An 82,185-nucleotide genomic window follows, 5' to 3' on the forward strand; every position below is an offset into this window, starting at 1 on the left:
ATCTGGATCGCCCAGCCGAGCCGCGTCATCGCGTCACGCCCGGAACACCACCGGCGTGCCCGCCTTCACCATCAGAGCCACGCGCGCCGCATCCCAGTTGGTCAGCCGCACGCAGCCGTTGGACTGGGCCCGGCCGATCTGCTGCGGCTCGCCGGTGCCATGGATGCCGTAATGCTCCTTCGACAGGTCGATCCACACCACGCCGACCGGGTTGTTCGGACCCGGCGGGATCAGCTGCGCAGCCTTGCTGTTGCTGACCGACTTCAGGATCTTCGGGTTCATCTTCCAGTCGGGGTTGGGCGAGACGTGGAGGACCTTCCAATTGCCCAGCGGCAGCGGATCGCGCGCCGACCCCATCGTGGCGGTGTAGAGCCCAAGCAGCTTGCCGTTCGGCCCCTCCACGCGCAGCACGCCCTCCGACTTGTCGACCACGATCCGCTCGGCCTGCGGCACCTTTGCTTCGACGTTGAGCGACGCCAGGGTCGCGCGCCACTCGGGAGTGGCGTCCTCCGGATAGGCGCGGGACGAGGGCAGCGAGTTGGGCACGGTGATCTTCGTTCCCGGCGTGATCTGCCGTACACCTGGGTTCAGCTCCGACAGCACCTCGGGCGTGGTGTGGAAGCGCTCGGCCAATTTCTCCAGGGGGCGGGTATAGGCCATCCGCTCTAGCTTGGCCTGATCGGCATAATCCTCCGGGATCGGGTTGACGAACGGGCCGGTGAACGCCTCGCGGTCAAGCTCCAGCGTCATCGTCGGCCGGGCGGCGCGATAGGGATATAGTGCGCGCAGCGTCGCGCGGTCGGGCTTGCCGGTGACCTTGAGCCCGCGGCTCTCCTGGAACCCCTTGAGCGCATTGACCAGCGACGGCCCGCCGCGCCCGTCGAGGATGCCGGGGCCGAAGCCGAGCTTGTCGAGGATTACCTGGACGTGGAGGATGCCGCGGTCGATCGGCGGCCTCGCCGAGGAGGCAGCGGGCGAAGCAGGCTGCGCGGTTGCCGCCACACCCGCCACAGCGAGGGCCGAGGCGGCGAAGGTGATCCGAAACATCTGGTCATCCCATACGGTTACGCTCGCCTGGAGAACGGATCAGGTCCTGCTTGTTTCCCCACCGGAACGAGCGAGCACCTCAGCGAAGGCGCGCACCGCCGCCGCCTCGTCGCCGCCCCACACCGCGCCCGACACCGCCAGGAAGTCCGCGCCCGCCGCGACCAAAGGCGCGGCATTGCCCGGCGTGATCCCGCCAATCGCAACGCAGGGCAGCTCGAACAGCGCCGACCACCAGGACAGGATCACCGGCTCGGGATGGTGGTGCACCGCCTTGGTGGTAGTGGGAAAGAAGCTGCCGAACGCGACATAGTCCGCGCCCGCCTCCCCGGCCGACATCGCCAGATGGCGGCTGTCGTGGCAGGTGACGCCGATCTGCACCGATGGCCCCAGCACCGCGCGCGCCTCGCGCGGGTCGCCGTCGTCCTGCCCCAGGTGGACGCCATCCGCGCCGATCCGCTTCGCCAGGCTGACGCTGTCGTTGACGATGAACGCCACCTCGCGATCGGCGCAGAGGCGCTGGAGCCGCTCTGCCAACCGCGCCGCCTCATGCTGGTCGACGTCCTTCACCCTGAACTGGAACGCCGCGACCGGCCCAGCGTCGAGCGCGCGGGCGAGCCGGTCGGGAAAGCCGCCGCCCACGTCCAGCGGCGAGATCAGGTAGAGCTGGCACGCCGGCCGCCGATCGTCGCGCACGAAGTGTGTCGCGAAATCGGGATCGAGCGGGCCGAGGGGATCGTCAAGGTCGGTCATCCCCGCGCCGGTAGCGCGGGGATGGGTCCGGGGAAAGGTCAGGCGGCCACCGCGCTCTTCTGCGTCGACGCCGCGTAGATCTCATCGATCGCCGCGCCCAGCGCCGCATCGAACGCCGCATCCGTCATGCCGTCGCGCAGGTCCTCCAGCAGCGCGCGGCTGAAGCTGGCGATGATGCCGTGGTTCTTCGCGAGCTCGACACACGCATCGGCGCGCGAATAGCCGCCCGACAGCGCCACCACCCGCAGCACGCGCGGATGCTCCACCAGCGGGCGGTGCAGGTCCGGCGTCTCGGGCAGCGACAGCTTGAGCATCACCTGCTCGTCCCCCGGCATGGCATCCAGCGCCGCGATCAGCGCGTCGCGCAGCAGCACGTCGGCCGCGCCGCGCTCGGCGCTCTTGATGTTGACCTCGGGCTCAAGGATCGGGACCAGTCCGTGCGCCAGCACCTGCTGCCCAACTTCGATCTGCTGCGCCACGATCGCGCGGATGCCCGCCTCATTGGCAAGGTTGACCACCGAACGCTCCTTGGTGCCGAACACGCCCAGTCCCCGCGCACGATCCAGCAGGCTGCCCAGCTCCGGCATCGGCTTCATCAGCTGGACGCCATCGGCCTCCGCCTCCAGCCCCTTGTCGATCTTGATGAAGGGCACGACGCCGCGGGCGTGGAGGACGCTGGGGATGGTCTCGCCATCGGCATAGCCGTCCATGGTCCGCTCGAACAGGATCGCGCCGATCACCTTGTCGCCGGTGAACGCGGGCGAGGTGATGATGCGGGTGCGCATCTGGTGGATCAGCGCAAACATCTCCTCGTCGCCCGAATAGCGATCCGCCTCGATGCCATAGCCCTTGAGCGCCTTGGGCGTGGACCCGCCGCTCTGGTCCAGTGCGGCGATGAACCCGCGGCCGTCGCGCATCTTGGCGGTCATCTCGTCGAACTGCATCGCATCCCCCTGTTTATCGCTCGTGTTGCGCTGCACCCTAACCATCCCGCCGTTTCGGCTCAACAGCCGGTTGCGGCCTTCGCGACATCGTGGCAGCTTCATTCCGGGAAAGATGGGGGTCGTCTTGAAGCTATGTTATCGTGCGGGTGCCGCGGCACTCGCGTTGCTGTCTGTGCCTGCCTCGGGGCAGAATGCCGCGATGACCGCCGACGGTGCTGCCAAGGCGTTCGGCACACGCGAACTGATCCAGCAGATCAGCCTGTCACCCGACGGAACTAAGGTGGCCATTGTCGCGCCGAACGGCGGCAAGGGCACGCTGGTGATGATCGCGGACCCGATCAAGGGCGGCGACCCGGTGACGATCCTGCGCACCGATGGCGAACCGGAGCGGGTCACCTCCTGCGGCTGGGTCACCGACGCCCGTCTGGCCTGCCAGATCTACTTCGTGTCGGCGGACCTCGATCTGAAGCTGGGCGTCACGAGGGTGATGTCGCTGAACATCGACGGGAGCGACGGCAAGCTGCTGAGCGGCAACACGTCCAGCCGCGCAATGGGCTTCGCGCAATATGGGGGCGGTATTCTCGATTGGGCGGCCGACGATAAGGGTGGCGTGCTGATGCAGCGCGTTCATGTGCCCGAGCGCACGATCGGCACGCGCCTCGCCAGCGATGCCGAAGGACTTGGCGTCGAACGGATCAACGCCGTCACTGGCCAGCGTTCGCCGGTGGAGCCGCCGCGCGAATATGCGGCCGAGTACATCAGCGACGGCCGCGGCGTGGTCCGCATGATGGGGTTGATGGCGCCGGCGCCAGGCGGCCAGATCAGCGACCAGATCGCCTATTCCTACCGCAAGAAGGGCGAGCGCTCCTGGCAGTTGCTCGGTTCGATCACGCGGGACACCGTCGGGTGGAACGGCTTCAATCCCGCTGCGGTCGATCCGGACCTGAACGTCGCCTACGGCTTCGATCGGCTGGACGGGCGCAAAGCGCTGTTCAAGATCGCGCTGGACGGCAGCGCCAGCCGCGAACTCGTTCTGGCGCACCCGGAGGTCGATGTCGATGGCGTCGTCAGCATCGGCAGGCAGCATCGCGTGGTCGGGGTAAGCTATGCCACGGAGGCGCGACGGACCGAGTTCTTCGACCCCGAGCTGCGCCGGTTGCGCGATATGCTGGGCAAGGCACTCAAGGCGCCGACATTGAGCTTTGTCGACGCCTCCACTGACGAAAAGACCCTGCTTCTTTATGCGGGCAGCGACACCGACCCGGGCCGCTACTACCTTTTCAACAAGGGGAGCCGCGAACTGACCGAGGTGCTGGCGGTCCGCCCGCAGCTGGCACAGGTGCGGCTCGGGACGATGCGCCCCATCCGCTATCCCGCTGCGGACGGCACGATGATCCCCGGGTACCTCACCCTGCCCACCGGCAGTCATGGCAAGGGGCTGCCCGCGATCGTCATGCCGCATGGCGGGCCGGGTGCGCGCGACGAATGGGGGTTCGACTGGCTGGTCCAGTTCTTCACCGCGCGCGGCTATGCCGTCCTCCAGCCCAACTACCGTGGCTCCACCGGCTATGGCGTGGCGTGGTTCCAGAAGAACGGATACCAGTCGTGGCGCACCGCCGTCGGCGATGTGAACGATGCCGGCCGCTGGCTGCAGGCGCAGGGCATCGCCGCTCCCGGAAAGCTTGCCATCGTCGGCTGGTCCTATGGCGGCTATGCCGCGCTCCAGACCTCGGTGCTCGACCCCGCGCTGTTCAAGGCGATCGTCGCCATCGCACCCGTGGTCGATCTCGGCATGCTGAAGGACGAATCGCAGCGCTTCACCAATCATGCGGTCATGACCCGTTACATCGGCAGCGGACCGCATATCCGCGAAGGCTCGCCGCTCCAGAACGTGGAAGCGATCAAGGCGCCGGTCCTCCTGTTCCACGGTGATCACGATCTCAACGTGAGCGTCGACCAATCCCGCGCCATGGAGAAGCGGCTGCGCAATGCCGGCAAGAAGGTCGGCTATGTCGAGTTCAAGAACCTCGACCACCAGCTGGACGATTCCACCGTGCGGACGCAGATGCTGGCGAAGTCGGATGCGTTCCTGAGCGCTTCGCTGGGGCTCGGCGCACCCTGACCTTGCACGCGCGCGCGCCTTCCGCTAAGGGCGCGCGCTTCCAGCGCATTTGTGATGGAATCCATGCGGGAGGGCGCTTCGGCGCCCGCTTGTACCGCTCGACTTGAACAGGGCCGGGCGCTGTTGCGCTCTGACCCCCTATAGAGTGACGTGACATGGCAAAGAAGATCACCGGCTATATCAAGCTGCAGGTGCCCGCCGGCGCCGCCAATCCCTCGCCGCCGATCGGCCCTGCTTTGGGTCAGCGCGGCGTGAACATCATGGAGTTCTGCAAGGCGTTCAACGCCCAGACGGGTGACATGGAGAAGGGCTCGCCCCTCCCCACCATCATCACCGTCTATGCGGACCGCTCGTTCACCTTCGAGACCAAGACCCCGCCTGCGACCTTCCTGATCAAGAAGGCGCTGAACCTGAAGTCGGGCTCCAAGGAGCCGGGCAAGGCCAGTGCCGGCAAGATCACCCGCACGCAGCTGTCCGAGATCGCCCAGGTCAAGATGAAGGACCTGAACGCGAACGACATCGCCGCGGCGACGAAGATCATCGAAGGTTCCGCCCGCGCGATGGGCCTCGAAGTGGTGGAGGGCTGAGGCCGTGGCGAAGATTTCCAAGAAGCAGAAGGCCTGGACCATCGACCGTGAGAAGCTGCACGGCGTCGATGAGGCGATCGGCCTCGCGAAGACCAACGCCACCTCCAAGTTCGACGAGACCATCGAGGTCGCGGTGAACCTGGGCGTCGATCCGCGCCACGCCGACCAGATGGTCCGCGGCGTCGTCAACCTGCCCAAGGGCACCGGCAAGACGGTGCGCGTCGCGGTGTTCGCGCGCGGCGCCAAGGCCGAGGAAGCCACGGCGGCAGGGGCGGACGTCGTCGGTGCCGAGGACCTGATGGAGACCATCCAGGGCGGCACCATCGACTTCGACCGCTGCATCGCGACGCCCGACATGATGGGCATCGTCGGCCGCCTCGGCAAGGTGCTGGGCCCCAAGGGCCTGATGCCGAACCCGAAGCTGGGCACGGTGACGATGAACGTCGCCCAGGCGGTCAAGGACGCCAAGGGCGGCCAGATCGAGTATCGCGTTGAAAAGGCCGGCATCATCCACTCCGGCATCGGCAAGGCGAGCTTCCCGGCCGAGGACCTGCGCGCGAACTTCGACGCGCTGGTCGACGCGCTGGTGAAGTCCAAGCCGTCGGGCGCGAAGGGCAAGTACGTCAAGAAGGTCGCGATCTCGAGCTCGATGGGCCCGGGGATCAAGGTCGACACCGCCGAGGTGGCGGGCGCGTAAGCCGAAGCGGCACACGGGCAGCCCTGCTGCCCGTGAGACCGCGCCCGGTCGGCCGACGCAGCGAAGCTGCGATCGACGGGATCGAATTCACTTCGATCCCGGCCTTGGAGCAGAATGACGGAAGGGTCGGGAGCGACCCCGGCTCTTTTCGTTTGTGTCGTTGAAGGTCGCCTGCTTGATTGCGGCGATCAGCTGCCTTCCGCCCAAACCGTCAGCCCGGCCCTGTGCCGGGATCCACCGCGTCCGGAAAACGATCGTCCGAACCGCTTGCCTGCTGCTCGCCCCACGTTGGTCCCCGGCACGAGACTGGGGGACAGGATCGCCGCAGTTAGGGGGGTTAGTTGCCGCTCAGCCTGACAGCACATCGACCTCTGATTGACGAACCCACCCCCGCTTACAGGTGGTTGCTTTCTGCACGTGTAAGCCTTTAGTGGTTCCCGGACAGGGATAATGAGTAGCTTCAAAGCGAACCTCAACCCAATCTTTTGTCTCATCGCAGACGTAGACTTTTGCACCAGTTTTCAGCGTCCTCACTCGCCGCGCGCCTGCGGTCGGGGCCGCGTAAGCGGTCACACTACGTTGCTGGCGAACCGGCCTGATCTTCGCGTAGTTGCAAGTATATGAAGGTGCCGGGGCGGACAATGCGAGGACGGTTACTAAGAACATCCAGCAAGTTTAGTGCAATAACGAAAGACCGCAACTGGGCGTCTGCGGACCGGCCGCTTTTGGCCCAACAGCAGCCGCTCCGCTCACGCGGCGCGCCAGTGCCCCGCAGGGTGATCCATTCCCCGCGAATCAGCGTTTGTCGCCTCCCCGGCGAACGCCGGGGCCCAGTTGGGAGCGGCCCGATGCTGGGCTCCGGCGTTCACCGGGGAGGACGCTTCATCCATGTTCCGGCATCCATCGTTGAATCGTAATCCGGCTGCCGCCGTTCAAAACAGCCGCCACATGCTCCGCGAGCAGACAGCGATATCCAGCCACAATCTCCAAACAAACGCTGTCCTACAAGCCGTAGCTCAGCTATAAGGACCACCGCTCTTTCGATCGTTCAACGTTCTGCATCCGCCGCGATTACACCTCGCCCGGCGCGTGAGATGGCGCATACTTCTCGGGTATGCCCGCACGTCAGAGAACCACGTCGACAGTGTCAAGTTAGTGTCAACTTCCAGATCGCGGCACCCCCCAGCCTCACCCGAAGAACAGCTCCAGCTGCCGCCGCGCATTGACCGCCAAGTCGAACTCCCGCTCCACATGCGTCCGCCCACGCCGCGCCATTGCCAGCGCCGCCGCCGGATCGCGATACACCCGCAGCAACGCCGCGCCCAAAGCCGCCGCATCCGCCTGCGGCACCAGCAGCCCGGTCACCCCGTCCTCGATCAGCTCGGGGATGCCCGAGATGGCGGTGGTGATCGCCGGGCGCTGATAGGCCAGCGCCTCGATCATCACATTGGGGATGCCCTCCTGCCGGCCGTTCGGGCCGATCACGCTGGGCGCCACGCAGACGCTGGCCTCGCCATAAGCCGCGGCGACCTGCTCGAAGGGCCTGGCGCCGTGGAAGGTGATCCGGTCGGCGAGGCCGAGCGCCACCGCCTTCGCCTGCAACGCCTCGGCGCTGGGCCCCTGCCCGATCGCGTCGAGCCGCCAGTCGCCGAGCTGCCCGCCCACCTGGGCCAGCGCGTCGAGCAGGTGCTCCACCCCCTTCTTCGGCTCCAGCGCGCCGACGTAGAGGATGCGGAACGGCTCGGTCGAGGGCACCGCCTCCACCGCCGCGATCCGCCCCACGTCGACGCTGGAGTGGATGACGTGCAGCTCACGGTCCGACATCCCCCGCACCCGCTCGCGCAGGAAGCGCGCGCCGAAGTCGCTGACCGTGCGCACCGCCTTCGCCTCGCCCAGCTTCTCGGCCAGCAGCGCCTGGGTGCGGAAAATGTCATGCGCCCGGCAGCTCACCGAATAGGGCAGCCCGCCCGCGCGCTGCCCCAGCCACGCCGCCGTCGCCGGGTGGCCGGCGAATTCGGCATGGACATGGGTGCAGCCCTGCGCCCGCGCATCCTCGGCGATCGCCAGGGCCTTGGGCAGCAGGGCCAGCGACTTGGCAAGCATCTTCGGGTGCCGCGCATAGGCCGCGGTCATCTGCGCCACCGCCCGGCCCAGCGACGCCGGCCGCCGCGCCATCGCCCGCGCCACCGCGCCCGGCTGGACGAAGCCCACCTCGCGCACCCAGCCCCGCGTCGGCGCGGCAAAACCGTGCAGCGGCTGATCGTGGCGGAAGGGCGCTAGATGGTAAAGCACCACTTCGCAGCCCATCTCGTGCCACGCCATCAAGTCGCGATAGATGAAGGTCTCGGTCGACTTGGGATATTCGGTGACGATCACCGCCAGCTTCATGCGCGCTCCCCAACCCTGATCTTTCCGGCCCTGATCCGGCCGCACTGGATCGCCAGCGCGATCAACAGCCACAGGTAGCGCATGTCCTTGTGCGGCATGAAGAAACACCCGACCAGCAGCGCGACCAGCGCCACGAGCACCGCAAAGGTGACCCGCGCCAGCTCCGGCGATCCCGCCAGCGCCCGGCGCAGCTGGAGGAAGCAATGGGTCAGCAGCGTCGCGAAGAGGGCAAAGCCGACCACGCCCAGCTCGGTCATCACGTCCAGGTACGTGTTGTGGAGCTCGCGCGGGAACGGGATGCGGCCGGGCATCCAGCGATACGGATCGGTGATGTAGTAAAGCGGGAAATTGCCCGGCCCCACCCCCCAGATCGGCGACTGGCCGATCAGGTCCGCGCCAATCCGCAGATAGCTGATCCGGCGGAACAGGGTCTGGTCCTTGCCGAAATCTCCGATCGCGGCGAACCGCTCCCACAGGGTCGGCGGCGCGAACATCAGCCCCACCGCACCGGCTATGCCCGTCGCCACCAGGATCAGCGGGAATGCCTTGTGTTTCCGGAGCGAGAGCAGCACGATCCCCGCGCCCGCCCCGAACCCCAGGATCGCGCTGCGCGCCGACATCAGCGCCAATGCCGCCGCGCCGACCAGCACCACGCCAGCGAGCACGAGGCGGAAGCGCTTCTCGCCCGAGAACAGCAGGCCCAGCGCGAGCGCGACGCTGGTCATCAGCATCTGCGCCGCAGTGGTGGGGTTCTGGTCCGACGCGCCGGCGGAGCGGGCGACGCCCTCGAAGTCCGCGGTCACCGCCGCCAGCGCGGTCGAGAAGATGCGCGTGCCCGAGCGCGATTCGAGGATCACCACCACCGAGGCGAACGCGCCCGCGAGGATCATCGCCCAGACGATCGCGAGCAGGTGGCCCGGCCGGTCCGCGACCAGCATCAGGCACAGCGCCGGCAGCACCGCGGTCGAGATTTTGACCAGATAGTCATAGCCTTCGGTCCGGTGCTCGCTCAGCGTCCAGCACACCACCATCCACAGCAGCAGCACCAGGATCAGCCGCGCGCCATCGGTCCCCCGCGCGCAAGACGGCAACCCGCCCGACAGCAGCAGCAAGAAGGCGCTGGCCGGCACCCCCGCGATCATCAGCGCCAATGGCGACGCCGGGCCGACGGCGAGACGGTTCGACACCGCATCGAGTTGCGTGAACAGCGCGAAGCCGCAGAGCAATACGACCGCGACCAGCCGCACCGTCTCCGCCGGCAGCGCGAGGGGGCGCGGGTCAGCCGCCGAGAGGGACGACATGCACCGGGCGCCCGGCGAAATTGGCCAGCCGCCGCGCCTCCGCCACCAGTGCGTCTTCCTCGTCGGCGGCGACCGCGACCAGGATCGGGCCGTCATTGTGCGCGAGGATGGTGCCCGCACCAAAGCCGCCGCCCGCGTAGATCAGCGGCTTGCCGGCGCCGCGGGGCAGCGCGCGCACGCCTTCGGACCAGTCGACGGTGCGCACCGGTGCGCCCAAAGCGGCGCGATAGGCGTGGATCAGCTGGTAGAGCCGCTGCGCGCCCTCGGCCTCGCCGGTCGCGGCGATGGTCAGCGGCCGGTCGGCGTCGAGCGCATCGCCAAGCCATTCCGCCACCTTCGCGCCGATGCCGCGGGCCTCGGCAGCGTTGTAATGACGGCCGTTGCGTGGCGGCGGCAGCAGATAGCCGAAGACGCGATCGTTGATGGGTGACTCTGGAACGAGGGTCAGCGGCGGGCGGGTCGGCTGCGGCTCCTCCTGCTCGGTTTCCAGCGCAGCAGCGGGAGCTTCGGGCTCCGGCGCAGGTTCGGCCATGTCGGGCTCGCGCGCGATCCCTGGCTGAGCTTCGACGGTCACTTCCGCATCCCGCGCCAGCGCGAGCGACCCGCTCGTGACGAAGCCGGGCGGCGGATAGGGCCGTGGCGTCTCCGCCATCCTCGTCGTGCCGGGGACGAAGTCGCTCCACCGCCGTCGCGGCGGCGCGCCGTCCACCGGTGCTGCCGGGGGCGCCGGCGCGGGTGCAGGTGCCGGCTCGGGCTCGACCGCCGCCTCTTCCTCGCGCACCCGCTCCGGCGCGGGGCCGAGCAGCAGCAGCGCGATGCCAGCGAGGGCACAGCCCGCGATAAAGCCCATCGCCAGGTTGAGCACCATTTTTGGGCTGGACCGGGTCAGTGGCGGCACCGCCCGCTCGATCAGCTGGATGCGCGGGGCGTTGGCGAGGTTTTCGGTCTGGCTGAAGCTCACTCGCTCGGTCAGTGCGGCGACCTCGGCGCGCAGCTGCTGGGCGCGATCGTCAAGGCTGCGGATCGTGTCCTCGGTCCGGCCAAGCGCGGCGATCTGCGCGCGGATCTGCGCCACGCGACTCTCGCGGATCGCGACGCCGCGAGCGAGGCCGGCGGCGCGCGGTGCCTCCACCGCGAGCGTCTGGTCGATCGCGGCCTGGGCGGTGGACATCTTGCCATTGGTCTGGCGCTTGAGGCCCGCGACCTGGCTCTGGCTGGCTTGAAGCGCGGCGCGATCGCTGGTCAGCTGCGATTGTTCGGCGATCTGCGCCTCCAGCAGCGACTGTTTCTGCTGGTCCACATCGACCACACCGGCGCGCTGCTTCATCCCGCGCGAGCGGGCGAGCACCGCCGCCAGCTCCGCCTGCTTCTCGGCGAGGCGTGTCTGCAGCGTGTCGGCGATCTGGGTGCCGGTCTTGCTGCTCATCCGCTCGGCCCGCGCGATGATCGCATCGGCCAGCGCATTGGCGAACCAGGCGGCAGATTTGGGATCGTCCCATTCCACCGTGATCCGCAGCAGATAGGTGCCCTCGACCGTGTCGATCGTGGTGCTCTCGATCAGCGAATCAACCACGTCCTCGCGCAGCGGCTTGGCCGGTGCCTCGCCATAGTTGAGGATCGTGTAGAGCCGGCGTGGCGAGAAGGACGGCGCAACGCTGTTGGCGCGCACCCAGGCGTCCTCGTTCTGCCCCGCCGCCTGCGCCTGCTCGGCGATCCAGCGATCGACGATGGGCGCGACCACCGGACGGGTATGCGCGAACTCGGCATAGGTCTGGAGCAGGGTCGAGCCGCCATCGAAGGTGGAGCCACGCACGAAGCGGTTGGCATAGCCGAGTTCCTCGCTGGTCGGCACGATGTTGAGCCGCGCCGCCGCGGTGAAGGTGGGCTTCTGCGCCAGGTACAAAGTCACGAGGAACGCCAGCAACGTGCAGCCGACCACCAGCGCCAGCACCAGGCGCCAGCGCGAGAGCACCAGCCGGATGTAGAAAAGCCCGAGCATCAGGGCTGAATCAAAGTCACGGCGGAGCCGACGTTGACGCCGTTGAAGCCGATGATCTGGCGGATCTGGCGTGAACGGTCGGCATCGCGCGCGATCGCGGTGGGCGGCACGATCAGGATCGAGAAGGGCGAAAGATAGCCGATCGGCTGCTGGCTGCCGCGCAGCGTGCTCTCCAGGTCGATCATCCGCGCGATCAGGCGGTTGCCGTCGGGCTGGATCAGGACGACGCGGCGCAGGTCCGCATCGCGGTTGCCCCCGCCCGCGCGCGCCAGCCCCTCGAACAGAGTGGTGCCCTCATGCCAGGGGAAGTTGCCCGGCCGCGCCACCTCGCCCATCACGAACACCTCGGGCAGCGGCGGCGGGCGGTTGTATGCGACCACCGACACCGAGACCGACGGTCGCTCCAGCTTGGCGCGGTACATCGCGTTCAGCTTGTCCTGGAGCTCCGCCACGCTGAGGCCTACCGCCTGGACCGGCGGCAGCAAGGGCGGGCTGATCTGGCCCGAAAGCTGGATGCGCTGGTCGCCGCCGATCAGCGGGTAATAAGGGAAACTCAGCCGGATGACGTCGTTGGGATGGAAGTCGCCGCTCAGTGCGAGGTGATCCTCCAGCTTGCGATTGATGTCCGCCGCCAGCGCCTGGCTGCCGCGGTCGAGCGGGATCTCGGGCGCGGGCGCGTACTTCACCGGCCCGGCGCAGGCCGAGAGCGCAAGAACGGACAGGGACAGCAGGCGGGCGAGCGTCATGGGGGTTCCGGACCAGTCTCCGAGACTTCTAGGCACGGCGCTGTAACTTTAGTCTTAAGCCGCCATTGACCGCGACGCGACACGCTCGACCAGCGTCTCGAAGGTACGGGTCGCCGCCGCGACGGTGTAGCGGGCGGCGACCTCGCGTGCCGGCGCCGCCACCCCATCGCGCGCGGGATCGGCGGCGATGCGCGCGATGGCAGCGGCGAGCGCAGGCGGGTCTTCAGATGGCACCAGCCAGCCGGTGACACCATCGTCGATCAGCCCGGCCGGACCGTCAGTGCCGGTGGCGAGCACCGGCAACCCCGCCGCCATCGCCTCGACGACCACGTTGCCGAACCCTTCCCGCCGCGAGGCGAGCACGAACAGGTCCGCCGCGGCCATGGGAGCAGCGAGGGCGCCATAGCCGGCGATCTCGATCCGCTCTGTCAGCCCGGCGGCGGCGATCTGCGCGCGCAGGTCGTCGCGCAGCACCCCTTCGCCGCGAATGTCGAGGCAGAAGTCGAGCCCCTGCGCCGCCAGCAGCGCCGCGGCGTCGATCAGCGTGTCGTATCCTTTCGCCGGCACCAGCCGGCCCGCGGAGAGGATGCGGAAGACGCCATCCTGCGCCACCCGGCGCGGCAGCGGCGCGCCAGCGATCACCGGATTGGGCAGCACCACCGTTGCCAGCGGCCGCGCCAGGGTGGTGCGCAGCTCCGCCGCGATCCGTTCGGTGGGCACCGCCACCGCATCGGCGCGCGGATAGAAGCGTCGCATCGCCAGCCTGCGCAGCAAGGGCAGCTTGGCTTCGGCCAGATAGGCGGCGGGCGAGGTGTGTTCGGAGACGATCCGGGCGGCCTTCGTGCGGGCGGCGAGCAGCGCCAGGTTCATCGCGTTGGTGGCACTGTAAGCGACGTCGATCCGTGCCGCCGCCAGCGCCGAGGCGATCGCGCCCGGCAGCCGCGCCGCGCGCGCACCGCCCAGCGCCACCGGAGTCACGTCGTCCGGCAGCAGATCGAGGAACGCGCCGTCCACGCGCTTTAGGAACAGGAACGGGCGGAACCGCGTCCGGTCGAGCGCGCCCAGCCAGTTGACCACGCAGCGCTCTGCCCCGCCCGGCCGCAGGTGCGGGAGCACGAAGCCGATACGGATCACTTGCCCCGCCGTTTGGCGAGCGCCGCCATCGCCACCGAACGCAACCGCTGCACCTCGGGCAGCCGCATCGCCAGCGCGGCGCCGCCATAGACCAGCACGATCGCCCCGCCGAGCACCAGTAGCTTGGCAAACTTGATCGCCAGATTGTCGAACCGGGGCGCAAGGTCGAGCAACAGCCATCCGCACCCCGCCGCCAGCCCACCGCACAAGGCGATCCGCGCGGTCTCCCGCCCGAACCCGGCGAAGCTTAGGTCCCGAAAGCGGTTGCGGGCGACAATCGTGGTCAGCACCGCCGTGGCGCAGGTCGCCGCCGCCGCGCCCCAGGCGATGCCCGCCGCCCCCGAGGCCGACGCGCCCAGGCCGATCGCCACCGCACGAAACGCTAGCCCGCCGACGGCGACGATCGACAGGTCGCGCAGGCAGGAGCGGCGCGGATCGGCGTAGATGGCGGAGGTCAGCACCGTCATCGGCGCGAGGAACAGCTGCGCCAGCGCATAGCCCGCGGTGGTGCCCGCCGCGAGGCGGATGCTCTCCTCGCCAAACGCGCCGCGGCCGAACAGGATATGCACCATCAGGTCCGCGCCCAGCATCATCCCGATCGAGACGGGCATCTGCGCGAAGATCACCATGCGCTGGAAACGGACCAGCACCCCCGGCTCGCGTTCCTTCGCCTGCATCGCGCGGATCAGCTCGGGCAGCATCACCGTTGACAGGCTGGACATCAGCAACCCTGGCACCAGGCTGACCAGCCGCGCGCCATATTCCAGCGCGGCAACACCGCCTTCGGGCACCAGCGACGCCACCGCGAAGTCGAGCAGGCTTGTCGCCTGGAGATACAGGTTGAGCACCAATGCCGCCGCCACGCCACCGCCCAGGCTCGGCTCGGCCGCGTCGGACGCCGGTGCAGCCTCGGCCTTGGGGGCCAGCAGCGCAGACGGATGCCGCCGCAGGATCGACCAGGAGCCCGCGACCAGTATCAGGAAGCCGACGATGCCCGCCACCAGCATCGTCCAAGCGCCTGCCACGATCCCGAGCGGCGGCACCGCAAAGGCGAGTACCGCCACCAGCATGCCTCGCTGGACGATGTTGTTCCCCTCGCTGACCAAATAGCGCCGATTGGCCTGGAGCACCGCGACCAGCAGCGAACCGATGACCGCGAGCGGAAGCAGCGGCATCATGATCGCCATCATCGTCGCGGTCAGGTCATGCCGCACGTCGGTGAAGCCGGGCGCGAACACGCTGACCAGCTCGCCCGGGATCAGCATGCCCGCCGCGGTCAGCGCGGCGAAGCCGGCGACGAACAGGTACATCCTCTTGGGCAGGCCGTGCACCGACAGCGGGTGCCCGCGATCGACTCGCGCGACGACGCTGGGCATCACCACCTGCACCACGAACTTGCGGATCATGTCCGCGAAGCCGACGGTGGTGCGGCGCGCGAGGAAGAAGGCGTCGAGCTGCGCGCCCGCGCCGAACCGGCCGGCGAGCAGCACCGAAACGAGGAAGCTCAGCCCGAAGTCGATCCCGCGGATCGCCACGACGACAAGTGTGGAACGGAACAGCGCCGCGCCGCGCCGTTGCGGCAGCGGCGCTCCAGCGCGGCTGGTCATCCGGTGCGGCCCGCGTTCGCGTACAGGCCCAGCTCGCCCTTATAGGGTCGCGTGAAGGTCCAGCGGGTGCGCAGCAGGTAAAGGTGGATCACCTCGATTCCTGCCTCGCGATAGTGAAAGCGCTTGTGGATCTGGTAGGATGGGCGGTTGACGCGATCGATCACGCCGAACTGCCGAGTGACGCCGCGCCGCTTCGCATAGGCAAAGACGTAGCGCATCATGTTCAACGCCGCATTGGACTTGCGCTTCTCGGGATCGAGCAGCCAGCAATAGTGATACACCTCGCCGGGCGCGACGGCATAGAACTCACGCGATTCCGGATCGCGATGGTCCTCGAACGACAGCCACAGGCAGGAGAAGGCGCCCTCCTCGTCCGAGACGAAGGCACCGACCTTGCGGTCCGCCAGCATCCGCTCGAAATCGCCGCGCCGGCGCGCGAGGAAGCGGCCGAGCGGCGGTACCGGCTGGCCAGGCTCGACCATCTCGTAGCGGAAACCGTCCGCCGGCTCGAACTCACGCCCGACGCCCCCGCCCCATTCGCGGCGATATTCCATGATCACGCTGCTGGAGCGGCGCCAGACATGATCCTCGAACAGCTTGCGCGCGGTTGCCGAAAGGCCTCGTTCGCGGGCGCGGGCGACCAGCCGGCCCAGCACTGCGGTGCTCATGCCGCCGCCCTCCGCCGGCGCTTCACCCCACGATAGACCTCGCGCGCGGCAAACAGCATGGCGTGCGCCACCGGCTTCACCGGCGCGACCTGCATTGGCAGCAGCATCCGCCGGGTCGGCGCGAACGCCTCCTTGAACTGCATCCGCTTCGCCTCCCCCTCGTCGCGCGCCACCTCCAGCGGCATGCCTGCAAGATCATATGCGATCAGTCCCATGTCGCGGGCGCGGCGCATCGCCGCCCACAGCAGCGGATAGGATCGGGGCAGGTCACCGAACCGCTCGGAGGTGGCCAGCGACAGCCAGATCGCCTCGTGCGCCTGGCGTACAAAGGCATGCGCGCCGATCGCCTCGCCGTCCTTCTCCGCCAGCAGCATCGCGCCGCCGCTCGCGGCGATCAGCGCGGCCTGTCCGCGCGCGTCGGGCAGGCCAGACATGTCATAGTCGCGCTTCGCCGCGCGGAACTCGTCCAGCAGCGCCTGATAGGTGGCGACATCCGCCTCACCTTCCGCCAGCCGCACGGTGACACCCGCCTTGTCCGCGGCGCGGACCTGCCGCCGCCCGCGCTGCCGGAAACCCGCGAACACCGCATCCTCGGGCTTGTCGAGCCAGACGATGCCGGTGGCGCGGTGGAGCGGCTGGCGGTCTTCGGCCAGCGGCGTGAAGCCGGTCGCGCGCAGCGCCTCCGCCATCACCGGCAGGTCGCGCCCACGCACCCGCGGGGCCAGCTGGACCGAGCAGGCGCCGTGCTGGCCCAGCGTGTAGATCAGCTTGGGCAGCACGCGCGCCAGCGCCGTCGCGTCGTGCACGATCGGGCCGCGCTGGATCGTCGCCAGCCAGTGCACGGGCGAAAGCCAGGTGCGCCGGATCACCGCCGCAGCCAGCGGCCGGCCGAACTCGCTGCACCGATAGAACAGGAAATCGTGCCGTTTGCTGGTGGGTGCCACCTGCGCCCAGGTGCGGGTCTGCTGATAGGCCGCGAACGGACTCTCGGCGAGGAAGGCGTCGAACGACCAGTTGCTGCCCGCATCGGCATCCGAGAAGATCGCATCGGTCAAGCTCACCGCGCTTCAAACCCTTCCCGTATTCACGCATTCTTTGCCACTCGGGCCCTAGGCGCCCCTACGTGACAGGCGTTGCGGAGAGATTAAGCCAGGACGCGGGGGCGCCGCCGGCATCCGACTTCATCGTCTCGCCCGCGTGGTTCGAGGCGTGGGATGCGGCGTACCTGGCGCCGGCGCGGCGCATCGACCTCGGGGGACTGGCACTGCTCGATATGCGTGCGACTGTGGGGCCGGTACCGTTCCGCCTCCGGCATGCGCGCACCAATCCGCACACCGCTTTGTTCGATACCGCCGCCCACCTCCCCGATGTGCAGACGCTGCTGCGCGGGGCCGACGTCGTTTCGCTTGATTACGTGCCGGAGGGCTCACCGCTGCTCACCGCGGCGCAGGAATGGTGCCGCACCCACCACGTACGGGTGGCGCCGCACGCACGCGTACCGGTGGTCGACTGTCGCCGGCCCTATTCCGACTGGCTCGCCGCCCGCAGCAAGCGGCTGCGCCAGCGCTGGCCGCGGCTGGAGCGCGAGGCCTTCGGCGAACACGGCCTCACCTACGAGCGGCTGTCCCGCTTCGACGACCTGCCCATGCTGCTCGCGCATCTGTTTGCGCTGGAACAGGCGGGGTGGAAGGGCCGCGAGAAGACCGCGATCGCCGACAGCGCGGCCGACACCTTGTTCTATACTCAGCTCGCCACCCGTGCCGCCGCCGCCGGTGCCCTGCGGATCGCGCTGCTGCGCGCGGGCGAGCGGATCGTGGCGTTCGAATATGCCGTGCTCGGTGGTGACCGGCTTTACGTCCTCAAGGTGTCCTACGACGAGACCTATGAGCACGCCTCGATCGGCCACGTTCTGGCCGCCCGCCACATCCGGGATTGCTGCGAGGACCCGGAAATCGCCTGGTACGACCAGCTCGGCAACGGCCTGACCCCGGCGCCCTACAAGCTCCGCTACGCCGACGTCGTCGAGGAGCGGTTCCGCATCACGCTCTATGCCTCCAACGCGCGTGGCAGCCTCGCCTGGGCCCGCGACGGCTTGCGCGCCCACGCCAAGCGGCTGCGGAACCGCTGGAAGGCCAAGCCGTGACCCGCAAGCAGGAGCGGATGCGCCGCATGCTGCAATGGCTCGGCATCCTCGCCGCCGGCGCGGTCGGCAGCATCGGCCTGGGCGGCTGGGTCGGCGCGGGCTTCTTCGCCGCGGCGCTCGCGCTCGGCCACCGGCGGATGATCGCCCCGCCCGGCGTCGCGATCCTCACCTATCATTCGGTCGCCGAGGATCCGCGCTGGCTGCCCTGGGCCTATGAGATCGCGGTCTCGCCACGCACGTTCGCCCGTCATGCGGACGTGCTGCGCAAGATGAACTGCACGGTGATGGGAACGCGCGACTATCTTGCCTTCCGCGCCGCGGGCGAAGCGCTGCCCTATCGTCCGGTCGTCCTACACTTCGACGACGGCTATCTCGACAATTGGCTCTTCGCCGTCCCCATCCTGCGCAGCCGCCGCCTCCCGGCCACCTTCTTCCCCTCGCTCGACTTCATCGAGCCGGGCGAGACGATCCGCCCGGTCACCGCCGAGACGAGCGGGTACATGAACTGGGCCGAGCTCCAAGCGCTGGAGGCCTATGCCGGCTTCGAGGTGGAGCCGCACGGCATCGACCATGGCCGCGTCCCGATCTCCGAACGCGGGGTGGGCGTGCTGACCGAGCGGAACTGGCGCCGCCACGCCTGGATGCAATGGGCCGCGACGCAGGGACCCAAGCACGACTGGTATCGCAGCGACAGCCCCGCCGCGGTGCCGCTGGGCAGCGCGGTGCCCGAATCGGGGCTGGCGCTCGCGACGCGCGGCTGGGTGAACGGGGAGCGCGAGAGCGAGGCGGCGTTCGAGGCGCGGGTGACCGAGCACCTGCTCACCTGCCGCGATACCTTCCTCCACCGTCTCGGCCGTGCGCCGCAGGTGTTCTGCTGGCCGGAGAACAAGACCGCCCCGGAGAGCCGCGCGATCGCCGCCGCGCTCGGCTATCGCGCCACCACCGGCGGCCGCCGCCGCAACACCGCCGGCGAGCCCGCCTCCGTGCTGTCGCGCATCCACATGGGAGACCGCGCATTGGGCTTCCGCTGGTTGTTCGCCGAAGGTCTGCACCTTCGTGCTGCGGTGCGGCTGGCGCAGGGCAACCTCTATTGGTATCTGGCGGTGGGACCGATGAACTGGACGCGGGCGATCGTGACGCGCCTGCGGTTGAGAGGTCGTGCATGACGCCGCCGAGGTCGGACGATTTCCTGACGGGGGGAGCGACCCCACTGCCCGAGCCGCGGCGCTATCCGCCGCCCGAGCGGCGCCAGGACATGGCGCGCCGCGTGCGCTTCGAATGCGACATGAAGGGCGTGCCGCTGCCGCTCGAGGTGCGTGGCCGTAGCTATGCCCAGCGGCTGAAGCCTTTCCTCGACTCGGTGCTGGCGCTGGGCGTGGTCCTGGTCTGCGCGCCGGTGTTCGTGGCGGTGGCGGTCGCAATCAAGCTGGACGACGGCGGCCGCATCCTCTTCATCCAGGACCGCACCGGCTATCTCGGCCGCCGCTTCCGCCTTTATAAATTTCGCACCATGGTCCCGGACGCGGAGGCGCTGAAGGAGGCGCTGCGCAAGCACAACGTCCACGGCGTCGACTCCCCCGACTTCAAGCTGGTCAACGATCCCCGCATCACCCGCGTCGGCCGCTTCCTACGCAAAACCAGCCTCGACGAGCTGCCCAACCTGTGGAACATCGTGCTGGGCCAGATGAGCTTCGTCGGCCCCCGCCCCACCTCGTTCGACGCCAGCACCTACGGCATGGCGCACCTACCCCGGCTGGCGGTGCGGCCGGGGCTGACCGGCCTGTGGCAGGTCTCCGGCCGCGCCAACGTCGGCTTCGACGAGCGCACCGCGATGGACATCGAATATATCCGCTCGATGTCCGCCAAGCGCGACCTGGAGCTGGTGCTCAAGACGGTGAGCGCGGTGCGCAAGGGCGATGGGGCGCATTGAGCGGGACGCACGCCCCGGACCCAAGCGCGGAAGTTGACACTAACTTTACACCGTCGATGCCTGCTTCCGCTTCCGACATGACGTGAACCAGGCACAGGGTTCCCGCGCGATAAGAGCCTATAATCATGTCAAAGAGCTGGCGCGACGATAGCATTGAAGACCGGCTGTAGGAAAGCTTCAAAGACGGCGGTGTTGACTTATTCCTCCCCCGGGAGGGGGAGGGGAACCGCCGAAGGCGGTGGAGGGGTAGTCGCCACAAGTGGAGGCCATGATGTGTCGAACCACTGCCTCCACGTCATGCAGAACCTCGCGGGCCGGTATGCGGATGGTGCGAACTCCTTGTCGTGAAATCCACGCATCGCGGATGGCATCAGCGTGAGGCCGGTCGCCTCGACTGTGCGCTTCCCCATCGACCTCGATCGCTAGCCGGCGACGGGGGCAGAAGAAATCGAGCACATACTCGCCCGCGGGATGCTGGTGCCGGAACTTCAGGCCGCCGGGGCGCTGGCGCAGGGCCTGCCACAGGAGGACTTCGGGCAGACTCATCTCGCGTCGGAGCTGGGCGGCGCGCTTCTGTGTCCGTTTCGGGCCGTGGAGCATGCGGCGACCTACCCCTCCACCGCCTTCGGCGGTCCCCCTCCCCCTCCGGGGGAGGATTGTGTTAGGATTGCTCTCACTCCATCCCCGGATAGGTCCGGAACTCCGGCAGTTCCACCATGCCCCTGGTCCAGCCGAGCCGGTCCTTGACCATGATCTGCGCGCCCGGCGGCAGCGCTTCGGGATCGTCGAGGGTGCAAGACTGGATGTCGATCAGCCCCGGCAGCGCCGTGGGGTTGCGATAGAACAGGCCGGTGCCGCACTCGCCGCAGAACTCCCGGCTGCCGGTGTTGCTGGACTTGTAGACCTTGGGGGTGCCGGTGACCGTCACCGCCTCGTCCCTCCACGCGATCCAGCCGACCGCTGGCGCGCCGGACCAGCGACGGCAATCCTCGCAGTGGCAGAGCGCGTGATGCTCGGGCGGGCCTTCCGCCGCATAGCTGATCGCGCCGCAGTGACACTTGCCGGTGGTGGCCCCGACTTCGGTCATCGACTCTCTCCCGTGTTCGTTCTACCCTTGTTCTCATGGATTGCGCCGCGGGGCAAGCGCGCTTAACTGGCAAGGGGTGACCACAGATCTTGCCGATCCGCTTTATCTTTCCGGCCTGAACCCGCCGCAGCGCGAGGCGGTGCTGACCACCGACGGGCCGGTGCTGGTGCTCGCCGGCGCCGGCACGGGCAAGACCGCGGCGCTGACCGCGCGGCTGGCGCACCTGCTCTACACGCGCAAGGCGTGGCCGAGCGAGATCCTGAGCGTCACCTTCACCAACAAAGCGGCGCGCGAGATGCGCGAGCGCGTCGGCCGGCTGGTCGGCGATGCGGTGGAGGGCATGCCGTGGCTGGGCACCTTCCACGCGATCGGCGCCAAGATGCTGCGCCGCCATGCTGAACTGGTCGGGCTTCAATCCAACTTCACCATCCTCGACACCGACGACCAGTTGCGGCTGCTGAAGCAGCTGATCCTGGCCGCGGACATCGACGAGAAGCGCTTTCCCGCGCGCAGCCTGGCCGGGCTGATCGACGAGTGGAAGAACAAGGGGCTGACCCCGCGCGAGATCGATGCGGGCGAGAGCGAGCGCTACGCCAACGGCCGCGGTGGCGAGCTGTACGAACAGTATCAGGCGCGGCTGAAGGCGGTGAACGCCTGTGATTTCGGTGACTTGCTGCTGCATGTTCTCACGATCCTGAAGACCGATCGCGGCGTGCTGGAGCAGTATCAGCAGCGCTTCCGCTACATCATGGTGGACGAGTATCAGGACACCAACAGCGTCCAATACCTCTGGCTGCGGCTGCTGGCGCAGGAGCGCCGCAACATCTGCTGCGTGGGCGATGACGACCAGTCGATCTATTCCTGGCGCGGCGCGCAGGTGGAGAATATCCTCAAGTTCGAGAAGGACTTCCCCGGCGCCAAGGTGATCCGGCTGGAGCAGAATTACCGCTCCACCCCGCACATCCTGGGCGCCGCTGGCGGCGTCATCGCCAAGAACAGTGGTCGCCTCGGCAAGCAGTTGTGGACCGAGCTGGACGCGGGCGAGAAGGTGCGCGTGATCGGCGTGTGGGACGGGCCGGAGGAGGCACGCCGCGTCGGCGACGAGATCGAGGCGTGCCAGCGATCCGGCAAGTCGCTCGACGACGTCGCCATCCTGGTCCGCGCCCAGCACCAGACCCGCGAGTTCGAGGACCGCTTCATCGCGATCGGCCTGCCCTACAAGATCGTCGGTGGCTTCCGCTTCTACGAGCGCGCCGAGATCCGCGACGCGCTCGCCTATCTGCGCGTGGTCAACCAGCCCGCCGACGACCTCGCCTTCGAGCGGATCGTCAACGTGCCCAAGCGCGGTCTTGGCGACAAGGCGGTGGCCAGGATCCACCAGCTGGCGCGCGCGAACGGCCTGGCGCTCACCACCGCGGCGGCGCGCATCCTCGACACCGACGAGCTGACGCCGCAGGCACGCCGCGCGCTCGGCAACCTGGTCGGCGACATCGCACGCTGGCGGCAGATGGCGAGCGAGCTGCCGCATGCCGAACTCGCCCGCCAGCTGCTCGACGAGAGCGGCTATACCGCGATGCTCCAGGCGGAGAAATCGACAGAGGCGGCGGGACGGCTGGAGAATTTGACCGAGCTGGTCCGCGCGATGGAGGAATATGAGAGCCTCGGCGCGTTCCTCGAGCACGTCAGCCTCGTCATGGACAATGAGGGGACGCGCGACGACCCCAAGGTGACGATCATGACCATTCACGCCGCCAAGGGCCTGGAGTTCGACACGGTGTTCCTCGCCGGCTGGGAGGAGGGCGTGTTCCCCAGCCAGCGCGCGCTGGACGAGGGCGGCACGCGCAGCCTGGAGGAGGAGCGGCGCCTCGCCTATGTCGCGATCACGCGGGCGCGGCGACGGGCGGTGATCCTGCATGCGGCCAACCGGCGCATCTACGGCCAGTGGACCTCATCCATCCCCTCGCGCTTCGTCGCCGAACTGCCCGGCGAGCATATCGACAGCGAGACGACGATGACCGGCGGCGAGAGCCTGTGGCGCGCGAACTGGTCCGAACGCGCGGACCCGTTCGCCGACGTCGGCCGCGGCACCGGGCGCGGGCCGGGCTGGCAGCGGGCGGCGGGCACGCTCGGCGGCAAGCCGGGCGGCGAGTGGCAGCAGCGCACCTTCACGCGCGAGCCGGTGCGCGTGGTGGAAAGCCGCGCGCCTTCGGTCAGTTTGGGCAACAAGGGCCGCGCCGACCTGTCGCTCGGCCAGCGCGTGTTCCACCAGAAGTTCGGCTATGGCGCGATCGCCGAGATCGAGGGCAACAAGCTGGAGATCGACTTCGAGAAGGCGGGGCGCAAGCGGGTGATGGACAGCTTCGTGAGCCTGGCGTGATTGCCGATGTCGGCGAGATGGTCTATATGCTTGGACCAGGAGGCTGGTGATGCGGGTGTCCGTTTCCGAGGCGAAGGCGCGCCTGACCGATCTCGTTCGGCGTGCTGAAGGCGGTGATGAGGTGATCCTCACGCGGCGCGGTCAGCCCGCCGTGCGCCTCGTACCCGTCGACATGGAATCGATCCGGGTCCGCAGGTTGCGCGTTATAGACGAGGTGATCGAGGCAGCACGACGTCGCGGCCCTGATGGCGGGCCCGATGCCGCCCGCAGCGCGGACTGGCTTTATGACGAGAACGGCCTGCCGGCTTGATCGTGGTCGACACCTCGGCGTTGATGGCGATTTCTCTGGGAGAGCCTCGAGCCGGACGCTGCGCCGAAGTGCTTGCGGCAGAGAGTGAAGCCCTGATTGCGGCGCCGACAACGTCCGAATGCCTCGTTGTCGCGATGGGCCGCGGCGTCGAACCCGAGATGAGGCGCCTGCTCGACGAGCTTGGGCTGTTCGTCGTCCCATCGACGGAGGATCGCGCACGATCGGCGGCGGAGGCTTACCGGCGGTGGGGCAAGGGCTTTCACAGCAAAGCGACGCTCAACATCTGCAACAGCTTCGCCTACGCCCTTGCCCGCGAGTTCGACTGCCCATTGCTTTACGTCGGAAACGACTTTGCGCAGACGGATATCCTGAGCGCGTTCGATCACGGCGCAGAAGACTGACCGCGCCGGGTTGCGCCCTTATTCGGGCGCGACCACCTTGGCGACGTCCTTCGGCTGCTCGGCGGTGGAGCGCAGGTTGAGTTCCTTGAGCTGCCGGGCCGAGACGAAGCTGGGCGCACCCATCATCAAATCCTCCGCCTTCTGCGTCATCGGAAAGACGATCACCTCGCGGATATTGGGCTCGTCGGCGAGCAGCATGACGATGCGGTCGATCCCCGGCGCCGAGCCGCCGTGCGGGGGCGCGCCGTACTTGAAGGCGTTGATCATGCCCGCAAAGTTGGTGTCGACGTCGGCCTGCGAATAGCCGGCGATCTCGAACGCCTTGTACATGATTTCGGGGCGATGGTTGCGGATCGCGCCCGACGACAGCTCCACGCCGTTGCAGACGATGTCATATTGATAGGCGAGGATGTCGAGCGGATCCTTGCTCTCCAGCGCCTCCATCTCGCCCTGCGGCATGGAGAAGGGATTATGGCTGAAGTCGACCTTCTTGTTGTCCTCGTCATATTCGAACATCGGGAAGTCGACGATCCAGCAGAACTCGAACCGGCTCTGGTCGATCAGCCCCAGCTGCTCGGCGACGCGGGTGCGCGCGAGGCCGGCGAGCTTGGCGGCCTGCGCTTCCTTCCCGGCGGCGAAGAACAGCCCGTCGTCCGGCCCGAGGCCGAGCGCGTCGGCCATCGCGGTCATCTTGTCCTCGCCATGATTCTTGGCGATCGGCCCGCCCCATTCGCCGCCCTTGCGGGTGGCATAGCCCAGGCCGGCGAAGCCCTCGCCCTGCGCCCAGCTGTTCATGTCGTCGAAGAACTTCCGCGACTTGTCGGCGGTGCCCGGCGCCGGGATCGCGCGCACCACGTCGCCGGCCTCGACAATCGAGGCGAAGCGGCCGAAGCCGCTGCCGACGAACTGCTCGGACACATCCGAGATCAGGATCGGATTGCGCAGGTCGGGCTTGTCGTTGCCGTACTTCAGCATCGATTCACGATACGGGATGCGCTTGAACGGCAGCGCCGAGACGGTGCGGCCCTTCCCCTGCCAGTCGGCGAACTCCTCGAACACGCCGTGGAGCACCGGCTCGATCGCGGCGAAAACATCGTCTTGCGTGACGTAGCTCATCTCGAAATCGAGCTGGTAGAACTCGCCAGGCGAGCGATCGGCGCGCGCGTCCTCGTCGCGGAAGCAGGGCGCGATCTGGAAATAGCGGTCGAAGCCCGCGACCATCAGCAGCTGCTTGAACATCTGCGGCGCCTGCGGAAGCGCGTAGAATTTGCCCGGATGCACGCGCGAGGGGACGAGATAGTCGCGCGCGCCCTCGGGAGAGGAGGCGGTCAGGATCGGCGTCTGGAACTCTGTGAAGCCCTGGTCCACCATCCGCTTGCGGATGCTGGCGATTACGCCGGACCGGAGCATGATGTTGGCGTGCAATTTCTCGCGGCGGAGGTCGAGGAAGCGGTAGCGGAGGCGGATGTCCTCCGGATATTCGGCCTCGCCCGCCACCGGCATCGGCAGCTCCTGCGCCTGGCTCTGGATCGTCACGCCGCGCGCGAACACCTCGATCTGGCCGGTCGGCAGGTTGGCGTTCACCGTCGCCTCCGAGCGCGCCTTCACCAATCCGTCGATCGTGATCACGGATTCGGCGCGCAGCCCCTCCAGCACCGGCAGCGCGGGCGAATCGCTGTCCGCGACGATCTGGGTGATGCCGTAATGGTCGCGCAGGTCGACGAACAGCACGCCGCCATGGTCGCGCTTGCGATGGACCCAGCCCGACAGGCGGACGGTCTCGCCGACGTTCGTCGCGGTCAGCGCGGCGCAGGTGTGGGTGCGATAGGCGTGCATGGTGGGTCTCTCTTCTCGTCACCCCGGCCTTGAGCCGGGGTCCCGCTGTTCTTGGGTGCGCCGCTGAAGAAAGCGGGACCCCGGGTCAAGCCCGGGGTGACGGGATTTGATTGGCGGCGCCCTCCGTCTCCGCTTTGTCAACCCGCGCACACCGGTCTATGGCCGCTTCCCTTATGCACGTTCACCCGCTCATCACCGACAGCGCGACGCTCGCCAATCTCTGCGCCCGCCTTTCCGACGCCCCCTTCGTCTGCGTGGACACCGAGTTCATGCGCGAAAGCACCTATTGGCCGCAGCTGTGCCTGGTGCAGATCGCCGATACCGAGGAGGCGGCGGCGATCGACCCGATGGCGCCCGGCCTCGATCTCCAGCCTTTGCTGGACCTGTTGGTGGACAATGGGGACGTGCTCAAGGTCTTCCATGCCGGCGGGCAGGACCTGGAGATCATCTACAACCTGACCGGCAAGACGCCGCATCCGCTGTTCGACACGCAGGTGGCGGCGATGGCGCTCGGCCAGGGCGAGCAGATCGGTTATTCGAACCTGGTCGACAGCTGGCTGGGCATCCAGGTCGACAAGGGCGCGCGCTTCACCGACTGGTCGCGCCGCCCGCTCGACCAGCGTCAGGTGGATTATGCGATCGGCGACGTCACGCACCTGTCGAAAATCTTCCCGAAGATGCTGGAGCGGCTGCGCAAGACCGGGCGCGGCGCGTGGCTGGACATCGAGATGGAGCGGCTGGGCGACCCGGCGAACTACGCCAACGATCCCGATCTTGCCTGGAAGCGTGTCCGCATCGCCGGGCGCAAGGCGGACGTGCTCGGCCGGCTGAAGGCGCTCGCCCGCTGGCGCGAGCTGGAGGCGCGGTCGAAGGACCTGCCGCGCGGCCGTATCGTCAAGGACGAGACGATCGCCGACCTCGCCGGCCACCCGCCGCGCCGCCAGGCGGATCTCGCCAAGGTCCGCGGGCTTTCGGCGACCTGGGCGTCCAACGACATCGGCAAGAGGCTGATGGGCGTGATAGAGGCGGCCGAGCCGATGCCCGCCGACGAGATGCCGCCGCGTGAGGATCGCAAGCCGGGCCTCGGCCGCGAGGGCGCCTTGGTCGCTGACCTGCTCAAGTTGCTGCTCAAGATCCGCGCGCGCGACATCGATGTGGCGCCGCGCCTGCTCGCCCGCGGCGAGGAGCTGGAGCTGCTGGCGGCGGGGCAGCGCGCCGGCCTCGCGATCCTCGAAGGCTGGCGCTTCGACCAGTTCGGCCGCGACGCGCTCGACCTGGTCGAGGGGCGCCTTGGCTTCGCGGTTCAGGAAGGGAGGCTCAAGATGACGCGTGCAGGCGACCTGGCGGGCGCGGAGGCGGCGGAATGAGGACGCTGCTCCTGGCGACGGCGGTGCTGGCGCTCGCCGGCTGCGGCGGCGGCAAGCGGCCTGCCCGCCCGTCCGATCCCGCCTTGTGCGACGTCAAGCGCCTTAAGGTGCTGGTCGGCCGACCGGCCAGCGCGGTCGCGGCGGCGGAAGCGCTCCAGCTCTCCGGCGCGCGCACGATCCGCTGGGTCGGGCCGGACAGCGCGGTGACGATGGATTACCGGCCCGATCGGCTCAACGTCGTGCTGACCGGGAACAAGAAGGTGAAGCGCTTCACCTGCGGGTGACGCAATCCTCCCCACGCAGTGGGGAGGGGGACCATCCGCGCAGCGGATGGTGGAGGGGCGGTTCGGCTGGGCGGTGCGCTCGTGGCGGTCCCCTCCCCGTGCCGGGAGGATCGAACCTACCCTCCGAACGCCCGCACGCCGGTCAGCAGCAGCCAGTAGAGCCCGCCCGCCAGCGCCATCGCGATCGGCAAGGTGAGCAGCCACGCCGCGGCGAGCTGCATCAGCGTGCGCTTCTGGAGCCCCATCCCGCTCGCCACCGAGGCGCCGGCCACGCCCGAGGACAGGATGTGCGTAGTGGAGACCGGCAGGCCGAAGCGGTCCGCCGCCAGGATCGTCCCCGCCGCGACCAGCTCGGCCGAGGCGCCCATGCCATAGGTCATGTGCTGCTTGCCGATCTTCTCGCCGACGGTGACGACGATCCGCTTCCAGCCGATCATCGTGCCCAGCCCCAGCGCGATCGCGACCGAGACCTTCACCCAGAGCGGGATGAACCGGGTGCCCGATTCCAGCTGGGTCTCATAGGCCTTGAGCGTGGCGACCTGGCCGGCGTCGAAGGTGCCCTCCGGTTTCTTGGTGAGCAGTTTCGACGTGTCGAGAACCATGTACATGTCGTTGCGGATGTTGGGCGTGGCCTGCGCCGGCACGTTGCCGAGCGAGCCATAGGCCGCGACATTGCGCGTGAGGTCCTGCGAGACCGCGACCAGCGCGCCGTACACCTCGGGTGTATTCGCCTTGCGCTCCTGAAGGGCCTTCACCAGCACCGGGCGTGCCTGGTCGATCGGCACCGCGGCGGCGCCCTTGCCGGTCAGCACCGCGCCCGCGGCCTGGCTGCTCTGCACGAACGCGGGCGTCGCGCTCGCCGGCAGGGTGCGGTTGAGCGCATAAGCGGTCGGGGCGCAGCCGATCAGAATCAGCATGATCAGGCCCATGCCCTTCTGCCCGTCGTTCGAACCGTGGCTGAACGAGACGGCGGTGCAGGTGAAGATCAGCAGCGCGCGGATACCGGTCGGCGGCGGGGCGCTGCCCTCGGGCTCCCTGTAGAGCTTCGGGTTGCGGACCACCTTGCGCATCACGAACAGCAGCAGCAGCGCGGCGAAGAAGCCGATCAGCGGCGCCATCCACAGGCCGGTCAGGATCTTGGACGCCTGGCTCCAGTCGACACCGGCAGTGCCGCCGCGCGAGCCGGCGTTGATCAGCTGGTTGGCGAAGCCGACGCCCAGCACCGACCCGATCAGCGTGTGGCTGGAGCTGTTGGGCAGGCCGACATACCAGGTGGCGAGGTTCCACAGCACCGCCGCGAGCAGCAGCGCGAAGATCATCGCGAACCCGCCCGCCGAGCCGACGTTGAGGATCAGCTCCACCGGTAGCAGGGTGATAATCGAATAAGCCACCGCGCCCGAGGAGAACAGCACGCCCAGGAAGTTGAAGAAGCCCGACCAGACCACCGCAAAATGCGCGGGCATGGCGTGCGTGTAGATCACCGTCGCCACCGCGTTGGCGGTGTCGTGGAAGCCGTTCACGAACTCGAAGCCGAGCGCGACAACCAGCGCGAGCGCCAGGAACAGGAACACGCCGATCGCCATCTGCTCGCCGACCTGGCTGGTGTCGATCAGCACGCTGGCGCCGGCATAGACCAGGCCGCCCAGCAGGATCACCGCAAAGGCGATCCGGGCGAAAGGGTGGACGGGTCGATCGAAGGAACGCGCAACCGACCGGTCGGTCGGCTCGCTCGGGTCCGCAGCTAGGGTCGCCATGGGCGGCGCCTTCGCGCCGGGCCATGACTATTTTATGACAATGCGTACTCTGTCCGCCGCATCGCGGCGGTTCAAAGGATGAAATCCGCCGCCGTCAGCGCGGTGACATCCTCGATTCGAAGCATGAAATCCGCCTTGCCGTCGCCGTTCAGGTCCAGCTGGACCAGCGCGTCATCGCCGGGGACGCCGAAGCGCACCTCGCCCGCCGTGCCGCTGAACGCCTTTCGACCAATGAAGGCGAAGTCCGCGTCGGCCCTGCCGATCCCGGACAGATCGATGCGATCGCCCTCGGCATGGTCGAAGTCGGCAAGCACATCCGCCTGCTTGCGGCCGCTGCCGCTGTCCTTCGCGGTTTCAAAGACGAACAGGTCCGCCCCGATACCACCGGTCAGCGTGTCGCGCCCGCGCATGCCCGTGAGCGAATCGTCCCCGACGTCGCCGAACAGCGCATCGCCACCGCGCCCGCCGGTGATCGTGTCGTTGCCGCGCCCGCCCCGTACCATGCTCGCCACGTCGCTGGTCTGCACCACGTCATTGCCGCGCCCGAGCAGCACGGTCTCGATCACCGTGCCTCCCGCGATCGCGACGTTGTTGACGTGCCCGCCGATGTCCGAGAACGCGCCCGGCGTGAGGTCGACGCGCTGGTCCATGCGATAGCCGGTGAGATCCAGCGTGTTGCCGGTACCCTGATTGTAGAGCGTCACCACCGGATCGGTGTTCTTTGAAAAATCGAACAGTGCGGCCAGCGGCCCTTCGATATTGGTGTTGAAGCCATAGACCTCGCCGCCATCGAACGGCGTGGCCTTGGCGACACCATAGAGCTGCTGGATCGCCAGGATGTCGAGCTGCATCAGCGAATGCGGCGCCTGCCGCCGGATGCCGTCATCGGTGATGCCCCAGTTGGTGCCCTGATAGGGGTTTTCGGCCAGGTAGCGCGCGTCCTCCGCCCCCCAGAAGATGTACGACATGATCGTGTACATCCGGTCGTCAAAGGCGCTGTACTGCTGCGTCGCGGGATCGACGTTGCCATTGTAATTGCCGCCATGGCCCAGGCCGATCAGGTGGCCGATCTCGTGCACCACCGTCGAGAAGCCATAGCCGCCGAACGTGTCCAGCGAGCCGCTGAGATCGAACCCGTCGACCGAGGTGTCGATGCTGATCATCGCCTGGACCAGCGGCACGCCCAGCCCGCTCGGCCCCGGCAGGCTGAAGGACGAGGTATAGGCGCCGCCGTCGCTGCCACGGACCAGCCGCACGTCGGCGCTCAGCCGTCCGCCCGCTTCGAAGGTGATGTCGGCCACCGAGGACCAGGTGGCGAAGGCGCGCAGATAGGTGGCCTTTTCCTGCGCGGTGAAGTTCGAGGCCGGATCGAAGTAGTAGGTGATCGTCGCGCCCGCACCCACCGTCGAGGGACCGTATTTGAACGCCACCTCGCCGTTGTCGCCCCAATAGGAGTCGCTGGTGATCGTGCCGTCGGGATTCAGGCCGTTGAGGTAGGAGACCTCGTCAGCCTTGGACGGCGTGGCGGCTGCGACCGAGCGTTCCGCGGTCGCCGCGTCGCGGCGAAAGAGGCCGGCATGATCCGCCAGCGAGAAAGTCTGTTCCGACGCGCGCGATCCGAGCTTCATATCCGATCCTCCAGCCGATTCGCGGCGCAGCGTAGCAGCAGACGCGGCTCGGTCAGGCGGATTTTCGCGTCAGCGCGTTGAAATCGCGATATTGTCGACCAGCAGCGTCGCCGGAACCGCGTTCGAGTTGGCGGTGATGCCGATCTGGATGCGGTCGAGATGGTCGGCACCCGGCAGCAGTGTCGCCCCCTCGCCCACCAGCACTTCGCGCCCGTCCAGAGTCACCCGCGCGCGGCCCTGCGCGCCGAGCAGCACGTCCAGCCCGATCCGGTGCCAGCGGTCCGCCGACAGAGCCGGCGCCGCATCGTTCATCCAGGCGCGGGCGATGCCGATCTTCGAGCGGTCGATGCGCAGCCGGCCGCGCCGCAGGTAGAGGCGGATGCCAGGATTGCCGCCCTCCCCGCAGGTCGCGCATTCGAGATCGACGATCTGGAGCGAGTTGATCGGGGTGCCGGCGGGTACGAACAGGTCGAACGCCACCCGCACCCGCTGCCCGCTCACGATAGGCGCGGTGCGGGCGATCAACGCCGCCTTGGGGACGCGCCCGCGCCGCGGCGCCGCGCGCGCCCGTAGCGCTTGCCCGTCGCGACCGGTCGCGGGCACGGTATCGAGCGTGCCGTCCACCTCCTGCCGCACCCAGGAGCGCGCGATGCCCCGCTCGAACCCTTCGGAGATCGACAGCCCGCGGCCGCCACGATCGAGCGCGGACAGGCTGATCACCACCGCCGCGCCGCAGATCAGGCCTTCGCGGATCATGCCGCGCCATCCTTCTGCGGCGTCCATTGCGCGTAGCGGCGACCGAACAGGAACAGCAATGCGCCCCAGCCGAGTCCGGCGAGGTGCAATGCCACACCCACCGCGGGCGACACGAAGCGCGGCAGCCGCCCCGGCGCCAGCGCACCGACCAGCCCGATCAGCGCGAGCGCGCTCAGCCCGGCGAACACCACCGCCCAGCCGATCCGCCCCTGCGCGGTCAGCACGCCCGCCGCGACCCACAAAGGCGGCAAGGCCAGCGGCGCCAGCCGGCGGACAACCTTGTGGAGCAGCAGCGCGGGCGCATACCAGCCGGTCCGCCCCGGGTTCATCAACGCGCGGCGCGACCAGAGCGCGGTCAGCCCGCGCACCGTGATCCGCACGCGCCGTCGGAAGTTACGTTTCTCCCCGGAGATGCTGTGCTCGAAGGCGCGCGCATCGTCGGCGTAGGCGATGCGATATCCGGCGGCGACCGCCGCGGTGCTGATGTAGAAATCGTCGGTGACGTCGGCGGGCACCAGCGGCATCAGCGGCGCGCGGATCGCGTACAGGCCACCATCGGCGGAGACGCTGCCGAACAGGTCGCTTTCCGCCTGGCGCACCGCCGATTCGTAGCGGCGGAACAGCCGGTCGAACCCGGCGAGCCGCGCCTTGCCGCGCAGCGTCTCCACCCGGCCGGCCACCGCGCCCACATCGGGATCCGCGAAGGGCGCCAGCAACGCCGGCAGCGTTGCCGCGTCGAACAGCGGGTCCGCGTCGGTCATCACCAGGATCGCGTCCGCGGTGCGCGGGGTCGCCCGATTGAGCGCCGCCGCCTTGCCCCCGCGCGGCAGGCGGATGACCTCCACGCCGGCGCGTCGCTCCGCCTCTGCCGCGGTGTCGTCGGTCGATCCGTCGTCCGCGACGATGATCCGCGCCAGCACGCCGCCCGCGTCCACGGCGGCGCGCACGCTGTCCAGCTTGGCGCCGATCCGCCCCGCCTCGTTGTGCGCACAGATCACCACCGCGACCGGGCCGTCGAACCCGCCCGCGACCCTCGAACGACGGCCGACCACCGCCGCCGCCGCGATCACCAGCGCCGGGTAACCGACGAAGGCGAACAGCGGCACCGCCACCAGCAGGAGCGCAAGGGTTTCCATCGCCGCGGCGAATACGCCCGCAAAGGTTCATGAGGCGTTGCGCCTGCGGCAGGCCGTGTGCGACCACGACGAACCGAGGAGAGATGCATGCCACTGTACGAATATAAGGGCAAACGGCCGAAGATCGCCGCCTCCGCCTGGGTCGCACCGAACGCCGACGTGGTGGGCGAGGTGGTGCTGGGCGAGGACGTGAGCGTCTGGTTCGGCGCGGTGATCCGCGGCGACAACACGCCCATCCCGATCGGCGCGCGCAGCAACATCCAGGAAGGCGCGATGCTCCACTCCGATCCGCACGCGCCCTTGAGCGTCGGCGAGGATTGCACGATCGGCCACCATGCCATCCTGCACGGCTGCACGATCGGTGACCGGGTGCTGATCGGCATGGGCGCGACGGTGCTCAACAATGCCGTGATCCCGGAGGATTGCATCGTCGGCGCCAATGCGCTGGTCACCGAAGGCAAGACGTTCGAGCCCGGCAGCCTGATCGTCGGCGCGCCGGCGCGCGCGGTGAAGACGCTGGACGACAAGGCGCGCGCGATGCTCAAGGTCTCCGCCGCGCATTATGTCGAGAACGGGCACGCCGCGGCGACCGGCTTGAAACGCATCGACTGAGCGGACATAACCAAAGTTATGCTGCCAGCCATCTTCGATCGCCTGCGCCTGCCCGTTATCGGGTCGCCGCTGTTCATCATCTCGGGGCCGGAGCTTGTGATCGCCCAGTGCAAGGCGGGGATCGTCGGCTCGTTCCCGGCGCTCAACGCGCGGCCGCAGGCGCTGCTCGACGAATGGCTTCACCGGATCACCGAAGAACTGGCGGCGCACAACCGCGCGCACCCCGATCGGCCGGCAGCACCCTTTGCGGTTAACCAGATCGTCCACAAGTCCAACGACCGGCTGGAGCAGGACCTGGCCACCTGCGAGAAGTGGCAGGTGCCGATCACCATCACCTCGCTGGGCGCGCGCGAGGAGCTCAACCAGGCGGTGCACGCCTGGGGCGGCATCACGATGCACGACGTGATCGACGACCGGTTCGCGCGCAAGGCGGTGGAAAAGGGCGCGGACGGGCTGATCGCGGTGGCGGCGGGTGCCGGCGGCCATGCCGGCCGGCTCTCCCCCTTCGCGATCGTGCAGGAGATCCGCCAATGGTTCGACGGGCCGCTCGCCCTTTCGGGCTGCATCGCCACCGGCGACGCGGTACTTGCGGCGCAGGCGATGGGCGCCGACCTCGCCTATATCGGCTCGCCCTTCATCGCCACCACCGAGGCGAATGCCGACGAGGGCTACAAAGGCGGCATTGTCGCGGGCCGTGCCGCGGACATCGTCTATTCGAACCTGTTCACCGGCGTGCACGGCAACTACCTGCGCCAGTCGATCGAGGCAGCGGGGCTGGATCCCGACAACCTGCCCGAAGGCGACTACAAGACCATGGACTTCGGCCAGGGCAATGCGCCCAAGGCCAAGGCTTGGCGCGACATCTGGGGCTCGGGCCAGGGAATCGGCGCGGTCGGGCAGGTGGAGCCGGTGGCCGAGCGAGTCGAGCGGATGGCAGCGCAATATGCGGCGGCGAAGGCGCGGGTGGGGTTGGCGAGTTAGGGGCGGAGAAGAATAGTCGAACACCGTCACCCCGATCCTCCCCTGGAAGGGGAGGTGGCAGCGCAAGGCGCTGACGGAGGGGTAGCGTGCCGCAAGTGACCGATGGCCTGTGGGAACCTACCCCTCCACCGCCTTCGGCGGTCCCTCTCCCCCTCCGGGGGAGGAATGATCGGCCTTCCGCCCTCAGAAACTCATCGCCAGCCGGCTCTGGATCGATCGGGCCGGGCTGGCCACCGGCAATGCCGCGTCCTGCGCATCATCCAGCCGCGCCACCCGGCGGTGCAGGTCGATGCTCGCCGCGATCAGTCCGGCCGCCGAGGGCGGCAATTGGGTGAGCAGCGCTTTGTCGGTCACCGGCGCGGTGCCCAGGCGACGCGAGGGATCGAGCGCCTCGCGGGGCGTCAGTTCGCCGGTCTCCACCGCGCGCTGGGTGAGGAGCCACGCGATGATGTGCATCAGCCGGGTCGTCACCTTGAGCGATTCGCAGCTGAACGCCACCCGGTCGAGCGGTGACAGACCTTCGCGATCGCCCTTGCCCGCCTCGTCGAAATAGCTGCGCGCCTCGTCCGCCAGCAGCATCGCCTCCATGTAGAGCGAGTCGGTCAGGCGGTGATGGAGGCGGGCTTCGGCGCGCGAGCGGGACATGGGCGCAACGTGGCGGAAAAGGCGCGGCACGCCAAGCGTGGGGCGTCGTCTGGCGCGTCCCAATCCGGGCCGTCAGGCGATGATGTCGGGGATCAGCGAATCCTCCAGCGCCGCGATCTCGTCGCGCAGGCGCAGCTTGCGCTTCTTGAGCCGAGCGAGTTGGAGCTGGTCGCCCCCCTGCGCCACCAGCGAGGCGATCGCGGCATCGAGATCGCGATGCTCGATCCGCAGCGTCTGGAGGCGCGCGGCAGCCATGGCGTCGTTCATGCTCTTCCCCTTGACCACCCTGTAGCAGAGCGATCGCCGCTTGCGACCCGCCACCGTCGCCGGGCCGTGCGCGATGCCGGTCGAATCGGAAGAAATCACGGGCGACACCGGGTCGCTTGTGTGTTCTATTCCAGAGTCCCACCAACCCAAGAGGAGGTTTGATCCATGCAGACCGCGCATCTCACGGCATTGGAAGCCAAGCACGCGACGCTCGACCAGCGCATCGCCGACGAGGTTCACCGCCCCATGCCGGACGCGATCAGGATTCACGACCTCAAGAAACAAAAACTCAGGATCAAGGAGGAGATCGCCCAGGCCTCCTGAGACGACCCTTCGGGATCGGGCGGCATCGCGCCGCCCGGTTCACCGGCTCAGCGCAGACTGACCGACAGGGGCCCGCGAGGTTCCGCGCCGCCGCCGCTCACCGGCTTGCGCGCGCGCTGCGGATCGATTGGATTGTCGAAGGCGATGCCCGTGCGCCCCTCGGTATGCCAGGCCACGCGGCCGCGGATCCAGCCGATCCCGCGCACCTCCACCTCCACCGCATCGTCCGAGCCAAGCGGCTCTGCCACCTCCGCCATCAGCCCCCCCGCCGAGATGTTGCGCACCCGCACAGCGAGGATGCGCGAATCGCCGACGCGCCGAAGGTTGGCGTTGAGGAACAGGCTGTCGCGCTTCGCGGCCGAGGGATCGGCGGCGGCGGCTGCCCTGCGGTCGTCGTGATTCATCGCGCTCACCTGATCAGCCCCTGGACGCTAAGGCCGGGCGCCTTGCCAAAGAGCTAACGGCGCGGCAAGCGATCAGTCCTCGCGCGTGATCTTCTCCTGGCGCTCGTGGCGCTCCTGCGCCTCCAGCGTCATGGTCGCGATCGGGCGCGCTTCCAGTCGGCCAAGGCTGATCGGCTCGCCAGTGACCTCGCAATAGCCGTATTCGCCCTCGTCGATCCGGCGCAGCGCCGCATCGATCTTGCTGATCAGCTTGCGCTGCCGGTCGCGCGTGCGAAGCTCGATCCCCCAGTCGGTCTCGCTGGCCGCCCGGTCGGTAAGGTCCGCTTCACGCAGCGGATCGAGCTGGAGCTGCGAAAGCGTGCCCTGGGACTCGCGCTTGATCGCGTCCTTCCAGGCATTCAGCTTTGCGCGAAAATAGGCCTGCTGCCGCGGGTTCATGAACGGCTCGTCCGCATGCGGTCGATAGTCGCCGGCATCGTTTGCCGCGACAGGCCCCAGTTCAGAGTCGAATCGATCCGCGCGTGTCGCCACCGTCACTCTCCCGCCCGCAGCCGACTGAAAGGCCGCTGCGCCCCTTGGGCCGCGCCTATAGTGCGCCGCCGCCCGCCCTACAAGCGGACAAACCGTCGCCGTAACGGGACGCAAACGGACCGGGCACCGCGCTGTTTCTGTCCCAGCGTGGCACGTTAACCGCCGTCCCGTCGCCGATCAGCGTCCCCGTCCCGAAATCGACACGCGAATCATGGTTAACGTCGTTGCGATGAACGTTCGCCTTTGCCCTTTGGGTCTAGCAGCGCCGGACCGCATCACCCTGCCGCGACCACAAGAAGCAGCAGCCGGCATTGGAGAAGAACTATGTCCGTTCGGATGGCTTTGGCTAAACTTTGTGCCTGCACTTGCGGTGGCGCGCTGATCGGCGGAGGCGCGGTCCATGTGGCCGAAAGCCAGAAGCCCCGCACCGCCTACAGCAAGGTGGCGAAGAAGCGTGTCGTGAAACGCACCCGCGTCGCCGCGAAGGCCACCAAGGTGCGCCGCATCGTGACGCGCACCACCACCACCTGCGCGCCAGCGACGGTGACCGTGGCGAGCACGCCCGCCCCGGTGCCGGTGCCGATGCCGGCAGCGGCGCCCGCGCCGGCGTTCGGCGGCGGCCCTGCGGCGATCGCGCCGGCGGTGATCGGCGGCGGCTTCGGCGGTGGTGGGGGCGGCTTCTTCGGAGGCGGCTTCTTCGGCGGCGGCAATGGCGGCGGGGGCGGCGGCAACATCGTCATCTCGTCGACATCGAGCAGCAGCGGCGGCTCCACCTCGACCTCGTCGGGCGGATCGTCGACCTCCTCCTCGACCGGCGGCTCCTCCACCTCGTCGTCGAGCGGCAACGTCAGCAGCACCTCCTCGTCGAGCGGCAACGTCTCCACCTCGACCAGCTCGTCGTCGAGCGGCAACGTGTCGACTTCGACCTCCTCGTCGACCTCGAGCTCGTCCTACGGGTCCAGCTCGAAGGGCTGGAGCTCGAACGGTGGCTGGAGCTCGGGCGGCAAGCCGGGCAAACCGGGCGGCAGCAGCGGCAATCCGTCGCCCGTCCCCGCGCCGCCGATGGTGATCCTGTTCGGCGCCGCCGCCGCGGCATTGGTCGCGCGCAAGCGACTGGCGAACAAGGCCTGAACCAGTCCTCCCCCGCACGGGGGAGGATTTCCTCAAGCCTTCAACAGCGCCTGTTCGATGTCCGGGATGGTGTGCCCGGTCAGGTCCTTGTCGAGCTCGCCGGTCAGCCGGTTGCTCACTTCGACATGATAGTGCTTGCGCAGCTCACCCAAAGTCTTGGGCGGCGCCACCACCACCAGGGATTCATAATCCTGCCGCAGCGCGCGCCGCTTGAGCAGGTCCGCGGCCTCGGCGGCGAAGCGGTCCTCCTCGAGCTGGTGGAAGTCGGTCTCGCCCAAAGTCCCGCGGGAAGGCGCGAATTGCGCGCCGCCGCCCGCCGCATGGTTGGACCCGCCCTGCGCGACCGGCGGCGCGCCCGCGCCAGACTGGGTGGAGGAGGCCGCGCCCGCCGCGTCGGTCTTCTGGTCGCGGTCGGCGGGGTTCACCCGCTCCTCGGCGGTCTCGACCACCAGGTTCGGATAGGTGGCATCGCCCTCGTTGCGCAGGAACAGCATCTTGCGACCGTCCGCCACCAGCACGACCGATTTATGCGCAAGCTCCATGGCTGATCTCCTTTTCATGGTTGCACGGCCAACGCTTGCGGGCACGGGGCGGTTGCCATAGGCGCCGCGCCATGCATGACATCCGCCTGATCCGGGACGATCCCGCCGCCTTCGATGCCGCGATGCAGAAGCGGGGTGCGCAGGCGTCGAGCGCCGACCTGATCGCCCTCGACGCGCGCCGCCGCGAGGTGCTCACCGAGGTGCAGGCCGGCCAGGCGCGCCGCAACGAGGCCTCCAAGGCGATCGGCGCCGCCAAGGCCAAGAAGGACGAGGCGACCGCGCAGGCGCTGATGGCCGAGGTCGCCGACCTCAAGGCGCGCCTGCCCGAGCTGGAGGCGGAGGAAGCGCGGCTCGGCGCCGATCTGGAGGCGCAGCTCGCCGCTCTGCCCAACATCCCCGCCGCGGACGTGCCGCAGGGCGCCGACGAGGAGGACAACCAGCTCGTCCACGAACGCGGCACCCGCCCCGACCTCGCTTTCCCGGCTCGCGAACATGACGCGATCGGCCCCGCGCTCGGCCTCGACTTCGACACCGGCGTCGCCATCGCCGGCGCGCGCTTCACCCTGCTGCGCGGCCCCGCCGCCCGCCTCGCCCGCGCACTCGGCCAGTTCATGCTCGACCGGCTGACCATGCTCCACGGCTATGAGGAGGTCGCCCCGCCGCTGCTGGTCCGCGACGAGGCGGTGTACGGCACCGGGCAGCTGCCCAAGTTCGCCGAGGACCTGTTCCGCACCACCGACGGCCGCTGGCTGATCCCCACCGCCGAGGTGTCGCTGACCAACATCGTCCGCGAGAAAATCCTCGCCGAGGCCGAGCTGCCGCTGCGCTTCGCCGCGCTCACCCCCTGCTTCCGCTCGGAAGCGGGCGCGGCGGGGCGGGACACGCGCGGCTACATCCGCCAGCACCAGTTCGACAAGGTGGAGATGGTCTCGATCGTCACCACCGATGCGTCGGAGGAGGAGCATGAGCGGATGACCCAGGCGGCCGAGGCCACGCTCGACGCGCTTGGCCTCGCCTATCGCCGCATGAAACTGTGCACCGGCGACATGGGCTTCACCGCGGCGCGCACCTATGACCTGGAGGTATGGCTGCCCGGCCAGGGGCGCTTTCGCGAGATCAGCAGCTGCTCCACCTGCACCGACTTCCAGGCGCGGCGGATGAACGCGCGCTATCGCCCGGAGGGGGAGAAGGCGACTAGGTTCGTCCATACGCTCAATGGCTCGGGCCTCGCGGTCGGACGGACCCTGGTGGCGGTGCTGGAGAACTATCAGCGCGAGGACGGCAGCGTTGTCGTGCCCGAGGCGCTGCGGCCCTATCTGGGCGGGCTGGAGGTGCTGACGCCGCGCTAAACCACGCATGTGCTCCCGCGAGGGCGGGAGCCCAGACTGGACCCCCGCCTTCGCGGGGGTACAAGATGGCCATGATCCGCGTTGCCAAGGTTACTCCGCTCGTCCTGCTCGCGCTCGCCGGCTGCATCCCCGCCGGCCGCGGCCCCGCGCCGGGAAGCTCGGCCGGCACCTATACCGAACCCACCGTCGCCCGGCCGGCCCCGCCCGAGCCGCGCCCCGATGCGCCGCGCGGCGGCGACAAGGTCGAGCAGCTTCCCGCCCCCCGCCCCGCCTGGGAGGCGCGCCGGGTCCGCGCCGATGCGGCCGAGATCCCCGACCAGAGCTACACCGTCCGCCCCGGCGATTCGCTGCGCTCGATCGCCAACCGGCTCGGTGCAGGATCGGAGGCGATCGCGCGGGCGAACGATCTGGCGCCGCCGTTCACCATCCGCGCCGGGCAGCGGCTGCGCATTCCCGGCGGCCGCTATCATCTCGTCCGCGCCGGCGAGACCGGCATCGCCATCGCGCGCGCCTATGGCGTCAAATGGTCGGGCATCGTCGCCGCCAACGATCTGGCCGAGCCGTACATCCTGCGCACCGGCATGCGCGTGCTGATCCCCGGCGCCGACCGCCCGCGCTCCGCGGCCGAGCGTGCCGCCGCGTTCAGCCTGAACATTGACGACATCCTCACCGGCGGCGAGCCCGCACTCGCCGCCAACAAGGCACCGGCGCGGCCCGTCGCCTCCTCGAAGCGTGTCCTGCCCGCGACCGCCGCGGTCGCCCCGCCCGCGGCGGCGCCCGGCCGGTTCGTCTGGCCGATCGACGGCAAGGTGGTGACCCGCTTTGGCCGCGGCCGCACCGGCGAGCGATCCGACGGGATCGAGATCGCCGCGCCCGTCGACACGCCGATCCGCGCCGCCGCCGACGGTACCGTCGCGTATGTCGGCGACAGCATCGCGGCGCTGGGCGGACTGGTGATCGTCAAGCATGGCGGCACCTGGACCAGCATCTACGGCCATGCCTCCAGCCTCAAGGTTCAGCGCGGCCAGGCGGTGAAGCGCGGGCAGGTGATCGCGCTTTCAGGGGACACCGGCTTCTCCGACCGCCCGCAGCTGCATTTCGAGCTCCGCCGCGGAAGGACTCCGGTCGATCCGCTGGGCGAACTGCCCAGGCGCTGACGTCGACTCGTCATCCCCGCGCAAGCGGGGACCAATCTCCTATCGGTCGAACACACGCATCCGTCGTTAGTCGGGCGGAGCGCAGGAGATGGGTCCCCACTTGCGCGGGGATGACGGTAGTGGAACGCCGCGTCGCCAAACTTGCGAACGACTATCAATCACGTTGCGAACTACTCTCACTATGAACACTGGCGACAACTTGCCGGTCTGCTCATTCAACTTGCGCAACCATCATGATAGTCATTCTCACGCAGCCTAAGAACGTCTCGCAACAGTCGTTTTTCTATTGTCAAGTGGAACATCTCTCCGGTATCTACATTTTCGTCACACAGACGGGATGCTTGTCCCGCCGCCGAGATCGAACCGAAGGAGACCGACCATGACCCTCACCACCGCCGGTGCCGCCGCCTGCGCCAAGTGCAAGTTCTTCGACAGCGAGCAGGGTTCGCTGGGCCTGTGCCGCTACAACCCGCCGATCAGCCAGCCGTCGGGCGACACCGCCGGCGTCTGGCCGAAGGTCGAGGCGAACGACTGGTGCGGCCACTTCGAGGCGCAGCTCGCCGCCTAAGCGCGACACGCACCATGACGATAACGCCGTCCGGGTCCGCCGACCCGGGCGGCGTTTTCGTTTATCCCCTCTTCCAGCCAACCGTTCGTGCTGAGCGAAGTCGAAACACCTGCTCCGAAGCCTGATCCTGGAGCGGCTTTTGGCCAACCTCCACCACCACCGTTCGCCCTGAGCGAAGTCGGAGGGCAAGCCCCATTTCCCGCGAGGGTGCTTCGACTTCGCTCAGCACGAACGGTTTAATTTAATCGCAAGCTGCCTCGGCCCTTCGACTTCGCTCAGAGCGAGTGGAGGTCGAGGCGAGATCAGCCTATCTGCGATCCGCTCGCAACTCCTTGACTTCCCGTGTCGTGGCATCGTAATGAGAAGCATTCGCAAACGTCGAGTGCCCGAATGTACGATTTTCTCGACCGCCCCGTTGACTCGCTCTCCACCGATGACCGTCATCTGCTCGACGCCATGCGCGCCTGGGTCCATGCGCTGACCCTCGCCAGTGAGCCCGCCGCCGCAGTGGCGCCGCGGTTCGCCGACGGCGGCAGCGCCTTTGATGCCGCGATGCGCGTGCTGGAGCGCGACTCGACCGACACCTTGGTCTTCCAGCGCCCCTGCCATTCCACCGTCGAGGAAACCGAGGCGGTGGTACTCGGCCTGTGGCGCCTCGTCCGTAGCGACCTTCTCGCCCCTGCGCTCGGCGCCGCGCGCCTGCTGGTTGGCGATGCCGCGGGCGCGTTCGTCGGGGCGATGCAGCGCGCGGTCGGTTCGGCCGATCGCTGACGGACCCGCGGCGGCCATTGCGTACCGCTGTCCTACAGGGCTGCCCTCGTGATAGTCTCCACACATGATTTGTGCGGAGGATGAGTGCGTGACGGAGCGCGGCGCTGGTGGGGCAGTTGTCCTGTCTCAATTTGTCGGAGGCGACAACTGCGTTCACGCCTCAACCGCCTCAATTCGTCTCCCCTGTCCGGCCCGGTCCGTGTAACGCGCCGACGATGACCGACTACCGTTCCGATCTGCTCCGCACGCTTTCCACCCGCGGCTACATCCACCAGCTCACCGATGCCGCCGCGCTCGATGCGCTCGCGGCCACGCAGGTCGTCCCCGGCTATATCGGTTTCGATCCGACCGCGCCGTCGCTCCACGTCGGCAGCCTCGTCCAGATCATGCTCCTTCGCCGGCTCCAGCAGACCGGGCACAAGCCGATCGTGCTGATGGGCGGCGGCACCGGCAAGATCGGTGATCCCAGCTTCAAGGACGAGGCACGCAAGCTTGCCTCCGACGACGTGATCGCGGCCAACATCGCCGGCATCCAGCGCATCTTCGAACGCTTCCTCACCTTCGGCGATGGTCCATCCGACGCGATGATGCTCGATAACGCCGAATGGCTCGACAAGCTCGAATACATCCCCTTCCTGCGCGAGGTCGGGCAGCATTTCAGCGTCAATCGCATGCTGTCGTTCGACAGCGTCAAGCTCCGGCTCGACCGCGAACAGTCGCTTTCGTTCCTGGAGTTCAACTACATGATCCTCCAGGGCTATGACTTCCGCGAGCTGGCCAAGCGCCACGGCGTCCGCCTCCAGATGGGCGGCAGCGACCAATGGGGAAACATCGTCAACGGGATCGAGCTGGCGCGGCGGATGGACGGCACCGAGGTGTTCGGCGCCACCACGCCCCTGCTCACCACCGCGGATGGCGTGAAGATGGGCAAGACGGTGAACGGCGCGGTGTGGCTGCACGAGGACCAGCTGCCGCACTTCGATTACTGGCAGTTCTGGCGCAACACCGACGACCGCGACGTCGGGCGCTTCCTCCGCCTGTTCACCGACCTGCCGCTCGACGAGATCGAACGGCTCCAGGCGCTGGAAGGCGCGGAGATCAACGCCGCCAAGATCGTGCTGGCGAACGAGGCCACCGCCATGTGCCGCGGCCGCGAAGCGGCGGAGGCGGCGGCGGAGACCGCGCGCCGCACCTTCGAGGAGGGCGCCGCGGGCGACACGCTCCCCACCTTCGCCGCGGCCGGTCCGGTGGCGCTGGTCGATGCGCTGGTCGGCCTCGGCTTCTGCGCCTCCAAGGGTGAGGCACGCCGGCTGATCAAGCAGGGCGGCGCCCGCGTCGCCGGCGAGAAGGTCGCCGACGAGGCCGCCCTGATCGAGATCGGTGCCGAGCCGGTCCGCATCTCCGCGGGCAAGAAGCATCATGGCCTACTGGTCACCGCCTGACCAGCAGCACCCCCGCGACCACCAGCGCGACCCCCACCAGCTTGGTCGCACTGACGGGCGACGCCTTGAGGCCGAGCAGCCCGAAATGGTCGAGCACCAGCGCCCCGGCCAGCTGGGTGGCGATGGCAATGGTCAACGTCACCGCCAGCCCCAGCCGCGGCGTGGCGTAAGCGACCGCAAAGACGAAGGTGACGCCATAGGCGCCGCCGATCCAAGCCCAGGGCGGCGCCTGCCGCACCGCGCTCAGCGGCGTGCGGTCGTACAGGCTCCAGATCCCCAGCAGCAGCGCCATGCCGCCGGCGAAGGAGATGGTGGAGGCGAACCACACCGATCCGGTCGAGCGCGCCAGCATCGCATTGGAGGGAGACTGGAAGGCGACGCACAATCCGGCGATGGCGGCCAGCAGGATCGGGAGGGTGGCGGTCATGCCCGCGCCGCTATCAGCCCGATCGCAACAGCGCGACCCCCGCGTCCCGCTCGAAAAGATACAGCGCCACCCGCGCCGCCTGCCCCCGAGCGCTGTCCAGCCCGCCGTCGCGGTCGATCAGCAGCCGCGCGTCCGCGGTCGCGATCTCCAGCAGCGCGCCCAGCATCTCGGGCGCGGCGAGCCGGTAGCCCTCCTCGCCCGACTGGCGCGTGCCGAGCAACTCGCCCGCGCCGCGCAACCGCAAGTCCTCCTCCGCCAGTCGGAAGCCGTCATTGGTCTCGCGCATCAGGGCGAGGCGCGCCCGCGTGGTTTCGCTCATCGCATTGCCGCGCAGCAGCAGGCAGGTGGACTTGCCCCCGCCCCGCCCCACCCGCCCGCGCAGTTGGTGGAGCTGCGCGAGCCCGAACCGGTCGGCATGTTCGATCACGATCAGCGTCGCATTGGGCACGTCGACGCCCACCTCGATCACCGTGGTGGCGACCAGCACGCCCAGTTGCCCGCCCGCGAAGCGCGCCATGGTCGCGTCCTTCTCCGCCGGCCGCATCCGCCCGTGGACCAGGCCGACGCGGTCGCCGAACCGCTCGTGCAGCGCCGCGGCACGCGCCTCTGCCGCGGCGAGGTCGCTCTTCTCGCTTTCCTCGACCAACGGGCACACCCAATAGGCCTGCTTGCCTTCGGAGAGGTGCCGGCCGAGCGCATTGACCACCTCGTCCAGCCGCTCGACGCTCATCACCCGCGTGTCGATCGGCTCGCGGCCGGGCGGCATCTCGTCGAGCCGGCTCTGATCCATGTCGCCATGCGTGGCGAGCGCGAGCGTGCGCGGGATCGGCGTCGCGGTCATCGCCAGGAGGTGCGGCTGGGTCCGGCCCTTGGCGGCGAGCGCCAGCCGCTCGGCGACCCCGAAGCGATGCTGCTCGTCCACAACCACCAGTCCGAGGTCGCGATAGCGCACCGCGTCCTGGAAGATCGCATGGGTGCCGACCAGGATGTGGATCGAGCCGTCCGCCAGCCCCATCAGCACCGATTCGCGCACCCGACCCTTGTCGCGCCCGGTCAGCACCGCGACCTCGATCGGCAAGGGCGCGAGCAGTTTGCGCAGCGTCTCGTAATGCTGGCGCGCGAGGATCTCGGTCGGCGCGAGCATCGCCGCCTGCGCGCCCGCCTCGACCGCGACCAGCATCGAGAGGGTCGCCACCAGCGTCTTGCCCGCGCCGACATCGCCCTGGAGCAGTCGCAGCATCGGCGCCTCCTGCTGGAGGTCGCCCTCGATCTCGGCGACGGTGCGAGCCTGCGCGCCGGTGAGGCTGTACGGCAGGCGCAGCATGTCGCGCAGCCGCCCGTCGCCGCGTAGCGCCCGGCCCCTGCGGCGGCGGGTGTCGGCGCGGATCAGCATCATCGCCAGCTGGTTGGCGAACACCTCGTCATAGGCGAGCCGGGTGCGCGCCGCCTCGTTGCCAGGATCATGGTGGATTCGCTCCAGCGCCTCGCGCCAGCCCGGCCAGCCGCGCTGTGCCAGCAGGCCCGGCTCGATCCATTCGTCCAGCACCGGCGCGCGCCCCACCGCCTGCTCGGCGAGCGCGGCGAGCCGGCGCGAGGTGAGCCCCTCCGACAAGGGGTAGACCGGCTCACGCTCGCGGAACCCCTCCTCGCCTTCGATGTCGGGATGAATTATCTGCAGCTCCTGCCCGTACATCTCCAGCTTGCCCGAGACACGCACGGGCGTGCCCATCGTGTAGAGTTTGCGCACCCAGCCCGAACCGCCGCCGAAATAGGTGAGGCCGACATGGTTGCCGAGCGCATCGAAGGCGTTGACCCGGGTCGGCCCGCGCGGCGAGGAGGCGCTGCGGATGTCGCGCGGCGTAACGGTGATCGCGATGACGCGCCCGGCATCCGCCATGTCGAGCTCGGTGCGCGCCACCCGCTCGATCGCGCCGGTGGGCAGATGGAAGGCGACGTCCACCACCCGTGCAAGATGCAGCCGTTCCAGCGGCTTGGCGAGCGTTGGCCCCACGCCCTTGAGCGCGGTGACTTCGGCGAACAGCGGATTGAGGATTTCGGGACGCATGACTATCTGTGCCCCCACTAGCCGCTTCAGCCGACCGCCAAAAGGCGGCCGGCCGTTTTCGCATTGGAGCCCCATGGACGCCGACACCCGCCTGAAACGCCTGCGCTTCCGCGCTTGGCACCGCGGCACCCGCGAGGCCGATTACATGATCGGCGGCTATTTCGACGCGCACCACGCCCGCTGGACCGCCGCCGAACTCGAGTGGTTCGAGGCGCTGCTGGAAGAGCAGGATGTGGACATCATCGGCTGGGCGATGGGCTCGATCCCGGTGCCGCCCGCCTGGGACGGACCGATGATGGAGCGGATGCGCTCGCTTGATTTCGTGAAGATCACCTGACCTGGACTCCCCTCCCTGGAAGGGAGGGGCTGGGGGTGGGTGGAGGCCTGGCGATACGGCTCAGTCTTCCCCTGGCTCTCAGTACGCCGCCAAGACGCGACCCACCCCCGACCCCTCCCTTCCAGGGAGGGGGGAGTTCAAATGCCCGCCCTCACCTCGATCCTCTCCGCCGCCGCCCCCCTCACCCTTTCGGGCGTCCCAACCGGCTTCCTCCCCGCACTGCTCGGCGACCTCGCGCGCGCCGCCAGGACGCGCGCGGTGTTCATCGCGCCCGACGAGGCGGCGATGCGCGCGATCAGCCAGACCGCGGCGTTCTTCGCGCCCGACCTGGAGATCATCGAGTTCCCCGCCTGGGACTGCCTGCCCTATGACCGCGCCTCGCCGACACTGAGGATCATGGCGGAGCGGGTCGGCGCCCTCCATCGCCTCCAGCAGAAGGCAAAGGGGCCGCAGCTCGTCCTCACTACCGCCAACGCCGCTACCCAACGCACGCTGACCCCGTTCCGCATCCGCCAACTGGTCGCCAACCTGAAGCCCGGCGAGCGGATCGGCCGCGACAAGCTCTCCGCCCTGCTCACCGCCAACGGCTATGTCCGCACCGACACGGTCCACGACCAGGGCGAATATGCGGTGCGCGGCGGGATCGTCGACCTGTTCCCGAGCGGCGAGGAGCAGGCGCTGCGCCTCGACTTCTTCGGCGACGAGATCGAGACGGTGCGCACCTTCGATCCTGGCGACCAACGAACCACCGGCCGGATCGACGGCTTCGTCCTGCTGCCCGCCTCCGAGGCGCTGCTCGACGAGGAGAGCGTCAAGCGCTTCCGCGCGCGCTATCGGGAGACGTTCGGCGCCACCGCCACCGGGGACCCGCTCTACCAGGCGGTCAGCGAAGGGCGCCGCCTGGCCGGCATGGAGCATTGGCTGCCGCTCTTCGAGGACAAGCTCGCCACCCTGTTCGACCATCTCGGCGATTCGGTGGCGGTGCGCGACCATGGGGTACGCGCCGCGGGCGAGGCGCGGTTCGAGGCGGTCGCGGATTATTACGAGAACAGGAAGCGCGCCGAGGCCGCCCAGCCGGGAAGCTATCGCGCCTTGCCCGCCAAGACGCTCTACCTCGCGCCAAAGGAATGGGACGCCGAGCTGGAGGCAGCCGCCTGCCACACCACCACGCCGTTCCACGAGCCTCAATCGAACACCGTGTTCGACTTCGAGGTGGATGGCGCGCGCGACTTCGCGCCCGAGCGCGCCGGCGGCAGCAACGTCTATGAGGCGGTGGTCGCGCACCTCTCGGCGCTGCGCAAGGAAGGGCGCAAGCCGATCCTCGCCAGCTATTCGAACGGCGCACGCGAGCGGCTGACGAGCCTGCTCAAGGACCATGGCCTCACCGGCGCCAAGTTCGTCGATACCTGGCAGGAGGCGCAGGGGGTCGGCGAGACGCAGGTCGCGCTAATGGTGCTGCCGCTCGACAACGGCTTCACCACCCCGGCGCTGGCGGTGCTGACCGAACAGGACATGCTGGGTGACCGGCTGGTCCGCCGCAAGAAGCGCCGCAAGTCCGCCGACGCCTTCCTGGCCGAGCTGTCGACGCTCTCGCCCGGCGACCTCGTCGTCCACACCGATCACGGCATCGGCAAGTATGAGGGGCTGACCCAGGTACCCGTCGCCAACGCGCCGCACGATTGCGTCGCGCTGGAATATGCCGGCGGATCGAAGCTGTACGTGCCGGTCGAGAACCTGGAGGTGCTCTCCCGCTACGGCTCCAGCGAGGAAGGCGCCACGCTCGACCGGCTCGGCGGCGAGGCGTGGCAGCGGCGCAAATCGCAGATGAAGGAGCGCATCCGCGAGATCGCGGGCGAGCTGATCGCCACCGCGGCCGAGCGCGCGCTCCGCCCCGGCGAGGTCGCAGAGCCCGACGGCAGCGGCTATTCCACCTTCGTCGATCGCTTCCCCTATGAGGAAACCGACGACCAGGATCGCGCGATCGAGGACGTGCTGGGCGATCTCGGCGCGGGGCGGCCGATGGATCGGCTGATCGTCGGCGACGTCGGCTTCGGCAAGACTGAGGTGGCGCTGCGCGCCGCCTTCGTCGCGGCGATGGCGGGGATGCAGGTGGCGGTGGTCTGCCCGACCACTCTGCTCGCGCGCCAGCACCATATGAACTTCCGCCAGCGCTTCGAGGGCTTCCCGATCGAGATCGGCCGCCTCTCGCGCCTGGTACCCGCGTCTGAGGCCAAGAAGGTGAAGGAAGGGCTGGCGGACGGCACCATCGACGTGGTGGTCGGCACGCATGCGTTGCTCGCCAAGGGGATCACCTTCAAGCGGCTCGGCCTCGTCATCGTCGACGAGGAGCAGCGCTTCGGCGTCACCCACAAGGAGAAGCTCAAGGCGCTCAAGGCCGAGGTCCACCTGCTGACCCTCACCGCCACGCCGATCCCGCGCACGCTGCAGATGGCGATGAGCGGGCTGCGCGAACTGTCCGTCATCCAGACACCGCCGGTCGATCGTCTGGCGGTGCGCACCTATGTGATGCCGTGGGACCCGGTGGTATTGCGCGAGGCACTGCTGCGCGAACATTATCGCGGCGGCCAGAGCTTCCTGGTCACCCCGCGCATCGCCGACCTGCCCGAGATCGAGGAGTTCCTGCGCGAGGCGGTGCCCGAGGTCCGCTACGTCGTCGCGCACGGGCAGATGTCGGCGAGCGAGGTCGAGGAGCGGATGAGCGCCTTCTACGACAGGAAATATGAGGTGCTGGTCTCCACCACCATCATCGAGAGCGGCATCGACATCCCCTCCGCCAACACGATGATCGTCAACCGCGCCGATCGCTTCGGGCTCGCCCAGCTCTATCAGCTGCGCGGCCGCGTCGGCCGGTCGAAGACGCGCGCCTATGCCTATATGGTCACCCCGCCCGAGCGGATGCTGAGCGAGGCGGCGGAGAAGCGCCTCAAGGTGCTGTCCGATCTCGACTCGCTCGGCGCCGGCTTCCAGCTCGCCAGCCACGATCTCGACATTCGCGGCGCGGGCAACCTGCTGGGCGACGAACAGTCCGGCCACATCAAGGAGGTCGGCTACGAGCTCTACCAGTCGATGCTGGAGGAGGCGATCATGGACGCCAAGGCGGGCGGCCTCGCCAAGCGGCGCGAGGACTTCTCGCCGCAGATCACCGTCGATGCGCCGATCCTGATCCCGGAGGAATATGTGCCGGACCTCGACCTGCGCATGGGCCTCTACCGCCGCCTCAACGAGCTGGAGGCGAAGCAGGACCTGGAGGCGTTCGCCGCGGAGATGATCGATCGGTTCGGGCCGCTGCCCGAGGCGACCGACAATCTGGTCAAGGTCATCGAGATCAAGCTAAACGCGAAGACCGCCTGCATCGCCAAGATGGACATCGGGCCGAAGGGCGCGCTGGTCACCTTCCACGACGACAATCCGCCCAACGTGCCGGGGCTGATGGCCTATGTCGAGAAGCTGGGCGGGATCGCCAAGCTGCGGCCTGATTCGAAGCTGGCGCTGACGCGCAACTGGGCAGATCCGGCGGCGCGGCTGCACGGTGCGCTGCAACTGTCGAAGGGGCTGGCTAAGGCTGCGGGGTGATTGCTGCCCTTCTCCCATCAAGAGAGAGGGCCTATCACCCGACCAATTTCGCCAGTCGCTCTCCATCCACCGGCTCCGAACACAGGAACCCCTGGTACAGATCGCCGCCCTCCGCGGCGAGCAGCGCGCGCTCGGCCTCCGTCTCCACGCCTTCCGCGATCGTCTCCATGCCGAGCGAGCGCGCGATCGCGATCACGCCGCGGACGATCACCCGGTCGCGCTCGGAGCCGGCGATGTCGCGGGTCAAACTGCGGTCGATCTTGAGATAGTCGATCGGCAGCGCCTTGAGGTAGGCGAGGCTGGAATAGCCGGTGCCGAAATCGTCGATGGCGATGCGACAGCCCGCGCCGCGCAGCCGTGCCAGCACCGCGCCGGCGCGGTCGAGGTCGTCGATCAGCCCGGTCTCCACGATCTCCGCCGTCACCCGACCGCGTGCAACGCCGCTTGCATCGATTCGCGCCAGGAACGCCTCCGCGAAACCGGGCCGCGCGAGGTCGGCCGCGGTGACATTGACCGACACCCGCAGCCGCGCCAGCGCCGCCGGCCAGTCAGCCACCTCCGCCAGCGCGCGGCGCTGAATGTGTTCGGAAACGGCGTTGCCGAGATCGGCACGCTCGGCTGCGGCGAACAGGTCGTCCGCGCCCAGCCCGCCCAGCACCGGATGGTCCCAGCGCGCCAGCGCCTCCACCCCCAGGATCGCGCCCGAGCCGAGCGCGACCTGCGGCTGGTAGCGAATAGCGATCTCGCTGCGTTCGATCGCACGATGCAGATCGGCGGCAAGCGCGTCGAGCTTACCGTCGTTCGCCGCCGGGCCGCTCGGCTGACCAAGGGTCCGGCGTGCGCGCGACAGCAGCACCGGCAGATCGTCGCCCGGTGCCGCCCGGGCAGTGCCGATCCGCGTTCCCAGGCTTGCCGCCGTGCCGGCGGCGTCGAAGGGGAGCGCCAAAGCACGGTCCAGCGCGGCGATCGCATCGGGCGCCACCCCTCCATCGGTGAGCAGCACGAACTCGGTGCCGGCGCGGCGCAACATCGCCCCGGCGCCGAGGGCCTGCCGGGCCCAGCCTTCGATCCGCGCCGCGGCTGCCGCCATCAGCGCGTCTCCGGTGGCGCGCCCGTAAGCGGCGTTGACGAACTCGAACCGGGTCAGCACGACCACAATCGCTGATACCGGCTCCGTTCGCTCCGCCAGCCAGTCGGCCAGTACGCCGTCCTCGCGCCGCACCGGATCGCGCCGCTCAGGCCTGACCCACCCGTCCGCGCGCACGAAGCGCTCCGCGAAAGCAAGCGCCGCGGCGACGTCGGCCGGGCCAAAGTCCGCGGCCAGCCAGTGCGTCGCTCCGGCGGCATGCGCCTGCCAAGCCGCCGCGCTGCCGGTCAGCGTCGAAACGGCGATCACCGCCTGCGCGATCGCCTCGATCGGGCCGTCGGCCAGATCGACGATCGCGATCACCGCGCGTGCGTCCACTGTCCAGCCCGCCGCATCCACCAACGCCGCGATCGTTCCCCCGCGGCACCCACTATGGATCGCCACGCGGCGGTTGAAGCTTTCGTCCATCGGCGCGGGTCTAGATGGCCGCTGCCAGTAATCAACTGCGTGCGGACCCAAACGCAGCGCCCACCGTTCCGCATCGGGATGACTCCTCCCGATCCGGGCGCGCGCTTGCACCCCGCCGTAGCAACGCCTAGCTTCAGCGGGGTGAGATCCGATCCTCTTATCGACGCGCATGGGCGTCAGATCCGCTATCTGCGGATCTCCGTCACCGATCGGTGTGACCTGCGCTGCCGCTATTGCATGGCAGAGCAGATGACCTTCCTGCCGCGCAGCGCTCTGCTGGCGCTGGAGGAGATCGCCATCATCGCGGAGCGGTTCATCGCCCGCGGCGTCCGCAAGATCCGGTTGTCGGGAGGCGAGCCGCTGGTCCGGCGTGATATCGGCGAGTTGGTCCGCCGGCTCGGCGGCCATGTCGGCACCGGACTCGACGAACTGACCATGACCACCAACGGTACGCGCCTCGCGCAGCACGCCGTGGCGCTGCGTGAAGCCGGCATTCGCCGCGTCAACGTCAGCCTCGACAGCCGTAATGCCGAGACGTTTCGCTACATCACCCGGCACGGAAACGTGGCCGAGGTGCTGGACGGCATTGCCGCCGCCGCCGCCGTGGGACTTCGCGTCAAGATTAACATGGTGGCGCTCGCCGGGCTCAACGAGGAAGAGATCGCGCCGATGCTCGATTGGTGCGTCGCCGAGGGACATGACCTGACGCTGATCGAGACCATGCCGCTCGGCGCCGTCGACGAGGATCGCGCCGACCGCTTCGTGCCGCTCACCCGCTTGTTCGAGGACCTGTCCGCCCGCTTCGCGCTGTCGCGCGATCCGCACGGTACCGGCGGCCCCGCGCGCTACTGGCAGGTGGACGACAGCGGCACGCGTCTGGGTTTGATCTCACCGCTCACCGCGAACTTCTGCGATGGCTGCAACCGTGTCCGCCTCACCACCGAGGGCAAGCTGTACATGTGCCTCGGTCATGACGACCAGGTCGATCTCAAGGCCGCGCTGCGCGACGGCGGCGTCGACGCGCTCGATGCCGCCATCGACGGTGCGCTCGCGATCAAGCCGGCGCGCCACGACTTTAGCATCTCGCGCGGCGCGGCACCCGCGGTGGCGCGGCACATGAGCGTGACCGGCGGATGAACAGCTACCCGCGGCGCGCGCTGGTCGCGTCGCCGACCGAGCAGGCGCAGGCCGCGCGACAGGTGCTTGCCGACGCTTGGGACTGGTGCGACCCATCAGAGGCGGACGTGGTGATCGCGCTGGGCGGCGACGGGTTTCTTCTCCAGACGCTGCACACGATGCTCGGACGCCACCATCCCGCCGTGCCGGTGTTCGGGATGAACCTGGGAACGGTCGGCTTCCTGATGAACGAATGGCGACCGTTCGGGCTTGACGAGCGACTGTCGAGTGCGCGCAGCTTCAAGGTCAATCCGCTTGCGATGATCGCCACCGGCATCGACGGCCGCCTGCACCACCACCCTGCAATCAACGAGGTATCGCTGCTGCGCGAGACGCGGCAGACCGCCAAGATCGAGGTCAGCGTCAACGAACGGGTGGTGCTGGAGGAGCTCGCCTGCGACGGCATCCTCGCCGCCACGCCCGCAGGCTCCACTGCCTACAACCTGTCCGCGCAGGGCCCGATCCTGCCGCTCGGCGCCTCAATGATCGCCCTCACCCCGATCAGCCCATTCAGGCCGCGACGCTGGCGGGGGGCGATCCTGCCGGACAAGGCAAGGATCGCGCTGCGGGTACTCGACCCAAGCAAGCGCCCCGTCTCGGCGGTGGCGGACCAGCACGAGGTCCGCGATGTGGCTCGCGTCGAGATCGCGATCGATCGCACCCGCGAGCTGACGCTCTTGTTCGATCCCGAGCACGCGCTGGACGACCGGATCACGATGGAACAGTTCGCCTCCTGAAACGCGTCACAGCGGCATACGCGCGCATGCTTTCAGGGGGGTTGAAACACGCAACGGCGGCTGTATAGGACGCCGCTCCGGTGACGGTCCCTGATAGCTCAGCGGTAGAGCTCTCGACTGTTAATCGAGCGGCCGTAGGTTCGAATCCTACTCAGGGAGCCACCGGATCCTCTCGCGACGCCCGCGTTGGCGCGCGCCTTGCAATCAGGCCAAGCCGCGACGTTGTGCGCAGCGATCAGGCGCTCAGGCGCGCCTTCTCGTGATAACTGGCGAGGGCCTGACTCAGGAACGACCAGAAATACTCACCGGCCGTCTTCTCGAAGCTGTCGCGATAGTGGGTGCTGTCAAGAAGCGCGGCTTGCTGATCGTGCTGGACCAGCATGTCCTTGGTCGAGAATTTCGGAATGCCGTGCTTGTGCCCGACCTCCGAAAGCAGTTCGGACAGGCGCTCGCGCGCGGGCAGCGGATTCCCATCCTTGTCCAGCGCATGAATGTGGTCGCAGATCGTGACGGGTGCCTGAACCTCCGCACCGATGGCGCGCAGATTGCCCACGATATCGGCTTCCGATTCTTGGGCGAGCTTTATGTCGCGAAGGGGGTGCCCTGCCGGCCAGGGCACACCCCGTTTGGACGTGGATGCGCGATTGTCGAGTCCGAGTGCGTCCGCCGCAGTCCAAACCTTCGGCACGTGGACGAACTCACCCGCGACGGTGGCGACCTTCAGGGCGGAAATCTCGACCAGAACCAGATCGATGTCGCGAACGGAACCGGGTCGCGCGAGCGACGGCGATTCCTCCCGGTCAGGCACATCGACGAACGGACGCAAACGCTCGTCCAGCTTCAGGGATCCCCGGATCAGGCGCACATATTGCAGTCCTTCCCCGGAAGAGTGGGTGAACCACGGCTCCTCCTTGTTCGCGAAGTCGATCACGCCAAGCTTGTGCAGGGATCGCAGCGGACGTGCGATCCGGCAGCTGCCGACGGCGAGAATGCGGGGTTTGGTGGCCATACCAGGGAAGTAGCGACGCGGCGTTTGCGTGGCTAGGCCGGGCGAACCGGTCCGTTGGCGGGCCGTGCCCGCCCTGCCCGGCCGCGCCTTTATGGCATGCCCGATGCTTCCAGCCAGGCCGCGACAAGGCGGTCGGCCTTATCGGTCAGTTCCACGAGGTGACGACGTCGGTCAACGGGATCGGGTCGGCGTTGTACCAGGCCGTCGTCACACAGTAGCTTGATCCAGCGAAGGCCAGTGGTCGCGGGCACCCGGCCAGCAATGCACGCTCCACTGATCGTCACCTGGGTCCGGGTCCGCCGCGCCACGAACAGGTCGATGAGCATATATGCCCCGGCGCTGCACAGGTGCCCGGGGAACAATGACTGCCCGAGGTCCACCTGGCGTAGTACCCGGCGGGCCACCGACACCAGGTCAGGCGACCCGTTAGCCACCCCGGCGCCCCCCGGTCGCGTGCCCGCGACGTGACCCGTCCCGACGCGGTCCGTCGCCGCCGCGCCGGTCACGGTCGCGCCTCCAGTCGATCAGCACTCCCAGCAGCAGCACGCCCATCTTGGGCAGCGACCAGACCACCTCCAGGATGAAGTACACCCGGAAGGCCAGGGCGGGCGCAAGCATGGCGCTGAAATGCGCGCACACCGTCAGCACATGCAGGCCCGCAAGCCAGATCGGCCAGTATCGGCGACTGCGTAGCGCCACGACGTACAAACCGAGGAGCAACACCGTGTCTATGGCGAATACCAGATAGTTCGGGCTGGCCCAGCGCCAGTCGACGTAACTGGCGCCGGTTGTTGAGACATATGCGGTTACGTACAGGAGCGCGGTCCATCGGCCGGCGGTTCCTCCAAGTAATGCTGCGGTGCCGCACGCGACGGCGACCAGCGTGGCGAACAGAAAGGGAGAGGCCGAAACCAGCCACATCGGACGGTCTCAGCCGCCGCGATCAGGCGACCACCGGTTCCTGAACCGGGGCCTGAGCGCAAACGGCGGCGCCGCCGGCGTGCGCGTCGCTGTTGATGGGACAAGTCGCCGCGCAGCCCTCCAGGACCGGCTGAGCCCCGAACGACGGCGCCATGGCGCGAAGCAGCTTCAGGGTATCGCCGACAGCCCAGCGTGCATCCAGCATCTTGGTGGACGTTGCGTGCAGCGCGGCAAACACCCGGTGGGTATCGCTGAAGGCGGCATTGGCATCGCGCGCTGCGGTGACGACCGAGACGAACAGCCGCTGGTTGGCCAGCAGGGAATCATCATGGCTGCGGATCAGATCCTTAACTTCGTCGGAGATCATCGCAGCGGCAGGTATCGGGACGTGCGGCATTCCGTGCTCCTCCAACGCTCCGCGTCTAGGACGTCACCCACAGCAGGCCCGCGCCCGTCACTGCCAGGGCGACGACGAAACTCAGGCTCACCGCGGCGACCCGAACGATCGCGAGCGTCTTCTCGATCCAATTGAGATCATGTTCAGGTCCGCTGATCGGCGGCACCGAGAACAGCCACCGAACTCCGGCGACGGACCGAGCAAGCCGTGTCCGGACAATCCCGCCAACCCCCGACGATCTGGATTGAGAAGTCGATCCAGAACATTCCGCCGCTCTTGTCTCCGCCTCGAGAAACATCCGTGCCGCCTCCTGCCGCGAGGCGGCACCGAGAAGCCGGCTGGCCCGCGACAGATAGGTGTCGACAGTTCCCGGCGAGAGGTCGAGCTCGCGCCCGATCGCCTTCGAAGCGCTCATGCCGCGAGCCACCAGCCGCAGGCATTCGATCTGGATCGGCGTGAGTTCGGTAAGGTCGGCAGCCACTTGGTCCCTCCGAAACGGAGCATACCGAACCCCGCCGCAGAGTCGATGACGCCACTTTCCCGATTCGGTCCGCTGGCTTCCTCAAATGGGTTATGCGACCATCGGAAACGTGGATCGCTGCGCGAGATTGCTCCGGATCGGAGTTCAACCTAGGTGATGTCCCAACTCGGTCGCGGGAACCTTGGCAATGGCGGAACAGCTTCAAGATGCATTGCGCCTGATGCAGGAGGCGATGGTGCTGCTGGATGCGGCGGGCGAGGACGTGGTGGCCGCGCACCTCGATCTCGCCGTCCAGCGGCTGATCGAGATCGTGGGTCACGATTCCGCACGTCGCATGCGTTGACCCGGCGCCGTTACCGGTCCATTCTGAACCGGTTCGCGCACCCCCCCAACCCCGTGTGCGAACGCGGGGCCTTCCCAAGCTCCGGCGACGCGCGGGCGTATCATCCTCCCCCGGATCATCGTCCGCGCGTCGCTACCGGTCGCCGACGGCGCGACACGGTTCGTCCCACGGCCATATCAAATCCGTTTCGATAGCGTTACGGCCCGGTCCACGGGAGACCATGCATGCGTACCTTCGTTCTACTGCTCGGCACCGGCCTGGCCCTGGCGGGCTGCACCACCCGCGGCGAGCTTCGCGCCGACCGCCGCGATGTCCGGATTCAATCCGCCCAATGTCAGAATGCCAAGGCGTACCGGGGCAAGCGCGCGCAGCGCGTCCAGTGCGCCCAGGCCCGCGATGCGCGTCGCGAGTTGAAGCAGGATCTGCGCAACCCGGACTGAGCCGGCAAAGTCGCCGCCGCAGGGACCCCTTTCGTTCATCCTGCGTTCGCGTAAGATGAGCTAGGGTGGCGATCATCCGCCATCCCCGGCGGACCGGAGTTTCTTCGATGTTGTTCAACGGCTTCCGTCGCGGTCCGCTTCTGGCCGCGATCGCGTCCGGCGCGCTCGTGCTCAGCGGCTGCGCCACCGAGACCCCGTATCGGCCAGCCACGGGCAAGGGTTTCTACCGCACCGGCTATACCGACCGGCAGGTCGAGGCGAACCGCTTCCTCGTCACGTTTGCCGGCAACACCGTGACCGAGCGCGACACCGTGGAACGCTATCTGCTCTACCGCGCAGCGCAACTGACCGTGGAGAACGGCTACGACCATTTCGTCATGGTCCAGCGGGATACCGACCGCCAGGCACGCACCTATTCGACGACACCGTCCTTCGGCCCCTATGGCGGCTGGGGCGGGTATTGGGGCCCGTCCTGGGGATTCTATGGCCGCGGATTCGGCTGGCGGCGGTTCGGCGGCGGGTTCGGTTGGGGCGGATGGGGCGGTTACGGCTTCAACGACTTCGATGTGCGGACCGTGGATCGCTATGAGGCATCCGCCGAGATCGTGATGCGCAAGGGTGCCCCCGGGCCGGAGGACGTCCGCGCCTTCAACGCGCGCGAGGTGATCGAGCGGATCGGGCCGACGGTGGTGCTGCCCAAGGATCAGCCGCGCTCCTCGTGAGGTACCGGGCCCCCTGGTCCCGCCTTCCGGCGGGATGAGGGGCCGGCGAGCGCATCGTCCCGTATCCGGCCCGGCCTGTCTCCCGACACGCCGGGAACGGCTCCGGCGCTGCTAGACGTCCGCGGCGACAGGCTGGGACGTTCGACATGCGGCACGCGCTCTACCAAGTTGCCTCGGTTCTCCTCGGCAGCCTCCTGGTGGCCGGCTGCGGCAACGCAGAGGCTCCGAAGAAGTTGGCAAAACCGTCGCGCACAACGGAGGCGCAGCCACCTGTTCCCGCCGTCGCCACTACGCCGCTGATCCGCGCCATCGAGCTTGCCGGCAACATCCGCCTAGATTCGACCGAGCGCTTGCAGATCGCCCGCTCCGAACGCACGCTGGCCGCCGAGGACAAGGCGCAGCTCGAAGCCCTGCTGGCCCGATACGATCGCGAGAGCCCGATGTGGCGCGCCGCCGCCCGCCACGTCGTGCGCCAGCAGCTGCACTTCAACCGCGCGGAGTTGAAGGACCCGACGCCGACCGCGCTGCTCGACCGGCGCGACCCGATCCTCGTCGAGGACACAAAGCGGAAGGAAGTCGTCACCCAAGCCGACATCCGTGCGATCGACGCGTCCAACCGGATCATGGCGAAGCTCGCCGGCATCAGCGTGCCGCCGCTGATCGAGGGACCCCGCGACCTCGCGCAGCTCAAGACCAATTATGCCACCTCCAGCGTGGAGCGCATCCTGCTGACCCAGGCGGATATGCGCCACGCCATGGTGGCGGATGGCTGGCCCAAATTGCCCGCTAACCGAAAGGCGATCTTGATGAAGGCCATCCGCCAGCATGTCCGCACGACGAAGGACGTGCATGGCGGCGCCCGCGAGCTGGAGGCCTTTTTCCTGGAGGCCGAGCGGAGGCGCCGCAATCCGCCGCCGGCACGCGGACTATCGGCGGGGGACCGGGCCGCGATCGCGCGGTTGCGCCAGAGCATCTGGCGCGGCCATCAGGCGACGCTGATCGCGGTGCGCGGCCACGGCATCCTCCAGGCCATGAACACCGCGGACTATATCGCTCCCTGAGCGGCCCCTCGCGTCATACTGCGCCGTGGCAATGCTTGTACTTGCGCCCCGATCCGCACGGGCATGGCGCATTGCGGCTGACCACGCCTTTCCAGCTTTCCGGATCGCTGCCCACTTCCGCGCCGGTCGGCTGGGCGATCTGCATTGGCGGCAGCTGGGTCTGGATCAGCCCGAGCGCACCCGCGTCGAGATCGCGGGTATTGTCCTCGCCGGTGAACGGATCGAAGTGGCTGGTGATGAAGTCCGGCAGTTCGGGCAGGTCCGGCACCGGCTGGAACTGAAAATGCGCCTGCGCGATCGTGCGGGTCACGTCCTCGCGGATGTTGTCCAGCATGCGCTGGAACAGACTGAACGCCTCCTGCTTGTATTCGTTGATCGGCGTCTTCTGGGCATAGGCACGCAGGTGGACGACCTGGCGGAGCGCGTCGAGCGTCGACAGATGCTCCTTCCAGTGGTGGTCCAGGTTCTGGAGCAGGATCGACTTCTCGATCTGGGTCCAAGTCTCCGGCTCCAGCTCCGCCGCCTTGCCCGCGATCAGCGCATCGGCCTCGGCCTGGACGCGCTCGGCGACCATCTCGGGGTCGATCGCGTCTTCCTTGAGCCAGTCATCGACCGGTAGAACGATGTTGAGCACCTCGGCGATACGCAGCTTCATCCCCTCCACGTCCCATTGTTCGGGATAGGAATTGGGCGGGCACGCCTCGCCAACGATGGCGTTGACCGTCTCGGCGCGCATGTCGGTGACGACGTCGCCCACCGTCTCGGCGTCCATGATGTCCGCGCGCTGCTCGTAGATTACCTTGCGCTGGTCGTTCATCACGTCGTCATATTCGACCACCTGCTTGCGGATGTCGTAGTTGCGCGCCTCGACCTTCTTCTGCGCGGTCTCGATCGCCTTGGTCAGCCACTTGCTGCCGATCGCCTCGCCGTCCTCGATGTTGTTGCGCATCATCTTGGCGAACAGGGTGTCCGGGCCGAAGATGCGTAGCAGGTCGTCGTCGAGGCTGAGATAGAAGCGGCTGAGCCCCGGATCGCCCTGACGGCCCGATCGGCCGCGCAGCTGGTTGTCGATGCGCCGGCTCTCGTGGCGTTCGGTGCCGAGCACGAACAGTCCGCCCGCCTCCAGCACCTTCTGCTTCTCCGCCGCGATCTCGCGCTTGATCTCCTCGATTGCGGCGTCGCGCTCGGGCCCCTCGGGCATGCCGGCGAGTTCATCGTCGGTGCGGAATTCGAGGTTGCCGCCCAGCTGGATATCGGTCCCGCGGCCCGCCATGTTGGTCGCGATCGTCACCGCCCCCAGCCGGCCCGCCTGCGCGACGATGTGCGCCTCCATCTCGTGATGGCGCGCGTTGAGCACCGAATGATCGACGCCCTCCTGGCGGAGGAACTCGCTCAGCAGCTCGCTCTTCTCGATCGAGACGGTGCCGACCAGCACCGGCTGGCCGGTCTCGGCATGTTCGCGGATCCGCTTGGCGATCGCGCGGAATTTGTCCTGCGTGTTCTTGTAGAATTCGTCCTCCTCATCCACGCGCTGCACCGGCAGGTTGGTGGGGATGGTGACGACGTTCATCTTGTAGATGTCGTAGAACTCGGCCGCCTCGGTCGCCGCGGTGCCGGTCATGCCTGCCAGCTTGGGGTACATGCGGAAATAGTTCTGGAAGGTGATCGAGGCCATGGTCTGGTTCTCGGGCTCGATGTTGACGCCCTCCTTGGCCTCGACCGCTTGGTGCAGGCCGTCCGACCAGCGCCGGCCGTCCATCATGCGCCCGGTGAACTCGTCGATGATGATGACCTTGCCATCCTTGACGATGTAATCGGTGTCACGCTTGAACATGATGTTCGCGCGCATCGCCTGGTTCAGGTGATGGACGATCTGCGTGTTCTCGAAATCGTAGAGGTTGGCGCCGACCAGCAGCCCCGCGTCCTCCAGCATCCGCTCGACCTTTTCGGTGCCGTCCTCGGTCAGCACCACGGTCTTCTGCTTCTCGTCCTTCTCATAGTCATCGGGCGAGAGCTGCTTCACCACCGCATCGACGCCGATATATTGCTCGGACTTGTCGTCGGTCGGGCCGGAGATGATCAGCGGCGTACGCGCCTCGTCGATCAACACCGAATCGACCTCGTCGACGATCGCCATCGCGAAGGCGCGCTGCACCATCGACTGGCGGTCGTACTTCATGTTGTCGCGCAGGTAATCGAAGCCGAACTCGTTGTTGGTGCCGTAGGTGATGTCGGCGGCATAGGCCTCGCGACGCTGCTCGTCGGTCAGGTTAGGCACGATCACGCCGACGGTCAGGCCAAGGAAGCGATACACCTGCCCCATCCAACCCGCGTCGCGTGCGGCGAGATAATCGTTGACGGTGATAACGTGGACGCCGGCACCGGGCAGCGCGTTGAGATAGGTCGCCAGCGTCGCCACCAGCGTCTTGCCCTCGCCGGTGCGCATCTCGGCGATCTCGCCGCGGTGGAGAACGATGCCGCCGACCATCTGCACGTCATAGTGCCGCTGGCCGAGCACGCGCCGCGCCGCCTCGCGCACGGTGGCGAACGCCTCGGGCAGCAGGCTGTCGAGCGTCTCGCCATTGGCGAGACGCTCGCGGAACAGGACGGTCTGGTTGCCGAGCGTAGCGTCGTCCATCGCCTGGAGCTGCGGCTCGAAACCGGCGATCTTGGCGAGGACGGGATTGAGCGACTTGACGTAGCGCTCGTTGGAAGAGCCGAACAGGGACTTGGCGAGATTGCCGAACATGGCGAAAAGGTCCTGATATTTGGGCGGCGCGGCACCGCAATGCAGACCGCGCGGAAATAGGGCTAAGGAGGGCCAACCCGCCTTATTCGCGCCGACGGATCAGCCAGGCGGGCGCCTTTGCGACAGTCGGCACCACTGGGGCGGACTCCTGTGCGACATCACGGATCGTAGCCGCCGCGGCAATCGGCCGCTCGGTGCGCGCCGGCGCCTGCCGCACCTGCGCGGCCTGCGCGCCGATCCCCGCCACCGCCGCCGCCGGCTCCGCCGCACGCGCATAGCCGCCCGCGCCGGTGAGCGCGGACAGCAACGCGGACAGGAGCAGCAGCAGGTTCATCGCCACCGCGACATAGGGAGGCGGTCGCGGCGCGTCCACCGTCTCGCATTTGTCGCGATCCGCGCGATAGCATGACCCCGCCGCGCGAGGGGCCGGCGAGTGGGAGGAGGCGATGCGATATCGGGATACGGAATGGGCGGACTATCTCATCGGCACGTCGGCGGACGACATCTTCTTGCTTAGGCATTTCGGCGCCTACGGCGGGACCGACCTCATCCGCGGAGGCGGCGGCTTCGATCACCTGATCGTGGACTATTCTCGGCTTCGCGACAGTTGGCGCGGAAATATCGTGGTCACCAATACGGGGGCTCTCTACGGTACGTTCGGAACGACCGCGGTAGAGTTCGAGGACATCGACCGGCTGACGTATCGCGGCTACAAGACCAGCGACCTTCTTACCGTCATCGTGTCCGGAGATATCGAGGGCAATTTCATCTTCGCGGATGCGCGCGGCGAGGAAGCGGGTCCCTATGCAGCCGATGTCCTCGTGCTCCGCTTCACCACCAATGAAAGCCATTTGGTCCGGAGCCTGGGCGAGCGCGTCTCGACGCATTTCGGCGTCTTCGTCAATTTTCGAGAGCATCAATGTCTATTTCGGCGATCGCGACGATGCCGCGGAGTGCGGCGATGGTAGAGATACGCTATACGGGGGTGCGGGATCCGATCGGCTTGATGGCGACGCCGGAGACGACTTCCTTAATGGAGGTGCAGGCGCCGACCGCCTCATCGGAGGGATGGGCGCCGATACCTTTTACTATCATTCCGAGCGCGAGAGCCGCAACGAGGCTCCCGACATCATCCATTTCGGCACCGGCGAAGGTGACAAGATCAATCTGGCGGCGATCGATGCGAACCCTCTGGTTCGGCGAGACCAAGCCTTCACGTTCATCGACCGGGCAGCGTTCTCGATCACCGCGGGCGAACTGCGGCAGTCGATCAATACGGATGGCACGATCCTCCTGAGAGGCGACATCAACGGCGACGCCCTCGCCGACCTCACCATCCTCGTCCACGCCGACGCGCCGCTGGTCGCCAGCGACTTCATCCTCTGAACGGTAACGCCGGCCGCGTCGCCGCGCGGCCGGCCGACCCGTCCCCGGCTTACAACACGAAGTCGTTGACCGTTAGGCTGGTGACGTTGTCGACGATGATGGTGAAGTCCGCCTTGCCGTCGCCGTTCACGTCGCCCATCACCTGCGCGTCGCCGCCCACCACCTTGTAGATCAGGTCCCCAGCGTGCTTGGTGAAGTTGCGCGCGCCCAGGAACGTGAAGGCATTGTCCTTGCCGCCCTTGATCGCATCGATCTCGGCGAGATGAATTTGGTCACCGTCCAGCCGGCTGAAGTCGAGGATCACGTCGGCCTTCGCCGCGACCTTGTTGGTCTCGGTCACGTCCGTGAAGTAGAAGATGTCGTCACCGCTGCCGCCGACCAGCTGGTCCTTGCCCGCCTTGCCCCACAGGAAGTCGTCACCACCATCGCCCTGGAGCCAGTCGGCGCCCTTGCCGCCCTGCAGCTCGTCGTTGCCGCTGCCGCCCTTCAGCACGCCGCGCTTGTCATTAGCGAGGATGAAGTCGTCGCCCGATCCCCCGATACCGGTGGTGATGTCAGTACCCCACTGAATGAACAGGTTGTTCTTCAGCCCGCCGATGCTGGAGAAGGACGCCTCGCGCAGGTCGAGCGTCTGGTCCATCGACCATTCCGAAAGATCGATCGTATTACCGGTGCCCTGGTTGTAGATCGTCACCACGGGCTCGTAGTTGACGGTGAAGTCGTAGAAGTCGCGCATCGGCCCCAGGATGTTGCTGTGAAAGCCATAGGTCTGGCCACCGGTGAACGGCGATGCCTTCGAGACGCCATACATCTGCTGGATGGCCATGATGTCGAGCCCCATCACCGTGTGTGGTGCGGTGCGGTAGTTGAAGCTCTCGTCAAAGCCCCAGTATGTGCCCTGGATCGGGTTCTGATCGACGTACTTGGCATCGCTGTCGTACCAGCTGATATACGACATGATGGTGAACATGCGATCGTCATAGGCGCTGAACTGCTGGGTCGCAGCGTTGACGTTGCCGTTGTAATTGCCGCCATGCCCCAGCCCAAGCAGGTGACCGACCTCGTGGATCACCGTGGACATCCCATAGCCGCCGTAGAGGTTCAGGTCGCCGGAAAGGTCGAACCCAGGAACGGAGGTATCGATGCTGATCAGCGCCTGGCCGGTGACCCGGCCCGGGGCGGCAGAAGGGTCGTGGGGGCCCGGAATCTTGCCCGCCTCCAGCGCCGCGGCATTCTGCTGCTCTGCATCGGCGCTCTCATAGCTGAGCATCCCGCAGCCGCAGGGACACATGGTCGCGCCGCTGCCGTTCGAGGTCGGCGTGCTGCAATAGGCACCGCCATCATCGCCCCGGCGCAACAGAACGCCCGCGTTCTTCTGGTTTGCCGCCTCCACGAAGGTGACGTTCGCCACCGAGGACCACATGCCGAAGGCCTTGAGGAACGTCGCCTTTTCGATAGCGGTGAAGTTCGATTTTGGATCGAAAAAGTAGCTGATCGTCGCCCCCGTGCCGACCACGGCCTGGCCCCATTTGAACGCGGTCCCCCCGTTCAGGCCCCAGAACGACTCATCCGTCAGCTTTCCGTCGGCATCGATCCCGCTGAGGAAGGCAACCTGATCGTCCAGGCTGGGCGACTTCGCCGCGTTGAGCTTGCGTAGCTGGACATCGGGACCACGCACGCTGTCGACATAAGGTCTTGCAGGCGCATCGCTCCCGAAGAACAGGTCTCCGATGGGAGACGAATACTCGTTATCGAACTTCCTCGCCATGATCGTTCCCCTTGCGTTCGGCTCCCCATTGAGCCTTGTGCCCGATCGCTAAGAGGAGACGATCGCAAGGGTGAACAACCACGCGACAAACCTTGCCAGAAAACATCACGAGGCGACGAAGCTACGACGAAAGTTGCTGCCCGACCGAATGGACGTGGCTGTCTCGTTACAAGGTTAGAGCAGGAAATCGTTGGCGTTCAGGAAGCGGGCATCCTCCACGACGATGGTGAAGTCCGCTTTGCCGTCGCCATTGATGTCGCCCATCACCTGCGCGTCGCCATTCGCCACCTTGTAGATCAGCTCGCCCGCAGTCTTGGAAAAGCTGTCCTTGCCAAGGAACCGAAAGTCGTTGTCCCGACCACCACGGACAGCGTCAATATCGGAAAGATCGATCTTATCGCCATCGGCGCGGTTGAAGTCCAGGATTCTGTCCGCACGCGCGATCTTCGCAACGCTCTCCTTGACGGACTGGTAGACGAACCGATCCGCTCCGTCGCCCCCGACCAGTTCGTCGCGGCCGTTCTTGCCCCACAGGTAATCGTCGCCCGCGTCACCACTCAGCTCGTCGGCGCCCTTGCCACCCCAGATCTCGTCATCGCCGTTGCCGCCGAAGAAGATGCCCTTCTTGTCGTTGGCCAGCATGAAATCGGTGCCCGACCCGCCGATCGCGGTTGTAATGTCCGTATCCCAATGGATGAACATGTTGTTGGTGAGGCCGAGCACGCTGGAGTAGCTGGCACCGCGCAGGTCGATATACTGGTAGTCAGTATAGCGCGACAGGTCCATGGTGTTGTTCGATCCGGTGTTATAGATCGTGACCACCGGACTGCTGTTCACCGCGAAATCATAAAAATCGGACAACGGCCCCTTGATGTTGCTGTTGAAGCCATACACCTGGCCGCCGGAGAAGGGCGAGGTCTCCGCCACGCCGTACATCTGCTGGATCGCCAGGATATCCAGGCCCATCACCGTGTGCGGCGCGGTGCGATAGGTGAACTCGTCGGTGATCCCCCAATCCGTGCCTTCGAAGAAGTTCTGATCGTAGAACTTGGCATTGGTGTTGGTCCAGTTGACGTAGGACATGATGGTGTACATGCGATCGTCATAGGCGCTGAACTGCTGGGTCCTCGGATTGACGTCGCCGTTGTAGTTGCCGCCATGGCCCAGGCCGAGCAGGTGGCCGACCTCATGGATGATGGTCGACATGCCATAGCCGCCATAGGTGTCCAGCGAGCCCGACAGGTCGAAACCGGGAACGGAGGTGTCGATGCTGATCAGCGCCTGGCCGATCACCCGGCCGGGCGCTGCGGACGGATCGTGCGGACCCTCGATCCCGTCAAACTGCGCGGCGGCCGCAGCCTGCCGATCGGCATCGCGCGCCTCATAGCTCAGCGCGCCGCAGCCGCACGGGCACATCGTTGCGCCGCTGCCGTCAGATGTCGGCGTGCTGCAATAGGCGCCGCCGTCATCGCCACGACGCAGCAGGACGCCGGCGCCCTTCTGCCCCTTGGCTTCGACGAAGGTGACGTCCGCCACCGCGGACCACATGCCGAACGCCTTGAGGAAAGTCGCCTTCTCGACGTCCGAGAAGTTCGATGTGGGATCGAAGAAGTAGCTGATCTTCGCACCGGTGCCGATCACCGGGCGGCCCCACTTGAACGCCGTGCCGCCATTCTCGCCCCAATAGGATTGGTCGGTCAGCTTGCCGTCCGCATCGATGCCGCTCAGGAACGCGACCTGATCGTCCAGGCTGGGCGATGTCGGCGCGCGCAGCTTGCGCGCCTGGACCGACGGCTCACCGATGCTGTCTAAGTAAGGCAGTGCAGGTGCATCACTGCCGAAGAACAGGTCTTCGCTGAAGCCGCTGTGTGCGTCGTTGAACTTCCTCGCCATGATCGTTCCCCATCAGCACGGCCTGGGCACAGGCCATCGGCACGGCCGATACCGAGAGAATGCGACAGGACGAAGCGCGAGGCGACGAATGGCTCCGCACGGCTGACGGACGGACGCGCGCGGACGACCGCCCGCCCGGCGCGGCCGCCCCCTTCAGCTCGTCAGAGCACGAAGTCGTTCACGCCCAGGCTGGTCACGTTGTCGACGATGATGACAAAGTCCGCCTTGCCGTCGCCGTTGACATCGCCCATCACCTGCGCGTCGCCATTCACCACCTTGTAGATCAGGTCGCCCGCGGTGCGGGTGAAGTTGCGCGTACCCAGGAAGGTAAAGGCATTGTCCTGCCCGCCCTTCACCGCATCGATGTTCTGGAGGACGATCCGGTCGCCGTCGAGCCGGTTGAAGTCGAGGATCACGTCAGACTGTGCGGCCTTCTTGGCGCTGTCCACGGGAGCGTTGAACCAGAACAGATCCGCCCCGCTGCCGCCGACCAGCATGTCCTTCCCCGCTCCGCCCCAGAGCAGGTCGTCGCCGCCATCGCCCTGGAGCCAGTCTGCGCCCTTGCCGCCCCAAAGTTCGTCACTGCCGCTGCCACCCATCAACACGCCGGCGCGGTCGTTGGCGATGATATAGTCGTCGCCCGAGCCGCCGATGCCGCGGGTGATGTCGGTGCCCCATTGCACGAAGAGGTTGTTGCTCAGCCCCCCGACGCTGGAGAAATTGCCCGGTCGAAGGTCAAGCAGCGCATCATAGGACCATTCCGACAGATCGACCGTATTGTTGGTACCCTGGTTGTAGATCGTCACCACCGGGCTGATGTTGACCGAGAAGTCGTAGAAGTCGCGCAGCACGCCGTAGATGTTGCTGTGGAAGCCATAGGTCTGCCCGCCGGTGAAGGGCGAACTTTCTGACACGCCATACAGCTGCTGGATGGCGATGATGTCCAGCCCCATCACCGTGTGCGGCGCAGTGCGGTAGTTGCCGCCCTCGTCATAGCCCCAATAGGTGTTCGGGATGGGGTTCTGCGCAGCATACTTGGCGTCGGTATCGGTCCAGTTGATGTAGGACATGATCGTGAACATGCGATCGTCAAAGGCGCTGAACTGCTGCGTGCGCGGCGTCGCGCTGCCGTTGTAATAGCCGCCATGGCCCAGGCCGAGCAGGTGGCCGACCTCGTGGATGATCGTCGACATGCCATAGCCGCCATAGGTGTCGAGCGATCCCGACAGGTCGAAGCCGGGCACGGAGGTGTCGACGCTGATCAGCGCCTGCCCGGTAACCTTACCCGGCGTGGTGCCGCGCCCATCCGCGGAGGGGGTGCTGTTGTACGCGCCGCCGTCATCGCCGCGGGTCAGGAAGACGCCCGCGGACCGCGAGTTGCCGACCTCCACGAAGGACACGTCGGCGATCGCCGACCACATGCCGAACGCCTTGAGAAAGGTCGCCTTCTCCACCGCGCTGAAGCGCGACGACGGATCGAAGAAATAGGTGATCGTCGCACCGGTGCCGACCTTGCTCTCGCCCCATTTGTACACGGTCTGGTCGTTGAAGCCCCAATAAGAATTGTCGGTCAGCCGCCCGTCGGGGGTGAGGCCGTTGAGGAACGACACCTGCTGATCGGCGGTGGGCGACTTGGGCGCCTTCGCGCGGCGGCCATCGATCGCATGGTCGCTGCCGATGCTGTCCAGATAGGGCAATGCGACGAAATCCTCGGCACCGAACATGTAGTCGTCCTGATCCCAGCTGCGCACGCTCTTCCTAGCCATGGTCGTTCCCCTTCGCTCCCCGCCCTTCACGAGCTTTCACTTGGGTAAGCGGGAAAGCAGGTCGGCCGGGGTCACTGGCCTGCGAAAAAGATTGTGTAGGCGGTTGCATGCGGGCCGCGGCTTCGCTTTGCGGTGCGCGACCGTTTCCGAGGATCGCCATGACCCCTTCTCCCCTCGCCCTGCCCTTCCCCGAACTGCCCCAGATCGCAGGCGTCACGCTTCGGGTCGCCCGCGCGCGCTACAAAACGTGGGACCGATGCGACCTCACTCTGGTGACGCTCGATCCCGGCACCGCGGTCGGGGGCGTGCTCACCCAGTCGCGCTGCCCCTCGCCCGAGGTGGAATGGTGCCGCAAGGCGCTGGTGTTGGGCGAGGCGCGGGCGCTGGTGGTGAATGCGGGCAATTCGAACGCCTTCACCGGCGGGCGCGGGCGCGCTGCGGTGGAGGCGATCGCCGCACGAGTCGCGGGCCACACGGGCTGCCGCCCCTCGGACGTGTTCGTCGCCTCCACCGGCGTGATCGGCGTGCCGCTGCCGATCGACAAGGCGGAAGCCGGCCTCGACGCGGCCGTCGAGGCGGCGCCGTGCGGCTGGCGCGAGGCGGCCGAGGCGATCATGACCACCGACACCTTCGCCAAGGGCGTGAGCGCGACCGCGGTGGTGGACGGGCGCACGATCACGATCGCCGGCATCATCAAGGGTTCGGGGATGATCGCGCCGGACATGGCGACCATGCTCGGCTTCCTGTTCACCGACGCGGCGGTGGAGCCCGCGTTCCTCCAGCGCGCGCTGACCGCGGCCAACGCGCTCAGCTTCTCGTGCATCACGGTGGATGGCGACACCTCGACCAGCGACACCGTCCTAGCCTTCGCCACCGGCGCAGCGGGCAATGCGCCGCTGGCCGACGACGACAGCGCCGGCGCGGACGCCTTCCGCGCGGCGCTGGCCGACGTCTGCCGCCAGCTCGCGATGCTGGTGGTGCGCGACGGCGAGGGCGCGACCAAGCTGATCGAGGTGACAGTGGAAGGCGCGGAGAGCGACCGCTCCGCGCACCGCATCGCCATGTCGATCGCCAACTCGCCGCTGGTCAAGACCGCGATCGCCGGCGAGGATGCTAATTGGGGCCGCGTGGTGATGGCGGTCGGCAAGGCAGGCGAGCCCGCCGAGCGCGACCAGCTGGCGATCCGCTTCGGCACCACCCAGGTGGCGCGCGACGGGCTGGCGGTGGATGGGTATGACGAAGCGCCGGTGGCAGCGCACCTCAAGGGCCGGGAGGTAGAGATCGGGGTCGAGTTAGGGCTCGGCGAAGGACGCGCCACCGTGTGGACGTGCGACCTGACCCATGGGTACATATCGATCAACGCGGATTATCGGAGCTAACCACCTGCGGCCCTTCGACTAGTGAGCCACGCGAGTTTTCTTGACCTGCTCATTTGGCACCAGACCAGCCCGAAGCAGATGGTCAACCACAATCAAAGGAGGCGCTCCAAACATCTCGGGCCTGGACGACCGATCGGTGACCCGGCGGCCGACGAATTCGAGATAGTAAACATCTGAATCTAGCCCATCCAGATTGGGAAGCAGGTGGTCTTCTTTTGTCTTCTCATCGAAATACAGTTCAACGTAGCCGTCACTCTCCGGATTGAAGGATCGGCCAGGCCGCGTGCCATCCAGAAAACTAGAACCTTCGAACGTTCGAAAATATAACCCCGCATACCGCCGGGACTCTGCCAGTCTGGCACAATCCCTGACGGGTATTTGGGAGGCGGCACCGCCGCACTCCGTGGCTAATGCCTCGTTCTCAAACGGCAAACTGAACGTCTTGAGCTCGGGCTGTGAGGACGGTTCAGCATCCCCACATCCCACCAGAAGAACGAAGGCCAGGCCAGTGACCGAGGCCTTCGAAACGCTCAACTCAGCTCGCCCTCGAGCCAGCCCTTGATCTGGCCCTTCGGCGCGGCGCCCACCTTCGTGGCGGCGGGATTGCCGGCCTTGAACAGGATCATCGTCGGGATGCCGCGCACCCCGTAACGGCCGGGCGCATCGGGGTTCTCGTCAATGTTGATCTTGGCGATGGTCACCTGCTCGCCCAGTTCCTCACTGATCTCCTCCAGCGACGGGCCGATCATCTTGCACGGGCCGCACCATTCCGCCCAGAAATCGACCAGCACGGGCTTGTCCGAGGTGATGACGTCGTCGTGGAAGCTGGAGTCAGTGATCTTCTTGGTGGCCATGCCTGTATCTCCTTTGGCGACAATCTATGACGCCGTGCGAACAGGCTCAACCGCCATCGGTCAACCTTTGCTCCCGATCGCGAAAGCCAGGCTTTCGGGCGGCAGCGTGATGAGGCGCGGCCCCGCGGTGTAGAGCAACGCTGCCTCGATCGCATGGTCGGGAAAGATCACCGCCAGCGCCGCGGCATAGGCGGCCATCTGGCGGACGTGCCAGCCGGGCACCTCGGCCAGCCCCGCAGGGGCGTGGCGGCCGGTCTTGAAGTCGATCACGGTCACCCGCCCGTCCTCGACCAGCAGGCGATCGACCGTGCCCGCCACCACCGTGCCGTCGGCCAGCACCGCGCTGATCGGTGCCTCGGCGAGCGACTGCGGCCCGAACACCGCGGCATGCGCGGGATCGGCAAGCACGCCGCACACGGTGGCGATCAGCGCGGGACGGTCCTGCGGCGGCACCTGCTGCGCGGCGAGCCAGCGCTCGGCGGCGCCTTCCCGCTCGTCGGCGGGCACTGCGGGGAGCCGCTCAAACAAGGCGTGGATCAGCCGCCCGCGCTCGGCGGCGGCGCGCATCGCGGGCGTCGGCGGCGGATCGGCGACCTCGTCATGGCCCAGCGACGAGGGCGCGAGCGGGCGCGGCGGGCGCGCCTCGGCCGGCGCGGGCCGGCGCGACCAATCGGGCAGCGGGGTCGCCGCCTTGGGACCGACCGCCGCGGCGGAACGGATCCGGGCCGGCTGGTGCACAACGCTGCCGGTGAAGCGGCGCGTTTCCCCTTCGCCCGCCCCACCCGCAACCGAAGTCGGATGCGCCGCTGCCAACCCATCCAACGCCCGCGCGCTGGCGGCATACCAGCTGTCCTCCGGCGGCACGCCGTTCCAGCTTGCCGACAGCGATCCCGCGACCACCAGTCGCTCCTCGGCACGGGTCGCCGCGACATAGAACAGCCGCCAATGCTCCTGCCGCTCGCGCGTTTCCTGCGCGGTGACCGCTTCGTCGATCGCGCCCCAGCGCTCGTCCTTGCGCGGCCGGAACACCGGAAAGGCCGCTTCCGCACCCTCGGGCTGCCACGACAACGTCGAGCGCGGGCTCGAGTCCGGGTCGGCGGTGGCGTCGGCCAGGATCACCAGCGGCGCCTGGAGCCCCTTGGCGCCATGCGCAGTCATCACCCGCACCGCATCATGCGACCCCTCCGCCTCGCGCTTGATCTCCACCTCGCCGCGATCGAACCAGTCGAGGAAGCGCTGGAGCGAAGGCGTCGCGCTCTGCTCGAAGTCGAGCGCGGCGGAGAGCAGTTCCTCGATCGGATCGCGCGCCTCCTCGCCCAGCCGGCGCAGCAGCTTGCGCCGCCCGTCGAGCGGGCCGGACAGCAGTTCCTCCAGGAAGCGATAGGGCGTGGTGAAATCCGCCCGCGCCAGCATCGCCTCCAGCGGCGCCAGTTCGCCCGGGCAGGTCTCGCGCAGGTGCCGCCACAAGGTGCCGGTCCGCGGCACCGCGCGCGCGAGCAGCGCCTCCTGAGACCAGCCGATCAAGGGCGAGACGAGCAGGCTCGCGAGGCTTAGGTCGTCGCCCGGCTGGAGCACGAAGCGAATCGCAGCGAGCAGGTCCTGCACCGCCAGCGGCGCATTGAGCCGCAGCCGGTCGACCCCCGCCACCGGCACGCCCTCGGCATAGAGCCGCGCGACCAGCAGCTGCGCGAGGTCGCCGCGCCGCTTGACCAGGATCATCACGTCCTCCGGTCGCAGCGCGCGCCCCTTGCTCTCCAGCATCAGGCCGTCGTCGAGCCAGGCCTTCACCTGGCGGGCGATGCGGCGGGCGTTCTCGCGCACCGCATCATCGATCCACTGCTCCTCGCCCCCGTCGCCCTCCGCGTCACCGCCCGCGCAGACCGGCGGCCACAGCTCGACCGTGCCCGGGCCGTCGACCTTGCTGACGTGCCGCTCCAGGTCGCCGACTGCACCCAGCGCCTCGTCCCCCGCCGCGCCGACCGCCGCATCGACGAACTCCAGCACCGGCGCGGTCGAGCGCCACGACGCGGTCAGCGACAGCCGGTCGAACGGCAGGCCGCGCTCGTGATCCGGCATGTCGGGGGTGCCGAGCACCGCCGCCGCACGCTCGGCGAAATAGTCCTCGGCGGCCTGGAAGAACACCGGATCGGTGCCCTGGAAGCCGAAGATCGCCTGCTTGAAGTCGCCCACGGTGAACAGCGTCCGCACCGAGGGTGCATAGACGCCGCGCCCGACGAAATATTCCTCCACCAGCGCGCGTACGATCGTCCACTGCGCCAGATTGGTGTCCTGCGCCTCGTCGATCAGAACATGCTCTGTGGTGCGGTCGAGCTTGAAGCGGACCCATTCGCCGATGCCCGGCTGCTTGAGCAGCGCCACCGTCGCGGCGATCAGGTCGTCGAAGTCCACCGCCCCCGCTCGGCGCTTGGCCGCGGCATAGGCGCGCGCATAGTCGCGGCCGATCTCCAGCGCGCGCGCCAGCAGGTCCGCATAAGCGGCACGGTCGCGCAGAGCGAGCAGCGCCGCACAGGCCTCGCCCAGCTCGGAGGCCATCGCTTCATAGTCCGGCTCGGCGGCGATCTGCTTGGGATAGATTTTCCGCAAGGTGCCCGTGCCGGTGCGCACCACCGCCATCAGCTCCTTGAGCGCCGCCACCCGCGCAGCCGGCTCGCCGTCGAGCCAGGCGGAGATCACCGCGACATGCTTCTCCCCCGTCGCGGTGCCCCAAGCCTTGTTCGCCCCGCCGAGCCGGTCGATCGCATCGCAGTCGAGGTCCTCGCAGCCCGCTGCGATCGCCTCCTCGATGTCGCCCGACGGGAGCCCGAGCGCACGGCGCAGGAACGGCTGGATGCCCGAGGGCAAAGCTTCCAGCGCCGCGCCGTCGCGCGCGCATTCCTCCAGAAAGCGCTCCGCCCCCTGCTCGCCTAGCCTCAGGCTCAGCGCACCGATCGCCTCCACCGGTCCGCTGCGCCCTTCCGCCTCCGCCTGCACCAGCAGCGCCGCCAGCGTCTCGCGCAGCAGCAGCGTCTCCTCGCGCGCTTCGATCGGGCGGAAGCCGGGGATCAGCCCCGCCTCGACCGGGAAGGCGGCGAGCAGCGACTGGCAGAAGCCGTGGATGGTGTTGATGCGGATGCCGCCGCCCGGCGCGTCGAGCACCTTGGCGAACAGGGTGCGCGCGCGCTCCTGCATCGGCGGGGTCGGCCGTTCGCCAAGCGCCTTGAGGTCCGCGCTCAGCTCCGGCGCCGGCATCCGCACCCAGGCGGCGAGCCGCGCGTTGATCCGCCCCGCCATCTCCGCCGCGCCCGCCTTGGTGAAGGTGAGACACAGGATCGCACCCGGATCCACCCCGCGCAGCAGCAGCCGGAACACTCGCGCCGCCAGCACCTGCGTCTTGCCCGTCCCCGCCGACGCGGAGAGCCAGACGTGCGCGGACGGATCGCTCGCCCTCGCCTGTTCGGGCTGGAGCGGTGGCAGCGGACTAGTCACGGCCGTACCATTCGTCGCGGCGCATCAGTTGGTCATATTCTGAGTAAGGCGCGTATTCCGGGTGCAGCTTGGCGGTGAACGCCGCATCCCCGGTCAGCCAGTCGCGCACCGCATCGCCGAACACGCGCATCGAGCGCTCGACGAAGTCGCTGGTGAAGATCTTGCCGTTCTTGCCCGCGGGATCGACCGGCGAGGTGACCGAGCCGAACTGCTCGCCCCGCCGCGCCAGCGACCAGTACTCGAATGCACCCGCCGTTCCCGTCAGCCCGTCGAACCCACCCTTTTCCGCAATCGCGCCGAGCAGGCCGAGTTGCATCGAGAAGCCCGCCGCCACCGCCGCAGGTGAAGGCGCCTGCCCGGTCTTGTAATCGACGATGCCGAGGCCGCCGTCCGCCAGCCGGTCGATCCGGTCGAACCGGCCGGACAGGCGCACGCCCTCGATCTCCGCCTCACCGCGTCCTTCCACCGCCAGCACGGTGCGGCCGGCATCGCGGTTGGCGGCGATCTTCCCTGCGATCCAGGTCAGCGCTTCCACCAGCCGCGGCTGCCACAGCGCGCGCAGCAAAGGGTGCGCGGCGGGATCGCGCAGCATCCGCTCGGCGCGCGGCACCAGCGCCTCCACCGCGCAATCGTCTTCCTTCGCCCAGGCCTCCAGCACCGCGTGCACCGCAGTGCCGCGCCACGCCGCGCTGGGATCGGCATCGACCGTGTCGAGTTGGTCGAGCCGCAGGATGCGCCGCGCGTAAAAGGCGTAGGGGTCCGCCTTGAGTCGGTCGACCTCGGTCACCGATATGCTGGTCGGTCGCTGCGCCGGGCGCGGCTCGGGACGGGTGGCGGGCAGATGCGCCTCCGCCCGGTCGAGCGCGCGCGTCCAGCCCTCCAGCGCCCCCGCCCGCTCGAACCGTTCGCCCGCCATGGCCTGTAGCCGCAGCCAGAAGCGCGAGGCGAGCGCCGGCGCGCGCGCGTCGCGGCGGGCGCGGGTTAGCAGCACCTCGCGCGCGCCCAGCCCCTGGCCGAAATCATGCGCGGCGATGCCGATCCGCCGCTCCAGCCCCGGCAGTCCCAATTCAGCGCGGATGCGCGGCGCCAGCCACGGGTCCGGCGCGGGCGTGCCCGGCCACACGCCCTCGTTGAGCCCACCCAGAATCATCAGGTCGGCCGATTGCAGCCGCGCCTCGATCTGGCCGTAGATCGCCAGCCGCGGGTGCCCGCCCCGTGCTGGGCGGATCGCCACCTCGTCCATCAGCAGCCGGAGCAAAGCCGGAAGGCTGTCCGCAGCCACTTCCGCCGGACCGAGCGGCGCCTGCGCCTCCAGATCGGCAAGCAGGTCGGCGGCGGCGCGCCCGGCGGGGCCGCGCCACGCCTCGTCGCCGGCGAGCGCCTGCGCCGCCTCGCGCAGACAGGCAACGAAGGGCCCAAGCGCGCGTGTGCCAGTGCCGAACGTGGCGGCGATCGGCTCCAGGCAGGCGCGCGCCTCCGGCCACCAGCGCGCCGCGGCCGCGCGCACCCGGCGCTCGCGTTCGGTGCCACCGGCGAGATGCGCGTCGATCCCCATCAGCCCCGGTGCCGGCCGCGGCCCGCGCAGCGCGAGATCGAGCGCGCGCACCCCGTCCAGCCACGCGCGCCGTCGCTCGCCGGCGCGCACCAGAGGATGCTTGAGCAACGTCAGCACGGCCGCGGGCGCGAAGTCCTGCGCCGCCGCCTCGACGATCGCAGTCAGCAAGGTGCCCGGCGGCAGGATGGCGAGCGGCCGCCCGGCGCTGTCGTCCACCTCCACGCCCCAGCGCACGAGATGCGCCGCGACCCGCCGCGCCAGCCCGCGATCGGGCGTCACCAGCGCCGCGGTGCGGCCTTCGGTCTCCAGCGCCTCGCGCATCGCCAGCGCGATCGCCTGCGCCTCCTCCGCCGGGGCGGCGAGCTCGGCGGCACTGACCCCAGTCAGGCGGCGCTGCTCGGCCGGCAGCGTTGTCCATTTGCCGGTAAAGTCGGCGGGCGCGAGCGCATTGGCGATGGCGACGCTGCGCACCCGCGGCGCATCATGCTCGCTGCCATCACGCCACAGCGCCACTTCCTCGCGCGCGACGCCGATCCGATCGAGCAGCAGCTTGAGGTGAAACTGCGGGTGCACCTCGATCGCGAGCGCACGCCGCCCGCTCGCCGGATCAGGCGCCTGCGGGCCGAGCGCGTCCCATTCCTCCTGCGGCATGCTGGTGGCGAGCCCGGCGAGCACCACCATCCCCTCGGGCAGCTCGCTGACCTGCCGCAGCAACCGCGCCACCGCCGGCGCTGAATCGGTGATGCCAGCCGCGCAGACGAACCCCGACGGCGGCACCGCGCGCCACCGCTCGGCGAGCCGTTCGAGCGTGCGCACGCGGCGCTCGGCGGCGTCGATCCGGCCGAGGCGCTCCAGCTCGGCGGGCCAGCGGTCGATCACCAGCCCGAACAGCTCCAGCGACGCCTGCCAATGCTCGGACAGCTCGGGCGCAAGATCGATCTCGCGCAGCCGCCGCGGACTGATCTCCTCCACCAGCAGTTGGTCCAGGGTCCGCGCCAGCTCGCCCGCCAATCGCACCGCCTCGGCAGCGTCCATCGCGCGGGCCTCCGCCACCAGCCGCGCCAGGATCAGCCGCCGGGCGAGCGGATCGACCGCGGGGGGCAGCGGCGCGGCATCGGCGGGGTCGAGCGCCACGCCCACCGCCTCGCCCAGGTCCTCGTTGCCGATCGCCACTAGCCGAGGCAGCAGCAGCGCACCGCCGCTCGCACGCACGAACGCATCCTGGATCGCCAGCTTGGAGCGGTTGTTGGGCAGCAGCACCAGCCCGCGCGCCAGCCGCAACCGATCTCCCCCGAAACGCCGCAACAGCCCCGCGACCAGCGCATCGGCGAATGCCTTGTGGGCAGCGATCGTGTAGAGGCGTGGCCGCGTCACCCTCAACCGTCCGCCAGCAGCGCCTCGGTACGCGGGATCGCCTCGGGCGCGCCAATGTCGAACCACAGTCCCTGATGGACCAGCCCGAAGGCGCGGCCGGCGGCGATCGCGCGATCCCAGAACAGGTTGGTCGAGAACGGCCCCTCCGGCCAGTCGGCGATCACCCGCGGCGACAGGATCTGCACGCCGGTATAGACGAACGGCGCCAGCCGCCCGCGCCGCCGCCGACCGGTGATCCGCCCGGCGCCGTCGAGGTGGAAATCGCCCTGCCCCTTGTGGTTGTGCGCGCGGGCGAGCGGCACGAGCAGCAGCAGCGCATCCATCGTCGCATCGTCCCAGCGCGCCGCCAGCAGCCGGATCGCGTCAGTGGGTCCGTCGATCCACAAATTGTCGGAGTTGACCACCAGGATCGGCGCGTCGCCCAGCAGGGCACGCGCCTGCACCAGCCCGCCGCCGGTCTCCATCAGCTCGGCACGCTCATCGGAGACCACCACCTCCAGCCCCTGGACGCGGTGGACGACATGCGCCTCCAGCGCGTCGGCGAGGTAATGGACGTTGACCACGGCACGCTCGACACCCGCAGCGCGCAGCCGGTCGAAGACATGGTCGATCAGCGGCTTGCCTGCCACCTGTACCAGCGGCTTGGGCCGGGTGGCGGTCAGCGGCCGCATGCGCTTGCCCAGCCCCGCCGCCATCACCATCGCGGTCTTCGGCACGGCAGCACCCGGATCGGGGCGGATGGCGGCGATCCGGCTCATGCCCGCGCCTCCGCCAGCAGCTTCGGGTCGCCACGCAGCTCGGGCGGCACGTTGGCGTCGAACCAGCGCGCGACCGGCGCCAGCACCGGCTGGGCGAGGTCACGCTCCAGATAGGCCCAGACCCGCGGACAGAGCGCCGGGTAGCGCGGCTTGCCGTCGCGTTTCCACAGCCGCGTGAAGATGCCTAGGATCTTGGCATTCCGCTGCGCGCCGAGCACGTGATAGGCCTTGAGGAACGCGTCGCCTTCGCCGGTCGCATGCATGTACCGCTCCAGCATTGCCGCCTCGACCGGCTCCTCCACATCGCGGCGCGCGTCCTGGAGCAGCGAAACCAGATCGTAGGCGGGATGGCCAGCCAGCGCGTCCTGGAAGTCGAGCAGGCCCAAAGTCCGCGCCTCGCCCACCAGCATCAGGTTCTCGGCATGGTAATCGCGCAGCACGGTGACGGGCGTCTCCGGCAGCGCATGGTCGATCAGAGCGTCCCAGGCGGCGCCATAGCCCTCCAGGTCGGGCGCGATGCCGATCGCGGGGCAATACCATTCGACGAACAGCCCCGCCTCGCGCTGGAGCTCGGCGCGGCCGTACGAACGCACATCGCATGCGGGCTCGCGGCGCAGCGCGACCAGCACGTCCACCGCCGCCTCGTACAGCGCCATGGTCGCATCGGGATCGGCATCGATCGCCTCGCGCATGCGGGCGTCACCAAAATCCTCCAGCAGCACCAGCCCCTGCTCGACATCGGCGGCATGGATGGCGGGCGCCGCAAAGCCACGCTCGCTCAGCCAGCGTGCGATCGAGACGAACGGCCGCGGATCCTCGTGCGGGGGCGGCGCATCCATCAGCACCGCCCGGCGCTCGCCCGAAACCACGCGGAAATAGCGGCGGAACGAGGCGTCGCCGGCGAGCGGCAGGATCGTCCCCCCGGCCCAGCCGTTGGCGGCAAGAAAGGCGGCGGCGCCCGCCGGCGGGGTCATGTCGGCCATCGCCGCTCCCATGCCGCCGGCCCCTGCCAAGTCAAGCGACGCCCGCCTTCCGGCAGCGCTTCAAGCGACAAATGGAGTGCATCGGGCCAGCGCCCGTCCCCGGCCCGCTCGGGCCACTCGACGAGCAGCACCGAGTCATAGCGCGCCTCGTCCAATCCGAGCTCCTCAAGCTCCGCGGGATCGTCGATCCGGTAGAGGTCGACATGCAGCACCGGCATGCGCACCTCGGGCGGCGCATAAGGCTGTACGATCGCGAATGACGGGCTCGGCGCCTCGCCGGCCAGGCCCAGCGCGGCGAGGAAGCCGCGCGCCAGGCTGGTCTTGCCCGCACCGAGATCGCCCGACAGCAGGATGACGTCACCGGCCGTCACCACGGCGGCGAGTCGCGCGCCCACCGCTTCGGTTGCGGCAAGGTCCGGCAGGATCATCGCCGCGGCAACTCCACCGTCACCAGCGTGCCCTGCCCCGGCTCGCTAACCAGCGCGATCGTCCCGTCATGCGCCTCGACGAACTGCCTCGCGAGCGGCAGGCCCAGCCCCAGCGCGCGCTCGCCCGCATTCGCCACGCCCGACTGCGCGAACCGCTCGAACGCGAGCGCCGCCGTGTCGGCATCCATGCCCTGGCCGTTGTCGGAAACGACGATCCGCGCGCGGCGTGCATTGCCATCGGTGTGCAGCAGCACGCGCCCGCCCTCCGGCGTCGAAGCGATGGCGTGGCGCAGCAGGTGCTGCACCGATTCCCGTATCCGCCGCCGATCACCAGCGATACGGCCGGTGGAGCGGATCGTCTCAATCGCGAAGTCGATCCGCTTGCGCTTGGCGAGCGGGCGCAGTTCCTCCGCCGCCTCGCGAGCGACCAGCGCCAGGTCGAGGTCCTCGCGCTCCAGCGCGTCGCTGCCCTGCGTCAGATCGAGCACGTCGTCGATCAGCACGCCCAACCGCTCGACCGAGTCGAGGATCGCCGCGACATAACCGATCGCCGTCTCATCCAGCGGTCCGGCGTAGCCACCGTGCAGCATTTCGGCGAAGCCGCTGATCGAGGTGAGCGGGGTCCGCAGCTCGTAGCTCATGTTGGCGACGAACGCGGTCTTTACCCGGTCCGCTTCCTCCAGCGCGCCGGCGCGTTCGCGGAGCGCCTGTTCGATGCGGCGGCTGTCGGTGATGTCCAGCATGGTGAACAGCGCGTTGCCGTCTGGAAGGGGCACCGCGGCGAACTCGAAATGCCGCCCGTCTGCCAGCGCCACGCGCCCGCCGCGCTGCTGGCGCTCACCGGTGGCCGATCGGACCAGCTCGGCGATCAGCGCCGCCCGCTCGGGGGTGCGCAAGTGCGGTGCCACCTGCTCGGCGATCAGGTCGACGCGCGGATGACCGTTGAGAAACTCCTCCTCGAAGCCCCAAAGATTGCGGAACCGGTTGTTCCACAGCTGGAGCCGACCATCGGCGGAGAAGACGCCCAGCGCCTCGAACAGATTGTCGAAGGTCGCGGTGCGCACCCGCAGCAGGGTGTCCCGCGCGCTGGCGAGCTGCACCTGCTCGGTCCGGTCCTCGAACACCAGCAGCAGCCCGCCGTCGGGCAGCGGCTGTGCCAGCACCCGGATATGGACGCCGCCGGGAAGATGCCACGCCTCCTCGCGCGCCTCGTCGGCGGCGGTGAACCATTCGCGCCGCTCCGCCTTCCAGGCGGGAAAGTCGCGCACCTCGGGAAGGCGGCTGGTCTCGCGCATTCGCTCCAGCACTCGATCGAACTCCGGCCCGTCAGCCAGCCACTCGCTGCGCAGGGCGAAGATGCGGCGGAACGGCTGGTTGGAGAACGAAAGGCTGCGATCCGGCCCGAACTGCGCAACGCCCGCGGACAGCCGGTCGAGCATCGCCCGCTGTGCGTCGGACAGGCGCTTCAGCTGGGCGCGGGCGTGCTCGGCATCCTCGATGTCGACCGCGAAGCCCGCGATCCCGCCCCCGGGCAGCGGCACGTCCACCACGCGCAGCATGCGTCGGGCGCCGCCGATCGTCGCCGGCACGCGCTGCTCATTGGGCTTGCCCGCGGCACGCGCGGCGGCGGCCCCGGCGAGCGGCCCGCCAGCCCCCGTCGCCTCTACCAGTTCGAGCCCGCGTGCCACCGCGTCCGCCGCATCGGCCGCCTCCACCGCGCGGACATAGGCGGTGTTGACCATGGTCAGCTTCAGGTCCGCGTCGCGATACCACATCGGCAGCGGCGCCGCCTCGATCAGCCCGGTGAGCGACTCGAACGCAGCCGCCAGGCGCATGCTCTCGCTCCGCAGGCGCGCGATCTCATTCTCGCTCTCGCTCGCGTCGAACGCCCAGACCAGCACGCCGCCGGGTGCCGACAGGTCTGCAGGTGCGCGCTCGCCGCGAAGCGCCAGCGCGCGCGACGATCCGTTCGGCCGCACCGCCAGTACGAATCCGCGGCCAGATCGCTGAACGGTCGCGATCTCGCGGTTGAGCGCCGCGACATCGTCCTCGGAGAGCCCTGTCGCGCTCCCGGCGAGTTCGGCAAGCATCCGCGCCGGCCGGTCGAGCCCCAGCCATGCGGCGAGCGTCTGCGGCATCTCGACCCGACCGTCGCCCCGCACCAGCATCGCCAGCGCCGGCGACGCGGCGAGCATTGCCCTCAGCTGCTCCGCCTCGTCGATCGCGGCGGCGGCGGCGGCACGCTGGCGCAGGCCGATCGCCAGCATCACCGCCGCTCCGGCGACGAGCGCAAACAGCACCACCCCCGCCAGAACCGCGGCACCCGTGCCGATCGCGATCATCGCCCTCCACGCCTTCCCATCGGCGTGATCCTTACGGCGAAGTCTCCCGGGAGGGAAACTCCGTTCAGCCGATCAATAGCGATAGTGATCGGGCTTGAACGGACCCGCGGTGGGCACGCCGATATAGGCCGCCTGCTTGTCGGAAAGCTTGCTGAGCTTCACGCCCAGCTTCTCCAGGTGCAGCGCCGCGACCTTCTCGTCGAGGTGCTTGGGCAGGACGTACACCTTGTTGTCGTACTCGCCGCCCTTGGTCCACAACTCGATCTGCGCCAGCGTCTGATTGGTGAAGGAGCTGCTCATCACGAACGAGGGGTGGCCGGTGGCGCAGCCCAGGTTCACCAGCCGGCCCTTGGCGAGGATGAGGATCTGCTTGCCGTCCGGGAACTTCACCAGGTCGGTGCCCGGCTTCACCTCGGTCCACTCGTAATTGTCGAGCGCGGCGATCTGGATCTCGCTGTCGAAGTGGCCGATGTTGC

The 82,185-nt window shown here is 68.3% G+C and carries 77 protein-coding genes and 1 tRNA gene; 32 read left to right on the forward strand and 46 right to left on the reverse strand.

Features of this window, described 5'->3' with window-relative positions; all coding sequences use genetic code 11:
* Positions 1-33: 33 nt before the first annotated feature.
* The 3 genes from ACFDTH_RS00950 to ACFDTH_RS00960 are packed head-to-tail and all read right to left on the reverse strand — an operon-like array spanning position 34 to position 2,741.
* The gene (locus ACFDTH_RS00950; RefSeq protein WP_375285624.1) at positions 34-1,047 is read right to left on the reverse strand and encodes a L,D-transpeptidase; all 1,014 of its coding nucleotides are present in this window, start codon (positions 1,045-1,047) and stop codon (positions 34-36) included.
* Between the two features lie 39 nt (positions 1,048-1,086).
* Positions 1,087-1,797: a thiamine phosphate synthase gene (thiE, locus tag ACFDTH_RS00955; protein ID WP_375285625.1), complete on the reverse strand. Its 711-nt coding sequence runs from the start codon at positions 1,795-1,797 to the stop codon at positions 1,087-1,089.
* Between the two features lie 38 nt (positions 1,798-1,835).
* Positions 1,836-2,741, reverse strand: coding sequence for a fructose bisphosphate aldolase (locus tag ACFDTH_RS00960; RefSeq protein WP_375285626.1), 906 nt, complete (start codon positions 2,739-2,741; stop codon positions 1,836-1,838).
* A 199-nt stretch (positions 2,742-2,940) separates the two neighbouring features.
* Between ACFDTH_RS00960 and ACFDTH_RS00965 the strand changes: the two genes are divergently transcribed.
* The 3 genes from ACFDTH_RS00965 to rplA all read left to right on the forward strand — a co-directional run bounded on the left by ACFDTH_RS00965 (position 2,941) and on the right by rplA (position 6,147).
* Entirely contained in the window at positions 2,941-4,863 is a 1,923-nt protein-coding gene (locus ACFDTH_RS00965; protein WP_375285627.1) for an alpha/beta fold hydrolase, read from the forward strand.
* 155 nt (positions 4,864-5,018) lie between these two features.
* A complete protein-coding gene (gene rplK, locus ACFDTH_RS00970) occupies positions 5,019-5,450 on the forward strand; it encodes a 50S ribosomal protein L11 (RefSeq protein ID WP_375285628.1) in 432 nt (143 codons plus the stop codon).
* Positions 5,451-5,454: 4 nt separating this feature from the next.
* A complete protein-coding gene (gene rplA, locus ACFDTH_RS00975; protein ID WP_375285629.1) occupies positions 5,455-6,147 on the forward strand; it encodes a 50S ribosomal protein L1 in 693 nt (230 codons plus the stop codon).
* Between the two features lie 1,188 nt (positions 6,148-7,335).
* Here rplA and ACFDTH_RS00980 read toward each other — a convergent pair.
* From ACFDTH_RS00980 to ACFDTH_RS01015, 8 genes are read right to left on the reverse strand one after another with little or no spacing between them, the layout of a single operon-like run.
* Positions 7,336-8,535 carry a glycosyltransferase family 4 protein gene (locus ACFDTH_RS00980; RefSeq protein WP_375285630.1) on the reverse strand — a complete coding sequence of 400 codons (1,200 nt, stop codon included), beginning with the start codon at positions 8,533-8,535 and terminating at the stop codon, positions 7,336-7,338.
* On the reverse strand, positions 8,532-9,836 hold the full coding sequence (locus ACFDTH_RS00985) for an O-antigen ligase family protein (RefSeq protein WP_375285631.1): 1,305 nt from the start codon (positions 9,834-9,836) through the stop codon (positions 8,532-8,534). Before ACFDTH_RS00985 ends, ACFDTH_RS00980 begins: the two co-directional genes overlap by 4 nt.
* On the reverse strand, positions 9,814-11,835 hold the full coding sequence (locus tag ACFDTH_RS00990) for a GumC family protein (RefSeq protein WP_375285632.1): 2,022 nt from the start codon (positions 11,833-11,835) through the stop codon (positions 9,814-9,816). The genes ACFDTH_RS00985 and ACFDTH_RS00990 overlap by 23 nt, the downstream gene beginning before the upstream one ends.
* Entirely contained in the window at positions 11,835-12,581 is a 747-nt protein-coding gene (locus ACFDTH_RS00995) for a polysaccharide biosynthesis/export family protein (RefSeq protein ID WP_375285633.1), read from the reverse strand. The genes ACFDTH_RS00990 and ACFDTH_RS00995 overlap by 1 nt, the downstream gene beginning before the upstream one ends.
* 54 nt (positions 12,582-12,635) lie before the next feature.
* Entirely contained in the window at positions 12,636-13,715 is a 1,080-nt protein-coding gene (locus ACFDTH_RS01000; protein WP_375285634.1) for a glycosyltransferase, read from the reverse strand.
* The gene (locus ACFDTH_RS01005) at positions 13,712-15,322 is read right to left on the reverse strand and encodes a lipid II flippase MurJ (RefSeq protein ID WP_375285635.1); all 1,611 of its coding nucleotides are present in this window, start codon (positions 15,320-15,322) and stop codon (positions 13,712-13,714) included. The genes ACFDTH_RS01000 and ACFDTH_RS01005 overlap by 4 nt, the downstream gene beginning before the upstream one ends.
* Complete coding sequence (locus tag ACFDTH_RS01010) at positions 15,319-15,990, reverse strand: hypothetical protein (RefSeq protein ID WP_375285636.1); 672 nt, start codon at positions 15,988-15,990, stop codon at positions 15,319-15,321. The genes ACFDTH_RS01005 and ACFDTH_RS01010 overlap by 4 nt, the downstream gene beginning before the upstream one ends.
* Positions 15,987-17,051: a lipid II:glycine glycyltransferase FemX gene (locus tag ACFDTH_RS01015; RefSeq protein WP_375285637.1), complete on the reverse strand. Its 1,065-nt coding sequence runs from the start codon at positions 17,049-17,051 to the stop codon at positions 15,987-15,989. The genes ACFDTH_RS01010 and ACFDTH_RS01015 overlap by 4 nt, the downstream gene beginning before the upstream one ends.
* Before the next feature lie 62 nt (positions 17,052-17,113).
* On the opposite strand from ACFDTH_RS01015, the gene ACFDTH_RS01020 reads away from it, so the two are divergent.
* From ACFDTH_RS01020 to ACFDTH_RS01030, 3 genes are read left to right on the forward strand one after another with little or no spacing between them, the layout of a single operon-like run.
* Positions 17,114-18,133 carry a GNAT family N-acetyltransferase gene (locus ACFDTH_RS01020; protein WP_375285638.1) on the forward strand — a complete coding sequence of 340 codons (1,020 nt, stop codon included), beginning with the start codon at positions 17,114-17,116 and terminating at the stop codon, positions 18,131-18,133.
* A complete protein-coding gene (locus tag ACFDTH_RS01025) occupies positions 18,130-19,299 on the forward strand; it encodes a polysaccharide deacetylase family protein (RefSeq protein WP_375285639.1) in 1,170 nt (389 codons plus the stop codon). The genes ACFDTH_RS01020 and ACFDTH_RS01025 overlap by 4 nt, the downstream gene beginning before the upstream one ends.
* Positions 19,296-20,063, forward strand: coding sequence for a sugar transferase (locus ACFDTH_RS01030; RefSeq protein WP_375285640.1), 768 nt, complete (start codon positions 19,296-19,298; stop codon positions 20,061-20,063). Before ACFDTH_RS01025 ends, ACFDTH_RS01030 begins: the two co-directional genes overlap by 4 nt.
* 177 nt (positions 20,064-20,240) lie before the next feature.
* Here ACFDTH_RS01030 and ACFDTH_RS01035 read toward each other — a convergent pair whose 3' ends face one another.
* Both ACFDTH_RS01035 and ACFDTH_RS01040 read right to left on the reverse strand, forming a co-directional pair.
* On the reverse strand, positions 20,241-20,663 hold the full coding sequence (locus ACFDTH_RS01035; protein ID WP_375285641.1) for an endonuclease domain-containing protein: 423 nt from the start codon (positions 20,661-20,663) through the stop codon (positions 20,241-20,243).
* A 73-nt stretch (positions 20,664-20,736) separates the two neighbouring features.
* Positions 20,737-21,150, reverse strand: a complete 414-nt coding sequence (locus ACFDTH_RS01040) for a GFA family protein (RefSeq protein WP_375285642.1) — start codon at positions 21,148-21,150, stop codon at positions 20,737-20,739.
* A gap of 76 nt (positions 21,151-21,226) precedes the next feature.
* Here ACFDTH_RS01040 and ACFDTH_RS01045 point away from each other — a divergent pair, with 76 nt between their 5' ends.
* Genes ACFDTH_RS01045 through ACFDTH_RS01055 form a run of 3 tightly spaced genes read left to right on the forward strand, consistent with a single transcriptional unit; the run spans position 21,227 to position 24,238 of the window.
* Entirely contained in the window at positions 21,227-23,527 is a 2,301-nt protein-coding gene (locus ACFDTH_RS01045) for an ATP-dependent helicase (RefSeq protein ID WP_375285643.1), read from the forward strand.
* Between the two features lie 49 nt (positions 23,528-23,576).
* Positions 23,577-23,837: a type II toxin-antitoxin system Phd/YefM family antitoxin gene (locus tag ACFDTH_RS01050; RefSeq protein WP_375285644.1), complete on the forward strand. Its 261-nt coding sequence runs from the start codon at positions 23,577-23,579 to the stop codon at positions 23,835-23,837.
* Between the two features lie 2 nt (positions 23,838-23,839).
* The gene (locus ACFDTH_RS01055; protein ID WP_375285696.1) at positions 23,840-24,238 is read left to right on the forward strand and encodes a type II toxin-antitoxin system VapC family toxin; all 399 of its coding nucleotides are present in this window, start codon (positions 23,840-23,842) and stop codon (positions 24,236-24,238) included.
* Between the two features lie 18 nt (positions 24,239-24,256).
* Here ACFDTH_RS01055 and aspS read toward each other — a convergent pair whose 3' ends face one another.
* The gene (gene aspS / locus ACFDTH_RS01060) at positions 24,257-26,074 is read right to left on the reverse strand and encodes an aspartate--tRNA ligase (protein ID WP_375285645.1); all 1,818 of its coding nucleotides are present in this window, start codon (positions 26,072-26,074) and stop codon (positions 24,257-24,259) included.
* Between the two features lie 173 nt (positions 26,075-26,247).
* Between aspS and rnd the strand changes: the two genes are divergently transcribed.
* Together rnd and ACFDTH_RS01070 are read left to right on the forward strand one after the other, a co-directional pair.
* A complete protein-coding gene (gene rnd / locus ACFDTH_RS01065) occupies positions 26,248-27,441 on the forward strand; it encodes a ribonuclease D (RefSeq protein WP_375285697.1) in 1,194 nt (397 codons plus the stop codon).
* Positions 27,438-27,725, forward strand: a complete 288-nt coding sequence (locus ACFDTH_RS01070) for an I78 family peptidase inhibitor (protein WP_375285646.1) — start codon at positions 27,438-27,440, stop codon at positions 27,723-27,725. The genes rnd and ACFDTH_RS01070 overlap by 4 nt, the downstream gene beginning before the upstream one ends.
* Positions 27,726-27,841: 116 nt before the next feature.
* Here the strand turns inward: ACFDTH_RS01070 and ACFDTH_RS01075 are convergent, their stop codons facing one another.
* The 4 genes from ACFDTH_RS01075 to ACFDTH_RS01090 all read right to left on the reverse strand — a co-directional run bounded on the left by ACFDTH_RS01075 (position 27,842) and on the right by ACFDTH_RS01090 (position 32,999).
* Complete coding sequence (locus tag ACFDTH_RS01075) at positions 27,842-29,479, reverse strand: inorganic phosphate transporter (protein WP_375285647.1); 1,638 nt, start codon at positions 29,477-29,479, stop codon at positions 27,842-27,844.
* A gap of 71 nt (positions 29,480-29,550) precedes the next feature.
* Complete coding sequence (locus tag ACFDTH_RS01080) at positions 29,551-31,107, reverse strand: M10 family metallopeptidase C-terminal domain-containing protein (protein ID WP_375285648.1); 1,557 nt, start codon at positions 31,105-31,107, stop codon at positions 29,551-29,553.
* Positions 31,108-31,176: 69 nt separating this feature from the next.
* Positions 31,177-31,863 carry a hypothetical protein gene (locus tag ACFDTH_RS01085; protein ID WP_375285649.1) on the reverse strand — a complete coding sequence of 229 codons (687 nt, stop codon included), beginning with the start codon at positions 31,861-31,863 and terminating at the stop codon, positions 31,177-31,179.
* Positions 31,860-32,999 carry a glycosyltransferase gene (locus ACFDTH_RS01090; protein ID WP_375285650.1) on the reverse strand — a complete coding sequence of 380 codons (1,140 nt, stop codon included), beginning with the start codon at positions 32,997-32,999 and terminating at the stop codon, positions 31,860-31,862. Before ACFDTH_RS01090 ends, ACFDTH_RS01085 begins: the two co-directional genes overlap by 4 nt.
* Before the next feature lie 87 nt (positions 33,000-33,086).
* Between ACFDTH_RS01090 and ACFDTH_RS01095 the strand changes: the two genes are divergently transcribed.
* Entirely contained in the window at positions 33,087-33,611 is a 525-nt protein-coding gene (locus ACFDTH_RS01095; protein WP_375285651.1) for a gamma carbonic anhydrase family protein, read from the forward strand.
* A gap of 18 nt (positions 33,612-33,629) precedes the next feature.
* Entirely contained in the window at positions 33,630-34,592 is a 963-nt protein-coding gene (locus tag ACFDTH_RS01100) for an NAD(P)H-dependent flavin oxidoreductase (RefSeq protein ID WP_375285652.1), read from the forward strand.
* Positions 34,593-34,775: 183 nt separating this feature from the next.
* On the opposite strand, the gene ACFDTH_RS01105 is transcribed toward ACFDTH_RS01100, so the two are convergent.
* Both ACFDTH_RS01105 and ACFDTH_RS01110 read right to left on the reverse strand, forming a co-directional pair.
* Entirely contained in the window at positions 34,776-35,237 is a 462-nt protein-coding gene (locus ACFDTH_RS01105) for a DUF1465 family protein (protein ID WP_375285653.1), read from the reverse strand.
* A 72-nt stretch (positions 35,238-35,309) separates the two neighbouring features.
* The gene (locus ACFDTH_RS01110; protein WP_375285654.1) at positions 35,310-35,504 is read right to left on the reverse strand and encodes a YdcH family protein; all 195 of its coding nucleotides are present in this window, start codon (positions 35,502-35,504) and stop codon (positions 35,310-35,312) included.
* A 165-nt stretch (positions 35,505-35,669) separates the two neighbouring features.
* On the opposite strand from ACFDTH_RS01110, the gene ACFDTH_RS01115 reads away from it, so the two are divergent.
* Positions 35,670-35,828 carry a YdcH family protein gene (locus tag ACFDTH_RS01115; RefSeq protein ID WP_375285655.1) on the forward strand — a complete coding sequence of 53 codons (159 nt, stop codon included), beginning with the start codon at positions 35,670-35,672 and terminating at the stop codon, positions 35,826-35,828.
* Between the two features lie 47 nt (positions 35,829-35,875).
* Here the strand turns inward: ACFDTH_RS01115 and ACFDTH_RS01120 are convergent, their stop codons facing one another.
* The 3 genes from ACFDTH_RS01120 to ACFDTH_RS01130 form a co-directional block, all read right to left on the reverse strand.
* The gene (locus ACFDTH_RS01120; protein WP_375285656.1) at positions 35,876-36,232 is read right to left on the reverse strand and encodes a PilZ domain-containing protein; all 357 of its coding nucleotides are present in this window, start codon (positions 36,230-36,232) and stop codon (positions 35,876-35,878) included.
* 72 nt (positions 36,233-36,304) lie between these two features.
* Positions 36,305-36,670, reverse strand: a complete 366-nt coding sequence (dksA, locus tag ACFDTH_RS01125; RefSeq protein ID WP_375285698.1) for an RNA polymerase-binding protein DksA — start codon at positions 36,668-36,670, stop codon at positions 36,305-36,307.
* A gap of 524 nt (positions 36,671-37,194) precedes the next feature.
* Positions 37,195-37,674, reverse strand: coding sequence for a hypothetical protein (locus tag ACFDTH_RS01130; protein ID WP_375285657.1), 480 nt, complete (start codon positions 37,672-37,674; stop codon positions 37,195-37,197).
* Position 37,675: 1 nt separating this feature from the next.
* Here ACFDTH_RS01130 and ACFDTH_RS01135 point away from each other — a divergent pair, with 1 nt between their 5' ends.
* A complete protein-coding gene (locus ACFDTH_RS01135; protein ID WP_375285658.1) occupies positions 37,676-37,894 on the forward strand; it encodes a hypothetical protein in 219 nt (72 codons plus the stop codon).
* Between the two features lie 32 nt (positions 37,895-37,926).
* Here the strand turns inward: ACFDTH_RS01135 and ACFDTH_RS01140 are convergent, their stop codons facing one another.
* On the reverse strand, positions 37,927-38,436 hold the full coding sequence (locus ACFDTH_RS01140; protein ID WP_375285659.1) for a host attachment family protein: 510 nt from the start codon (positions 38,434-38,436) through the stop codon (positions 37,927-37,929).
* 71 nt (positions 38,437-38,507) lie between these two features.
* Here ACFDTH_RS01140 and serS point away from each other — a divergent pair, with 71 nt between their 5' ends.
* The 5 genes from serS to tyrS all read left to right on the forward strand — a co-directional run bounded on the left by serS (position 38,508) and on the right by tyrS (position 43,723).
* Positions 38,508-39,785, forward strand: a complete 1,278-nt coding sequence (gene serS / locus ACFDTH_RS01145; RefSeq protein ID WP_375285660.1) for a serine--tRNA ligase — start codon at positions 38,508-38,510, stop codon at positions 39,783-39,785.
* A 71-nt stretch (positions 39,786-39,856) separates the two neighbouring features.
* A complete protein-coding gene (locus tag ACFDTH_RS01150; RefSeq protein ID WP_375285699.1) occupies positions 39,857-40,942 on the forward strand; it encodes a peptidoglycan DD-metalloendopeptidase family protein in 1,086 nt (361 codons plus the stop codon).
* 379 nt (positions 40,943-41,321) lie between these two features.
* Positions 41,322-41,510, forward strand: coding sequence for a hypothetical protein (locus ACFDTH_RS01155; RefSeq protein ID WP_375285661.1), 189 nt, complete (start codon positions 41,322-41,324; stop codon positions 41,508-41,510).
* A 390-nt stretch (positions 41,511-41,900) separates the two neighbouring features.
* Positions 41,901-42,281, forward strand: a complete 381-nt coding sequence (locus ACFDTH_RS01160) for a hypothetical protein (protein ID WP_375285662.1) — start codon at positions 41,901-41,903, stop codon at positions 42,279-42,281.
* Between the two features lie 215 nt (positions 42,282-42,496).
* Positions 42,497-43,723 (forward strand): tyrosine--tRNA ligase, encoded by a 1,227-nt coding sequence (gene tyrS, locus ACFDTH_RS01165; protein WP_375285663.1) that lies wholly within the window; start codon positions 42,497-42,499, stop codon positions 43,721-43,723.
* Here the strand turns inward: tyrS and ACFDTH_RS01170 are convergent.
* Together ACFDTH_RS01170 and recG are read right to left on the reverse strand one after the other, a co-directional pair.
* Entirely contained in the window at positions 43,713-44,150 is a 438-nt protein-coding gene (locus tag ACFDTH_RS01170) for a DMT family transporter (protein WP_375285664.1), read from the reverse strand. The genes tyrS and ACFDTH_RS01170 overlap by 11 nt on opposite strands.
* Before the next feature lie 13 nt (positions 44,151-44,163).
* The gene (gene recG / locus ACFDTH_RS01175; protein ID WP_375285665.1) at positions 44,164-46,215 is read right to left on the reverse strand and encodes an ATP-dependent DNA helicase RecG; all 2,052 of its coding nucleotides are present in this window, start codon (positions 46,213-46,215) and stop codon (positions 44,164-44,166) included.
* Positions 46,216-46,288: 73 nt separating this feature from the next.
* On the opposite strand from recG, the gene ACFDTH_RS01180 reads away from it, so the two are divergent.
* Complete coding sequence (locus tag ACFDTH_RS01180; protein ID WP_375285666.1) at positions 46,289-46,552, forward strand: succinate dehydrogenase assembly factor 2; 264 nt, start codon at positions 46,289-46,291, stop codon at positions 46,550-46,552.
* 141 nt (positions 46,553-46,693) lie between these two features.
* Complete coding sequence (gene mfd / locus ACFDTH_RS01185) at positions 46,694-50,146, forward strand: transcription-repair coupling factor (protein ID WP_375285667.1); 3,453 nt, start codon at positions 46,694-46,696, stop codon at positions 50,144-50,146.
* Positions 50,147-50,180: 34 nt separating this feature from the next.
* Here mfd and ACFDTH_RS01190 read toward each other — a convergent pair whose 3' ends face one another.
* Positions 50,181-51,701, reverse strand: a complete 1,521-nt coding sequence (locus ACFDTH_RS01190; RefSeq protein ID WP_375285668.1) for an EAL domain-containing protein — start codon at positions 51,699-51,701, stop codon at positions 50,181-50,183.
* Positions 51,702-51,842: 141 nt separating this feature from the next.
* Between ACFDTH_RS01190 and moaA the strand changes: the two genes are divergently transcribed.
* The 3 genes from moaA to ACFDTH_RS01205 all read left to right on the forward strand — a co-directional run bounded on the left by moaA (position 51,843) and on the right by ACFDTH_RS01205 (position 53,776).
* The gene (gene moaA / locus ACFDTH_RS01195; protein WP_375285669.1) at positions 51,843-52,838 is read left to right on the forward strand and encodes a GTP 3',8-cyclase MoaA; all 996 of its coding nucleotides are present in this window, start codon (positions 51,843-51,845) and stop codon (positions 52,836-52,838) included.
* On the forward strand, positions 52,835-53,614 hold the full coding sequence (locus ACFDTH_RS01200; RefSeq protein WP_375285670.1) for an NAD kinase: 780 nt from the start codon (positions 52,835-52,837) through the stop codon (positions 53,612-53,614). The genes moaA and ACFDTH_RS01200 overlap by 4 nt, the downstream gene beginning before the upstream one ends.
* Before the next feature lie 87 nt (positions 53,615-53,701).
* Positions 53,702-53,776 (forward strand) — tRNA-Asn (locus ACFDTH_RS01205).
* A 73-nt stretch (positions 53,777-53,849) separates the two neighbouring features.
* Here the strand turns inward: ACFDTH_RS01205 and ACFDTH_RS01210 are convergent.
* The 5 genes from ACFDTH_RS01210 to ACFDTH_RS01230 form a co-directional block, all read right to left on the reverse strand.
* Positions 53,850-54,623: a hypothetical protein gene (locus ACFDTH_RS01210; protein WP_375285671.1), complete on the reverse strand. Its 774-nt coding sequence runs from the start codon at positions 54,621-54,623 to the stop codon at positions 53,850-53,852.
* A gap of 89 nt (positions 54,624-54,712) precedes the next feature.
* Positions 54,713-54,949 (reverse strand): winged helix DNA-binding protein, encoded by a 237-nt coding sequence (locus tag ACFDTH_RS01215; protein WP_375285672.1) that lies wholly within the window; start codon positions 54,947-54,949, stop codon positions 54,713-54,715.
* Between the two features lie 100 nt (positions 54,950-55,049).
* Positions 55,050-55,544 carry a hypothetical protein gene (locus ACFDTH_RS01220; protein WP_375285673.1) on the reverse strand — a complete coding sequence of 165 codons (495 nt, stop codon included), beginning with the start codon at positions 55,542-55,544 and terminating at the stop codon, positions 55,050-55,052.
* A 22-nt stretch (positions 55,545-55,566) separates the two neighbouring features.
* The gene (locus ACFDTH_RS01225; RefSeq protein WP_375285674.1) at positions 55,567-55,941 is read right to left on the reverse strand and encodes a hypothetical protein; all 375 of its coding nucleotides are present in this window, start codon (positions 55,939-55,941) and stop codon (positions 55,567-55,569) included.
* A 25-nt stretch (positions 55,942-55,966) separates the two neighbouring features.
* On the reverse strand, positions 55,967-56,422 hold the full coding sequence (locus ACFDTH_RS01230; RefSeq protein ID WP_375285675.1) for a helix-turn-helix transcriptional regulator: 456 nt from the start codon (positions 56,420-56,422) through the stop codon (positions 55,967-55,969).
* A 187-nt stretch (positions 56,423-56,609) separates the two neighbouring features.
* Here ACFDTH_RS01230 and ACFDTH_RS01235 point away from each other — a divergent pair, with 187 nt between their 5' ends.
* From ACFDTH_RS01235 to ACFDTH_RS01250, 4 genes are all read left to right on the forward strand, one after another.
* Positions 56,610-56,765: a hypothetical protein gene (locus ACFDTH_RS01235; protein ID WP_375285676.1), complete on the forward strand. Its 156-nt coding sequence runs from the start codon at positions 56,610-56,612 to the stop codon at positions 56,763-56,765.
* A gap of 224 nt (positions 56,766-56,989) precedes the next feature.
* A complete protein-coding gene (locus ACFDTH_RS01240) occupies positions 56,990-57,205 on the forward strand; it encodes a hypothetical protein (RefSeq protein ID WP_375285677.1) in 216 nt (71 codons plus the stop codon).
* Positions 57,206-57,312: 107 nt separating this feature from the next.
* On the forward strand, positions 57,313-57,927 hold the full coding sequence (locus ACFDTH_RS01245) for a hypothetical protein (protein ID WP_375285678.1): 615 nt from the start codon (positions 57,313-57,315) through the stop codon (positions 57,925-57,927).
* 233 nt (positions 57,928-58,160) lie between these two features.
* Positions 58,161-58,988 carry a hypothetical protein gene (locus ACFDTH_RS01250; protein ID WP_375285679.1) on the forward strand — a complete coding sequence of 276 codons (828 nt, stop codon included), beginning with the start codon at positions 58,161-58,163 and terminating at the stop codon, positions 58,986-58,988.
* A 13-nt stretch (positions 58,989-59,001) separates the two neighbouring features.
* Here the strand turns inward: ACFDTH_RS01250 and secA are convergent, their stop codons facing one another.
* Positions 59,002-61,737: a preprotein translocase subunit SecA gene (gene secA / locus ACFDTH_RS01255; RefSeq protein ID WP_375285680.1), complete on the reverse strand. Its 2,736-nt coding sequence runs from the start codon at positions 61,735-61,737 to the stop codon at positions 59,002-59,004.
* Positions 61,738-61,819: 82 nt separating this feature from the next.
* A complete protein-coding gene (locus ACFDTH_RS01260) occupies positions 61,820-62,110 on the reverse strand; it encodes a hypothetical protein (RefSeq protein ID WP_375285681.1) in 291 nt (96 codons plus the stop codon).
* Positions 62,111-62,183: 73 nt separating this feature from the next.
* Here ACFDTH_RS01260 and ACFDTH_RS01265 point away from each other — a divergent pair, with 73 nt between their 5' ends.
* A complete protein-coding gene (locus tag ACFDTH_RS01265) occupies positions 62,184-62,705 on the forward strand; it encodes a hypothetical protein (RefSeq protein WP_375285682.1) in 522 nt (173 codons plus the stop codon).
* Complete coding sequence (locus ACFDTH_RS01270) at positions 62,653-63,123, forward strand: M10 family metallopeptidase C-terminal domain-containing protein (RefSeq protein WP_375285700.1); 471 nt, start codon at positions 62,653-62,655, stop codon at positions 63,121-63,123. The genes ACFDTH_RS01265 and ACFDTH_RS01270 overlap by 53 nt, the downstream gene beginning before the upstream one ends.
* A gap of 49 nt (positions 63,124-63,172) precedes the next feature.
* Here ACFDTH_RS01270 and ACFDTH_RS01275 read toward each other — a convergent pair whose 3' ends face one another.
* The 3 genes from ACFDTH_RS01275 to ACFDTH_RS01285 form a co-directional block, all read right to left on the reverse strand.
* The gene (locus ACFDTH_RS01275; protein ID WP_375285683.1) at positions 63,173-64,891 is read right to left on the reverse strand and encodes a M10 family metallopeptidase C-terminal domain-containing protein; all 1,719 of its coding nucleotides are present in this window, start codon (positions 64,889-64,891) and stop codon (positions 63,173-63,175) included.
* A 174-nt stretch (positions 64,892-65,065) separates the two neighbouring features.
* Positions 65,066-66,784, reverse strand: coding sequence for a M10 family metallopeptidase C-terminal domain-containing protein (locus tag ACFDTH_RS01280; protein WP_375285684.1), 1,719 nt, complete (start codon positions 66,782-66,784; stop codon positions 65,066-65,068).
* Positions 66,785-66,945: 161 nt separating this feature from the next.
* Complete coding sequence (locus ACFDTH_RS01285; protein WP_375285685.1) at positions 66,946-68,550, reverse strand: M10 family metallopeptidase C-terminal domain-containing protein; 1,605 nt, start codon at positions 68,548-68,550, stop codon at positions 66,946-66,948.
* A gap of 158 nt (positions 68,551-68,708) precedes the next feature.
* Here ACFDTH_RS01285 and argJ point away from each other — a divergent pair, with 158 nt between their 5' ends.
* Positions 68,709-69,929 (forward strand): bifunctional glutamate N-acetyltransferase/amino-acid acetyltransferase ArgJ, encoded by a 1,221-nt coding sequence (gene argJ, locus ACFDTH_RS01290; RefSeq protein ID WP_375285686.1) that lies wholly within the window; start codon positions 68,709-68,711, stop codon positions 69,927-69,929.
* Between the two features lie 18 nt (positions 69,930-69,947).
* Here argJ and ACFDTH_RS01295 read toward each other — a convergent pair whose 3' ends face one another.
* The 9 genes from ACFDTH_RS01295 to ACFDTH_RS01335 all read right to left on the reverse strand — a co-directional run.
* Positions 69,948-70,463: a hypothetical protein gene (locus ACFDTH_RS01295; protein ID WP_375285687.1), complete on the reverse strand. Its 516-nt coding sequence runs from the start codon at positions 70,461-70,463 to the stop codon at positions 69,948-69,950.
* Positions 70,460-70,783 (reverse strand): thioredoxin, encoded by a 324-nt coding sequence (gene trxA, locus ACFDTH_RS01300; protein WP_375285688.1) that lies wholly within the window; start codon positions 70,781-70,783, stop codon positions 70,460-70,462. Before trxA ends, ACFDTH_RS01295 begins: the two co-directional genes overlap by 4 nt.
* A 60-nt stretch (positions 70,784-70,843) precedes the next feature.
* A complete protein-coding gene (gene addA / locus ACFDTH_RS01305; RefSeq protein ID WP_375285689.1) occupies positions 70,844-74,269 on the reverse strand; it encodes a double-strand break repair helicase AddA in 3,426 nt (1,141 codons plus the stop codon).
* A complete protein-coding gene (gene addB / locus ACFDTH_RS01310; protein WP_375285690.1) occupies positions 74,262-77,198 on the reverse strand; it encodes a double-strand break repair protein AddB in 2,937 nt (978 codons plus the stop codon). The genes addA and addB overlap by 8 nt, the downstream gene beginning before the upstream one ends.
* A 2-nt stretch (positions 77,199-77,200) precedes the next feature.
* Positions 77,201-77,956, reverse strand: a complete 756-nt coding sequence (locus ACFDTH_RS01315; protein WP_375285692.1) for a nucleotidyltransferase family protein — start codon at positions 77,954-77,956, stop codon at positions 77,201-77,203.
* The gene (locus ACFDTH_RS01320; protein ID WP_375285701.1) at positions 77,953-78,930 is read right to left on the reverse strand and encodes an aminoglycoside phosphotransferase family protein; all 978 of its coding nucleotides are present in this window, start codon (positions 78,928-78,930) and stop codon (positions 77,953-77,955) included. The genes ACFDTH_RS01315 and ACFDTH_RS01320 overlap by 4 nt, the downstream gene beginning before the upstream one ends.
* The gene (gene tsaE / locus ACFDTH_RS01325) at positions 78,927-79,367 is read right to left on the reverse strand and encodes a tRNA (adenosine(37)-N6)-threonylcarbamoyltransferase complex ATPase subunit type 1 TsaE (RefSeq protein ID WP_375285693.1); all 441 of its coding nucleotides are present in this window, start codon (positions 79,365-79,367) and stop codon (positions 78,927-78,929) included. The genes ACFDTH_RS01320 and tsaE overlap by 4 nt, the downstream gene beginning before the upstream one ends.
* Complete coding sequence (locus ACFDTH_RS01330; RefSeq protein WP_375285694.1) at positions 79,364-81,709, reverse strand: PAS-domain containing protein; 2,346 nt, start codon at positions 81,707-81,709, stop codon at positions 79,364-79,366. Before ACFDTH_RS01330 ends, tsaE begins: the two co-directional genes overlap by 4 nt.
* A 72-nt stretch (positions 81,710-81,781) precedes the next feature.
* A partial coding sequence (locus tag ACFDTH_RS01335; RefSeq protein ID WP_375285695.1) for an adenosylhomocysteinase occupies positions 81,782-82,185 on the reverse strand: 404 nt, incomplete at its 5' end.

This window comes from Sphingomonas sp. (genome assembly GCF_042096255.1).
In the GTDB taxonomy this organism is placed as follows: domain Bacteria; phylum Pseudomonadota; class Alphaproteobacteria; order Sphingomonadales; family Sphingomonadaceae; genus Sphingomonas.

Excerpts from the sequence above, each read along its gene's own strand:
- ACFDTH_RS00950 (WP_375285624.1), bottom strand. The coding sequence starts at position 1,047 with ATGTTTCGGATCACCTTCGCCGCCTCGGCCCTCGCTGTGGCGGGTGTG.
- thiE (WP_375285625.1), bottom strand. The coding sequence starts at position 1,797 with ATGACCGACCTTGACGATCCCCTCGGCCCGCTCGATCCCGATTTCGCG.
- ACFDTH_RS00960 (WP_375285626.1), bottom strand. The coding sequence starts at position 2,741 with ATGCAGTTCGACGAGATGACCGCCAAGATGCGCGACGGCCGCGGGTTC.
- ACFDTH_RS00965 (WP_375285627.1), top strand. The coding sequence starts at position 2,941 with ATGACCGCCGACGGTGCTGCCAAGGCGTTCGGCACACGCGAACTGATC.
- rplK (WP_375285628.1), top strand. The coding sequence starts at position 5,019 with ATGGCAAAGAAGATCACCGGCTATATCAAGCTGCAGGTGCCCGCCGGC.
- ACFDTH_RS00980 (WP_375285630.1), bottom strand. The coding sequence starts at position 8,535 with ATGAAGCTGGCGGTGATCGTCACCGAATATCCCAAGTCGACCGAGACC.
- ACFDTH_RS00985 (WP_375285631.1), bottom strand. The coding sequence starts at position 9,836 with ATGTCGTCCCTCTCGGCGGCTGACCCGCGCCCCCTCGCGCTGCCGGCG.
- ACFDTH_RS00990 (WP_375285632.1), bottom strand. The coding sequence starts at position 11,835 with ATGCTCGGGCTTTTCTACATCCGGCTGGTGCTCTCGCGCTGGCGCCTG.
- ACFDTH_RS00995 (WP_375285633.1), bottom strand. The coding sequence starts at position 12,581 with ATGACGCTCGCCCGCCTGCTGTCCCTGTCCGTTCTTGCGCTCTCGGCC.
- ACFDTH_RS01005 (WP_375285635.1), bottom strand. The coding sequence starts at position 15,322 with ATGACCAGCCGCGCTGGAGCGCCGCTGCCGCAACGGCGCGGCGCGGCG.
- ACFDTH_RS01010 (WP_375285636.1), bottom strand. The coding sequence starts at position 15,990 with ATGAGCACCGCAGTGCTGGGCCGGCTGGTCGCCCGCGCCCGCGAACGA.
- ACFDTH_RS01030 (WP_375285640.1), top strand. The coding sequence starts at position 19,296 with ATGACGCCGCCGAGGTCGGACGATTTCCTGACGGGGGGAGCGACCCCA.
- ACFDTH_RS01035 (WP_375285641.1), bottom strand. The coding sequence starts at position 20,663 with ATGCTCCACGGCCCGAAACGGACACAGAAGCGCGCCGCCCAGCTCCGA.
- ACFDTH_RS01040 (WP_375285642.1), bottom strand. The coding sequence starts at position 21,150 with ATGACCGAAGTCGGGGCCACCACCGGCAAGTGTCACTGCGGCGCGATC.
- ACFDTH_RS01050 (WP_375285644.1), top strand. The coding sequence starts at position 23,577 with ATGCGGGTGTCCGTTTCCGAGGCGAAGGCGCGCCTGACCGATCTCGTT.
- aspS (WP_375285645.1), bottom strand. The coding sequence starts at position 26,074 with ATGCACGCCTATCGCACCCACACCTGCGCCGCGCTGACCGCGACGAAC.
- rnd (WP_375285697.1), top strand. The coding sequence starts at position 26,248 with ATGCACGTTCACCCGCTCATCACCGACAGCGCGACGCTCGCCAATCTC.
- ACFDTH_RS01070 (WP_375285646.1), top strand. The coding sequence starts at position 27,438 with ATGAGGACGCTGCTCCTGGCGACGGCGGTGCTGGCGCTCGCCGGCTGC.
- ACFDTH_RS01075 (WP_375285647.1), bottom strand. The coding sequence starts at position 29,479 with ATGGCGACCCTAGCTGCGGACCCGAGCGAGCCGACCGACCGGTCGGTT.
- ACFDTH_RS01080 (WP_375285648.1), bottom strand. The coding sequence starts at position 31,107 with ATGAAGCTCGGATCGCGCGCGTCGGAACAGACTTTCTCGCTGGCGGAT.
- ACFDTH_RS01085 (WP_375285649.1), bottom strand. The coding sequence starts at position 31,863 with ATGATCCGCGAAGGCCTGATCTGCGGCGCGGCGGTGGTGATCAGCCTG.
- ACFDTH_RS01090 (WP_375285650.1), bottom strand. The coding sequence starts at position 32,999 with ATGGAAACCCTTGCGCTCCTGCTGGTGGCGGTGCCGCTGTTCGCCTTC.
- ACFDTH_RS01095 (WP_375285651.1), top strand. The coding sequence starts at position 33,087 with ATGCCACTGTACGAATATAAGGGCAAACGGCCGAAGATCGCCGCCTCC.
- ACFDTH_RS01100 (WP_375285652.1), top strand. The coding sequence starts at position 33,630 with ATGCTGCCAGCCATCTTCGATCGCCTGCGCCTGCCCGTTATCGGGTCG.
- ACFDTH_RS01105 (WP_375285653.1), bottom strand. The coding sequence starts at position 35,237 with ATGTCCCGCTCGCGCGCCGAAGCCCGCCTCCATCACCGCCTGACCGAC.
- ACFDTH_RS01110 (WP_375285654.1), bottom strand. The coding sequence starts at position 35,504 with ATGAACGACGCCATGGCTGCCGCGCGCCTCCAGACGCTGCGGATCGAG.
- ACFDTH_RS01115 (WP_375285655.1), top strand. The coding sequence starts at position 35,670 with ATGCAGACCGCGCATCTCACGGCATTGGAAGCCAAGCACGCGACGCTC.
- ACFDTH_RS01120 (WP_375285656.1), bottom strand. The coding sequence starts at position 36,232 with ATGAATCACGACGACCGCAGGGCAGCCGCCGCCGCCGATCCCTCGGCC.
- dksA (WP_375285698.1), bottom strand. The coding sequence starts at position 36,670 with ATGAACCCGCGGCAGCAGGCCTATTTTCGCGCAAAGCTGAATGCCTGG.
- ACFDTH_RS01140 (WP_375285659.1), bottom strand. The coding sequence starts at position 38,436 with ATGGAGCTTGCGCATAAATCGGTCGTGCTGGTGGCGGACGGTCGCAAG.
- serS (WP_375285660.1), top strand. The coding sequence starts at position 38,508 with ATGCATGACATCCGCCTGATCCGGGACGATCCCGCCGCCTTCGATGCC.
- ACFDTH_RS01150 (WP_375285699.1), top strand. The coding sequence starts at position 39,857 with ATGATCCGCGTTGCCAAGGTTACTCCGCTCGTCCTGCTCGCGCTCGCC.
- ACFDTH_RS01155 (WP_375285661.1), top strand. The coding sequence starts at position 41,322 with ATGACCCTCACCACCGCCGGTGCCGCCGCCTGCGCCAAGTGCAAGTTC.
- ACFDTH_RS01160 (WP_375285662.1), top strand. The coding sequence starts at position 41,901 with ATGTACGATTTTCTCGACCGCCCCGTTGACTCGCTCTCCACCGATGAC.
- tyrS (WP_375285663.1), top strand. The coding sequence starts at position 42,497 with ATGACCGACTACCGTTCCGATCTGCTCCGCACGCTTTCCACCCGCGGC.
- ACFDTH_RS01170 (WP_375285664.1), bottom strand. The coding sequence starts at position 44,150 with ATGACCGCCACCCTCCCGATCCTGCTGGCCGCCATCGCCGGATTGTGC.
- recG (WP_375285665.1), bottom strand. The coding sequence starts at position 46,215 with ATGCGTCCCGAAATCCTCAATCCGCTGTTCGCCGAAGTCACCGCGCTC.
- ACFDTH_RS01180 (WP_375285666.1), top strand. The coding sequence starts at position 46,289 with ATGGACGCCGACACCCGCCTGAAACGCCTGCGCTTCCGCGCTTGGCAC.
- mfd (WP_375285667.1), top strand. The coding sequence starts at position 46,694 with ATGCCCGCCCTCACCTCGATCCTCTCCGCCGCCGCCCCCCTCACCCTT.
- ACFDTH_RS01190 (WP_375285668.1), bottom strand. The coding sequence starts at position 51,701 with ATGGACGAAAGCTTCAACCGCCGCGTGGCGATCCATAGTGGGTGCCGC.
- ACFDTH_RS01200 (WP_375285670.1), top strand. The coding sequence starts at position 52,835 with ATGAACAGCTACCCGCGGCGCGCGCTGGTCGCGTCGCCGACCGAGCAG.
- ACFDTH_RS01210 (WP_375285671.1), bottom strand. The coding sequence starts at position 54,623 with ATGGCCACCAAACCCCGCATTCTCGCCGTCGGCAGCTGCCGGATCGCA.
- ACFDTH_RS01215 (WP_375285672.1), bottom strand. The coding sequence starts at position 54,949 with ATGCTCATCGACCTGTTCGTGGCGCGGCGGACCCGGACCCAGGTGACG.
- ACFDTH_RS01220 (WP_375285673.1), bottom strand. The coding sequence starts at position 55,544 with ATGTGGCTGGTTTCGGCCTCTCCCTTTCTGTTCGCCACGCTGGTCGCC.
- ACFDTH_RS01225 (WP_375285674.1), bottom strand. The coding sequence starts at position 55,941 with ATGCCGCACGTCCCGATACCTGCCGCTGCGATGATCTCCGACGAAGTT.
- ACFDTH_RS01235 (WP_375285676.1), top strand. The coding sequence starts at position 56,610 with ATGGCGGAACAGCTTCAAGATGCATTGCGCCTGATGCAGGAGGCGATG.
- ACFDTH_RS01240 (WP_375285677.1), top strand. The coding sequence starts at position 56,990 with ATGCGTACCTTCGTTCTACTGCTCGGCACCGGCCTGGCCCTGGCGGGC.
- ACFDTH_RS01245 (WP_375285678.1), top strand. The coding sequence starts at position 57,313 with ATGTTGTTCAACGGCTTCCGTCGCGGTCCGCTTCTGGCCGCGATCGCG.
- secA (WP_375285680.1), bottom strand. The coding sequence starts at position 61,737 with ATGTTCGGCAATCTCGCCAAGTCCCTGTTCGGCTCTTCCAACGAGCGC.
- ACFDTH_RS01265 (WP_375285682.1), top strand. The coding sequence starts at position 62,184 with ATGCGATATCGGGATACGGAATGGGCGGACTATCTCATCGGCACGTCG.
- ACFDTH_RS01275 (WP_375285683.1), bottom strand. The coding sequence starts at position 64,891 with ATGGCGAGGAAGTTCGATAACGAGTATTCGTCTCCCATCGGAGACCTG.
- ACFDTH_RS01280 (WP_375285684.1), bottom strand. The coding sequence starts at position 66,784 with ATGGCGAGGAAGTTCAACGACGCACACAGCGGCTTCAGCGAAGACCTG.
- ACFDTH_RS01285 (WP_375285685.1), bottom strand. The coding sequence starts at position 68,550 with ATGGCTAGGAAGAGCGTGCGCAGCTGGGATCAGGACGACTACATGTTC.
- argJ (WP_375285686.1), top strand. The coding sequence starts at position 68,709 with ATGACCCCTTCTCCCCTCGCCCTGCCCTTCCCCGAACTGCCCCAGATC.
- trxA (WP_375285688.1), bottom strand. The coding sequence starts at position 70,783 with ATGGCCACCAAGAAGATCACTGACTCCAGCTTCCACGACGACGTCATC.
- ACFDTH_RS01315 (WP_375285692.1), bottom strand. The coding sequence starts at position 77,956 with ATGAGCCGGATCGCCGCCATCCGCCCCGATCCGGGTGCTGCCGTGCCG.
- ACFDTH_RS01320 (WP_375285701.1), bottom strand. The coding sequence starts at position 78,930 with ATGACCCCGCCGGCGGGCGCCGCCGCCTTTCTTGCCGCCAACGGCTGG.
- tsaE (WP_375285693.1), bottom strand. The coding sequence starts at position 79,367 with ATGATCCTGCCGGACCTTGCCGCAACCGAAGCGGTGGGCGCGCGACTC.
- ACFDTH_RS01330 (WP_375285694.1), bottom strand. The coding sequence starts at position 81,709 with ATGATCGCGATCGGCACGGGTGCCGCGGTTCTGGCGGGGGTGGTGCTG.